This is a genomic window from Pseudomonas sp. SDO52101_S400 (assembly GCF_054071635.1).
In genome coordinates, this window is record NZ_JBSVWF010000006.1 from 1 (window position 1) to 115,343 (window position 115,343).

Here is a 115,343-nt window from a genome sequence, read left to right on the forward strand (position 1 = left end):
TGCAGTGTGTCAGTTGACAGATATGCTGCCTGACACGACGCCTTCGCGAGCAAGCCCGCTCCCACATTGGTTTTGTGGCGTTGCAGGAATAGTGGGCAACAAAAAGGCCCCCATATAGGGAGCCTTGATGTTCAGCGGTTCGACTTACATATTCGGATAGGTCGGGCCGCCAGCGCCTTCCGGCGTCACCCACGTGATGTTCTGCGAAGGGTCCTTGATGTCACAGGTCTTGCAGTGCACGCAGTTCTGGGCGTTGATCTGGAAGCGCTTCTCGCCGTCTTCCTTGGTGATCACTTCATACACGCCGGCCGGACAGTAGCGCTGCGCCGGTTCGTCGTACATCGGCAGGTTGCGGGCAAGCGGGATGCTCGGGTCGGTCAGCTTCAGGTGGCACGGCTGTTCTTCTTCGTGGTTGGTGCCGGAGATGAACACCGAGCTCAGCTTGTCGAAACTGATCTTGCCGTCGGGTTTCGGGTAGTCGATCTTCTTGCAGTCGGCCGCGAGCTTGAGGCAGGCGTAGTCCGGTTTGGTGTCGTGCAGGGTGAACGGCAGTTTGCCGCCGAAGATGTTCTGGTCCAGCCAGTTGAAACCGCCGCCGACGATGGCGCCGAACTTGTGGATCGCCGGGCCGAAGTTGCGGCTGGCGAACAGTTCTTCGTAGAGCCAGCTTTTCTTGAAGGCGTCGACGTAGGTGGTCAGCTCTTCGGTTCCGTCCTTTTCAGCGAACAGCGCGTCGGCCACGGATTCAGCAGCGAGCATGCCGGACTTCATCGCGGTGTGGCTGCCCTTGATCTTGGCGAAGTTCAGGGTGCCGAGGTCGCAACCGATCAGCGCGCCGCCCTTGAAGACCATCTTCGGCAGCGAGTTCAGGCCACCTTTGCAGATCGCACGTGCGCCGTAACTGATGCGCTTGCCGCCTTCCAGATATTGCTTCAATACCGGGTGATGCTTGAGGCGCTGGAACTCGTCGAACGGCGACAGGTAGGTGTTGCTGTAGGACAGATCGACGATCAGGCCGACAACCACCTGGTTGTTTTCCAGGTGATAGAGGAAGGAACCGCCGGTGTTCTCGGTGCCCATGATGTCCATCGGCCAACCGGCGGTGTGCACCACCAGGCCAGGCTGGTGTTTGGCCGGGTCGATTTCCCAGATTTCCTTCAGGCCGATGCCGTAGTGCTGGGCGTCGGTGTCGCTGTCGAGGTTGTAGCGCTTGATCAGTTGCTTGCCGATGTGGCCACGGCAGCCTTCGGCGAACAGCGTGTATTTGCCACGCAGTTCCATGCCCGGGGTGTACAGGCCTTCTTTTGGATGACCTTCGCGGTCGACACCCAGGTCGCCGGTGATGATCCCGCGTACCACGCCGTTTTCATTGATCAGCGCTTCCTGAGCGGCGAAGCCCGGGTAGATTTCTACGCCCAGGTTTTCGGCCTGCTGAGCGAGCCAGCGGCACAGGTTGCCGAGGGAAATAATGTAGTTGCCTTCGTTGTGCATGGTCTTGGGCACAAAGAAGTCAGGAATTTTCTGCGCGCTTTCGGCGTTTTTCAGCACGAAAATGTCATCGCGGGTGACTGGCGTGTTCAGCGGGGCGCCGAGTTCTTTCCAGTCCGGGAACAGTTCGTTCAGGGCCCGTGGTTCGAATACGGCACCGGACAGGATGTGTGCGCCGACTTCGGAGCCTTTTTCGACCACGCAGACGCTGATTTCCTTACCGGCTTCGGCGGCCTTCTGCTTCAGACGGCAGGCGGCGGACAGGCCAGCGGGGCCGGCACCGACGATGACCACGTCGAATTCCATGTATTCGCGTTCCACAGGCTATCTCCTACTCAAGGCTCAACAGTTTTTTTTCTAATTTGGAGGTTCGGTGTCGTATCCGTTATTGCCTTTACGTTAACGTCAAGGGTAATAATGGGCAAACCACCTTTCTCTCTAGGCGGCGCATTATATCTACACCACTCTTAGCGTCCAATACAAACGTTTGTTTGAATCGGCTCCAGCCCAGAGAAATCAAAGAAGCGCGGCTTATGACAGGGCATTTTGGCGTATTGACCAGAATGGGCGTTCCGGTCAAGATACGGGCGGTTTTGCGCTCGCCGTAGGCTGAATGGTGGTTTCAAGAGCACCTCTAAAGACAGGGCGTAGGCGGTAACCGGTGATGCGCAGCGCAGGTTCGGCGCGCAGTTTACACACCGCGAAGCGGCATGACTCGTCGGTCACGACTGACGAACGGTCATCCCTCTTAGCCGGCGTTTTTAGAGGTGCCCTTGTGCCCGATGAGCATCAACCGCCAGGTTCGCCTAGGCGACTTTCTTTTCACCGGAGAGTAACGAGGAATCCATGAAGGTTCTTGTAGCTGTCAAACGCGTTGTGGATTACAACGTCAAGGTTCGCGTCAAGGCGGACAATTCCGGCGTAGACCTCGCCAACGTCAAGATGTCGATGAACCCATTCTGCGAAATCGCAGTGGAAGAAGCCGTACGCCTGAAAGAAAAAGGCGTTGCGACTGAAATCGTCGTCGTCTCCATCGGCCCGTCCACCGCTCAGGAACAGCTGCGTACCGCACTGGCTCTGGGTGCCGACCGCGCCATCCTCGTCGAATCCGCTGAAGACCTGACCTCCCTGGCCGTGGCCAAGCTGCTCAAGGCCGTGGTCGACAAGGAACAGCCTCAACTGGTGATCCTGGGCAAACAGGCCATCGACAGCGACAACAACCAGACCGGCCAAATGCTCGCAGCACTGAGCGGCTACGGTCAGGGCACTTTCGCTTCGAAAGTCGAAGTCTCCGGCGACAGCGTTGCCGTGACCCGCGAAATCGACGGCGGCGCGCAGACCGTTTCCCTGAAACTGCCGGCCATCGTCACCACCGACCTGCGTTTGAACGAGCCGCGCTACGCGTCCCTGCCAAACATCATGAAAGCCAAGAAGAAGCCTCTCGAAGTGCTGACTCCGGACGCTTTGGGCGTTTCCACCGCCTCCACCAACAAGACCCTGAAAGTCGAAGCGCCGGCTGCACGCAGCGCGGGCATCAAGGTCAAGTCGGTGGCTGAACTGGTCGAGAAACTGAAAAACGAAGCGAAGGTAATCTAAATGACTATCTTGGTTATTGCTGAACACGACAACAAAGTGCTGGCTCCGGCCACTCTGAACACCGTGGCTGCCGCTGCCAAAATTGGTGGTGACATCCACGTTCTGGTTGCCGGCCAGGGCGCTGGCGCCGTGGCTGAAGCCGCTGCGAAAATCGCCGGTGTGAGCAAAGTCCTGAACGCTGACAATGCTGCCTACGCGCATCAGCTGCCGGAAAACGTTGCTCCGCTGGTTGCTGAGCTGGGCAAGGGTTACAGCCACATTCTGGCCGCTGCGACTTCCAACGGCAAAAACATCCTGCCGCGCGTTGCCGCCCAGCTGGATGTTGACCAGATCTCCGAGATCATTTCGGTAGAAAGCGCTGATACCTTCAAGCGTCCGATCTACGCCGGTAACGCCATCGCTACCGTGCAGTCGACCGCCGCGATCAAAGTGATCACCGTGCGTGCCACCGGTTTCGACCCGGTTGCTGCTGAAGGTGGTTCGGCTGCCGTTGAATCGGTAGCCGCTGCTCACAACGCCGGCACTTCCAGCTTCGTCAGCGAAGAGCTGGCCAAGTCCGATCGTCCTGAGCTGACCGCTGCCAAGATCGTCATTTCCGGCGGCCGTGGCATGCAGAACGGTGACAACTTCAAACATCTGTACGCCCTGGCCGACAAGCTGGGCGCCGCAGTGGGTGCTTCCCGCGCCGCGGTCGACGCAGGTTTCGTACCGAACGACATGCAGGTCGGTCAGACCGGCAAGATCGTTGCGCCACAGCTGTACATCGCCGTCGGTATCTCCGGCGCGATCCAGCACCTGGCCGGCATGAAAGACTCCAAAGTGATCGTTGCGATCAACAAGGACGAAGAAGCACCGATCTTCCAGGTGGCCGATTACGGCCTGGTGGCGGATCTGTTCGAAGCCGTACCTGAGCTGGAGAAGCTGGTCTAATCCGGCGGCTTCACTTATAAAGAGCCCGGCCTGTTGGTCGGGCTTTTTTTTGTCTCGGATTTGAGTGGGAGCGTTTCGCCATGGATCTGCATCGCCGGTTGGGCTTCTCGTTATTGCTGTGTTCAGGCCTGTTGCCGGGATTGTCCATGGCGGCGGGCAAATGCGAGCGGCTGATCGTCACCGGCAGCCCGGATGCACCGCCGTATCTTTGGCAGGATCCGCAGAATCCAAAACAGTTGATCGGTGCCAGTGCCGACCTGTTGCAGCAGGTAGCGAAGGACCTGGGCATCAAGGTAGAACTGCTTTACGCCGGTAAACGCTCACAGGCACTCGACGAGGTTCGCAGCGGGCGCATGGACATGCTGGCCGACGCCCCCATGACTTTCAACGAACTGGAAAACCTCGACTACATTCATCCACCGCTGCTGGAAAACGACTATCTGGTCTGGACCCGGAAGGGCTCGACCCTGGTCTACAGCGAAGCCAAAGATCTTCAGGGCCATCAAGGAGCATTGTCGGAAAAATCTCGAATGACCCAGGCATTCGGCACTTTCGCCGAGCAGCATTTGACCCTGACCCGTACGGCAAACCTCACTCAGGCCCTGCAGAAACTGCTGCTGGGCGAAGTGGAATATGTACTCGCCGGTCGCTACTCGGGGATGGCGGCCGCGCAGGCATTGGGCATGGCCAATGATCTGCTGGCCTTTGAGCAGCCGATTGACCGTCCCGGTCTGTTCCTGGCACTTTCCCACAACTCGGCGTGCAACGATCCGTGGTTGCGCGGACAGCTGGCCAAAAAGATGACAGAATTGCCCGCGTCCGGCCTGACGGAAGCCGCGCTGCAACGCAACATCGAGCGCTGGAAGGCGCAGCAGCAACAGCCGCCGCAACAACCTGTCAGCGCCCCAAAACAGTAGGGATTCTTAGTGAGTAATCGAGTTCTTTTCACGGCCCTGGCCGTTCTGGCCCTGGCCGGTTGCGCCAGCGATCCGGCACCCAATGAACAAATGCGCCTCACCGAACAGGCGCTGGAGCAGGCCAAGGCTGTCGGCGCCACCGCCGACGAAGTGCCGGAAATGAAGCTGGCAGAAGACAAGTTCAACCGGGCCAAGGGCAGCATGACCGGCGAATCCTTCAAGAATGCGCGGATGCGCGCCGAACAGGCCGAGTTGGACGCACGCCTGGCCGAAGCCAAGGTGCTGACCCAGAAGAGCGAGGAGCAACTGAATGTGCTCAATACCCGCATCGTCCGCCTGCGCAAGCAACTGGGGGATGCCCAATGAGCCTGACTTCAAAAGCCTTCGGCACTCTGATCCTCGTGGGTTTTGCCAGCCTCTATGGTTGCGCCGGTCAACACAGCGAAACCGCTTTGCAGGAGGCCAGCGCTGACTTCCAGAAGGTCAAGGAAGATTCCAATGTGCTGCGTATCGCGCCGAAAGACGTGATCCGTGCCGGTGAATCCCTGGCCCGCGCCGATCGCCTCTCCACTTATTGGGGAAGCGGCTCGGACGTGGCGCATTACTCCTACCTGAGCCAGCGTTACAGCCAGATCGCCCGCGAGCACACCAATCTGGTGCTTAACGAAGAGCGTGCGGCGAAGCTGGAACTGGAGCGCCAGCGCCTGCAACTGGCATTGCGCGAATCCAAACTGTTGAGCGTGCAGCAGCAAGGCAAATGGCTGGAAGAACAGATCGTCGCACTGGCCACCACCCAGACCGATCGAGGTCTGGTGATGACCCTCGGTGACGTGCTGTTCGACACCGGCGAAGCCGAGCTGAAGAATTCGGCGAATCGCGTGGTCCTGAAGATCGTGCAATTCCTGCAGCTCAATCCGAAGCGCGTGGTGCGCATCGAGGGCTATACCGACAGCACTGGCGGCAAACAGGAAAACCTCAAGCTGTCCCGTGATCGTGCGCAGTCGGTTGCCGATGTGCTGACGGACCTGGGCATCGACGAAAAACGCATTCAGGTCGAAGGCTACGGCGACGAATACCCGGTGGACGCCAACGCTTCCGAGCGTGGGCGTGCGCAGAATCGTCGGGTGGAAATCGTATTCTCCGACGAAAAAGGCCAGCTCGGCGCCGCCCGCTGAGGGTGGCGTTACTGGAAAGCCCGGCCTGTCATGCAGCGCCGGGCTTTTTTACGTCTGTCGATTACCTCACAAAGCAGTACAGATTTATCCGACACTGCACTGTATGGTTGACTAATATGGCAACTGTCCCAGTACACTTCAGAACTGTTCCGGTATTGTTCACACAAAAATAAAATACCCGTGATATCGAGTGCTGCGTCATGACCAATCTCTTGCTCTACCAACGTATTGCTCAACAACTGGCCGAAGACATCCGCCGTGGCGTCTATCAACCGGGCGAGCGCGTGCCTTCGGTGCGCAAGATGAGTTCGCAGCTCAACGTCAGCCATGCCACGGTATTGCAGGCTTACGCCAACCTTGAGGATCAGGGGCTGATCCGCGCACGGCCGCAGTCTGGCTACTACGTGCACCAGACCCCGGCACTGACCGCACCGACCCCGGACATTGCCCGGGTCGAACGACCAGGCCTGGTCACCCGCGCCAGCATCATTCAGCAAGTATTGGTCGAGTCGCGCCGCGAAGGCGTGTTCCCGCTGGGCGCAGCCGTGCCGAGCGTCGATTATTTGCCAGTGCGCGCTTTGCATCAGCAGTTGGCCAAAGTCACCCGATTCCATAGTCCGCGCGCCTTCAGCTACATGTTCAGCCCGGGTTTCGAACCGTTGCGTCGGCAAGTGGCGATCCGTATGCGCGACGCCGGGGTGGTGGTTGACCCGTCGGAAGTGGTGATCACTCACGGTTGTGTCGATGCGCTGCAGATGTCGTTGCGAGTGCTGACGCGTCCCGGCGATCTGATCGCCGCCGAATCACCGACCTATTACGGATTGCTGCAACTGGCCGACCTGCTTGGCCTGAAAGTCATCGAAATCCCCAGCGACCCGGCCACCGGCATGAGTCTGGAAGCCCTGCAACTGGCGGCCAACCAATGGTCGATCAAGGCGCTGGTGCTGACCACACGACTGAGCAACCCGCTGGGTGGCACGATGCCCGAAGAGCGGCAAAAACAATTGCTGCGTCTGGCCTCGGATTTCGATATCCAGATCGTCGAAGACGATATCTATGGCGAACTGATGTTCGAGCAAGGTCGCACCAAGGCGCTCAAGGCCTACGACCGGCTGGATCGGGTGATTTACTGTTCGAGCTTTTCCAAGACCTTGTCACCCGGTGTGCGTGTCGGCTGGATGATTGCCGGCAAGTATCAGCAGGAAATCCAGCGTCTGCAGACCTTCACCACGCATTCGGCGTGCAGCGTCACCCAAATGGCGATTGCCGCTTATCTGGAAAATGGCGGTTATGACCGGCATTTACGGTACATCCGCCAGGAATACCGAAAAAACCTCAGCGCGTTCCAGCTGGCGGTGCAGCAGTACTTCCCCGAAGGCACGCAAATGACCCGGCCCACGGGCGGTTTCATCCTTTGGGTGAGTCTGCCGGGGCGGGTCAACACGCAGGAATTGCATGTCCGCGCATTGCAGCAGGGCATCAGCATCGCACCGGGTCTGATCTTCAGTAATACCGAGCAGTTCAACCACTGTATCCGCCTGAACTGCGGCACGCCGTGGAATCGCGAGGCGGAAAGGGCGTTGATGACGCTTGGTCTGCTGGCGACTCAACTGTGTCAGGAAATGGCCGGCGGTTTCTGAACAGACCACGCGGCGTGCTTGTCATGTGGCGTTCAACAAGCGAGCATATGGCCCTCTGCCGTTAGCGTTGTAGGTTCCATGAAAGCGATTTTTCCTGCTGCCTGGGTTTTGCTTTGTCTATTGATGATCGGTCACGCGCCAGCTGTCATGGCCGCTGCCGTTTCGGAAAAACCGACAGCAGCGTCCACGGTTAAAAAGCCGGTTGCCAGCAAGAAAGCCGTTCCTGCGAAAGACAAGCAACAGAAAAAAGCCGCCCCTGCAAAGAAACGCGCGCCAATCGCTTCCAAGTCGAAATCCGCCAGTGAAGTGGCCAGGACGCCGTTACCTCCGGCCAGACTCGACTTGAGTCTGCCCAAGGACATGGTTCAGCAGTTGAGACCGGTCGGCACTGTGCCGCTGCCCAAGCGTGAGGCGATCCTGCCGCAGATGTTCGGCGAGAAGAACAGCGGTTTCCAACTCAACGGTCGTCTGCTGAGCAACGAAATGCAGTTGCAGCTGCGCAACGAAGAACGCCGTGAAGTCGAAGGCGCGGCGCTGGATTTCGAATTCAAGCAGTAAATTCAATCGATCCGTGACCCGCAGACCAGACGCTTTGTCGGAGACTGGTCAGTCACTTTCGTTTCTGCGTAAAAACCCCGGTTCAGGGAATTTAAAACAGCCGTTTTAGCGGTTACCCTGTCCGCGTCCCTTTAACACATTGCCCGTCGCGAGGAACTCGTCGTCATGAAATGCCGCGAAGGCTGTGGCGCCTGTTGCATTGCCCCCTCCATCAGCTCGCCGATTCCAGGCATGCCCGATGGCAAACCTGCCGGCGAACGTTGCGTTCAGCTCTCGGTCGAAAACCTGTGCAGCATTTTCGGCCAACCGGAGCGTCCAGCGGTCTGTTCGGGGTTCAAGGCCGATGTTGAAGTCTGCGGAAGCAGTCAGGAGGACGCGATCAGACTGCTCGGCTGGTGGGAGCAGATGACGGCGGCGTGATGTGTCAAACGAACGGAACTTCAACAATAAGGAATAAGACTATGGGTTCGCTGCATCGTATCGCTGTGTTGTGTGGTTTGACTGCCGTGCTGGCCACTTCGGCTGCCCAGGCTGAAGACTGGAAAGTGGCCAAGAACCAAGACGGCATCAAAGTCTCCCTGAGCGAAGTGCCGGGTTCGGACTACAAGTCTTATCAGGGCGTGACCTTGATGAAGACCACTGTCGCCAAATTGCGCGCATTGCAGGAAGACGTCTCCGGCGCCTGTGCCTGGATTCACGAGTGCAAGACCCAGAAACTGCTCAAGCACGAAGGCGATCAGAGCTGGACCTACACCCAGTTCAATACGCCATGGCCGGTGACCCCGCGCGACTCCATCCTGCACGTCACCACTGTTGAAGGCGCCGATGGCAGCCTGACCCGCAACCTCGAAGGCCTGCCGAAGTACCTGCCGGAAGAAAAAGGCTTTGTCCGCGTAACTCAGGTCAAAGGCTTCTGGAAGTTCGTGCCAAAAGGCGATCAGGTCGAAGTGACTTACCAGGTCCACACCGAGCCAGGTGGTAGCGTGCCGTCGATGATTGCCAACAAGTTCGTGGTCGACGCACCGTTCAATACCTTGAAAGCCCTGAAAGAGCGCGCCGAGAAGTAAGTATCGCGTTCCTCTGCAAACGCCCCGATGAACTCGGGGCGTTTTGTTTTGTAGGTTTATTGTGTTTCCGGATATGCGTTGAACGAAATTTTCACAAAGTCTTCAAGACAATTCGCCCGCGCTGTTTGCAGCTGTCCGGGTATGCCGTGCCTTTAATGAAAGAGTCCGGCAGCGGGGCAGTAATCAATGGCAATGCCGCCGGTGATCGTGCAACATTTGCGCACCGCGCAAGCCCCGGGGCCTGGAATGGCCAACAGAGGGCAGGGCGCAGCTGTATTTTTGCAACTTCAACTTCCAATGGGTCCTAAAACGACATGGCAAACCCGGACGCCCTGAATCAGCAGCGATCTTCCAGTCGCCTGCTGCAACCGACCGTCAAATCGCATCTGGCCTACACGCTTCTGTGCGCGCTGGTCATGATGGTGATGTTTTCCGTGCTGCGCCTCGCGCTGCTGGTCTACAACCGCGAGATGATCCTCGACACCCCGGCTTCGACGTTCCTCGAAGCCTTCGCCAACGGCCTGCGTTTCGACCTGCGCCTTGTGGTTTACCTCTGTGTTCCGATGGTGCTGGCGCTGTTCAGTGCCCGGGCCATGGCTGCTCGCGGGTTCTTCCGTCTGTGGCTGACCGTGACCTCCAGCATTGCGCTGTTCCTTGGTCTGATGGAGATGGACTTCTACCGCGAGTTCCACCAGCGCCTCAACGGCTTGGTGTTCCAGTATGTGAAGGAAGACCCGAAAACCGTGATGAGCATGCTCTGGTACGGTTTCCCGGTGGTGCGTTACCTGCTGGCATGGGCCGTGGGCACGTTGATCCTGACCCTGGCGTTCAAGGGCGCCGACCGTCTGACCCGTCCACGTGGTCCGTTCAGTGGCGGCAACGTCGGCACCCGTCAGGTGGCGCCATGGTATGCGCGTCTGGCGGTGTTCGTGGTGTGCCTGCTGATCTGCGTGGTCGCCGTGCGTGGCACCCTGCGTCAGGGCCCGCCGCTGCGTTGGGGTGACGTGTACACCACCGAATCGAACTTCGCCAACCAGCTCGGCCTCAATGGCACCCTGTCGCTGATCGCGGCTGCCAAGGACCGCATGGGCGAAGACCGCAACAACATCTGGAAGGCCACGCTGCCGCAGGATCAGGCGCAGAAAGTCGTCCGCGAGATGCTGGTGATGCCGGACGACAAACTGGTCGACAGCGACATCGCCGCCGTGCGTCGTGACTACACGCCGCCGGCCGACAAGACTCTGCCGATCAAGAACGTCGTCGTGATCCTCATGGAAAGCATGGCCGGTCACTCGGTGGGCGCTCTCGGTGCGCCGGGCAACATCACGCCGTACCTCGACAAACTGTCGAAGGAAGGCTTGCTGTTCGACCGCTTCTTCTCCAACGGCACTCACACCCACCAGGGTATGTTCGCCACCATGGCCTGCTTCCCGAACCTGCCGGGTTTCGAATACCTGATGCAGACCCCGGAAGGCAGCCACAAACTGTCCGGCCTGCCGCAGTTGCTCAGCGCGCGCAAGTATGACGACGTCTACGTCTACAACGGCGACTTTGCCTGGGACAACCAGTCCGGGTTCTTCAGCAACCAGGGCATGACCAACTTCGTTGGCCGCAATGACTTCGTCAACCCGGTGTTCTCCGATCCGACCTGGGGTGTGTCCGACCAGGACATGTTCGACCGCGGTCTGGTGGAGCTCAAGGCACGGGAAAACGGCAAGCCGTTCTACGCACTGCTGCAGACCCTGTCCAACCACACACCTTACGCCTTGCCGACGCCATTGCCGGTCGAGCGCGTAACGGATCGTGGCACGCTCAACGAGCACTTGACCGCCATGCGTTACGCGGACTGGGCGCTGGGCCAGTTCTTTGAAAAGGCCCGCAAGGAGCCTTACTTCAAGGAAACCCTGTTTGTCATCGTCGGCGACCATGGCTTTGGCAACGAGCGTCAGATCACCGAAATGGACCTGGGCCGCTTCAACGTGCCGATGCTGATGATCGCACCGGGCATCCAGGAAAAATTCGGTACTCGTGACCACACCGTGGGTACGCAGATCGACATCGTGCCGACCATCATGGGTCGCCTGGGTGGCGAAGTGCGTCATCAGTGCTGGGGCCGTGACCTGCTCAACCTGCCGGCAGGCGATACCGGTTTTGGTGTGATCAAGCCGTCGGGCAGCGAGCAGACTACCGCCATCGTTACGGCTGACCAGATCCTGGTGCTGCCGAAAGAGAAGGAAATGGCGCCGAAGATCTACCAGTACCAACTGGGCGCGAATCCTTCTGCCGAAATCATTCCGGACGCACCGCGCACTGCCGAGTTGAAACTCAAACTCGAAGCGTTCCTGCAGACGGCCACCAAGAGCCTGATCGACAACACCGCCGGTGTGATTAACGGCAAGCCGGACTGATCATTCGGCACAATAAAAAGAGGCCCTTTTCAGGGCCTCTTTTTTTGTCGGTCAAAAAGTCATATCCGACCGAGTAACAACAGCACCAGCAGCACAACCAGCACCACACCGATAATGCCCGAAGGGCCATAACCCCAACTTCTGGAGTGCGGGAAGACCGGCAGACCACCGATCAGCAACAGGATCAGGATAATGATAAGAATTGTGCCCATGTCGATTTCCTTGTTGATAGTGTCTGAGAAGTCTTGGTGTTCAAGGGCGGCTGGAAGTTGAACTAAATCCAGACGGCTTATAAATTCCGACTGGTGCGCATGAAAGAAAATTCAATGTTTTTTCAGTGTATTTGGTTCACGGTCTTATTTCGTTTGATGCCACGGTTTGCTCCTGCCATTCAGCAATCTGATGGAGCGTGGGTGGCTCCGGATCCTTCGCTACACTCCGCGCATCTTCCCCGGAACAACAAGGCTGTTTGCTATGCAAAATCGCATGATGATCACTGGCGCGGGCTCCGGCCTGGGCCGCGAAATCGCGCTGCGCTGGGCGCGTGAAGGCTGGCAACTGGCCTTGTCGGACGTCAGCGAGCCCGGCTTGCAAGAAACTCTGAAACTCGTTCGCGAGGCCGGCGGCGACGGCTTCATCCAGCGCTGCGATGTGCGCGATTACAGCCAGCTCACCGCGTTCGCCCAGGCCTGTGAAGAGAAACTGGGCGGCATCGACATTATCGTCAACAACGCGGGCGTGGCATCTGGGGGATTCTTCAGTGAGCTGTCGCTGGAAGACTGGGACTGGCAGATCGCGATCAACCTGATGGGCGTGGTCAAAGGCTGCAAGGCGTTCCTGCCACTGCTGGAACAGAGCAAGGGCAAGATCATCAACATCGCCTCGATGGCGGCGCTGATGCAGGGCCCGGCGATGAGCAACTACAACGTGGCCAAGGCTGGCGTGGTGGCGTTGTCCGAAAGCCTGCTGATCGAACTGGCCCAACAGGAAGTCGGTGTCCACGTGGTTTGCCCGTCGTTCTTCCAGACCAATCTGCTGGACTCGTTCCGTGGTCCGACTCCGGCGATGAAAGCCCAGGTCGGCAAGTTGCTGGAAAGTTCGCCGATCACCGCCGCCGATATCGCTGACTACATCTACAAGCAGGTCGCCGCCGGCGAGTTCATGATCCTGCCCCACGAACAAGGACGTATGGCCTGGGCGATCAAGCAGAAGAACCCGCAGCTGCTGTACAACGAAATGACCGCGATGGCGGAAAAGATGCGCGCCAAGGCCAAACAGAACAACGGCTGAACTTGCACCGCTGAAGTCCCGTCGTTAGGGTGACCGCCACAGTCACCCTGACGAGTCATCTGCATGCTCAACTACTTGTGGTTTTTCCTCGCCGCGCTGTTCGAAATCGCCGGTTGTTTCGCTTTCTGGATGTGGTTGCGCCAGGGCAAGAGTGCCTTGTGGGTGATCCCGGCGCTGCTCAGCCTGACTCTGTTTGCACTGTTGTTGACGCGTGTTGAAGCGACCTACGCCGGTCGCGCCTACGCCGCTTACGGCGGCATCTACATCATTGCGTCGATTGGCTGGCTGGCGGTGGTTGAGCGCATCCGCCCGCTGGGGTCGGACTGGATCGGTGTCGCCTTGTGCGTGATCGGAGCCAGCGTGATTCTGTTCGGGCCACGATTTTCGGCGACCTGAAGCACGGGTTTGAAGGAAACGTCTGAAGGTCAAAGCGACCTGGCGCGTAGGGTTTGACTGATTTGCCCGCAGCGCATTGTAGGGCGCTCGAAAGCCGCGCATCTTCAAGGCTCGAAAACCTTGAAGGACAACCCCCATGCTTGTACTCAGCCGTGTTGTCGGTGAACTGATTTCCATCGGCGACAACATCACTTTGCGCGTTCTGGCGGTCAACGGCTCCAGCGTGCGATTCGGCGTCGAGGCGCCAAAGCAGGTCAACGTGCACCGCGCCGAAGTCTATGAGCGGATCCAGCGCAAGCAGGCCAGCGGCAAGGGCCGTTGACCGTTTCAGTCGAACAGGTGCTTGGGCACGTCGTGTTTGAGCATCAACTGGCACTGTTCGCTTTCCGGGTCGAAGACGATCAGCGCCTGGCCTTTGGTCAGGGCCTGGCGAACCCGCAACACGCGGGTTTCCAGTGGAGTGTCGTCACCGTTGTCGGTGCCGTCGCGGGTGACGAAATCCTCGATCAGGCGGGTGAGGGTGTCGACTTCAAGCGCGTCGTAGGGAATCAGCATGGGCACCTCGGCTAAATCAATGTCGGGATGCTACGGCGAATGACCGCCGAGGGCCAGACTCAACTGTCCGAGCGTTGCCCCACCAGACTGTCCACCGACGGCACCCGGGTGTCGCTTTCCATTTGCGTCTCGTGTTCGATCTGGTGACTGAAGCGATCCAGTGACGCGTTGGCCGGTTGCGCATCACTGGCGAACACCGGCGGACTCAGGATGTACGCACCCAGCAGACGACTCAGCGCGGCGAGGCTGTCGATGTGCGTGCGTTCGTAGCCGTGGGTCGCGTCGCAGCCGAAGGCGAGCAGGGCGGTGCGAATGTCGTGGCCGGCGGTCACGGCTGAATGGGCGTCGCTGAAGTAATAGCGAAACAGGTCGCGGCGCACCGGTAACTCGTGTTCACCGGCGAGGCGCAACAGGTGTCGCGACAAGTGATAGTCGTAAGGTCCGCCGGAATCCTGCATCGCTACACTCACCGCGTGCTCACTGGAGTGTTGGCCGGGCGCGACCGGGGCGATATCGATCCCGACAAACTCGCTGACATCCCACGGCAAGGCCGCCGCCGCGCCGCTGCCGGTTTCCTCGGTGATGGTGAATAGTGGATGGCAATCGATCATCAACTCCTGACCGCTGTCGACGATGGCTTTCAGCGCCGCGAGCAACGCCGCGACCCCAGCCTTGTCATCCAGGTGGCGGGCACTGATATGGCCGCTTTCGGTGAACTCCGGCAGCGGATCGAACGCCACCACATCGCCCACACTGATACCCAGCGAGTCGCAATCGGCGCGGGTCGCGCAGTAGGCGTCCAGGCGCAGTTCGACGTGATCCCAACTGATCGGCATCTCGTCCACGGCGGTGTTGAAGGCATGCCCGGACGCCATCAGCGGCAATACGCTGCCGCGGATCACGCCGTTGTCGGTGAACAGGCTGACGCGGCTGCCTTCGGCGAAGCGGCTCGACCAACAACCGACCGGCGCGAGAGTCAGACGCCCGTTGTCCTTCACCGCGCGCACGGCGGCGCCGATGGTGTCCAGGTGCGCCGACACCGCGCGGTCGGGGCTGTTTTTCTTGCCCTTGAGCGTGGCGCGGATGGTGCCGCGACGGGTCATTTCGAAGGGAATGCCGAGCTCTTCCAGACGCTCGGCGACGTAACGCACGATGGTGTCGGTGAACCCGGTGGGGCTGGGAATGGCGAGCATCTCCAGCAGGACTTTTTGCAGGTAGTTCAGATCCGGTTCGGGAATTTGGGTGGTCATGGAAACTCCTGTTGCGGGGCCTCATTCCCGCGTTGGACGCGGGAGTGAGGCTGAAGAGAGATCAAACGGCCGGCTGACTGTGCGGAAACAACAGATCGACAAACCGCTCGGCCGTCGGCTGCGGCTCATGGTTGGCCAGGCCTGCCCGTTCGTTGGCTTCGATGAACACGTACTCCGGCTGATCGGCGGCGGGCACCATCAGGTCGAGCCCGACCATCGGGATATCCAGCGCTCGCGCCGCACGCACGGCGGCATCGACCAGGGTCGGATGCAGAATCGCCGTGACGTCTTCCAGCGTGCCGCCGGTGTGCAGGTTCGCCGTACGTCGCACGAACAGATGCTCGCCGGCCGGCAGGATGCTGCTGTAGTCGTAACCCGCCGCGTGCAGGGTGCGCTGGGTTTCGTGGTCCAGCGGGATTTTGCTCTCACCGCTGGTGGCCGCTTGCCGGCGTCTGCTCTGGGCTTCGATCAGGGCGCCGATGGAGTGATGACCGTCACCGACCACTTCGGCCGGGCGGCGGATTGCTGCCGCGACCACATCGAAACCGATCACCAGAATCCGCAGGTCGAGGCCTTCGTGGAAGCTTTCGAGTAGTACCCGGCTGTCGAATTGCTTCGCGGTTTCGATGGCTTTCTGTACTTCTTCGATGCTTTGCAGATCCACCGCCACGCCCTGGCCTTGCTCGCCATCCAGCGGCTTGACCACTACCCGCTGGTGCTCATCGAGAAACGCCAGATTGTCGTCCGCATTCGCTGCCAGTTGCTGTGCCGGCAGGTTCAGTCCGGCTGCCTTGAGCACTTTGTGCGTCAGGCTTTTGTCTTGGCAAAGACTCATGCTGATAGCGCTGGTCAGGTCGCTCAGGGATTCGCGGCAGCGCACCCGGCGACCGCCATGGCTGAGGGTGAACAGCCCTGCATCGGCATCGTCGACTTGCACATCGATGCCGCGCCGGTGGGCTTCCTCGACAATGATCCGCGCATAGGGATTGAACGCGGCCTCCGGCCCCGGCCCGAGAAACAGCGGCTGGTTGATGCCGTTCTTGCGCTTGATGGCGAAGGTCGAAAGGTTGCGAAAACCGAGTTTGGCGTAGAGGTTTTTCGCCTGACGGTTATCGTGCAGCACTGACAGGTCGAGGTAGCTCAAGCCGCGGCTCATGAAGTGCTCGATCAGGTGCCGAACCAGCACTTCACCGACACCGGGACGCGAGCACTGGGGATCGACCGCCAGGCACCACAGGCTGCTGCCGTTTTCCGGGTCGTTGTACGCCTTCTGATGATTGAGGCCCATGACGCTGCCGATCACTGCGCCGCTGTCCTCGTCCTCGGCCAGCCAATATACCGGCCCGCCCTGATGATGTGGGGTGAGCCGGCTGGCATCGATCGGCAACATGCCGCGCGCCTGATACAGTTGATTGATCGCCTGCCAGTCCTCGTCACTTTGCGCGCGACGGATGCGGAAGCCGCGAAACACCCGAGTGGCCTGACGGTAATCGCTGAACCACAGGCGCAAGGTATCGGACGGGTCTAGAAACAGTTGAGTCGGTTCCAGGCCGAGAATCTGCTGCGGCGCGGCCACGTACAGAGCGATATCACGCTCGCCCGGCTGCTCGTTGAGCAATTCCTGGGCAAGGCTGGCCGGGTCGGGAAAGGTGTGGCCGATCAGCAACCGGCCCCAGCCGCAATGCACGGCAATCGGTTCGGCGCTCGGTTGATTGCCATCTTCAGCCAGACGCGCCTGCAAGCGTTCGTAAGACGGTGTCTGACCGCGCAGCAGCCGTTGGCTGTAAGCCGTGGCGTGAGGTTTCATCGATCAGATTCCTTGTTCGCTGAGCCACAGGTTCAGGGCCGCCAGTTGCCACAGCTTGGAGCCGCGCAACGGGGTCAGCTGACCTTGTGGATCGGTCAGCAGTTTGTCGAGCATGGCCGGGTTGAACAGGCCGCGATCCTGGCTCGGATCCAGCAGCAGTTCGCGCACCCAGCTCAGAGTGTCGCCCTGCAAGTGCTTGAGACCGGGCACCGGGAAGTAGCCTTTCTTGCGGTCGATCACCTCACTCGGAATAACCAGCCGCGCAGCTTCTTTCAACACCTGTTTGCCGCCGTCCGGCAGTTTGAATTCGCCCGGAATACGAGCCGACAACTCCACCAGGCGATAGTCGAGAAACGGCGTGCGCGCCTCCAGGCCCCAGGCCATGGTCATGTTGTCGACGCGTTTGACCGGGTCGTCCACCAGCATCACCGTACTGTCCAGACGCAGGGCTTTGTCGACCGCCGCATCAGCGCCGGGCTGTGCGAAATGTTCCTTCACGAAGTCACCGGCAGCGTCATTGGCGGTCAGCCATTTCGGCTGCACCGTGGCGGCGTAGTCGTCGTAGCTGCGGTCGAAAAACGCTTCGCGATAGGCCGCGTACGGGTCGGCTGCGCCGTCCACCTGCGGGTACCAGTGATAACCGGCGAACAACTCGTCGGCGCCCTGGCCGCTTTGCACAACCTTGCAGTGCTTGGCCACTTCTCGGGACAGCAGATAGAAGGCGATGCAGTCGTGGCTGACCATCGGCTCGCTCATGGCGCGGAACGCGGCGGGCAGTTGCTCGATGATCTCTTTTTCGTCGATGCGCAATTGATGGTGCTGAGTGCCGTAGTGCTTGGCGATCAGATCGGAATACTGGAATTCGTCACCGCGCTCGCCGCCGGCATCCTGAAAACCGATGGAAAAAGTCGACAGGTTTTCCACGCCGACTTCGCGCAGCAGGCCGACGAGCATGCTCGAATCGACGCCGCCGGACAGCAGCACGCCAACATCCACGGCCGCCCGTTGGCGGATCGCCACGGCTTCGCGGGTGCTGTCGAGCACGCGGTCGCGCCAGTCTTCCAGTGTCAGGTTTTTCTCGTCGTCGTGTGGGCCGTAAGGCAGCGTCCACCAGGTTTTCTGCTCGGTGGTGCCGTCCGCGTCAATGCGCATCCAGCTCGCGGGTGGCAGCTTTTCGATGCCCGCCAGCAAGGTGCGCGGCGCAGGGACCACGGCGTGGAAATTCAGATAATGGTTGAGCGCCACAGGATCGAGGATCGGGTTGATGTCGCCGCCTTTGAGCAGCGCCGGCAGCGCCGAGGCAAAGCGCAGGCGCTGGCCGGTGCGCGACAAGTACAGCGGTTTGACGCCGAGACGGTCGCGGGCGATGAACAGGCGCTGGGCATCACGCTCCCAGATGGCGAAGGCAAACATGCCGTTGAGTTTCGGCAGCAGTGCTTCGCCCCAGGCGTGATAGCCCTTGAGCAGTACTTCGGTGTCGCCGCCGGAGTAGAAAGCATAACCGAGCGCTTCAAGCTCGGCGCGCAGTTCCGGGAAGTTGTAGATCGCGCCATTGAACGCCAGGGACAGGCCCAGTTGACTGTCGATCATCGGCTGCGCCGAGCCGTCCGACAGGTCCATGATTTTCAGCCGTCGATGGCCCAGGGCAATCGGCCCTTGAGCATGGAAACCCCACGCATCGGGGCCGCGAGGCGCCAAGTGATGGGTGATTCGCTCGATGGCTGCAAGGTCTGCAGGTTGTTGATCAAAACGTAACTCGCCAGCTAATCCGCACATAAAGTCCTTACCGGTTTTTCCGTTGGGGAGGGTGTCGCTGAACCGCGCCGAAATGGCCGGTACCCAGAAACTGACCCGGCTCGGATGTGGGAGTTTTAGAACGATCAGTTATAAGCGTATTGTCCTGACCGATGGGCCATTAGCTTCCTGCTTGACCCCGTGGGTAGTAGATAAATATTTAAAACATGCGGATGTCTGTTGGTTTGCGGGCTTGACCACGTAGTTTTTCGTGTTTTTTTTCCAGGGGCGGGATCGTTAGGGTAGAGCTTCCGAAGCGCAATAAAGGAATATTGCCCATGTCGAGTGCGAAGTCGGATACACCGACACCGTTGACCCAAAAACAGATACTGACTTTTTTGCTGGAAGCTACCGGCGATCTGGATACTGCCCAGGCCTTGCAGAAAAACCTGCCTCCCAACCTCTTGAAAGCCTCCAGTTCCACACTCGCGGCACTGGACAAGACCGCACGTGATTTACATGCCGCTCAGGCAAAGGTCGACGCCGATCTTGGTCGCTTGCAACCCCTGAACAGCTTCTGCGCCGCACTGCTGGCCAGCACCCTGAAAGCACGATGGCCGGCGGAGTTCGATGTCGAAAAAGACTATCTGGAGCTGCCCGGAGAATATTGCGGTTGTGAGCCCGTCACTCCGCCAGGCGGAGGATCGCCGGTCATGCCGCCGGCAACGCCGACGCTTCTGGAGGCTGCGATGCAGAACTTCACGAAACGCGAGGCGCGGGACGATTACTTTCCTGCAGGCAGTGTGGTGCGCATCGCTGGCCAGCCGGCAGGGATTGCGGGCCTGACACCGACAGTGTTCGCCGTACTCTGTCGCGAGCTCGACCTCGGGAAGAAGTACCAACAGCATTTTCAGCAGGTATTCGGAATCAGGGAAGTGGGTGGCAAACCGATTGCCACCGGTCCCACGGTCCGCAATATCACCGCCCTGAAAAAACAGCTGCTGCAACTGGATCTGCATCTGGCGCTGCTCAAGGAACACATCAGCCAGGACGCCTGCGACAGCCTGGAGCGCCTGCTCGAGGCCGGTGGTATCGCTGATGCCGAAAGCCTGAATTACCAGGGCCGGCCATTGATCATGCAAGGTATCGAACTGCTCGACTGTTGCATCTGGGGCGTCGTGGTGTTTTCCGAGCGCTCGGTCGAGTCGGGCCCGGATCAATGGTGCCTGGTCTACATGCCCGGCGAGCCCTCTCAACCGTTGTACGAATATGCGAGTTTCTCGGCGTTCCTCGAGTACCTGGAATACCAATTGGGGGTGGCCAGCTACAAGAGCTACTTCACGCATTGCCTCGGCGAGATCGACAAGGCGGACTTCTTCAAAAACTTCGCGGATTCTCGCAGCCTGGGTCGTGCCAGATACTTGCCGATAACCGGTTCGTTGCTCGATTTCATGCACCAAAGCCATATCGGCAAACTGCAGATCGATGCCCGCGCGCTCGCGGTACCGACCGCCGATGTGGATGAAGAAGCGCGCAAGAAGCGCCTGCTGCAGTATCTGGAAATCGGTCTGACAGTCGCCAATGTGGCCGCAATTTTCGTTCCGGTCGTAGGGCAATTGATGATGGGGGTTGCCGTAGGGCAAATGCTGGCGGAAGTTTATGAGGGGGTCGAGGACTGGACACGCGGAGATCGTGAGGAGGCGTTTTCACACCTGCTCAGCGTCGCTGAAAACATTGTGCTGATGGCCAGTGTGGGGGCTGGTATCAAGGGGCTGAAAACACTGGCAATCAAGACGGTGCGCAAGCATCCGGATTTCTTCCAGCCGTTCACGGCCATATTGGACCGTGAGGGTCAGCCTCGTTTGTGGAAGCCGCAGTTAATCGGTTATGAACAGCCGCTTCCGGAAATGGCCGAGCCGCAACTCGATACACCGGGTTTGTACCGAGTGAACGACAAGCAGTTTGCCCGTCTCGACAATCGAGCCTACGAGGTGGCGCTGGAGCCTGGGTCCAAGACCTGGGAAGTCCGGCATCCTGTGCGTGCGCAGGCCTATCAGCCTGTATTGACGCGCAATGACTTCGGAGGCTGGCGTCATGCCTTCGAGCAGACCGAGCGATGGAGCGGGGCGTACACGCTCAAACGTATTGATCCCGGGTTTGAGGGGTGGGAGGACAGTCGTTTGGAGATGGCCCGTCGGTTGACTGACACCCGGATCGATGAACTGCATCGCCTGAGCGACGGCAATCGCCCGTTGCCTCCTCGTTTGCTGGACATGATCGAGCGTTTCGGAATTGAGCGCAGAGTGCGCGAATACATTGCCGCCATGGAGCGAGGTGAGGCCAGCGATCCCCGTTACGTCAACGAGCAGTTGCATGCTTTGCCACGGCTTGCGAACTGGCCGGCCGATCGCTACATCAAGGTCGTGGATGAACAAGGGCGCATCACCGAGACCTACCCGCCCGGATCGATTGACGATGACACCGTGAGCGTCATCGTCAACCATGGGCAACTGGGGAAGGGCGAGCTGCTGCAATCAGTCCTCAACGGCCTGTATCCCAAAGAGGTGGAGGCATTGGTGGGGGCGAACGTTGCTCCGGCCGACGCCAGTCAGCAGTTGGCGAAAGTGATCGGGGCTGCGGTCAAGGCCGATCGGAAGTCGACGTTCGACCATCTCTACAGCCGATACGATCAAGACGTTGCCGGTGAGTGGCTCAAGGTGCGCAGCGCCTTTGCGGATCTGCCGGTGCGCTATGCCCGTGAGCTGCTCAAGCGGACGCCGAGTGTTGAACGGATACACCTGCGCACCACCGGACGAGTGCCCATGGGGTTGGCGCAGAGGGCGCGGCAAGCCTCAAGCGATGTGCGTGTGGATCGGGCGCTGACGGGGTTTTACCAGACCGAGATTGCCAACGATGACACCGGGAAACTGGCGATCGGGTTATTGCCGCAGCTCAGCGGATGGGATCCAGAGTTCTATCTGGAACTTCGGGCGCAACGCTTGAATGGCGAGTTGCTGGAAAGGCTGGGCAAGAAACCGACAACGTCCTCGAATGCGTGCACGTTGGTGAAGCTCGTCAGTGGTTACGAAGTGTATGGCAGTGACGGGAAGTCACTTGGCCAGGCGAGGTCCGGGCCGGACAGTCTGTACCACGGGATTCTCAAAGGTCTTTCAGCAAGCCAGCGCAAGGCCATCGGTTTTGCAGAACCAATGCCGGACGATGGTTGGCGTTTACGCAGCAGACTGCTGGAAAGTGCTTTGCATGAGCATGAGGGATGCGCCCGGTTGCTGGCCGGTGGTCAGTTTCAACCGGAGTTCTTGGAATCTGTCTGCACACTTGCCGATTCGCCTTCCGGATTGTCGACGCATTCGGGTCGTCTGTTGCGCAAAGTCAGAAAGCTCTATCCCTTGTTTTCCGATACGCAAGCCAGCGAGTTTCTCGACCAATTGGGCAGCGACCACCTGACCCGGGCCATTCGGGTCAGGGAGTTGCACCATGATCTGGCAAGGCTTCGCGAAGCGCTGGATGCCTGGAGCGAAGATGAGGCGGCCATGAGGGCGCTGGGCGGTAATTTGACTGAAACCGTTGACTGCCGGCAGCTCGTGGCGTTCGAAATCGAAGACTGCTTTCGGCGAATGATCTTTGCGTCCGGTGAGAATCACCGACCGGTTTACGCACTGGAACTCGATGGCATGCGCTGCGGCAGACTGCCGGTCTTGCCGGTGGGGTTGTCGTTTGACCATGTCAGGCATTTGTCACTGCGCAACATGCACCTGGACAACGATGTCGCTTATTTCCTCAAGGCTTTCCCTCAGGTCGAGTTCCTGGACCTTGATCGCAACAGACTCACTTTGTTGCCGGAGGTGATCTCGAACATGCCCAACCTCCGTGAGTTCAGCGCGGCACGCAATCAGCTCCGGTTGACGGAGTATTCCCTGGCGAAGTTATCCCGGATGCGCAATCTGCAAAGTCTGAATTTGAGCTACAACCCTTTGGGTGGAACTTTGGACGTCAGCCACATGTTTGATCTCGTTGACCTGTCCGTACGCGATACCCGTTCCACGGAGCTGCCCAAGGGGCTGGCCCGCCTGCCCAATCTGGACCGGGTGGATCTGCGTGACAACGATATCCGCGACTTGCCGGAGTGGCTTTTTGAAACGCCGAGGCGCTTCAGTGAAACGATCAATCTGGGCCGCAATCCGATTTCGGAGTCCAGCACTACGCTGCTGAAGAATTACCACAAGAGGATCGGTGTCGGTTTTGGTTATCTGGACAACGATATTGCGCGGCTGGACGAGAATCAGGCGCGCTCGATCTGGCTCACCGAAACAGGCGGATCGGTGGGGTCCCGGCGTCTGCAGACATGGACTGCGATCAAGGATGATCCGATGGCTGAAGGGCTGTTTCACCTGTTGGCGGAGCTGGGCAATACCGCCGAATCCATCCATGTGCGCGAGGACATGTCCCGTCGGGTCTGGGCAGTGCTGGAAGCAACACGGGACGATGCCGAATTGCGGGAGCAGGTCTTCGACCTTGCAGCCAACCCGATCGATTGTGCGGATAACGCCGCCGTGAACTTCAGTCATCTGGAGGTTGCCGTGCAAGTCCAGCGAGCAACCCGCCAGTTCGGCAGCCGACAGCCTTCAGCGACGTCATTGATCAATCTTGCAAGACGCCTGTTTCGCCTGGAACAGGTGGATCTGATCGCTGCGGAGCACGCGATGGAGCGAAAGTCGCCGGATCCACTGGAGGTGAGCCTTGCCTATCGCACGGGATTGACTCCGTCACTCGATCTGCCAGGGCAGCCGTCGCACATGCGTTACGCTTCAATCGCCGATGTGACGGGGGAGGATCTGGTGACAGCCATCCACCGAGTGCAGACGGCCGAACTGTCGTCTGAGTGGTTGAAGTTTCTGGTTCGCCAACCCTTTTGGAGCGACTTCGTGAAGAACAGTTTTGCCCAGCATTTCGACGAGGCCCGCCGCCCTCATCACGAGGAGATTCAGGCGCTGTTCGACAGGGCTGAAGAGCTCAGCTCCGCTGATTATCTGAGCGAGATGAACCGATGCGCCGCAAGGCTGGAACAGTCGGAAAAGACCTTGCTGGAACGCTTGACCGAGCAGGTGCTGAGACTGACCGAGGGAGGGGCCTGCGCGTTGCCTGACTGATCGTCATTTGCCCCGAATCAGACGGCGCAAGGCAAATCGATTCGGATGGCAGGCTTGCGCCACGCTTCTGGGCAGTGGCAAGGGCTCGTCGTCCAGCCAGGCGGCCAGCAATTCTCCGGACAGTGGGGCGGTGATCAATCCGCGTGAGCCATGGCCGCTATTGACGTACAGACCGTCCAGCCACGGGCAGGCGATATCCGGCACTTGTCGGGCATCCTTGCCCAGTGCCGCATAGGCCTGGTCGAAGTCTTCGCGGTCGGCGAGAGGGCCGACGATCGGCAGGTAATCGGGGCTGGTGCAGCGGAAGGCGGCACGTCCTTCGAGACGTTCGGCATCCTGTTCGCTGATCTGCAGGCGTGAGACCAGATCGCCGGAGATTTCTTCGAGCATCGCCAGATTACCCAGGTGTTCGGCGGTGGTGGGGGTCAGGTCATCGTTGCTGAAATCGAAACTGGCGCCGAGGGTGTGTTCGCCCAGTCGTGCCGGTGCGACATAGCCTTCGGCGCAGACCACCGTGGTCAGTGCCTGACTTTGCGAGGTCTGCGCCAGTCGAGTGATCTGCCCCCGTATGCGTTTGAGGGGCAGGTCGGCGCTTTGGGTAAACCGCTTGATTTCGGCGGCACCAGCCAGCACCACGACGGGCGCGGTCGCGATCAGTCGTTCACCATCGAAGGCTTGCCACTGACCGTCGACTTTGCGCAGTTCCACGGCTTCCTGATGGGTGAGCAGTGTGATGCCCGGTTGTGCGGATTGCGCCTGACACAATGCCGGCGGATGCACCCAGCCGCCCTCGGGATAATACAAACCGCCGTGTGCCAGACCGATCCCGGCGCGGGCCTGCGCCTCGGGTTGATCGAGCCATAGCAGAAGGTCTTCGGGAAACGCTGCGGCCAGTTGTAACTGGCGCTCGCGTTCCTTTTCATTGAATGCCAGTTGCAGCACGCCGCAGTCGTCCCAGTCGGTGCCACGCTGCAAGGTTTCGAGCAGGCGCCGGGTGTAACCGAAACCGCTGACGATCAACTGTGACAATGCCGTGCCGTGGGCGGACAGTTTCAGATACAGCACGCCTTGTGGATTGCCCGAGGCTTCCTTGGCCACCGCGTCATGCCGTTCCAGCAAACTGACCTGCCAGCCCCGCGTTGCGAGACTGGCAGCCGTGGCGCAACCCGCCAGACCGGCACCGATCACCAGGGCGCGACGCTCGGAGGTGACAGTCACCGGCCGGGCGAACCAGGGCTTGTCCGCTACGGGTGATGGAACATCCTCTGGCCAGCCGAGGAATTCACCGCGCAGGATTTCCCATTTATGACCAATGCCTGGTGTGCGCTTCATCTTGAAACCGGCAGCGTTGAGCAGGCGTCGCACCCAACCGGTGCTGGTGAAGGTACTGATGGTCGAACCGGGCGCCGCCAGCCGAGCCAGCTCCGCGAACAGTTCGGCGGTCCACATCTCCGGGTTTTTCGCCGGGGCGAAACCGTCGAGAAACCACGCGTCAATCTGGCCGTCCAGTTGCGGTAGTTGCTCCAGTGCATCGCCGATCAACAGCGTCAGGGTGACCCGACCGTTATTCAGAACAATGCGCTGGAAACCCTGATGGATTGCCACGTAATGCTTGAGCAGTTGATCGGACAGCGGCTTGAGATCCGGCCACAACGCCAGCGCCCGCTGCAGGTCGGCGGGGCTCAACGGATACTTTTCGACGCTGACGAAATGCAACCGCGCACCGGCCACGGCGTGCTGTTCGAACAACTGCCAGGCACAAAGAAAATTCAGCCCGGTGCCGAAGCCGGTTTCACCGATCACCAGTCGCCCGCCCGCCGGCAACGCGGCAAAGCGCTCGGCCAGCCGGTTCTGTTCGAGGAACACGTAGCGGGTTTCATCCAGCCCCGACTGGTCGGAAAAATACACATCGTCGAACACTCGCGAACGCGGGCGTCCCTGGTCATCCCAGTCGAGTTGGGCGTGGGGCATTACAGGTTTCATGGCAGGCTCGGCAACGGCAAGGCGGCCATTCTAGCCGATCACGCGGGCGGTGCTTGATCCATGGCAAGCCATGCCAAAGATGACTCACGGACAATCCGCCGCCGGCGGGAATTTGTGTGCCGCGTCTGTGCCCAATCCGCTAGTCTTGCTGAATCCTGGAAGGAGCCGTCCCTATGTTCGAATCCGCTGAAATCGGTCACGCCATCGACAAAGAAACCTACGACGCCGCCGTGCCCGCGCTGCGTGAAGCACTGCTCGAAGCCCAGTTCGAGTTGCAACAGCAGAAGCGCTTTCCGGTGATCATCCTGATCAACGGCATCGAAGGCGCCGGCAAGGGCGAGACGGTCAAACTGCTCAATGAATGGATGGATCCGCGTCTGATCGAAGTGCGTACCTTTGACCAACAGACCGATGAAGAGCTGGCGCGACCACCGGCCTGGCGTTACTGGCGGATGCTGCCGGCCAAGGGGCGGATGGGGATTTTCTTTGGCAACTGGTACAGCCAGATGCTCCAGGGCAGGGTGCATGGGTTGTTCAAGGATCCGCGACTCGATCAGGCGATTGCCGGTGCCGAGCGTCTGGAAAAGATGCTGTGCGATGAAGGCGCGCTGATTTTCAAGTTCTGGTTCCACCTGTCCAAGAAGCAGATGAAGGCACGCCTCAAGGCGTTGGCCGACGACCCGCTGCACAGCTGGCGCATCAGTCCGCTGGACTGGCAGCAATCGGAGACCTACGACAAGTTCGTCAAATACGGCGAGCGTGTGTTGCGCCGCACCAGCCGCGATTACGCGCCGTGGCATGTCATCGAAGGGGTGGACGCGCATTACCGCAGCCTGACCGTGGGCAAGATCCTGCTCGAAGGCCTGCAAAATGCGCTGAAACGTCCGGACGTGCATGCGAACGCTGTCAGTGCCCAGCCGCTGGGCACATCGGTGGATCAGTTGAATCTGCTCGACAGCCTTAACCTGACCCAGAGCCTGGAAAAGAAAGACTACGAAGAACAACTGATCACCGAACAGGCTCGACTGTCCGGACTGATGCGCGACAAGCGCATGCGCCGGCACGCGCTGGTGGCGGTGTTCGAAGGTAACGATGCGGCGGGCAAGGGCGGGGCGATCCGTCGGGTCGCGGCGGCGCTCGATCCGCGTCAGTACAACATCGTGCCGATTGCCGCGCCGACTGAAGAGGAGCGTGCGCAGCCATACCTGTGGCGTTTCTGGCGGCATATTCCGGCGCGGGGCAAGTTCACCGTGTTCGACCGTTCGTGGTACGGCCGAGTGCTGGTGGAGCGGGTCGAGGGCTTTTGCAGCACGGCGGACTGGATGCGCGCCTACGGCGAAATCAACGACTTCGAAGAGCAGCTCGCCGACGCCGGGGTGATCGTGGTCAAGTTCTGGCTGGCGATCGACAAGGACACGCAAATGGAGCGTTTCCAGGCCCGTGAAGAGATCCCGTTCAAGCGCTTCAAAATCACCGAAGACGACTGGCGCAACCGCGACAAGTGGGACGCCTATCGCGCCGCCGTGGGCGATATGGTCGACCGCACCAGTACCGAAATCTCGCTGTGGACGCTGGTCGAAGCCAACGACAAGCGCTGGGCCCGGGTCAAGGTGCTGCGCACCATCAACCGTGCGCTGGAAGAGGCCTTCGAAAAGTCTGACAAGAAGGCCAAAAAGAACAAGGACTGAACCGATGGGGCCGCATACGCGAGGTGAATGATTGTCGCAGTCAGCGATTGGGTGGACTTATGCTCGGTCCACTCTCAACCGACTCCAACAATGAGGTATGCCATGCGTGAAGTGGTGATCGTCGACAGCGTGCGGACCGGCCTGGCCAAGTCCTTTCGCGGCAAGTTCAACCAGACCCGTCCCGATGACATGGCGGCCCATTGTGTAAACGCGTTGCTGTCGCGCAACGACGTCGACCCGGCCAGCGTCGAGGATTGCATCGTCGGTGCCGGTTCCAACGAAGGCGCCCAGGGCTACAACATCGGCCGTAACGTGGCGGTGCTCTCGCAACTGGGCACCGGCACGGCGGGCATGACCCTCAACCGTTTCTGCTCTTCGGGTTTGCAGGCGATTGCGATTGCCGCCAACCAGATCGCTTCGGGTTGCAGCGACATCGTTGTCGCCGGCGGCGTCGAGTCGATCAGCCTGACCCTGAAAAGTGTCAACACCGATCACTTGATCAATCCGTTGCTCAAGCAGCAGACGCCCGGCATCTACTACACCATGGGCCAGACCGCCGAAGTGGTGGCGCGCCGTTACGGCGTCAGCCGTGAAGCCCAGGATCGTTACTCGCTGCAAAGTCAGATCCGCACCGCTCAGGCTCAGGCAGCCGGCCTGTTCAATGATGAAATCGTGCCAATGGCGGTGAAATACCGGGTTGAAGACAAGAACAGCGGTGAGGTGCAGATCCTCGACGGCATCGTCGATCGCGACGACTGCAACCGCCCGGACACCACCTATGAAAGCCTTGCCGGACTGAAACCGGTGTTCGCCGAGGATGGTTCGGTGACGGCCGGCAACTCGTCGCAGTTGTCCGACGGCGCCTCGATGACGCTGGTGATGAGCCTGGAAAAGGCCCTGCAACTGGGGCTCAAGCCGAAAGCGTTTTTCCGTGGGTTCACCGTGGCCGGTTGCGAGCCGGATGAAATGGGCATCGGCCCGGTATTCTCGGTGCCGAAACTGCTCAAGGCCAAAGGTTTGCAGGTAGCGGACATCGACCTGTGGGAGTTGAACGAAGCGTTTGCCTCGCAGTGCCTGTACGCCCGTGATCGGCTGGAAATCGACAACGAAAAGTACAACGTCAACGGCGGCTCGATTTCCATCGGCCATCCGTTCGGTATGACCGGGTCACGCCAGGTCGGGCATCTGGTGCGCGAGTTGCAGCGACGTAATCTGCGTTACGGGATCGTCACCATGTGCGTGGGCGGCGGGATGGGGGCGACCGGGTTGTTTGAGGCCGTACGCTAGGCATTGAGCGATACGTTGACCGGCAAATCGTAATCGCGGGCAAGCCCGCTCCCACAGTGTTTGAGTGTGCTCACAATAAGTGGCCAACACGGAACCTGTGGGAGCGGGCTTGCCCGCGATTGGGTTCAGCACTGCTTATCTGTTGGAATCCATCATTTGCATCCGCGCGATATACGCGCGGATTTCCTGCTCGGCTTTCTCGGGACTGTCGAACGGCCCTTCGAGGGTGTTCTCCCGGGTGCTGAAAAACAGTTCGCCGTTGACCCGGCACACCCGGTCGCTGCGAAAGTGCGTGGCGGGGGCGGTGTCCTGGGCGCGCATTCCGAACATGTCGATCTCCTTGAGCGCTGCGCTGGATGGGATCCAAAGAGCTTATGCCTGAACCACTTGCGGCGCTTCGTCAGCCGATCAACGGCAACGCGTCAATTTAATGCTGCGACCTGCACAGTTTCATTTGCGGCTTGAGCGTAACTGTCCCTGTGTCGGCCGGGGCTCTGCGCCTAGAATGACCGCACGGGTCATCGGCTATCGGGGTTCTCATGCACGTTTCATCGGGTCGCTGGGTGTACGGCATGTTTCTGGCCTTGTTGACGGCGTTTCTGTGGGGAATCCTGCCGATCAAGCTGAAACAGGTGTTGCAGGTGATGGACCCGATCACGGTCACCTGGTTTCGCCTGCTGGTGTCCGGCGGTTGCCTGTTCATTTATCTCGCGGCCACCAAGCGTTTGCCGAGTCGCAAGGTACTCGGGCCAAAGGGTGGCTGGCTGGTGCTGATGGCAGTGCTCGGGCTGGTGGGCAATTACGTGCTGTACCTGATGGGCCTGAACCTGCTCAGCCCCGGCACCGCGCAACTGGTGGTGCAGATGGGGCCGATCATGTTGCTGATCGCCAGTCTGTTCGTGTTCAAGGAACGCTTCAGCATTGGTCAGGGCATTGGTCTGGCGGTGCTGTTGATCGGTTTTGCGCTGTTTTTCAATCAGCGTTTGGCGGAGTTGCTCACGTCTTTGTCTGATTACACCGCCGGCGTGTTGCTGGTGCTGCTGGCGTCGACCGTCTGGACTTTTTATGCGCTGGGCCAGAAGCAATTGCTGACGGTATGGAATTCGCTGCAGGTGATGATGGTGATCTACCTGTTCTGCGCCATGCTGCTGACGCCGTGGGTTCATCCGCTCGAAGCGCTTGAGCTGAGCCCGTTGCAGGGCTGGTTGCTGCTGGCGTGCTGCATGAACACCCTGATCGCCTACGGCGCGTTTGCCGAGGCGTTGGCGCATTGGGAAGCTTCGCGAGTCAGCGCAACGCTGGCGATTACGCCGCTGGTGACGTTCGGTGCGGTGGCGATTGCCGCCGCAGTGTGGCCGGACTATGTGCATGCCGAGCAGATCAATGGTCTGGGCTATGGCGGGGCAGTGCTGGTGGTGCTGGGGTCGGCGCTGGTGGCGCTGGGGCCTTCCCTGATTGCCGGGTTGAAGGCGCGGCGGATGAAGGTGGCGGCCAGTTAGACCGCGTCGCTCCAATTCGCGAGCAAGCCCGCTCCCACTTTTGACTGCAATCCCATGAGAGGAATGCAATTTAATGTGGGAGCGGGCTTGCTCGCGAAGACTGACTGTCAGGCGCTGATGAACTCAGCCCTTGGCCCCGGCCTCGATCATGTTCTCCGGCCGCACCCAGGCATCGAACTCTTCATCGGTCAGATAACCCAGTTCCAGCGCCGCCTCGCGCAAGGTCTTGCCTTCGCTGTAGGCCTTCTTGGCGATTTCCGCCGACTTGTCATAGCCGATGTGCGGGTTCAGCGCTGTCACCAGCATCAGGCCGCGTTCCAGATGGCGCGCCATGACCTCGGCGTCCGGCTCAAGCCCGGCGATGCAATGCTGCTGGAAGTTGCTGCAGCCATCGGCCAGCAGGCGGATCGATTGCAGCAGGTTGTGGATGATCACCGGTTTGAACACGTTCAATTGCAAGTGACCCTGACTGGCAGCGATACCGATCGTCACATCGTTGCCGAGCACCTGACAGGCGAGCATCGACAGTGCTTCGCACTGAGTCGGGTTGACCTTGCCGGGCATGATCGAACTGCCCGGTTCGTTGGCCGGCAAGCGCACTTCTGCAAAGCCTGCGCGAGGACCGGAGCCGAGCAGGCGCAAGTCGTTGGCGATTTTCATCAGTGCTACTGCGAGGGTTTTCAGGGCACCGGAAAGCGTGGTCAGTGGTTCATGGCCGGCGAGGGCGGCGAACTTGTTCGGCGCGGTGACGAATGGCAGGCCGGACAGCGCCGCCAGCTCCGCGGCAATGGCTTCGCCGAACCCGTGGGGCGAGTTCAGCCCGGTGCCGACGGCGGTGCCGCCCTGGGCCAGTTCGCAGACCGCCGGCAACGCCGCACGAATCGCCCGTTCGGCGTAATCCAGCTGCGCGATGAAACCGGAGATCTCCTGACCGAAGGTGATCGGCGTGGCGTCCATCATGTGGGTGCGGCCGGTCTTCACCAGTTTCATGTGCCGCGCCGACAGTTCGGCCAGACCACCGGACAGCTCGGCGATGGCCGGCAGCAGTTGGGTCTGCACCGCCTGTGCGGTGGCGATGCTCATGGCAGTGGGGAAGCAGTCGTTGGAACTCTGCGAGCGGTTGACGTGATCGTTGGGGTGTACCGGCGACTTGCCGCCTCGTGGGTTGCCCGCCAGTTCGTTGGCACGGCCGGCAATCACTTCGTTGGCGTTCATGTTGCTTTGGGTGCCGCTGCCGGTCTGCCAGACCACCAGCGGGAACTGGTCGTCGTGCTGGCCTTCTAGCACTTCGTCGGCGGCCTGTTCGATCAGGCGAGCGATGTCGGCGGGCAGGTCGCCGTTGCGGTCGTTGACCCGGGCCGCGGCTTTCTTGATCAGCGCCAGGGCATGCAGTACCGGCAAGGGCATGCGTTCCTGACCGATGGCGAAGTTGATCAGCGAGCGTTGCGTCTGAGCGCCCCAGTAAGCGTCGTCCGGGACTTCGATCTGGCCCAGGCTGTCGGTTTCGATACGGCTCATCGTGCACACTCCTGTTGGTCTGTTTGCGCAGTTTAGGCCCGGTGAGGCCCAAGTGGTTCCATCCAGCCGATTGTTGCCCCGCCAGGCTCCGCCAATCAAGCGCGGCAAGGGCCGGGGGTTGAGCCGCAGCGTTATTCAGGCGCAGAATGGTCGCCCTTGGGGTTTTACCTCGCCTAGCTGAAAAGGAAACTCGATGACTCGTCTTCGTGCCATCTGCACCGCGGTTGCCCTGGTTTGCGCCAGCGGCCAGGTGCTTGCCGATACCGCCAGCCACAACGCCAGTGCCGAAGCTTTCCTGACCCTGGCGCACGCTGACAAGCTGGGCACTCCGGTGTACATGCAAGTGCAGCAGATGTTCGCCCAGCGTTTTGAACAGACCAAGGCTCCGGAATCCAAGAAAACCGTACTGGACACCTACCAGGCCAAGGCCAACGCCGCCCTGGACCAGGCCATCGGCTGGAACAAGCTGAAACCGGACATGGTCAAGCTCTACACCAGCACCTTCAGTGAACAGGAACTGAAAGACCTGGTCGCGTTCTACCAGTCGCCACTGGGCAAGAAAGTCCTGGAAAAAATGCCGCAGTTGACCCAGCAGTCGGCTCAGATGACTCAGGCCAAACTGGAGCCTGCCGTGCCGGTGGTCAACAAGCTGCTGGACGACATGACCAACGAGCTGGCACCGAAAGGCGCTGCTCCGGCCAAGAAGAAGTAAGCGGAGTTCGTGATGACCATGCAACAACGCATCGAATCGACGCTGGCGCTGCTTCAGCCTGAGCATCTGCAAGTGCTGGACGAAAGCCATATGCACAGTCGCGGGTTGCAGACCCACTTCAAGGCTGTGGTGGTCAGTGCGCAGTTCGAAGGGCTGAACCGGGTCAAGCGCCACCAGAAAGTCTACGGCACGCTCGGCGAGCTGATGGGCGAGTTCCATGCGTTGGCGCTGCACACCTACACCCCGCAGGAATGGGCAGAGGTCGGGGCCGCTCCGACATCACCGACCTGTGCCGGCGGCAGCAAGCATTAAGCTTCGGTTTTTTGCTAGAATCCGCAACGCGCCGCTGACCCGGCGCGTTTTTTTTTGAATCCGGTTCACCCTTTGCGAGGGTAGCCACCTGGAGAAATACCCATGACACAACCGATTGTCGTGGCGGCACTTTACAAGTTCGTCACCCTCGAAGATTACGTCAACCTGCGCGAGCCCCTGCTGCAAGCGATGGTCGACAACGGTATCAAAGGCACGCTGCTGATCGCCGAAGAAGGCATCAACGGCACGGTCTCCGGCAGCCGTGAAGGCATCGATGGCCTGCTGGCCTGGCTGCGCAACGATCCGCGCATGATCGATATCGATCACAAGGAATCGTACTGCGACGAGCAGCCGTTCTATCGCACCAAGGTCAAGCTCAAGAAAGAGATCGTGACCCTGGGTGTCGAAGGCGTCGACCCGAACAAGAAGGTCGGCACCTACGTCGAACCGCAGGACTGGAACGCGCTGATCAGCGACCCGGAAGTGCTGTTGATCGACACCCGCAATGATTACGAAGTATCGATCGGCACCTTCGAAGGCGCCATTGATCCGAAAACCACCAGTTTTCGCGAATTCCCCGACTACATCAAAGAACACTTCGACCCGGCCGTGCACAAGAAGGTCGCGATGTTCTGCACCGGCGGCATCCGCTGTGAGAAGGCATCGAGCTACATGCTGGGCGAAGGCTTCGAAGAGGTTTACCACCTCAAGGGCGGCATCCTGAAGTACCTCGAAGAGGTGCCGCAGGAAGAAACCAAATGGCAGGGCGACTGCTTCGTATTCGACAACCGCGTGACCGTGCGCCATGACCTGAGCGAAGGCGACTACGATCAGTGCCACGCCTGCCGTACCCCGGTCAGCGTCGAGGATCGTGCTTCCGAGCATTACGTGGCCGGCATCAGCTGCCCGCACTGCTGGAACACCCTGAGCGAGAAAACTCGCCGCAGCGCCATCGACCGTCAGAAACAGATCGAACTGGCTAAAGCGCGCAACATGCCGCACCCGATCGGCTACAACTATAAGCAAGCATCCACCGAGGCTTAATCATGTCTGCACGCCTGCTCTATGTGATGGATCCGATGTGTTCGTGGTGCTGGGGATTTGCTCCGGTGGCCAAGGCATTGGTGGAGCAGGCGCAGGCAGCCGGGGTGGAACTGCACCTGGTGGTCGGCGGGTTGCGCACCGGCAGTGGTGCGGCGCTGGAGCCGACGACCCGGCGCTATATTCTCGAACACTGGCAGGCGGTCACCGAGGCCACCGGCCAGCCGTTCAAATTCGAAGGCGCATTACCGGACGGTTTTGTCTACGACACTGAACCGGCCTGCCGGGCCATCGTCACCGCGCGCAGCCTGGCGCCGGATTGTGCCTGGAAACTGGTCGGGTTGATCCAGCACGCGTTTTACGCTGAAGGTCGCGATGTCACCCAGGCCAGCGTTCTGGTGGAGCTGGCAGAAAAGGCCGGTGTCCCGCGCATCGAATTTGCTGCCCTGTTTGATCATGCCGATCAACACAAGGCGACCCAGGCCGATTTCAGTTGGGTGCAGGATCTGGGGATCGCCGGATTCCCGACCCTGCTCGCCGAACGCAATGGCCAACTGGCGTTGCTGACCAACGGCTACCAGCCGCTCAGTGAACTGTCACCGTTGCTCGGCCGATGGCTGGAGCGCGCGGCCTGTGTCTGACCCGGCCGATGACACGCCAGCCGTCAAGCGTGTCGACCGGCTGAGCTGGGCTGAAGTCCGGCGACTAGCTCTTCATCACAAAAAATCCCTGTGGATCGCCAACGGTGTCGCCGTACTGGCGACGTTGTGCAGCGTGCCGATCCCGTTGCTGTTGCCGTTGCTGGTGGACGAAGTCCTGCTCGGCCATGGCGATGCCGCACTGAAAGTCATGAACCATGTGCTGCCGACGATGTGGCAGCAGGCGGCGGGCTACATCGGTCTGATGCTGGTGGTGACCCTGACCCTGCGTTGCAGCGCCCTGTGTTTTGGCGTGCTGCAGGCGCGGTTGTTTGCGCGGCTGGCCAAGGACATCGTTTATCGCATCCGCGTGCGGCTGATCGAGCGTCTGAAGCGGATCTCCCTGGGCGAATACGAAAGCCTGGGCAGCGGCACGGTCACCACGCACCTGGTCACAGACCTCGATACCCTCGACAAATTTGTTGGCGAGACCCTCAGCCGTTTCCTGGTGGCGATGCTGACCCTGGTCGGCACCGCCAGCATCCTGATGTGGATGCACTGGAAACTGGCGCTGCTGATCCTGCTCTTCAACCCGTTGGTGATCTATGCCACGGTGCAGTTGGGCAAACGGGTCAAGCACCTGAAGAAACTGGAGAACGACAGCACCTCGCGCTTCACCCAGGCGCTGAGCGAAACCCTCGATGCAATCCAGGAAGTGCGTGCCGGCAACCGTCAGGGTTTCTTCCTCGGTCGTCTCGGTTTGCGGGCTCAGGAAGTGCGTAACTATGCGGTCAACTCGCAGTGGAAGACCGATGCGTCCAACCGCGCCAGTGGTCTGCTGTTCCAGTTCGGCATCGACATCTTTCGCGCAGCGGCGATGCTCACGGTGTTGTTCTCCGACTTGTCGATCGGCCAGATGCTCGCGGTGTTCAGTTACCTGTGGTTCATGATCGGCCCGGTCGAACAACTGCTGAACCTGCAATATGCCTATTACGCAGCGGGCGGTGCGCTGACCCGAATCAACGAACTGTTGGCCCGCGCCGACGAGCCGCAATACCCCGGCGGAGTCGATCCGTTCAAGGGGCGCGATACCGTCGGGATCGAGGCGCAGGGGCTGAGCTTCGGTTATGGCGATGAACTGGTGCTGGATCATATGAACCTGTCCATCGCACCTGGCGAGAAAGTGGCGATTGTCGGCGCCAGCGGCGGCGGCAAAAGTACTCTCGTGCAATTGCTGCTGGGCCTGTACACGCCGCTGGCCGGGACGATCCGTTTCGGCGGATCGACCCAGCAGGAAATCGGCCTGGAAACAGTCCGGGAAAACGTTGCGGTGGTGCTGCAGCATCCGGCACTGTTCAACGACACCGTACGGGCCAACCTGACCATGGGCCGCACCCGCAGCGACGAAGCCTGCTGGCAGGCATTGGAAATCGCCCAGCTCGAACCCACCATCCGCGCCTTGCCGGACGGGCTGGACAGCATCGTCGGTCGCTCAGGCGTGCGCCTGTCCGGTGGTCAGCGGCAACGGTTGGCGATTGCGCGGATGATCCTTGCCGAGCCGAAAGTGGTGATTCTCGACGAAGCCACCTCGGCCCTCGACGCCGCCACCGAATACAACCTGCACCAGGCCATGGCGCGGTTCCTGAATGGCCGTACCACGCTGATCATCGCCCACCGTTTGTCAGCGGTGAAACAGGCAGATCGGGTGCTGGTGTTCGATGGCGGGCAAGTGGCCGAGGATGGCGACCATCAGCAACTGATTGCCGATGGTGGTCTGTATGCCAAGCTTTATGGGCATTTGCAGCGGTTGTAGGTTATTTCCACAGTACTTCCAGCGCCCCTGCTTCACCTTTGTGGCCGAACGCTTTCATGAGCACCGCGCATGATCCGCAGGGTGGCATTGTGGTTGCGACACTCACCGATTTCAATTCGAGCGGGTCGGGATATTTCTCGCGTATCACGCGAATCAGCTTGCTTTCACTGTCCAGGGATGTCGGCCGTGTCGCCAGTTTCGGTGTGTAGGTATCGATATCCTTGATTGTCAGCGGTATTGCGACCAACTGACCTTTTTCTGTCAATTCAAGGTTTGTCGCGCTCACGGTGGGGTTGAAGTCGACGTTGATGTAAGTCGTGTCGCCGATCTTTACATGATTGGTGCCAAGGTGGCGAAAGACGGGCAGGTGTTTGGTGGTGCCCTGCGCTCCAGAAACGCTGACGTAAACTTCTCGTGCGCCGTTTGCGTTAATGACCTCGGCATAGGCAATGTTTCGGGGGTTGTCCGTACGATCAAACCGGTGCAGCAAGCGCTGCAACTTGTCCATTGCGTCGTTGATGCGTAGGGCCCCAGGTGCATCGACCGGGCTGATTGTCGGTGACAGAAACAAGGTGTCGAAGATTTCCGCCGTTCGCCGCCGAAATGCTTCCGGCGCCTCCGTACTGCGTGCCCAGGTCGTGGCACCTTCGGGACGATGAGCGACGATCATTCGCGTCGAATGATCGAACATCAATGCCTCTCCGGGACTGGTGTCCACCTTCAACCACTTCATGCCGGCAGGCGGGTTGGCCGAGGTGCCCAATGGAATGGCAATGTCTTCCATTGTCTTCAAGGCTCGCTCAACTGCTGCAATCCCGTGAATCCGTACCGTGTTGTTGGCATTGAGCGATCCCGTATAAACCGTCTTGAGCTCACCGGCCAGTTCGGGGGGCAGGGTTTGCGCTTTGCTTAAAACGAGGGGGTCAGAAAGTGCCTGGCCCGGTAATCGCTCGGTGACGTAGAAATCTGCGGCATTGAGGCGGGTGTATACATAGTGCTTTGTCTCGTCTATCGAGGGCACGATGATCGCTCCAGTTTCCAGCGTGTCGAATTTTTTTGGATTGCTGTAGGGAAGGCGAACCTTGATTCGCGCGTAGATTCCCTTTTGAAACTCCAGTGAGGCATCGAGTCGCTTATAGGTCCGGATGGCATTTCCCAGCAATGGCTGTGTCGAGATAGCAGGCGTGTAAATACTATCCCCAAACCAGTCCGCCCAGCCTTTGCTTGTATCCTGACTACCGATTGCCGGTGTCGGTGCCGGATCTTGAGTGACATAGCTGGTTCTGCATACGTCGGAACCCGGCATGCGCCGCACTCGGCAAGGCACGGTCTTGAACATCGATTGATCGTCGATCAGGTCGGCGCGTCGTAGTTGATCGCCGTCCAGGCGATACGGGATGTCATCGATCAGCAGCGTGGTTCGTCCATCGACTTCAAGCATTTCGCGGATACTGGCGCTCTCCGGGACCTGTGCCACGATGTGGGTTTCAGTCGGGGGGTGCGTCTGGAAGACAGATCTGCCTTGTTTGAGGCTTTTGCCATTATTGTGCAGGCGAGGGCCGTAGGGCAGGGATGTTACCGGGTCTACCAGATGCAGACGTTTAAGCCCTGTCTGGCGCACGAGTACGTCATTTACGCCGTTGACGGTTGCCAGCGTGTCACCCTTTGTCAGTGCAGACCAGTTTCCGGGATCCAGGGCCTGAGGCAGGTTGTTGGCCATTCGGAAATTGTGAACCTTGCTCCGAATTCTTCTGTAGACGATGACACTTCCCAGGCGGGCGAAGTGCAATCCTGTGCGAGCGCCAGTTAGCATCCCTTGTAAAAGAGAAGGTATGCCGTCAAGCGGGTTGAGATTGCTCAGCGATGACGTCAGCAGTTTTCGAGACAGTGTCGAGAAGGAGGGAAGACTCGCTTTGACGGCAATGCGCGACGTTCCAGCAGTTGCCTTGATCAGGCGCACCGAACCGGACATGAATTTACCGATGGGACAAAGGAACGACGCCAGGTCAAGCAACAGTCCGATTCCGCCCATGATTTTGTCTTCGGTTTTGTCCGACAGAAGATCATCGATGCTGCCCCAAAAAGGTACAAAACCTTTGACGATCGCCACGAAATGTTCCAAGCGCTGTTGGACTTTGGCCCTTGCGGTGTCGAAGGTTGTCATGCCTCGAGTCTGCATGCGCAAATGCTGCTCATCGACATAGAGGAAGTGAGTGGCGATGTGCTGGGCCAGGCCATTCAAACGGGAGGTCAGCGCAGTGGTTTCGCTTTCGCTGGTCGTTGACCCAGATGACGCGACTGCCGGCCGAAAACTCATGACATCAAGAAACCCCACACAGGATGCCCGTGCTGCCGGCGCACTCCCGTGGAGGTGGGCGCGCCAGTCAAGCAGCAGTGAAGTGCTGTGGTTGCGTTCGGGGGAATAACTCTGTCCGGGAATCGAGGCGTGCAACGGAAATTCGGTGTAAACGCCCCCGACGGTGGAAAACCTCAAGCCTGTCCGCAGACGAATGAAACCGGCGCTCGGGATGAGCTCGTAGTAAGTGATAGTACCGTTGTGGGTCGCTTTCAGAACGAACCCCTTCCTTGCCCGGTCCTGTTCTGACGGCCCCTGCGGACCGGGTTTCTCTCTCAGGCTCAGTATCTGGACTTCACCTTGAGCCAGTGCCCGGCGATCGTCCAGTGGGAGTGACGTCAGCAGGCTGGCGATCAGGGTCTGATAAGCCGGCCTGATCGTGGCCAGATAGTTGCTGTACTCGGATTCGAATTGCGCGTTGATGTCTGGTAGATGTTTGCCTGTCCAGCTTAAGACACCCTCATCCACCCGTTCATAACCGCCCCATGAATTCTCGAGTTCGGCATACAGTATCCTCCGGTCATCCAGCCTGAGTGCCGTAGTGGTTCGCGTTTTGCCATCGGGCTGGGAGACGATCCACTGTTTGCCGCCATCGAGTCGGCCGTCTGCATAGACATCCAGAAAGTCGTGGCCCATCAGCTTCAGGGGCGGGGTAGATCTGGACCCTCCGTAGCTTGGATCCGCAGACAGCAACTTGCGCCCGTCCCGGTCGAACGTAAATCCTCTGAACAAATCGGCCAAGACTTGCCCGGCCATTTGCAGTCGGTCCGGAGGGAGAAGGTCCAGTGTCATTACCGCTTTGTTCAGGCGATCACTTTGCTCTTCCAGCGCCGACAGCGCACTCTTGATGTCCTCCTGATCGCAAGCCAAGGCAGTTTTTGTCTGAATGACGCCGGTGCAGATCGCCCATTCCAGGGCGGGACTTATACGTAGACGTGCAATGTTCTCGAGCTGTTCGCTGGATGCGCCGACGCTACGTTCCAGGGGCAGATTGACCAGTTGCTGGAAGGTCAATGCCTGCGATTGATCACTGTCAGTCTCTTCGGCCAACAGCACGCCGTGCATGAAGTTCACCCATACCACCGAGGTCTTGTAGCGAAGCTCCGGGGGAATATCACGTACCGCGAAGTCTTTCGACAGGCGAATCTCGAACACACGGGCCAGGAGTATCGACTCTTTGGTCGTGGCAGCCCGTTTGGTGCGCAGCAAATGCCGTTCGAAATCCTCGCGCAAGGCTTGATAGCTTTTGCCCCAGTGGACCGGGTCTTTCCAGCCGAAACCGGCGAGCTCTTGCGGTTCATTGTCCTTGGCGGTTTGAAGATAGAGGCAAATGGCTTTGCAAAGCAGTTGATGGTGTACAGACTTTGATGTCTGTTCACCGGGCTCTCCTCCATACCATTTGAGCTTTTTCAGCAGCCGATCGGCGAGATCCTGTGATTCGGCAGAGTTCAGCAGGCGCTGGAGGTATGTCGAGGGTGCCGCGCGAACCTGAGCTATGGTGGGTTCATGCAGCACGTCGACAGCCAGGCGACGAATCAGATTGGGCCCGGCGTTCATAAAGCTTTTGACCGTATCTACAATCTGCTCATTGACCTGATTCGCCTTGTACAGGTCAATGGTCATGACGCTAGCGAGGGTGGGGGTGGCAAGTTGAAAAGCCTTGAACCTCTTGCGGTCCCGGGCGGAGGGTACAGAAACAAGGGACTCGATATCCGGACCGGCATCAAGTTCCATCGTCTGTTTGACGCTTGATTCTTCGACTGTCGAGGAATCTGTTGAAGTTTTAGATGTAGTTGGCATGTCACACTCCTTGTGAACACATTCGCGCCATAGACGCGGGGAAGCCTGGAGTGCCAGTAGACAGGCGGCAAAACCTGCGTTGGTCGTACATATATAGGGGGCGTTTGTACTCGACGGAGGCTGATCCGCCGCTTGCCGGAACAGTGAACGCCTCCTAGTCTTGGGGGGATGGTCTGATGGCGAAGGATGATCAGGCAGTGGCCACGCAAGGAATCCCATGAAGCAAAAGCGGACTCTCGGAACGCCTCGGTTGCTGGGCATCGTCTGGCCATTTATCGCCGTCGTGTTGTTTCAAGCCTTGCTGGGGGGCGTGAGCCTCTACGTCCTGTCGGCCGTTCGCGGTTATGTGGCGGGCGAGAGTCTCTGGTCCAAGGGCCAGAAAGACGCGATCTATTACCTCAATCTGTACGCCGACAGCCGAGACGAGGCGATTTACCTCAAATACCAGCACGCGATCGCCGTGCCTCAGGGGGGCCACCAGTTGCGCCTGGCACTGGACAAGCAACCGCCCGACCTGCAAGCGGCGCGTGAAGGCATCCTCAAGGGCGGCAACCATCCGGATGATGTCTCCAGCCTGATCTGGCTGTATCTGAATTTCCGTCATTTCAGTTATCTGGAAACCGCCATCGACCGCTGGACACTGGGCGATGCCTATCTGGTGGAGCTCGATGATGTCGCACGCGAGATGCACCGCTCCATCACCGCCAATGCTGCCACCGATGCCGATATCCGGCGCTGGAAGGACCGGATCTTTGCGATCAACGATGGCGTGACGCCCGCCGCCAAGGCTTTCAGCGATGCTCTGGGCGAAGGGTCGCGGGTGATCCTGCGCCTGTTGCTGTTCACCAACCTCGCCACAGCGCTGGGCCTGATCGTGCTGGCATTGCTGCGCACCCGAAAACTGCTCAAACAGCGACATGCCTTCGCCGAGGCCTTGCAGCTTGAAAAGGACCGGGCCCACATCACTTTGCAGTCGATAGGCGACGGCGTGATCACCACCGACGTGAGCGGGGCCATCGAATACATGAACCCCGCCGCCGAAGCCTTGACCCACTGGAAAGCCGAACAGGCGGCCGGGCTGCCGCTGGCGGCCCTGTTCAATCTGCTGGACGACAATGCCCAGACCGAAGGATTGACCCTGATCGAGCACATTCTCAGCGGTCAGCTCAGCGGTGGCAGCGAACACTCCAAGCTGATTCAGCGACTGGACGGCAGCACCGTTTCAGTGACCCTGGTCGGGGCGCCGATCCGCAATGCCGGCAAGGTCAGCGGGACGGTGCTGGTGCTGCATGACATGACTCAGGAGCGGCAATACATCGCCAATCTGTCGTGGCAGGCGACCCATGATGCATTGACCGGCCTGGCCAACCGCCGCGAGTTCGAATATCGCCTCGAACAGGCCCTGCACAACCTGACCCGGCAGCCCGGCCGGCATGCGCTGATGTTCCTCGATCTCGATCAATTCAAACTGGTCAACGACACCTGTGGGCATGCGGCGGGAGATGAGTTGCTGCGGCATATCTGTGCGTTGCTGCAATCGGGCTTGCGCGAGGGCGATACGCTGGCGCGCCTCGGGGGCGACGAGTTCGGCATCCTGCTGGAAAACTGCGCGCCGGAGGCAGCCGAGAAGATCGCCGAGAGCCTGCGCCAGACCGTCCAGAATCTGCATTTTGTGTGGAAGGGGCGGCCCTTCCTGACCACCGTCAGCCTTGGTCTGGTGCATGTCGCGCAAACCCCGACCACCCTCGAAGCTTCGCTGCGTGCAGCCGACATGGCCTGCTACATGGCCAAGGAAAAGGGCCGCAACCGGGTGCAGGTCTACCATGCCGACGATTCGGAACTGTCCCTGCGTTTCGGCGAGATGGCCTGGGTACAGCGACTGCACATGGCACTGGAGGAAAACCGCTTTTGTCTCTACGCCCAGGAAATCGCGCCATTGGGTTCGGTTGCCAATGGCGCAGGCGGGCACATCGAAATTCTCCTGCGACTGCACGATGAGGCGGGTCGGATGATCCTGCCGGACAGTTTCATACCGGCAGCGGAACGTTACGGATTGATGACGTCGCTGGATCGCTGGGTTGTGCAGAATGTATTTAAAGTAATTGCCCAGTGTATTAACGATAAGTGTCAGGGTCCTCTGGCAATGTGTGCGATTAATCTTTCAGGCATTACTATCGGAGATGACGCCTTCTTGCACTTTCTGCGGGAACAGTTTGATAACTACGGTGTACCGCCTGAAATGATTTGTTTTGAAATTACTGAAACCAGTGCTATTGCAAATCTGGGCAGTGCAATCCGATTTATCAATGAACTCAAAGGCTTGGGTTGTTACTTTTCCCTGGATGATTTTTGCGCCGGAATGTCTTCATTCGCTTATCTGAAACATTTGCCTGTAGACTTCCTGAAGATCGACGGGAGTTTCGTAAAGGATATGCTGGACGACCCGATTAACCGCGCTATGGTCGAAGTGATCAATCACATCGGGCATGTCATGGGTAAGCAGACAATTGCCGAGTTTGTCGAAACAGCCCAGATCGAGCAGGCATTGCTTGAAATCGGCGTGGATTACGCTCAGGGTTATGTCATCGAACGCCCGCAATTGTTTACCTGCGACAGTTTGCAAAGTCGGCCCGCCAGACCGCAGCCGCTGTTGTTCAAGGCGCCTGGCACGTTCCGTTGAAGTCTCTTGCCGATCCTTACAATCACAAATCAAAAGGAGCCGAACAGTGATCGACACATTCAACCGAACCGGACCACTCATGGAAGCTGCAAGTTATCCTGCCTGGGCACAACAGTTGATCCAGGATTGCAGCGAGAGCAAACGCCGGGTTGTCGAACATGAACTTTATCTGCGCATGCGTGATAACAAGCTCAGCGCCAAAACCATGCGCCAGTACCTGATCGGGGGCTGGCCCGTCGTTGAGCAATTCGCGTTGTACATGGCGCAGAACCTGACCAAGACCAAATTCGCCCGTCATCCGGGCGAGGACATGGCGCGGCGCTGGTTGATGCGCAACATTCGCGTCGAACTCAACCATGCCGATTACTGGGTGCACTGGAGTCGGGCCCACGGCGTGAGTCTGGAAGACCTGCAGGCCCAGCAAGTGCCGCCGGAGTTGCACGCCCTGAGTCACTGGTGCTGGCACACCAGTTCAGCAGATTCGCTGATCGTCGCCATTGCCGCCACCAACTATGCGATCGAAGGCGCGACCGGGGAGTGGTCGGCGCTGGTGTGTTCGACAGGTGTGTACGCCGCCGCATTCCCCGAGGAAGATCGCAAGCGGGCGATGAAGTGGCTGAAGATGCACGCCCAGTACGACGATGCCCACCCTTGGGAAGCACTGGAAATCATCTGCACCCTGGCCGGGATGAACCCGAGCAAGGCCTTGCAGACAGAGCTGCGCCAGGCTGTGTGCAAGAGCTACGACTACATGTACCTGTTCCTTGAGCGTTGCATGCAGCTGGAGTTGACGGAGCGGGTGCTGGTCGGTCGCGAGCGACGGGCGCTGGTGGAGAGCTAGTTTCTGCGGCATCCATAAACAACGGGAGCCAGTGTGCTCCCGTTTTTTATTTGCCAGAGAAAGTTCAGCCGGCCATTGTCACGCGATTGCGGCCCTCGCGCTTGGCCACATACAACGCGCTGTCGGCGCGACGCAGCAGGCTGTCGGCGGACTCGCCCGGCAGCAGGGTCGAGCAGCCGAGGCTCACGGTCAGTTCGATCAACTGGCCATCGGCGTAATAGTCCTGGGCCTGCGCTGCATACCGCAGGCGTTCGCCGACCATCGCGGCGGCTTCGCGGCTGGTGTTGGACAGCAGGATCAGAAACTCTTCCCCGCCATAGCGGAACACCATGTCGACATTGCGCAACTGATCCTTGATCGATGCTGCAACCGCTCTGAGCACCTCATCGCCGGCACCGTGGCCATGACTGTCATTGACCTGTTTGAAGTGGTCGATGTCCAGCATCAGCAAGGACAGCGGTTGCAGGTGTCGACGTGACATCTCGATTTCCCGCTGCAGGGTCTGCTCCATGGCGATGCGGTTGCCGGCGCCGGTCAATGGATCACGCAGCGCGGTTTGCGTGGCGACACGATAGAGCAACGCATTGCGCATCGGGTACAGCAGGGACGACAGGAGCGATTCCAGATTGCCCAGTTCCTGCTCACTGAAGCGCTGATTGCGGCGAAATACCAGTTCGCCCATGTGCTCGCCATCGTGGCTGAGGCTGTAGCTGGCGGAGTGATGACCGCGGGCGCCGAATTCCAGGCGCAAGTCACTGCCGCTGTGCACATAGCTCAAGGCATCGAGCGGCACCAGGCGCTGAACTTCGCGGAAGAACAGACCGAGGATGCGTTGGGGCTCAAGGCTGGTTTGCAGTTGCAGGCTCATTTGCTGGCGCAATTGCGCCAGGCTGACAGGTCGCTCCAGAAGTGGAGGCAGCTGACCAAAGCCCAGGCGTTGCAATTTGGCACTGTCGAAGTCAATTGCAGTGGTCTGGGAGGGTGATTTCATATGGCGTGAGCCCCTAAGCAGTAAGTCTGTCTTACAGGCTGGGTGAGAGCGGCTATGGGCTGCGCGTCATACTGATCCATCAGTCCCGTAGGACATTTGGCGTAAGTTTAGTCTGCCCGATGACGATTAGTCAGCTATCGAATCAGGCCTTGCCCGACTGCCTTCACTCGGCGTGCTTTGAGGGAATGTAGAGCGAAAGTCGTGCCATACAGTTCATGTTTTATTAAAACCGTTGTGAATCAATGGCTTGGATTTTTTGTGTGAAAAGAAGTGGTGGTTATTTGACTGAGACAGGCCTGCGCAAAGCGGCAAATGCATGCCGCGACGGGAAACCGCCACGGCAACAAATGCGACGTATGGCACTACTGAGCGTTGAACGCCTGGCCATTGATGCCCGTGCTGTCCGGGCCCATCAGGTACAGATAGACCGGCATGATCTCTTCTGGCGTCGGGTTGTTCAGCGGGTTTTCGCCAGGGTAAGCCTGAGCGCGCATGCTGGTGCGGGTGGCGCCCGGGTTGATGCTGTTGGAGCGCACCGGCGCGACGTTTTCGACTTCGTCGGCCAGGGTTTGCATCAGCCCTTCAGTGGCGAACTTGGACACGCCATAAGCGCCCCAGTAAGCACGACCCTTGCGCCCGACGCTGCTGGAGGTGAACACCACCGAGGCATCCTGTGACAGCTTGAGCAGTGGCAGCAGGGTGCTGGTCAGCATGAACATCGCGTTGACGTTGACCTGCATGACACGCATGAAGTTTTCACCGGACAACTGCTCGATCGGCGTGCGCGGGCCAATGATCGAGGCGTTGTGCAGCAGGCCGTCAAGGTGGCCGAACTCGGTCTCGATCATCGCCGCCAGCTCATCGTATTGATGGGGCAGGGCGGTTTCGAGGTTGAACGGGATCACTGCAGGCTGCGGATGTCCGGCCGCTTCGATCTCGTCGTAGACCTGGGTGAGGTTGGCCTCGGTCTTGCCCAGCAGCAATACGGTCGCACCGTGGGCGGCGTAGGTCCTGGCGGCAGCCGCACCGATGCCGCGACCTGCACCGGTGACCAGAATGACCCGATCCTTGAGCAATTCGGGGCGAGCGGAGTAATCAAACATACAAAACCTCTAATCCATTAACTTCTGATCGTTGCCACGCCCTGCGTGAGAATGCAGCGATGGACACCACTCAGCAACTGCACAGAGCGTTGTCGAGCACCTTGCGCAACTCCAGTGGATGATCCACCACCACGTCAGCGCCCCAGTGTCGCGGGTTATCATCCGGGTGAATGTAGCCATAGGTCACGGCGGCGGTCCTGGTGCCCGCGTCACGGCCGGATTCGATATCGCGCAGATCATCGCCGATAAACAGAACGCTCGACGGATCCAGATCAAGCATCTTGCAGGCAAGGGTCAGCATCTCGGGATCCGGTTTGCTGTTCTTCACGTGATCCGGGCAGATCAGCAGGGCCGAGCGCTCGGCCAGCCCCAGTTGCTGCATGATCGGTTCGGCAAAACGCAGCGGCTTGTTGGTGACCACGCCCCAGACCAGATTGGCTTTCTCGATGTCGGCCAGCAATTCGCCCATGCCGTCGAACAGCTTGCTGTGCACGGCGCAGCCGACGAGGTAGCGCTCAAGGAACTCCAGGCGCAATTCCTCGAAGCCCGGAGATTCCGGATCCATCGAAAACGTCACCGCGACCATCGCACGGGCACCGCCGGAGATCTCGTCGCGGATGTGCTTGTCGTTCATCGGCGGCAAACCGCGATCCGCGCGCATCGCCTGGCAAATGGCGATGAAGTCCGGCGCGGTATCGAGCAGAGTGCCGTCCATGTCGAAAAGGACTGCTCTGATTGCCATCGGCTTATTCCTCGCGCAGGGTCTGGATCATGTAGTTGACGTCAACGTCCGCCGCCAGCTTGTAGTGCTTGGTCAGCGGATTGTAGGTCAGGCCGATGATGTCCTTGACGGTCAGGCCGGCCATTCGGCTCCAGGCGCCAAGCTCGGACGGGCGGATGAATTTCTTGAAGTCGTGGGTGCCGCGCGGCAGCAGCTTCATGATGTATTCGGCGCCGACGATGGCGAACAGGTACGCCTTCGGGTTGCGGTTGATGGTGGAGAAGAACACCTGGCCGCCGGGTTTGACCATGCGGAAGCAGGCGCGGATTACCGAGGATGGATCCGGTACGTGCTCGAGCATTTCCAGACAGGTGACCACGTCGAACTGCTCCGGCATTTCTTCGGCCAGGGCTTCGGCAGTGATCTGGCGGTACTCGACGTTCACGCCGGACTCCAGCTGATGCAGTTGTGCGACCGCCAGCGGCGCTTCGCCCATGTCGATGCCGGTCACGGTCGCGCCGCGCTGGGCCATGGCTTCGCTGAGAATGCCGCCGCCGCAACCGACGTCGAGGACCTTCTTGCCGGCCAGGTTGACGCGCTCGTCAATCCAGTTGACCCGCAGCGGGTTGATGTCGTGCAGCGGTTTGAACTCGCTTTCGCGGTCCCACCAGCGATGGGCCAGTGCTTCGAATTTGGCGATTTCGGCGTGGTCGACGTTGCTCATGATTCAATCCTCTAAAACTTGAAAAAGGCTGTAGCCCCGAAGTTTGCCCCGGGGTGTTTACGATTCGGTGTGGCCGTTGATGCGTCGGCCCCAGGCCCGGGCGGTTTCGCCGAGCTGCTGTTCGTCCAGGCGCGTCAGGCGCCGGTCGTCGAGCAATTGCTTGCCGGCGACCCACAGGTGTTTCACACAGTCCCGGCCGGTGGCGTATATGAGTTGCGAGACCGGGTCATAGACCGGTTGCTGGGCCAGGCCGGACAGGTCGAACGCGACAATGTCTGCGGCCTTGCCGAGTTCCAGGGAGCCAGTCTCGGCTTCGATCCCCAAGGCCCGCGCGCCGTTCAGCGTAGCCATGCGCAGCGCCCGATGGGCGTCCAGCGCGGTGGCCGAGCCGGCGACAGCCTTGGCCAGCAGCGCTGCGGTGCGGGTTTCGCCCAGCAGGTCCAGATCATTGTTGCTCGCGGCGCCATCGGTGCCGACCGCCACGTTGACCCCGGCCTGCCACAGGCGCTCTACCGGGCAGAAGCCGCTGGCCAGTTTCAGGTTCGACTCCGGGCAATGGATCACGCTGGTGTTGCTTTCTACCAGCAACGTCAGGTCGTCATCGCTGATCTGGGTCATGTGCACGGCCTGGAAGCGCGGCCCCAGCAGACCCAGTCGACCGAGGCGGGCCAGTGGCCGCTCGCCGCGCTGTTCGACGGCCTGTTGCACTTCGAAGGCGGTCTCGTGGACGTGCATGTGGATCGAGGCGTCCAGCTCCTCGGCGATCACGCGGATTTTTTCCAGGTTCTCATCGCCGACGGTGTAGGGTGCATGGGGGCCGAAGGTAATCTTGATGCGGTCGTGATGCTTCAGGTCGCCGAACAGTTCGACGCCCTGACGAATGGCTTCATCGGCGCTGGCGGCGCCGGGAATCGGGAAATCGAGGATCGGAATGGCGATCTGCGCACGGATTCCGCTGTTGTGTACGCGTTCACTGGCAACCTTCGGGAAGAAATACATGTCCGAGAAACAGGTGATGCCACCTTTTATCTGCTCGGCAATGGCCAGGTCAGTGCCGTCACGCACGAAATCTTCATCGACCCATTTGCCTTCGGCGGGCCAGATGTGGTTTTCCAGCCAGGTCATCAGCGGCAGATCGTCAGCGAGGCCGCGGAACAGGGTCATGGCCGCATGACCATGAGCGTTGATCAGGCCGGGGCTGAGCAAAACGTCCGGTAATTCGAGGACTTCGGCGGCGTTACACTTCAAGGCTTCGTCGCACGGGCCGATGAACACGATGCGACCGTCGCGGATGCCCAGGCCATGCTCCTTGAGCACCACGCCTGCGGGTTCGACGGGTACCAGCCAGGTCGGCAGCAATAATAAGTCGAGCGCAATGGCAGGTTTCGGCATCGAGGGTCGGTTCCAGTGCTTTTGTAAAGGATGGCGAAGTATACCCGAGCGTCTTCGCGGGGGGATCGCTATAATCGGCGGCTTTTGTTCATGAGTGCGGGGTGAGGGATGCGCGATCGACTGTTGGCTGCGGAGAAAGTGAAGGCCATCGATTGGCGCGATGGCGCGCTCCACCTGCTGGATCAGCGCGTTTTGCCGTTCGAGGAAAACTGGATCGCGTACTCCAGCGCCGCCGGCGTGGCCGAAGCGATTCGCTCGATGGTGGTGCGCGGTGCGCCGGCCATCGGCATCAGTGCCGCGTATGGCATCGTGCTGGCAGCGCGTGCCCGGATTGCCGAGGGTGGCGACTGGTATGCCGCGCTGGAAGAGGATTTCATGCTGCTGGCCGATTCCCGTCCGACGGCGGTCAATCTGTTCTGGGCGTTGAACCGCATGCACGACCGACTGGATCGCCTGAAGGAAAATGCCGATCCGCTGGCGGCGCTCGAAGCTGAAGCCATCGCCATTCATGAGAGCGATCGCGAAGCCAACCTGACCATGGCCCAGCTCGGCGTCGACCTGATTCGCAAGCATCAGGGCAATGCCCAGGCGATTCTCACCCACTGCAACACTGGCGCTCTGGCTACCGGCGGTTTCGGTACGGCGCTCGGGGTGATTCGCGCCGCGTTCATCGAGGGCATGGTCGAGCGCGTCTACGCCGACGAAACCCGGCCGTGGCTGCAGGGTTCGCGCCTGACTGCGTGGGAGCTGGCCAACGAAGGTATTCCGGTGACCCTGAACGCCGATTCCGCCGCCGCGCACATCATGAAAACCAAAGGTGTGACCTGGGTGATCGTCGGTGCTGACCGGATCACCGCCAACGGCGACGTGGCGAACAAGATCGGCACCTATCAACTGGCGGTCAACGCCATGCACCATGGCGTGCGCTTCATGGTGGTGGCGCCGAGTTCGACCATCGACATGAATCTGGCCAGCGGTGATGACATTCCTATCGAGGAGCGCGACGGCGCCGAACTGCTGGAAGTGGGCGGCAAGCGCGTCGGGGCGGATGTCGAGGCGTTCAACCCGGTATTCGACGTGACGCCGGCGGACCTGATCGATGCGATCGTCACCGAGAAGGGCATCGTCGAGCGTCCGGACACCGCGAAAATGGCCCAGCTGATGTGCCGAAAGCGCCTGCATTGATTGGCTCTGGCGTCTGTTCGGACGCCATCGCTGGCAAGCCAGCTCCCACGGATTTTGTGCTCGCCGCCGATCCTGTGGGAGCTGGCTTGCCAGCGATGAGGCTCTGAAAGTCAATAAACATCCGCAATTTCATCTCGAAATTTGCATTCACAGAAGCTCTGAGCCTCTCTCGTCCCCTTTAAGCCTGTCATCGGTCATCTAACTATGCTCCATGCGCATCTGGGGGATAGGTGCGTGGCGGCTCTTGTGATAACATCCGGCGTTTTCCGAGGCAGCCCCGCGGGGTTGTCTTCACTGCGCAAATCCAGGGTCAACTTGTTGATTTGTCGTAAGTCGGCGCATGGCACTCAGCCTGCATCGACGAGCTTCGTGCGTCCCCTATGGATATGGCGAAGTTTCACCAGAAAAAGGAATCAGGCTTCTCATGGGCGAACTGGCCAAAGAAATCCTCCCGGTCAATATCGAAGACGAGCTGAAACAGTCCTATCTCGATTACGCGATGAGCGTGATCGTCGGCCGTGCACTGCCGGATGCGCGCGATGGCTTGAAGCCCGTGCACCGTCGCGTGCTGTTCGCGATGAGCGAGCTGGGCAACGACTTCAACAAGCCGTACAAGAAATCTGCCCGTGTCGTCGGTGACGTGATCGGTAAGTATCACCCGCACGGTGATACCGCGGTGTACGACACCATCGTCCGTATGGCGCAGCCGTTCTCGCTGCGTTATCTGCTGGTGGACGGTCAGGGCAACTTCGGCTCGGTGGACGGCGACAACGCCGCGGCCATGCGATACACCGAAGTGCGCATGACCAAGCTGGCGCACGAGCTGCTGGCCGACCTGCACAAGGAAACCGTGGACTGGGTGCCGAACTACGACGGCACCGAACTGATCCCGGCGGTCATGCCGACCCGCGTTCCGAACCTGCTGGTCAACGGTTCCAGCGGTATCGCCGTGGGCATGGCGACCAACATTCCGCCGCACAACCTCGGTGAAGTCATCGACGGTTGCCTGGCCCTCATCGACAATCCCGAGCTGACCGTCGATGAGCTGATGCAATACATTCCCGGCCCGGACTTCCCGACCGCCGCGATCATCAACGGCCGCGCCGGCATCATCGAAGCCTACCGCACCGGCCGTGGCCGCATTTACATGCGTGCCCGTTCGATCATCGAAGACATCGACAAGGTCGGTGGCCGTCAGCAGATCGTCATCACCGAACTGCCTTACCAGCTGAACAAGGCGCGTCTGATCGAGAAGATCGCCGAGCTGGTAAAAGAGAAAAAACTCGAAGGCATCACCGAGCTGCGCGACGAGTCCGACAAGGACGGTATGCGCGTCGTGATCGAACTGCGTCGCGGCGAAGTGCCTGAGGTGATTCTCAACAACCTCTACGCCCAGACCCAGTTGCAATCGGTATTCGGCATCAACATCGTTGCGCTGATCGATGGCCGTCCGCGGATTCTGAATCTCAAGGATCTGCTGGAAGCCTTCGTCCGTCACCGTCGCGAAGTGGTTACCCGCCGTACTGTGTTCGAGCTGCGCAAGGCTCGCGAGCGCGGCCATATCCTCGAAGGTCAGGCCGTTGCCCTGTCGAACATCGACCCGGTTATCGCCCTGATCAAGGCTTCGCCGACGCCGTCGGAAGCCAAGGAAGCGCTGGTCAGCACGCCGTGGGAGTCCTCGGCGGTGGTTGCGATGGTCGAGCGTGCCGGTGCCGATTCGTGCCGTCCGGAAAACCTCGATCCGCAATACGGTCTGCGTGAAGGCAAGTACTTCCTGTCGCCGGAACAGGCGCAAGCCATTCTGGAACTGCGTCTGCACCGCCTGACCGGTCTGGAGCACGAAAAGCTGCTGGCCGAGTATCAAGAGATCCTCAACCAGATCGGCGAGCTGATCCGTATCCTCAACAGCGCCGTGCGCCTGATGGAAGTGATCCGCGAAGAGCTGGAGGTGATCCGTGCCGAATACGGCGATGTGCGCCGCACCGAGATTCTCGATGCACGTCTCGACCTGACTCTGGGCGACATGATCCCGGAAGAAGAGCGCGTCGTGACCATCTCCCACGGCGGTTATGCCAAGACCCAGCCACTGGCTGCGTACCAGGCTCAGCGTCGTGGCGGTAAAGGCAAATCGGCTACCGGCGTGAAGGATGAGGACTACATCGCTCACCTGCTGGTTGCCAACAGCCACACCACGCTGCTGCTGTTCTCCAGCAAGGGCAAGGTGTATTGGCTCAAGACTTACGAGATTCCGGAGGCGTCCCGCGCCGCCCGTGGTCGTCCGCTGGTCAACCTGCTGCCGCTGGATGACGGCGAATACATCACCACCATGCTGCCGGTCGATCTCGAAGCCATGAAGCGTCAGGCTGATGAAGAGGAAGCCGAAGGCGCCGAGGCTGATGTAGAAGAAATCGAAAACAGCAACGAGACCGAAGAAGAGCGCCGCGCGCGCATCAAGGCTGCCGACCGCAAGAAGGCTCCGTTCATCTTCATGTCGACCGCCAACGGTACCGTCAAGAAGACTCCGCTGGTGGCCTTCAGCCGTCAGCGCAGCGTCGGTCTGATCGCGCTGGAGCTGGACGAAGGCGACATCCTGATCTCCGCTGCCATCACCGATGGCGAGCAGGAAATCATGCTGTTCTCCGACGGCGGCAAGGTGACTCGCTTCAAGGAATCCGAAGTCCGTGCCATGGGTCGTACCGCTCGCGGTGTGCGTGGCATGCGTCTGCCAGAAGGGCAGAAGCTGATTTCCATGCTGATCCCGGAAGAGGGCAGCCAGATCCTGACGGCTTCCGAGCGTGGCTACGGCAAGCGCACGGCAATCACCGAGTTCCCTGAATACAAGCGTGGCGGTCAGGGCGTTATCGCCATGGTCAGCAACGAACGTAACGGCCGTCTGGTCGGTGCGGTTCAGGTGCAGGATGGCGAAGAGATCATGCTGATTTCCGACCAGGGCACGCTGGTGCGTACCCGTGTCGACGAAGTCTCCAGTCTGGGTCGTAACACCCAGGGCGTGACCCTGATCAAGCTGGCCAAGGATGAAACCCTGGTCGGTCTGGAGCGGGTCCAGGAGCCGTCGGAAGTCGAGGGTGAAGAGTTTGAAGGTGAAGAAGGTGTCGAACTGGAAGAAGGCGTGATCGGCGCCGAACCGGACGATGCGGTCGACAACCTGCAGGCGGACGCCGCAGACGAAGAAGAGTCGCAAGACTAACCAAATCGTAGCAGGGCAGAGTGTTTGCTCTGTCCGCTACCGTGATTGCATAGCGAGAGTGGATGTGAGCAAACGAGCCTTTAACTTCTGCGCAGGTCCCGCTGCGCTGCCTGAAGCTGTCCTGTTGCGTGCCCAGTCCGAGATGCTCGACTGGCACGGCAAGGGTCTGTCGGTCATGGAAATGAGCCATCGTAGTGATGACTACGTGGCCATCGCCGAGAAAGCCGAACAGGATCTGCGCGACCTGCTGTCCATCCCCTCCAACTACAAAGTGCTGTTCCTGCAGGGTGGCGCAAGCCAGCAGTTCGCCGAGATTCCTCTGAACCTGCTGCCCGAGAACGGTATTGCCGACTATGTCGAGACCGGTATCTGGTCGAAAAAAGCCATCGAGGAAGCGCGTCGCTTCGGCAATATCAATGTTGCCGCCAGTGCCAAGCCTTATGACTATCTGGCCATTCCTGGTCAGAACGAGTGGAAGCTGACCCCGGGTGCGGCCTATCTGCACTATGCGTCCAACGAAACAATCGGCGGCCTGCAGTTCGACTGGGTTCCCGAAGCCGGTGACGTTCCGCTGGTGGTCGACATGTCCTCCGATATCCTCTCGCGTCCGATCGATGTGTCGCAGTACGGGCTGATCTACGCCGGCGCGCAGAAGAACATCGGTCCGAGCGGTCTGGTGGTGGTGATCGTCCGTGAAGACCTGCTGGGCCGCGCCCGCAGTTCGTGCCCGACCATGCTCGACTACAAGATCTCGGCCGACAACGGTTCGATGTACAACACCCCCGCCACTTATTCCTGGTACCTCTCGGGCCTGGTCTTCGAGTGGTTGAAGGAGCAGGGCGGCGTCGCCGCGATGGAGCAGCGCAACAAGGCGAAGAAAGATCGCCTGTACGGCTTCATCGACAACAGCGATTTCTACACCAACCCGATCAGCGTCAACGCCCGCTCGTGGATGAACGTGCCGTTCCGTCTGGCTGACGAGCGTCTGGACAAGGCGTTCCTGGCCGGCGCTGATGCGCGCGGCCTGCTCAACCTCAAGGGCCATCGTTCGGTCGGCGGCATGCGTGCTTCGATCTACAACGCCCTGGGCCTGGACGCGGTCGAAGCTCTGGTCGCCTACATGGCGGAATTCGAGAAGGAGCATTCCTGATGTCCGAGCAGGAACTCAAGGCGCTGCGCGTTCGCATCGACAGCCTCGATGAAAAGATCCTTCAGCTGATCAGCGATCGCGCTCGATGCGCCGAAGAGGTTGCCCGCGTCAAGATGTCCAGTCTGGCCGAAGGCGAGCAGCCCGTGTTCTATCGTCCGGAGCGCGAGGCGCAGGTCCTCAAGCGCGTGATGGAGCGCAACAAGGGGCCGCTGGGCAACGAAGAGATGGCGCGGCTGTTCCGCGAAATCATGTCCTCGTGCCTCGCCCTTGAGAACCCGCTGAAAGTGGCTTACCTCGGTCCGGAAGGCACCTTCACGCAAGCAGCGGCCATGAAGCACTTCGGTCACGCGGTGATCAGCAAACCGATGGCGGCGATCGACGAAGTGTTCCGTGAAGTGGCGGCCGGTGCGGTGAATTTTGGCGTCGTACCGGTGGAAAACTCCACCGAGGGTGCGGTCAACCACACCCTCGACAGCTTCCTCGAGCACGACATGGTGATCTGTGGCGAAGTCGAGCTGCGGATTCACCACCATCTGCTGGTCGGTGAAAACACCAAGACCGACAGCATCAGCCGTATCTATTCCCATGCCCAGTCGCTGGCCCAGTGCCGCAAGTGGCTGGACGCCCATTATCCGAATGTCGAGCGTGTGGCAGTTTCCAGCAACGCCGAAGCGGCCAAGCGGGTCAAGGGTGAGTGGAATTCGGCAGCGATCGCCGGTGACATGGCGGCCGGGTTGTACGGCCTGACCCGTCTGGCCGAGAAGATCGAGGATCGTCCGGACAACTCCACGCGCTTCCTGATGATCGGTAACCAGGAAGTGCCGCCGACCGGCGATGACAAAACGTCGATCATCGTGTCCATGAGCAACAAGCCTGGCGCGCTCCATGAGCTGCTGGTGCCGTTCCATGACAACGGCATCGACCTGACCCGGATCGAAACCCGTCCGTCGCGCAGCGGTAAATGGACCTACGTGTTTTTCATTGACTTCGTCGGCCATCACCGTGATCCGCTGATCAAAGGTGTACTGGAAAAGATCAGTCAGGAAGCAGTAGCACTCAAGGTGCTGGGTTCCTACCCGAAAGCAGTTCTCTAAGGGGCGGTAGCAAATGAGTGGTAACTTCCTCGCTCTGGCACAGCCGGGCGTGCAACAACTTTCGCCATACGTTCCGGGCAAGCCCGTGGACGAACTGGCTCGCGAACTGGATCTGGATCCGGCGAGCATCGTCAAACTGGCGAGCAACGAAAACCCGCTGGGCGCCAGCCCGAAAGCGCTGGCCGCGATTCGCGAAGCGCTGGATGAGCTGACCCGCTATCCCGACGGTAACGGTTTTGCGCTGAAGTCCCTGCTGGCCGAGCAGTGCCGCGTCGAACTGAATCAGGTGACCCTGGGCAACGGCTCCAACGACATTCTGGAACTGGTGGCGCGCGCTTACCTGGCACCGGGCCTGAATGCGGTGTTCAGCGAGCACGCGTTCGCGGTCTATCCGATCGCGACCCAGGCAGTCGGCGCTCAGGCCAAGGTCGTTCCGGCCAAGGATTGGGGGCATGACCTGCCGGCGATGTTGGCGGCCATCGACGCCAACACCCGCGTCGTGTTCATCGCCAACCCGAACAACCCGACCGGCACCTGGTTCAGCGCTGAAGCGCTGGATGAGTTCCTGCAGGACGTGCCGGAGCATGTGCTGGTAGTGCTGGACGAGGCTTACATCGAATACGCCGAAGGCAGCGATCTGCCGGATGGCCTGGATTTCCTCGCGGCTTATCCGAACCTGTTGGTCTCGCGCACCTTCTCCAAGGCCTACGGTCTGGCGGCGCTGCGCGTTGGCTACGGCTTGTCCACACCCGTGGTGGCAGACGTGCTGAATCGCGTACGTCAGCCATTCAACGTCAACAGCCTGGCCTTGGCCGCGGCGTGTGCGGCGCTGAAGGACGAGGAATATCTGGCTCAGAGCCGTCAGCTCAACGAGTCCGGCATGCAGCAGCTGGAAGCGGGTTTGCGCGAGCTGGGCCTGAGCTGGATTCCGTCCAGGGGCAACTTTATCTGCGTCGACCTCGCTCAAGTGGCGGCTCCGGTGTTCCAGGGCTTGTTGCGCGAAGGCGTGATCGTGCGTCCGGTGGCCAACTACGGCATGCCGAATCATCTGCGGGTGACCATCGGTCTGCCGGCAGAAAACAGTCGCTTCCTCGAAGCGCTGCGCAAGGTTCTGGCTCGTGGGTGATGTCACTGCGCTGCAATCTGCTGCACCTATGATCGGGCGCCTGGTGGTGGTCGGTCTGGGGTTGATCGGTGGTTCGTTTGCCAAGGGCTTGCGTGAAAGCGGTCTGTGCCGCGAAGTGGTCGGGGTCGATCTCGACCCGCAATCGCGCAAACTGGCGGTCGAGTTGGGCGTGGTGGATCGCTGCGAAGAGGACCTGGTGGCCGCTTGCCAGGGCGCGGACGTGATTCAGTTGGCGGTGCCGATCCTGGCCATGGAAAAAGTGCTGGCCCGTTTGGCTGGCATGGATCTGGGGCAGGCGATCCTGACGGATGTCGGTAGCGCCAAGGGCAATGTGGTGCGCGCGGCGACTGAAGCATTCGGCGGCATGCCGGCACGTTTCGTGCCGGGCCATCCGATTGCCGGTTCCGAGCAGAGTGGGGTGGAAGCCTCCAACTCAGAGCTGTTTCGTCGTCATAAAGTGATTCTGACCCCGCTGGAGCAGACCGATCCGGCTGCGCTGGCAGTGGTTGATCGCTTGTGGCGCGAGCTGGGTGCGGACGTCGAGCACATGCAGGTCGAGCGTCACGATGAAGTGCTGGCGGCGACCAGTCATCTGCCGCACCTGCTGGCCTTCGGTCTGGTCGATTCACTGGCCAAACGCAATGAAAACCTTGAGATCTTCCGTTACGCTGCGGGCGGTTTCCGCGATTTCACAAGAATCGCCGGAAGCGACCCGGTCATGTGGCATGACATCTTTCTCGCCAACCGCGAGGCTGTCCTGCGCACACTCGATACATTTCGCAGCGACCTCGACGCCTTGCGCGACGCGGTCGATGCAGGGGATGGGCACCAATTGTTGGGCGTCTTCACTCGCGCCCGGGTTGCCCGCGAGCATTTCAGTAAAATCCTGGCCCGCAGGGCCTATGTGGACGCTATGAATTCCAACGATCTGATTTTCCTGGCTCAACCTGGTGGCCGCCTGTCCGGTCGGATTCGCGTACCGGGTGACAAATCGATTTCCCACCGTTCGATCATGCTCGGTTCCCTGGCTGAAGGCGTCACCGAAGTCGAAGGCTTCCTCGAGGGCGAAGACGCTCTGGCGACCTTGCAGGCGTTCCGCGACATGGGCGTGGTCATCGAAGGCCCGCATCACGGCCGCGTGACCATCCACGGTGTTGGCCTGCACGGTCTGAAACCTGCGCCGGGCCCGATCTATCTGGGCAACTCCGGTACTTCGATGCGCCTGCTGTCCGGCCTGCTGGCCGCGCAGGACTTCGACAGTACCCTGACCGGTGATGCGTCGCTGTCCAAGCGCCCGATGAATCGCGTGGCCAACCCGCTACGGGAAATGGGCGCCGTGATCGAAACCGCTGCCGAAGGTCGTCCGCCGATGACCATTCGGGGCGGCCATAAGCTCAAAGGTCTGACCTACACCATGCCGATGGCCAGTGCTCAGGTGAAATCCTGCCTGCTGCTGGCGGGTCTGTACGCCGAAGGCAAGACCACCGTGACCGAGCCGGCCCCGACCCGCGACCATACCGAGCGCATGCTGCGCGGCTTCGGCTATCCGGTGAGCGTTGACGGCGCTACTGCGTCCGTCGAGTCCGGCGGCAAGCTGACCGCGACCCACATCGAAGTGCCGGGCGATATCTCGTCGTCGGCGTTCTTCCTGGTGGCGGCGTCGATTGCCGAAGGTTCGGAGCTGGTGCTCGAGCATGTCGGCATCAACCCTACCCGTACCGGTGTGATCGACATCCTGCGCCTGATGGGCGCCGATATCACCCTGGAAAACCAGCGTGAAGTGGGTGGCGAGCCGGTTGCGGACCTGCGCGTGCGAGCAGCTAAACTCAAAGGTATCGAGATTCCGGAAGCGCTGGTTCCACTGGCCATCGACGAATTCCCGGTACTGTTCGTGGCGGCGGCCTGTGCCGAAGGGCGCACCGTGCTGACTGGCGCCGAAGAGTTGCGGGTCAAGGAATCGGACCGTATCCAGGTTATGGCGGACGGTTTGCTGGCGCTGGGCGTCAAGTGCGAGCCGACTCCGGACGGCATCATCATCGACGGCGGCCAGATCGGCGGCGGCGAAGTGCATGGTCATGGCGATCACCGTATCGCGATGGCTTTCAGTGTGGCCTCGCTGCGCGCCACTGCACCGATCCGCATCCATGATTGCGCCAACGTCGCGACATCGTTCCCGAACTTCCTGGCGCTGTGCGCGCAGGTCGGTATTCGTGTGGCGCAAGAGGCTCAGTCGTGAACAACATTGCTCCGGTCATCACCATCGACGGGCCAAGCGGCTCGGGCAAAGGCACCGTAGCCGGGATTCTGGCCAAGCGTCTGGGCTGGAACCTGCTGGATTCCGGTGCGCTGTATCGCCTTTTGGCGTTTGCTGCGCACAACCATGGTGTCGACCTGACCAATGAGGAGCTGCTGAAGAAACTGGCCGCTCATCTGGATGTGCAGTTCATCGCGGCGACCGACGGTCAACTGCAACGCATCATTCTGGAAGGTGACGAAGTCAGCGATGTCATCCGTACTGAAAGCGTCGGTTCCGGCGCTTCTCAGGTGGCTGCATTGCCGGCCGTGCGCGAGGCGCTGCTGCAGCGCCAGCGTGCTTTCCAGGAAGCCCCGGGCCTGGTGGCCGATGGTCGCGACATGGGCACGGTGGTATTTCCGAGCGCGCCCTTGAAGATTTTCCTGACTGCCAGTGCCGAGGAGAGGGCGCGCCGACGATATTTGCAGTTGAAGGGCAAAGTCGAGGGTGTTAGTCTGTCGAGTCTGCTAGATGAGATCCGTGCGCGCGATGAGCGTGATACCCAGCGAGCGGTGGCCCCGCTCAAGCCGGCGGCCGACGCCATACAGCTGGATTCCACGGAGTTGTCCATCGATCAGGTGCTTGAACGCATCATGAGCGAGATCGCCATTCGCGATATCGCCGGGTGACCAAGAAGGCCACAGGGGACCAGTCATAGTCCTGCGGTGCTTCTTTTTAATGAAACTAACCCACATCGTCTGGGATGTGGAGATGGGCGTATTTTTCGCCCTAATCAACAGGAATTAAAATGAGCGAAAGCTTTGCGGAACTCTTTGAAGAAAGCCTAAAGACCCTGAACCTTCAGGCAGGCTCCATCATCACCGGTGTTATCGTTGATATCGATTACCAAGCTCGCTGGGTAACCGTTCACGCTGGCCTGAAGTCCGAAGCACTGATCCCTCTGGAGCAGTTCTACAACGACGCTGGCGAACTGAACATCAACGTCGGTGACGAAGTTCACGTTGCTCTGGACTCGGTTGAAGACGGTTTCGGTGAAACCAAGCTGTCCCGTGAAAAAGCCAAGCGCGCTGAATGCTGGATCGTTCTGGAAGCAGCCTTCGCAGCTGAGGAAGTGGTCAAGGGCGTTATCAACGGTAAGGTTAAAGGCGGCTTCACTGTCGACGTTAACGGCATCCGTGCGTTCCTGCCAGGTTCCCTGGTTGACGTCCGTCCAGTGCGCGACACCACGCACCTGGAAGGCAAAGAGCTGGAATTCAAGGTCATCAAGCTGGACCAGAAGCGCAACAACGTTGTCGTTTCCCGTCGCAGCGTCCTGGAAGCCGAGAACTCCGCCGAGCGTGAAGCTCTGCTGGAATCCCTGCAGGAAGGCCAGCAAGTCAAAGGTATCGTCAAAAACCTCACCGATTACGGCGCATTCGTCGATCTGGGTGGCGTGGACGGCCTGCTGCACATCACCGACATGGCGTGGAAGCGTATCAAGCACCCTTCCGAAATCGTCAATGTTGGCGACGAGATCGACGTGAAGGTTCTGAAGTACGATCGCGAGCGCAATCGTGTTTCCCTGGGCCTGAAGCAACTGGGTGAAGATCCATGGGTTGCTATCAAAGCCCGTTACCCAGAAAGCACTCGCGTTACCGCTCGTGTAACCAACCTGACCGACTACGGCTGCTTCGCTGAGCTGGAAGAAGGCGTTGAAGGTCTGGTACACGTTTCGGAAATGGACTGGACCAACAAGAACATCCACCCTTCGAAAGTCGTACAAGTCGGCGACGAAGTGGAAGTCATGGTTCTGGACATCGACGAAGAGCGTCGTCGCATCTCCCTGGGCATCAAGCAGTGCAAGTCGAACCCATGGGAAGACTTCTCTGGCCAGTTCAACAAGGGCGACAAGATCTCCGGTACCATCAAGTCGATCACCGATTTCGGTATCTTCATTGGTCTGGACGGCGGCATCGACGGTCTGGTTCACCTGTCCGACATCTCCTGGAACGAAGTGGGCGAAGAAGCCGTACGTCGTTTCAAGAAGGGCGACGAGCTGGACACCGTTATCCTGTCGGTTGACCCAGAGCGCGAGCGCATCTCCCTGGGTATCAAGCAACTGGAAAGCGATCCGTTCTCCGAGTACGTCTCGGTTAACGACAAGGGCGCAATCGTTACTGGCACCGTGAAAGAAGTTGACGCCAAAGGCGCCATCATCGTTCTGGCCGACGATATCGAAGCGACTCTGAAAGCCTCCGAAATCAGCCGTGACCGCGTTGAAGACGCGCGCAACGTTCTGAAAGAAGGCCAGCAAGTAGAAGCCAAGATCATCAGCGTTGATCGTAAGAGCCGCGTAATTCAGCTGTCGATCAAATCGAAAGACGATGCTGAAGAGAAAGAAGCCATCCAGAGCCTGAAAGCAGCTCCGGAAGGTGAAGCAGCTGACACCACTATGGCGGCACTGCTGCGTCAAGCAATGGCCAAACAGAACTGAGTTCTGTCTGATCATTAAAAAGGGCGACTTAGGTCGCCCTTTTTTGTGCCTGCGATTTGAGTATTTTTGCGAGGGTGGTAGTGCTTTTTCGGCGTGGAGTGAATGAACTTCCATGAAGTGGGGCGAGTCGGCGGGGCGGTAACGGGGGGGGGGGGGCTTGGGCAGGCTCTGCGTCTCCGAGTAAGGACTGTCCGAAGACGTATTGGTCGGAAAGCTTACTGAGTGCCTTTTGAGTCGGTCGCTGCTTCGGGTAAGGCTTTCTTCTTGAAGATGGCGACTTTACTGATCCAGTAATTGATCACCAGGCAAGCGGCGTCGGCTACAAATTTGGCTAGGGCGGGCGGAGTGATAAATGTCAACGCCATGCCAAACAAGCCTGTGTTGACCGGAATGTTGATGGCTACTAGCGAAAAATAACTGATTGCCTGGGTGTGTCCACTGGTTTGAGTTGACTGAAAAGTGAAGTGTCGATGCAGGAAGAAGCCGAAAACGGCAGAAATAAGCTTGCTGCCAATATTCGCCAAAATGTGCTGGCCGTCGAGCGCATAGGTAAGCAGGAGGAATGCGCTCATATCCAGGGCGTAGGCTAAAAGCTGAACGGCCATGTACTTTGCAAAGGTCAAGTTGCTTTCTTCCTAAAAAATCAGCATGTGGTGGATTTTTGGGGGGCAGGCTTAGGCAGATGGCGGCGTTTGCGCGGATGTCTCAAGCCGGATTTTTCTAGGGAGGCAGTATATCCGAAACTGCATCTTTCCTGAGGTGTCGGATTGACTACCGGGCTTGCGCGGTCAAGTGGCCTGAGCTCGCGTGATAGTTCGGTGAAACAACAGGAAACCAACTGGCGCCATCTACGGTCTGTTGATAGCAGTGAGGTTTCAGAATCCAAGGCTAGGCTGTAATGAGCAGCGAATGGCAGTCGTTCGTTGTGCGGTATAAGGAAATGAATGAACAGACTTATGGTTGTACTGGTGGTTCTAGTGTTGTCAGGATGTGCTACTAGCGCAAAGACACATGCTGTACGAGGTGTCAGTGGTATCGAGGTCGACTGTTCTGGATTGGGTAGTGGATGGGAGAAATGTCACAAGCGGGCGGCGAAGGAGTGCAAGTTGGCAGGGTACAAGGTTGTGGCCAGGTCCGATGAAGTAAAGGATGACGATGAGTTTCCGTTCGGCTTCAATCCTGCGGGTTACTTGACGCGGACTATGCTGGTGATCTGCCGCTAGGTCGTGGTGATCGACGGTTTTACCGGGCTCGAATGTCGCCACTGCCAGTGCATTGGCAGATATGTCAACCCTCGGGCTGTTCAAATTCATTCTGGCGTGCTAAAACCTTCAAAGCGCTGATCTAGCTGCTTGAAAAAGAAGGGAAAAATATGACGAAGTCGGAGTTGATCGAACGAATTGTCACCCATCAAGGGCTACTCTCATCCAAGGATGTGGAGTTGGCCATCAAGACCATGCTTGAGCAAATGTCCCAATGTCTTGCTACTGGTGATCGAATCGAGATCCGTGGCTTTGGCAGCTTTTCGTTGCACTATCGCGCGCCCCGGGTTGGTCGCAACCCGAAGACCGGTCAGTCGGTCAGTCTGGACGGCAAGTTCGTTCCGCACTTCAAACCCGGCAAAGAGCTGCGTGATCGCGTGAATGAAGAGGAGGATGAGATTTGATGTTCATCGCCAGACAAGGAGCCGCTCATGCATAACTTCAAGCGGTTGCTTCTAGGTGTCTTTATCCTGTTGCTGGTATTGCTGATCCTGGCTTTCGTGCTCGAGAATCAGCAAGTTGTTTCGCTGATGTTCCTCGGATGGTCCGGCCCGCAATTGCCGGTCTCTGTGGTCGCGGTTCTGGCGCTTCTGATCGGGATGGCTATCGGGCCGATCATCGGGTGGATACTGGGACGCTCGTCCAGAAGGGCACGCAAGTCTCTTGTCTGAAAGCGACAAGTACGGGGTAATCATCGAATTTGCGTCGCTGCCTGTCCGTATCCATTAGTAAAACATTCATTAAGCTGTAAAATGCAGCCCTTGTTCGAAGGTGGCAATCTCCCACCTCGATTCAGACTGACTCTGACAGATGCCTCATAGTTGAAGGCCTCTGCATTCATGGATTAGACAGCGCTCGGTTGGCAGCCCTGTCAGCAGCTCAAGGGTGTGGTTTCGCGTGAAAATTCTAGTAACCGGCGGTGCCGGGTTTATTGGCTCGGCAGTCATTCGTCATATCATCTCCAATACTACCGATTCTGTCGTTAACGTCGATAAACTGACTTACGCCGGTAATCTGGAGTCTTTGGCCGAAGTCAGCCAGAACCCTCGCTACGCGTTCGAGCGTGTCGACATCTGCGATCGTGAGCAGATGGACCGTGTGTTGCAGCAACACCAACCCGATGCAATCATGCATCTGGCGGCCGAATCCCACGTTGATCGTTCAATTTCCGGCCCGTCCGAATTCATTCAGACCAACATCATCGGCACCTACACACTGTTGGAGGCGGCCCGTCAGTATTGGGCGACGCTTGAGGGCGCGCGCAAGTCAGCCTTCCGTTTCCACCATATTTCGACTGACGAGGTTTATGGTGACCTGGAAGGTCCAGAAGACCTGTTCACCGAAACCACGTCTTACCAGCCCAGCTCGCCATATTCGGCCAGCAAGGCCAGTTCCGATCATCTGGTTCGCGCCTGGGCCCGCACTTATGGCCTGCCAACGCTGGTCACGAACTGCTCGAACAACTACGGTCCATGCCATTTCCCTGAAAAGCTGATCCCGCTGATCATCCTCAACGCTCTGGAAGGCAAGCCGCTGCCGGTTTACGGCAAGGGCAACCAGGTTCGTGACTGGCTTTATGTCGAAGACCACGCCCGTGCGCTTTACAAGGTCGTGACCGAAGGCGTTATTGGCGAGACCTATAACATTGGTGGCCATAACGAAAAGCAGAACATCGAAGTGGTCAATACGCTTTGTGCATTGCTTGACGAGTTGCGGCCCGATTCCGCGCACCGTCCACATGCGAGCCTGATCACCTATGTTCAGGATCGGCCCGGACACGATCAACGTTATGCGATCGATGCGAGCAAGATCCAGCGCGAGCTGGGCTGGTCGCCGGCCGAGACGTTTGAAAGCGGTATCCGCAAAACTGTTGAATGGTATCTGAACAACACCGAATGGGTGGCTCACGTGAAGAGCGGCAGCTACCAGCAGTGGATTGACCAGAACTATACGGATCGTTCGAACAAGACATGAAAATCCTCTTGTTGGGAAAAAACGGTCAGGTCGGCTGGGAGCTGCAGCGCTCCCTTGCGCCGCTCGGGCAATTGATTGCCCTGGATCGCCATCCGGTGGATGGCCTGAGTGGCGATCTGTCGGACCTCGACGGGTTGCGCGCAACGATTCGTCAGGTCCGGCCCGACATCATCGTCAATGCGGCCGCCTATACGGCTGTTGATAAAGCCGAGACGGAAACGGAGCTCGCCGACCGGGTGAACGGTCACGCTACCCAGGTCATGGCCGAGGAAGCGGCCACCTTGGGCGCCTGGCTTGTTCACTACTCGACTGATTACGTCTTCAGCGGTCAAGGCAGTACAGCCTGGACAGAAACGGATGCTGTTGCGCCCGTGAATCACTACGGCGCAAGCAAGCTGGCTGGTGAGCGGGCGATTATCGATTCCGGCTGCAAGCACCTGATCTTCCGTACCAGTTGGGTCTACGGTGCTCGCGGTAACAATTTCGCCAAAACCATGTTGCGCCTGGCCAAGGATCGCGAAACCCTGAGCGTGATTGCCGACCAGATCGGCGCCCCTACCGGGGCTGATCTGATTGCCGACGTAACGGCGCAGGCGCTCAAACAGGTCGTGCAGCGACCTGAACTGGCCGGGCTTTATCATCTGGCGGCACACGGTGAAGTTTCCTGGCATGGCTATGCCAGTCACGTGATTGCGTTTGCAAAGGCCAATGGTGAAGAGCTTGCCGTCACCTCGATCAGCCCGATCGATACGACGGCCTATCCCACGCCTGCCCGGCGACCTCTGAACTCTCGTCTGAATACTCAGAAGCTGCGCGCCAATTTTTCTCTACACTTGCCGGATTGGCAAAGTGGTGTAACCCGAATGCTTATGGAAGTTCTGAACAAATGACCACGACAAATCGTAAAGGCATCATCCTCGCAGGCGGTTCGGGCACTCGCCTGCATCCCTTGACCCTTGGTGTGTCCAAGCAGATGTTGCCGATCTACGACAAACCGATGATCTTTTATCCGTTGTCGGTGTTGATGCTCGCGGGCATGCGCGAAATCCTGATCATCTCCACGCCTGAAGACTTGCCGTGCTTTCGCAAGTTGCTCGGCGATGGCAGCGTTTACGGGATCAAGCTGACTTACGCAGAGCAACCGAGCCCGGATGGTCTGGCGCAAGCGTTCATCATTGGTGAGGAGTTTATAGGCCAGGACCCTTGCTGCCTGATCCTGGGTGACAACATCTTCTATGGTCAGCACTTCTCGGACAATCTTCGTTCGGCCAGCAGCCAGGCGAGCGGCGCCACCGTTTTCGGCTACCACGTGTCCGATCCCGAGCGTTTTGGTGTCGTCGAGTTCGATGCCACCGGGCGCGCGCTCAGCATTGAAGAGAAACCGGCCAAGCCAAAATCCAGCTATGCCGTGACCGGCCTGTATTTCTATGACAATCAGGTCGTCGAGATCGCCAAGAACATCAAGCCGTCCGAGCGCGGTGAACTCGAGATCACGGACGTCAACCGTGCCTACCTCGAGAAAAACACCCTGAATGTCGAAATGCTTGGCCGTGGTTTTGCCTGGCTGGACACGGGCACTCACGACTCGTTGCTGGAGGCCAGCCATTTCGTGCACACGATAGAGCAGCGTCAGGGCTTGAAAGTCGCGTGTCTTGAAGAGATCGCCTACAACAACGGCTGGATCAGCGATGCACAGCTCGCTGAGCAGGCCGAGCGCCTGAAGAAGACTGGCTACGGTCAGTATCTGCAGAAGCTGCTTGATTCCGGCTCTCGCTGATTGCCGAGCACAAGTCTTAACAGCCCCGGCGCTCACATTGTGCAAGCAGGAACGGCAGCCATGCCCGCAGGATCTCCACGAGTCGCAGTTCTACTGGCTGCCTACAACGGAATGCAATGGATCGAGGAGCAATTGCGCTCGATCCTCGACCAACAGTTTGTCGATGTTACGGTCTTCATCAGTGTCGACACGTCGACTGACGGGACCGAAGCCTGGTGTGCGGCTTACGCTGCCGCGCACCCCGGCGTCGTGGTTCTCCCCCCGGCGGGCGCTTTTGGTGGCGCCTCGCGCAATTTTTTCCGGTTGATACGCGATGTTGATGTCGAAGACTTCGAATTCATCGCGTTTTCAGATCAGGACGACGTCTGGCACCCCGATAAACTGCAGCGTGCAGTGCATCGGCTAAAGGAGCAGGGGTGCGATGCCTATTCCAGCAATGTCAGTGCGTTCTGGAGTGATGGCCGGACTCAACTGCTGGACAAGGCGCAGCCGCAAGTTGCCTGGGACTTTCTGTTTGAAGCCGCAGGCCCGGGTTGCACCTATGTGATGAGTCGCGCACTGATTCAGCCGCTCAAGGCGACAATGCTCGAAAACTGGGCGCCTCTGCAGTCTGTCAGTCTGCACGACTGGTTCTGTTATGCATTTGCCCGCAGTCACGGTTTTCGCTGGTTCATCGATTCGGTGCCCTCCATGGACTACCGTCAGCATGAGCGTAACCAAGTGGGCGCCAATACCGGCCTGAGTCCGCTGATTGCGCGTTACAAGACGATTCATGACGGTTGGTGGTTCAATCAGGTGCAGTTGATTGCACGTCTTGTCGGTCAGGATCGGGACGACTTTGTCAGTTCCTGGTTGGCGCTGGGGCGCCGGCAATTGATGAAGTTGTCATTTTCCGCCCGGCAGTGCCGACGCAGGACCCGTGACAAGGTCTTCTTCTTTTTTATCTGTTGGGTCACTGCACTGATGGGAAACCGAAAGCGATGAATACCCCGAAAGTATTGGTGACGGGGGCGGGCGGATTCGTCGGTGAAGCATTGGTTTTCAGGCTCTTGCTGGACAAACGGTTCACTCCGGTGGCCACGGCGCGTAGCAGCACCCGACTCAGTGGGTTGTGCAGTGTGCAGCCGCTGGATCTCGCTGCCCCTCAGACATTTCCCGCCCTGGGCGGGGTGCAAGTCGTGGTTCATGCGGCTGCCCGTGTACATGTGATGAACGAAACAGCCGTCGATGCCTTGTCGGCATTTCGCGAAGTCAATGTGCAAGGCACGCTTCGACTGGCGCGCCATGCGGCCGATTCGGGAGTCAAGCGCTTCATCTTCATCAGCTCGATCAAGGTGAGTGGTGAAAACACCGAACGGGACAAGCCATTCACGGCCGACGATCCGGCAAATCCGACAGATCCCTATGGCATATCCAAGTTTGAGGCGGAAGAGGCTTTGAAGGCGCTTGCGCATGAAACCGGAATGGAGGTGGTCATCATCCGCCCACCGCTGGTTTACGGGCCGGGTGTCAAAGCAAACTTTCTGAGCATGCTGAACTGGCTCGACAGAGGCATTCCGTTGCCACTCGGCGCCATCGATAACCGGCGAAGTCTTGTCAGTATCGGCAACCTGGTGGACCTGATCGTGACCTGTCTGACGCATCCGGCGGCGGCCAACCAGACATTCCTGGTCAGTGATGGTGAAGATCTTTCCATCAGCGACTTGTTACGGCGACTCGCCGTAGCACTCGGGAAAAAGGCTCTCCTGATTCCAGTGCCCCAATGGGTGCTGAATACTGGAGCATCGTTGTTGGGAAGACAGGCTGTCGCCCAGCGAGTCTGTGGATCATTGCAGGTCGACATCAGAAAAAACCGGGAATTGCTTGGATGGGTGCCACCCATTCCGGTTGAAAAATCCTTTCGCCAGACTGCAGCCCATTATCAGGACTCGCAAACGAAATGAATTATTGGTGGTTGCTTCTTGCTGTGTTCGTTGTTTCCTGTGGATTGACGTGGGTACTGCGTCGTTACGCCCTGGCCAAAAGCCTGATGGACATACCGAACGAGCGCAGTTCCCACTCGACCCCGACGCCTCGCGGTGGTGGTGTAGCGATTGTCCTGGCCTTCTGCGCGGCAGTGCCCGTTCTTGCGGGGTTGGGGCTGTTGAGTCCGGCGGATCTTTATGGCTTGTTGGGTTCCGGTCTGATGATTGCGATCATCGGGTTCGCCGACGATCACGGGCACATCGCCGCGAGATGGCGCCTGCTAGGGCATTTCATCGCCGCCGGTTGGGCTCTGTTTTTCCTGAGTGGGCTGGCCCCGGTTTCCTTCTTCGGGCTGGTGATCGACCTGGGGTGGCTGGGCAGCGCGCTGGCGCTGATCTATCTGGTGTGGATGCTCAACCTCTACAACTTCATGGATGGTATCGATGGTCTGGCCAGTGCCGAGGCGGTATGTGTCTGCCTGGGAGCGGCGCTGGTTTATTGGCAAACGGCCCACCTTGAGCTGATCTGGGCTCCCGTTGTCCTGGCGAGCGCGGTCGCAGGCTTTCTGTGCTGGAACTTTCCACCGGCGAAGATTTTCATGGGTGATGCCGGCAGTGGTTTTCTCGGCATCATTCTTGGCGTTCTGGCCCTCAAGGCGGGTTGGGCGAACCCCGAACTGCTGTGGAGCTGGATGATCCTGCTCGGTGTGTTCATGGTTGATGCCACCTTCACGTTGGTGCGGCGGCTGTTGCAGCGGCAGAAGGTCTATCAGGCGCATCGCAGTCATGCGTATCAGCATGCTGCGCAGAGTTTTGCCAGTCACAAGAAGGTCACCCTCGCCGTGGTGGCGATAAATGTGGCCTGGTTGTTGCCTGTTTCAATGTTGGTAGCGGGAGGTGCCTTGTCTGGACTTCTCGGTGTGGTGCTGGCCTATCTGCCGCTGGTAGGGCTGGCGGTGTACTTTAACGCTGGCGCAGTGACGCGGTAACCGGCCTCCATGGCGGGTTCAGTTGTGTGCTTATGCTTGAAAATAAGTGTTGGAATTTATGATTGAAGGTTTAAAACGTTCAGGGGCATTTCTGTTTTTGCTGGTGCTTCTCTGGGCGGCTATCTGGTGGATGGATCGCTATTCTCTGGGATTGCAGTTCAGTGCATACCTGTGGTCGGTGGGCGCCGTAGGCAATGTTCTGCCTTTTGCCACTTTGTTTGTGCTTCTACTGTTGTTGACCAATCGTCTTTACCTGTCGTTTTTTCTTGCATTGGCAACAGGTGCATTACTTTATTTCATAAGTTTCAAGAAATACCAGAGTTTGGGTAAACCTCTCTCGGGTGATGATTTCTTGTTACTGCAATACCTTGATAGCAGTGCGTTGGAATTGTTTGCGTCATACGTAAAGCTTCGCTGGGTATTGTTGGGTGGAGGCTTGGGCGTTTTTTTTATCGCTCTTTTGGCCTATCTGGATAATCCCTTTTTCACGAAAAAATCGTTTCCCCGTCAATGCAGCATGGCGCTGTTCGTCATCAGTCTCTCGGGGATCTGGTATTTCAAGGGTATAGAAACAATCTACGAATTCAATCGCATGCGTTTTTCCTGGTCAAACCCGATCAGTACTCTTCATGCGGGGCTGGTTTCCAAGATCATTTATGGCGAGATCAAAAAGTCTCAGTCAAATGACATGCCGATCAGCGCGGCGGAAATCAACAATGTGCTGCAGAAAAACAACAGTTGCATGAAAGCTTCGGATTCAGCCGATTCATCACCTGCGATTGTGCATCCGGATATTATCGTGATTCAAAGCGAGTCATTTTTTGATCCGGACATCTTGCAAGGGGTTCAGCTTCCGAACAACCTGTTGCGCAATCTCCGCCAGTTGAAGGCAGCCGGGGCAGTGGGACAAATGAAGGTCCCGACGTTTGGCGGCGGAACGATCCGGACCGAGTATGAGGTGCTTACAGGCATTGATCTCGCAGCCTATCCCTTGGTCCAGTTTCCCTATTTCGAGGTCAGGACGCCGAAAATGGACAGCCTTGCCTCCGAGGTCAAGGAGAACGGCTACGAGGCTATCGCGATTCACGGTAACGCGGGTTCGTTCTGGAATCGTACGAAGACATTCAAGCTGGCAGGCTTCGACAGGTTTCTCACGGTCGATGATTTTCCCTCCGATGCTGAGCACGACGGTGCCTATCTGTCTGACAAGAGCATGACTGATCTGGTCATCGCACAGTTGTCAGAGGTCGAGCGTCCCAAGTTCATCTTTGCTATCAGCATCGAGGCCCATGGCCCTTATACGATTGGTTCGATCAAGGACGCGGCCGTTCGCGACTCCATCCCGGTTCCGGCTGGTTTGAGCGCGGAGGGTGCCGAGGAGTATCGCAACTACATTTATCATATCGATAACGCGGACCAGCAGTTGGGCCGTCTGAAAAACTATCTCGATGCACGCGGCAAGCCCTATGTTCTGGTGTTTTATGGAGATCACCTTCCCGGGCTTGGCGGAGTCTATGAAAAGCTGGGTTTCAAAAACGGGGCTGCGGCAACCGAGCAAACGGTGCCCTGGATAATCACCAGCAATACTTCATCCAAGACCTCGGCGATCGATACTTCCTGGAAGCTGGGTCCTGCATTGTTGAAAGAGGCTGGCTTGTCAGTGTCGCCTTACTTTCACCTCGTCAATTGTCTCGAGGCGGTATCGGAGGTTTCAGGTACGGAGCCTGAGTTCTATTCAGTCGCTCGTGCTCAAACTCAAGGTCGACTGGGTGATTATGTTTCTGCCGGGGAGAAACAGTAATGAAATGGTTACTTCTTCTTGTGGCAGGTGCTCTGACTCTGCCGTGGTACATGTCCAGGGGCATCGAGTTTGAAGTGGATCCTCAGGTTTTTTCCAATTGCGACTTGCCGGCAAACGTCTCTACAGTTCGCTGGAACGTGGCCAGAGAGAGCGTGCAATCGGTACGGGTTTTCGTCAATTCGGTTAACACTCCGGAAAACCTGTGGGCCAGTGGAGAGCCCCAGGGCGAGATGAAAACCGGGCCTTGGGTGGCTGATGGGTTGACATTCACATTAAGGGATCAAGCCGGCGAAGTCCTGGCAAAAAGAACCGTACAGACCACTCGCTGCCTTGCCAACAACGCAGGGCAATAGATCCTGGTATGAGGCTATGAAAGCCGATCATTTCAATCGTAAGTGCTAAAAGAAAACCCTGGGGACCGAGTTATCGGTCGCCAGGGTTTTTTATTTATTGGCAGGTATTACTTACGGATGGACAACGCCGACAGTCAGGTCGACGACGTTGACGGTATCCCGGTCCCTGGCGGTAATGTAGACATTGCCTGAGGTGGCGCCCACCGGAATCGGGAGCGTCTCCGAGAATGTAACCCGTCCCTGTTTGCAGGGTATGAGCTTGTAGTAAACAGGCAGCACGTTCCAGTTGATTTGCGCGATGAATGAACCCGCGTTGCTGGAACATTCAAACGTCACTTCATACTTGGCAGATCTTGAGTTTTGCGTGCCGATAGTGGAAACGACTTTTGGAGTGGTGTCCGCCGTAAAACCCTGGCTGGTCGCGATGTCTTTCACTGACTCGGATTCGTTTCGGAGATTGTAGACGGTCTGATAATCGATTTTATCATTCGAGAGTTTGTACAGAATGATAGGGCCCAATTGATAAACAGGCTGCCCATGCATCGTCAGGTAGCCAAGCATTGCCTGACGATTTGGCAGGCTGGTTGCAAACGATGAGTTCCAGATCACGTACTGTACTTTCCACTTCTCGATGATCGCCGCGATATCGTCAGTGTTCTTTACGAGGCCGAATGCTCTGGTTTGCGAAGGAGAATACCAACTGATGTAAATGGGCTGGCCTCGTAACGTTGCGCCAAACGAAGCGCTCACGTCGTATAGCACCACTGGATTGTTGGTGTTGCTGTTCAAGTAATCTGTAATGGCCTTGGACGGTGCTAGCTGCTCTGTAAGGCTGGACTTCTCGGCGTCAGTGAAGGCGTCTTGCGCAGGCGTTGTAAGAAACCACGCAATGCCCGGCAGGAAGTAGATATTCACGGCGATAAAAAACATGAATACCCATCGAGTGACGCGCTTTGCGGTGCCGGATACCGCAAGAATCAGGCACCCGAGTACGACGCTGGCCAGAGGCAAGATGGGGAACAGGTAGCGCCAGTACTGGGTCGCAGAGAACATGACCAGACCGAATCCGACTGTCGGTAAAACCAGAGCGAATTTGACGGGGTTGTTGAGCTTCCTGCTTGCAATCAGCGTCATCAGGCCCAGAGGTAACAGGTACAGATACTGGAAGCCGGCAACAAAATTCAGCGACTCATAATGTTTGCTGGTGTTGTAGAACAGCGCCCAGAAACTTTGCAAGGTAAACCCCTTTTGATAAAGAGGGTCAGCAAAGTTTACCAGCGGGTAATAAGGTGATTTGAAAATCTCGTTGTAGAGAGGGAAAAAAGGATTGCCGCTGGTTATCCAGGAAAAGCCATAAGACTGCAGCGCGGAAAAGCTGGAGATGCCAATCAATACAGTGCATGCGAGTACTGGATGCTCAGACTTTTGCAGGGCAAAGTGATCTTTTTCCTTGAGAAAGACAGGGATGTATGCAGCGATGAGCAATGCGCCCAGCACCATGCCTGGGAGCTTTGTCGCCGCGCATAGCGCGGCGGCTGAAACGATCGCGATCAACTTTGAGGCGGCGGCGTCCGTCTCGGTTTCCAGCAGGATTTTTACAGCGCTGGTGGCCAGAAACGCAAGGAACAACTCGGTCTGCAAGTAGATCAGCAGGGGCGCGATGATCGGGGTGCTGCAGAAGAGCAGTACCACCAACAGACTGTCACTGCTGTTCTTGATCAACGAACGTGTAAGCGACCAGACAGCGTAGATAAGTAGGGTTGTAAAGGTAAGGTTAAGCCCTCCCCTTGCATCTGCATTGGCAATGATAGAGACGATCGAGTGCAATAGATCAAAGGCAAAAGGTGCAACTGACCAAATCTGTTGCTGTATGTTGAAGCTGAACACTTTTGTATTTGCAAGCTCGGTCCACATCCTCAGGTGCAATACATTGTCATCGCTGCCAATGGACGGAAAGAAGGCAAATTGCAATACATACCCGATGATGAATGTGCAGGCGATCACTGAGCGAAAGGAGAACTTCCGGATGCGCTCGGAGCCACTGCTGATGCGGGTGCGCAAAGCACTGCACAAAGCGTTTCTGAATGAAGGCTGTGTCAGCGCGAGAAACGGCGCCAACAAAATCCCGAAGTAGAGCGGGCGAGTGTTGATTGGAAAGTGAATGAGTGTGCTGAACAGGGCTAGGTATAACGTGATACCAACCAGTATTGCTCGCAGGGAGTGGGTCCTTGTCTCATCTGTCGGTGAGACGAAACCAAGAGCCCATCTGCCAAGAATGTAAGACGAGGAAATAAACAGCAGTGAGGACAAAGTTGCCTGCAGTCCTGAACCCAAGGCTACAAAGACGAACAGGCCGCCGATGAGAACGTGGTTTGAGTACTTGTATCTTGTGAATTTCAGAACGGCCGCCACGGTCAGCAACATGCCTGCCCAGGAATACAGATCGCTGAGCAGCGAAATATTCCAATAAAAAGGAAATGCTTCCGAGTAATGAGCCACCAGCGCAGGAATGCTCGCTGCAAGCAGCAATAACAAGCCTGTCAGTACATATGAAAGTATTTTTGTTTCAGGCATCTTGAAAACGACCAAGTGGCGAAAAATGTTTGCGTGGGATTGGACTTGTTGGAAACGTCAATCTTTGCATTGGTCACGCCCATGGTTTTTGAACTGTACCTTCAGGTGAAAAGGTCGGTTCGGAACGGCGGCAACATCGTGTCCGATAAATGCAAGTATGAATTGAGTTCCAAGGATGATTGGCAGAGCCGATAGCATCACTGTGCCGGCAGGTGTTGGAACGCCTGAACCCATGGATGACATCCAGTGGCTGACACCAAATACAGTACCGGCGGTCAGCATCAGGACGCCCAGTGGCAGTTCGATGGACGCCAGCGACATGTTTCTCAAGTAGTAATTGTAAAAAATACGTTTGGACAGGTTTCTCAGGTGTTTGGCAAGAAATTCGCCGACGATCTTCGAGATCTTCAGATTGCTTTCTTCTTCGCCGTATTTGGCATCCATTGGAATGTCGATTACAACGGCTCTCAACGTGTTCAGGCGGAAGAGAATATCGGTCTCGAAGAAGTAGCGATTGCTGATCTTGTGAAAGGGAAGGTGTTTCGCCACATCTCGATGAATGGCAGTGAAACCGTTTGTGGGATCAAACAGGTCCCAATAACCGGAAGAAAGTTTTGTCATGAAAGAAAGAACGGCATTGCCAAACAAGCGCATTTTCGGCATGGCGTGAATTTCTTCAAGATCAAAGAAACGGTTGCCTTTGGTGTAGTCGGCTTCGCCATCGATAATCGGCGCCACAAATTGCTTGATCAGGCGCGGATCCATTTGTCCGTCGCCATCAACTTTTACAATGATATCCATCCCGTCTTGAATGGCGGCGGCATAGCCATTCATAACGGCGCCTCCCACTCCGAGATTGACCGGGTTGTGGAGTATGGTGACGCGTAGATCGGTGCAATGCTCGCTGACGAATTTCCCTGTTTCTTGCGGGCAGCAATCATCGACTACATAAATGCGGTTTACTTCAGGTCCGATTTTCGAGATGACATCCAGTATTTGACCTTTCACTTTGAAGCTGGGAATTACCACCGCAATTTTTTGTAGCGTTTCCACCGTTTACTCCCTTTCGAAACCGGAACCACAGTTCAGACTGCTGGCATGACTGCCCGCATCTTAGTCGGTTCACCGTCGAAGGTCACTGTCTTTAAGGGCGAAAATCAGGTCGGAGGAGGAGGTGGAAAGGGAGTTTTGACTTGAGAGATCATGATGTTTTTAACCGTTGGGTTAAAACATTGATGAGGGTCTGGATCTTCGGGATGATTGTTGCAATTAGTGTGTCGTGATGAAGGGAATTGAGCTCGCCATGATCTGTCGACAAATCATGGCATGAGCTCGCATCACGGGTTCAAATCAAAGCAGTACTGGCGAAGCGGGCTTCCCAGCTGTTTTCCTGTTTGAATTGTTCGGAGAGTGCAGCCGAGTGAGTGTATTCAAGCGCGCTGGCTACTGCGGCGTTGAAGTCAGAAGGAGAATCGCAAAGATAGACCCCCTCTTGATCGCCGCGATAAGCCATTTCGCCAAAACTGGTTGAAAGAATGGGCAGGCCAAGCGCTCGGTATTCGTAATACTTGATCGGGTCTACCGATGAGGTCAGGTCGTTGTGCACAAACGGAATGAGCGCCACGTCGAACGACAACATTCTTTCCAGAGCATCCTTATGGCTGCACGGCGGAAAGAACGTGATGTTCGGCGCGAGCTTCAAATCGGTCGGATTGAAGACCGGGCCGATGACGTGAACCTGATCGTCAGGACGGCTTTCCGCCAGGCGAATCAACCATTTCCAGTCAAACCATGCGCCTACAGTGCCCACGTAGCCAAATACCACTGGCGAACGCTTGGCGTTGGAGTCCTTGGCCGCTGGCAGCAGCGCAACGTCGAGTCCATTCGGTACGAACTTGACGTGCGACCGGTGACTTTCCCACTTTTTTCTCAGCTTCGTCGAAGATGCCAGCAAGTGGGTGGTCTTGCGGCCGATTTCCAGCTCGCGACGCGCCATGGCATTTTTCGAGAGACCGGAATAGAACGTCGGAAAGTCATCCATCGCGTCATACACGGAAGGATGGTCTTTCAGCAGGTCCAGAACCTTGAGGGCCAATACAGTTGGCTTGCCGATGACAAGCATTGTATTGCCCTGGTTTGCGAACGCCTGAACCGACTTCAGCAACTCACCCCAGCAAATGCTGCCGTTGATCAGGCCGGAGCCTGGCAGCGGTTCTATCGGCAGCGCCTTTGGCTTGAGCACGGTCAGCCACGGCTCAAGGTCGCCGCTTTCCGTTTGATCGCTCACGCCAATCTTTTTGAAGTCCGCCAGAGAAGGAAAGCGGCTGGGATAAGGATCCAGCCACAATACTTCGCCGCCTGTTGTCGCATGGAACCATCGAGCGAACTTTTGTGGTCGCTGGGCAAAACTGGACCAGGGAACAGGCGATAGATAGACCAGCCGCATTAACGGCAGTGCTCTTTCAGAACCGCGACAATGCGTTCTGCACCTTTGCCGTCGCCGTAAGGTGATACACCTCGCGCCATTGCTTTGTAGGCTTCAGGGCTGTCCAGCAAGGTCTGGGCTTCTTTCAGAATCGGCTCGTAATTCGGACCAACCAGTTTCACGACGCCCATCTCCACCGCCTCAGGGCGTTCTGTTTCATCACGCAGAACCAGAACAGGAATAGCCAGTGCCGGCGCTTCTTCCTGAACACCGCCCGAATCGCTGATGATCAAATACGCTTTTTTCATCGCGGCGATGAACGGTGCGTAATCCAGTGGCTCGCACAGCTTGATGTTCGGGATATTGCCAAGAATTTCATGGGCAACGTCCTTGACGTTCGGGTTCGGGTGAACCGGGTACAGAATCTGTACGTCCTGGTTACGTTCGGCGAGCGTCTTCAGGGCTTTGCAGATATTGCGGAACGGTTCGCCGAAGTTCTCGCGACGGTGAGAGGTCACAAGAATCAGTCGCTTGGAATCGTCCAGCTCAATGCCCAGCTCCAGGTCTTTCTTGGCCGTCATCAACAGTGCGTCGATCACGGTGTTGCCTGTCACGGTAATGTCCTTTTCCGGGATGCCTTCGCGCAGCAGGTTGTTTTTCGAGCTTTCGGTCGGGGCGAAATGCCAGCGGGTCAGGCGACCTGCGAGTACGCGGTTGGCTTCTTCCGGGAACGGGTTCTGCATGTCACCGGTGCGCAGGCCGGCTTCGACGTGACCGAACGGGATACGGTGATAAAAGGCGGCCTGAGCCATGGCCAGAACGGTGGTGGTGTCGCCCTGGGCCAGTACCACGTCAGGTTTTTCGTCCAGCAGGACTTTGTCGAGCTCCAGCAGAAGACGGGCGTTGAGCGTCGTCAGTGACTGGTTCGGAAGCATGATGTCAAGGTCGATGTCAGCCTTGATGCCGAAGAAGTTCAACACCTGATCCAGCATGTGGCGATGTTGCGCGGTGGCCAGTACCCTTACTTCTGCCCATGGCTGTTCTTTGAGCGCAAGAATGACAGGCGCCATCTTGATCGCTTCCGGGCGCGTGCCGACGGTGCAGATAATCTTCATTTTCATAGTGTTTCCTATGCAAAATTCACTGAATTTGGAGCCTACGCCCGCCGCAGGAGCCAGCGCGTCAGCAAAAAGGTAATGGGGACGGTAATGAGGATGACGATCAACGGTGCAAACAGTTGATTAATGCCAAGAAGTTCGACGACGAAACCAAGAATTATGGCGGATAGGAGATACTGAATCAAATACACCAGAGGAAAGGCCATGAAGCCTTTCCAGCTGACGGGAGTATTGAAAACAATGGTCGAATTGAACCAGTACGAAAACACGATACCCACTGCAAAAGCCAGCGCATAGGCGATCTGGTAAGGCAGGATCACTTGTAGGCCAAAGTACAGAGCATAGGTAAAGGCGGTATTGATACCGCCTCCGATGACAAACTTCACCAGGTCAACAAGCGACCGTTTTTCCGGCATGGTCAAACCTGCTTTCTCGACTGCACCAGCTTGATGAAGTCGCCGTAATCCCTGATGTAATCGGCCGAGTCGTAATAGTCTGAAGCAAAAACCAGCAACATGGCGTCGGAAGAGTATTTGTATTGAACGCCCCACGTCAGCGGAGGCAGGTACAGCCCCATGTTGGGACGGTCGAGAGTGATCTCCTCCCGTGTCTCTCCATCATCCACGGCCACGCGAATGCTGCCTCTGACGGCGATCAGGAACTGATGGCATTCATGATGGGCGTGCTCCCCCCGGGTGTTCGCGGTGGGGACGTCATACACCAGGAAGTAGCGTTTGGGGCTGAACGGTATTTCCCGCTCGAATTCGCCGACCGACAGGCTGCCGCGCAAATCCGGAACAGCCTTGAACGTGTGAAGCGTCACGCCCGAAACATTTGTGTTGATGACCGCAGGTGTATCGGATATCGGTGCGAGAGTGCTCTCGTTGGCCGAACCAGTCGCGCCTTCGGTGTAACCGATGATTTTTGCCGGGTTGCCGACAACGATCGCGAAAGGCGGGACTGAGCGTGTCACCACAGCGCCGGCGCCGATCATCGCGCTCTCGCCGATGGTCAACCCAGGAAGAATAGTGGCATTGGCGCCGATGGTGGCCTTGCTTTTGACCAGGGTGCGCAGAAACTCTTCCGGGTACTGCTTGCTTCTGGGGAAGCGGTCATTGGTGAACGTCGCATTCGGTCCGATAAAAACATCGTCCTCGATCTGAATGCCGTCCCACACCTGAACGCCGCACTTGATCGTGACGCGATCACCGATGATGACATCGTTTTCTATGAAGACGTTATCGCAGATGTTGCAGTCGGCCCCCAGTTGCGCGTCGGGCAGAACGTGAGCAAAAGCCCAGATACGGGTGTTCTTGCCGACGTGTGATGTTTCGCACAGCCCTTTGGGGTGGACAAAGTAGTCGGCGTTTTCATTTTTCATGATTGAAACTCTCAGTCCGCATCGGAATGGCGAGCGGTCTTGCCTTGGTGTTTTCGTAGGTACGCCACGCGTAGGAGCCCACGATGCCCAGGCCGAACAGGTTCGCTGCACCGAGGAACACGATGACATTTATGGTCATTGCGTAGCCTGAAACGGTGATCAGGCCTGCCAGGCGAGCAAGGGTCACCGTCAGGCCGAAAGCCGCCGCCAACACGGTTGTTGCGCCGCCGAGGCGAGTCAGCAGCCTGATCGGCAAGTCCGTGAACGCGAAGACACTGTCCATCATGTAGTTCACTTTCTTGGAGAAGGTCCAGGCGGACTTTCCGTGCTCGCGTTTTTGCCGGGTATAGGAAATGGTATGGCGACGGAAACCGAGCCAGAAGATCTGGGCGACCAGTGAGCTGTGTCGTTCGTCGAGGGTCAGCAGCGTATCGCGAAACACCTTGTTGCAGCCAAATACGTCAACACCCCCTTCCGGCATGCTCGATACGACATAGCGGCGATAGAGGTTCCAGAAAACCCTGGACGCCAGGCGCGAGAAGAACGGGTCCATTCGGGCCTCTCGGACACCCAGTACCACGTCGCACTCGCCGCCGAGCAACGCGGCATTCATTTCAAGAACCAGTTCGGGTGGTTCTTGAAGGTCCGCGGCCATCACGGCAAATCGTTGCCCCCGGCCTTTTTCCAGGCCCACGCGTATGGCCGCAAACGAACCGAAGTTGCGTGACAGCAAAACGAGTTGTGATTCGAACTGCTGTCGGGGCAGGGCTTCACGAAGGATTTCGTAGCAGCGATCCGGGCTTCCATCGACAACAAAAACAGCCTCGAAATCTCCCGCCAATTTGCTGTTCAGGCCTTCGATGGCTGCCAGTAAATCGGGCAGGGAGCCTTCATTCTTGTAGACGGGAATAACGAGCGTCAGCAAGCGATTGCACTCCTACTCGGCAAAGAAGGTTCGAACGGCAGCAATGACCGAGGACACTTCCTTATCGGTCATGCCCGGAAAGCACGGCAGCGTCACGAGTGTCTTGCACAGGCGATCGGTGACTTCCAGCGAGCCGACGATGTGCGGTTCGGCGTAGGCGGTTTGTCGATGATCCGGGATCGGGTAGTGGATATCGGTGGAGATACCGCGAGACTTCAGGAAATCTCGCAGTGCATCGCGTTTGGCGGTGCGCAAAACGTACAGGTGCCCGACATAGGATTCGTCCACGCTCGGCACGCCTTCCACGGCGAGCGAATCGAAGGCTTCGCTGTAGCGGCGGGCGATATCGCGGCGCGAGTCGTTCCAGGTGTCCAGCAGTGGCAGCTTCACCCGCAGTATGGCGGCCTGGATTTCGTCCAGGCGACTGTTCTTGCCACCGGCATGATCCACTTGGTACTTGGAGGACCAGCCGTACTGGCGCAGGGTTTTCAGGCGCGCAGCAATGTCATCGCGGCTGGTTACTACGGCGCCGCCGTCACCCAGGGCACCGAGGTTTTTGGTCGGGTAAAAGCTGAAGCATGCAGCGTCGCCCCAGCTTCCCGCCTGCCGGCCATCGACGATCGCGCCGTGGGATTGCGCGCAATCCTCGATCAGTGGCGTGCCGGATGCCTGAGCCAGCGCCATCAGTGGCTGGATGGCCGCCATTTGCCCGTACAGATGAGTGACGATGATGCATTTCGGTTTTTGTTTCAGAGCCTGTGCCAGGGCATCGACGGACATGGTCATGGTCGACTCGTCGATGTCGACATAGACCGGCGTCGCTCCGATGGCGTGGATTGCGGTGCTGCTGTAGAACCCGGCGTTGGCGACCGTCACGACCTGGTCGCCGGCCTCCACGCCCAAGCTGCGCAGGGCGATCTCCAGGGCGTCGGTGCCGTTGGCCACCGACACGCAATGCCCGGCGCCCACGTAGTCGGCAAATTCGGATTCGAAGCTGGTGACCTCTTTCCCGAGAACATACCAGTGGCGATCAAGGACGGTCTTGATCGCACCGAGGAAGTCGAGATCCTTGTTCATCACCACGTCGGAGAAAAGAGGGATCATGTCGATGCTTCCCGAAGAGTCCATTGGTTTGCTCATTTATCGGAATTCTTGTAGGTGTGCGGCGCCCATTCGCCCCATTTCGCCTCGTAAGTCGCCTTGTTCTGTTCGAACAGGGCCTGGCGGTCAGCGCTGCGCATTTTGTTGAACGAAGCTGACAGGTGGTGATGGATGAACACGTCCTCGGCGCAGCCCACTTTCAAGCCCAGCTGTTCGATCCGGCGGCAATAGTCGTCATCTTCGAAGAAACCACGACCGAATGCCTCATCCAGCGGACCTACGGCTTCGTAGACTTCGCGCGAGAACATCACGCAGAAGAACGCTGCGGTGTACAACTCCTGGATCTTGCCGATGTGGCTGCGGGTGTACTTGCCCGACTCCACCAGCATTTCGTCCATGTTGTTGTACTTGATCTGGATCTTGGCTTCGTTACCGATGTTGTTGGTTACCGGGCCGATGATGCCGAAGTTCCTGTTGCGCTGCAGGTGACGGTAAAGCGTGCGGATCCAGCCGGGGGTGACGTAGGTATCGTTGTTGAGCAGCACCAGGTATTCGCCGGTTGCCTTGGCCAGGCCCTGGTTGTTGCCAGCGGCAAAGCCCCGGTTGTCTTCGTTCAGGATGATCGAACGGTTTTCGCCCTGAGTGACCCACTCTTGCAGAAGTGCAGGGGTGCCGTCGGCGGAAGCGTTGTCGACAACGATGACTTCGAGGTTTTCATGGTTGGAGTGCAGGTCGAGACTGGCAAGGCAGGCCTTGGTCAGCTCGATATTGTTGTAGGTGACCACGATGACGCTGACGCTTGGAACCGCCCGGGATGATTCGATCCGGTTGATCATCTGCTCGGCACGATGGGCCCAGGTCTGATTCTTTGCAAACTGCTGGCGAGCCAGGATGCGGTCGGCGGAGTCGGTGGCGTTCAGTTCTTCGTTGATGGCGTCGATGAACGCCTCGGTGGTCGGTGCCGCGTGGACCAGGTTCTCGAACTGTTTGATCTCTGGCAAATCGACCGATACGACCGGTTTGCCGGCGCTCAGGTACTCGTAGACCTTGACCGGGTTCGTGGCCAGTGTCAGCGGGATGACCTGGAATGGCAGCAGGCAGACGTCGAACGCGTGCAGGTAGCGTGGCAGTTCGCTGTAGGCCATTTCGCCAGTGAAGGTGACATTGCTCAGGTGCGCGAGCTGCTCGCGGGCACCCACAGTGTCAGCGCCGATCATCAGGATCGAATGATCCGGGAACGCCTTGGCAACGTTTTCCAGCAGCTTTACATCGAACCATTCGGCGATGGCACCGTAGTAACCGATGATTTTGCGCTGTTGCGGGTCGACATAGACGTTGGCTGGCTTGACCGCGAAATGATCGTACTCGCCGGCATTGCGGATGAGCACGCGGCTGTCGGTGTGCTGTGCAACGATTTCGTCCAGCCAGGTGGACGTGGTGATCGTCATGTCGGCGTTGCGCATCAGTGCGCGCTCGATGGACAGAACTTCCTCCGAGACGTTGCCGAACCCTTCGTGGTGATCCATGCAGTCGTAGACGAGCTCACTGTCCGGTAGTACGGACGCCGTTTCGTACCAGAACGGGTGTTGGATCACCGAGACCAGTTGGCGCGACTGTGCCCAGTTCAGCACCTGCCCGATGGACGCTTTCAGTTGATCGGAGATCGCGACGCTCGGCGGATCGTTGTAGATGACCGGCGCGCCTTTGGCATAGAGATTGATCTGGAACAGACGCCCTGCGCTGTCCAGTTGCTCCACATTAAAGCCGCCGCGTGGGTCGTCTACCAGGTTGACCGAAACGTAGAACACCCGACGGCCTGCACCGGCAATGGCCTGAGCCAGTTGCTGAGGGCGCTGATGCCGGAAGTGCCAGTCGATGACACCCCAGAAAATGTAGTCGGGCAGGCCGCTTGCCTGAGGTGCAGGCAGTGTGGCTGGAAGGTCGAACTGACCGCCGGCCAGCAGCTGGCTTTTCATCGACGACATCGGGCCACGGACCAGTTGTCCATAGGCCTTGCGAATGGCGGTCTTGATGGCTTCCGGCAGGGGAAGTCGATTGAAGACGCTGCGCAACTTGCTCTTTATTGCACGCTTGTCGCTTGGCTGCAGGCCATGGCGCAGTACGCGGGTCGAGAATCGCAACGGTTGCGTAATCTTCCAGGAATGGCTGTTGATCACATCGTTCAGGCGATTTTGGGTAGCGATCAAGTGGTCGCTCAGTGCAATGCTGTCTTCTTGAATCTTGTGGAGTGCGCGCTCGGTTTCGGCCAGACGAGTGGTGGCCTCTTCGAGTTCAGCGTTGGTTTCGGTGGCTTTCGCGCGGGCTGCAAGCAATTTGCCCTTGAGCTCCACAACCACGTTGTCGGATTCCACGTGAACATGCTCCAGCTTCACGGCAGACGCCGTTTCATCCTGGGTGTTCGTGTAAATCAGCAGGATCTGTTCGCCAGGCCAGTAGTTTGGCTGGTGATCGGTGGTGTCGGTAATGCTGCTGTGCGTGAGTGCCCAGTTGCCGAAGAACGCCGGAACGTTGTCCAGTTGAAAGGAATAGAAGTGCTCATCGATGAGTTCCTTTTCCCGGAACGGCAGCAGCAGCACGATGAACTTCCGGGCTTTCGCCGAAACGGTCTTCAGCACATCCCACGGCGACTCGAAGTGTTCAAGTGTATTGGACGAGAACAGGATGTCCCATTGCGGGGCTTCACTGTTGCCGAGGAAATCGTCACACAGGAACTGGCATTGTGGATAAGCGCTTTTGGCCTTTTCGATCGCTTCGGAAGAAAAATCGACACCCACCAGACCTGGAGCGTTCAAGCGCTTCGACAGGTTCTGGGTGCCGTCACCCTGTGCGCAACCCCAGTCGCACATGGTCAGGTTGTCTGTTGCGATCAGAGAGGAAAGCCAGGCCGGAATGTTCTCCACGGCAACTTCGCTGAAGAAGATACTTTGCTCTCTGCCGAAGTTTTCTTCCCAGTCATTCGAAAAGCGATAGTCCCAGTAAGTCTTGGAGTTCACATCACCAGTGGTCGTTATGGAATCAGACGGTTTTTTCATGGTGTTGGTGCTCCCTGACCAGAATCGCTTTTTTGCACATTGATAGAAATCCGGGGCATGAATTGCCCGGATGCATTGCTGAGGAATGAAGAGGAGAAATACTGGGCGCCTTCCATGTATTCGTAATAATGGATGGCGGCGGATGAGCGGTTTTCTATAGCAGCGACCAGCAGGTATTCACCGGAACACAGTGGGTTCTCAAGTTCAAAACTGACTTCCTGGAAGGCTTCGTCCTGTGAAAATTTCACATTGTCGTTCCAGGTACTTCCGACAATCAGATCGCTGCCGGACAGGTTTTTCAGTGAGAACGACACTGAAAGGCCTTCCAGGGTTTTGATTGCGCCCGTATTGAAGGCAATTTTCACGAACATTTTTTCGTGGTCGGAGTAGAGGTTCTTTTTGACCCCCGACGCATCATAAATGCCTGCATCCTGGATGATGCCGATGTGCGAGCCCCAATGATTGATGGGCTGGCTGGCCTTGTGTGGCTCGGTATCGTTGGCCGCCTTGCTCGGTGCGTTCCCAGTGTTCGGCGCATTGTTGAACAGGTGTTCGGTGTACTGGGCCGTGATCGGAAACACTTCCCCGAGACCGCGCACGGTGCCTTTGTCCAGCCAGAGTGCGCGATCACATAGCGTGCGCACGGCGGCCACGTCGTGGGAGACAAACAGAATGCTGACCCCGGATTCCTTCATCTGTTTGATGCGATCCAGGCATTTGGCCTGAAAGCGTGCATCGCCCACGGAAAGGGCTTCATCGACCACCAGAATGCTCGGGTTGGTGTGGACTGCAACCGAAAAGGCCAGTCGCACATACATGCCCGATGAGTAGGTTTTCACTGGCTGATTGATGAAGTCGCCGATTTCCGCGAAGGTTTCGATGGCGGCGTACTGTCTGTCGATTTCGTCGCGGTTCAAGCCCAGGATCGCCGCGTTGAGATAGACGTTTTCCTTGCCGGTGAATTCCGGGTTGAAGCCCGCGCCGAGCTCGAGCAGGGCGGCAACGCGTCCTTTGACGGCGATGGTCCCGGAACTCGGATTGAGGGTGCCGCAAAGCATCTGCAGCAACGTCGACTTGCCCGAGCCGTTGCTGCCGATGATGCCGACGGTTTCACCCGGCTGGACTTCGAGCGAGGCATTTTTCAGTGCCCAGAATTCGCTGAAGTATTTGCGCTTTCCGCGAAACAGCATTTGCAGCAGGCGTTGATGCGGTTTGTCGTAAACCTCATAACACTTGCTCAGGTTGTCGATCTTGATGACGGCGTCAGAGGACATCGGCAAACCCCTTGCGTGTCTTTTGGAACCAGGCAAATCCACACCACGCGATCAAGGCGCCAGCGGCGAGCATGATTGCCCAGGCGGTAAAGTCCGGCATGCGGCCAAAGACGAGGACATTGCGGCTCTGTTCGATAATGGAAGCCAGTGGGTTGATCCTGATTGCAAATTGATATTTTTCCGGCAGCGCATCTATCGGGAAGAAGACGGCTGACATGAAGAGCAGGACGGTCGAAAACATGGCAGTAATCTGACTGATGTCCCGCAGGTACACGCCCAGCGAGGAAAACAGCCAGCTCAAACCCATGATGCCCAGAAGCAGGGGCAGCAATACGACGGGCAAAAGCAGCGCAGTCGCCGGAATGCTGTGTTTGAAAATCAGTTGTGCCGCCAGCAATACCAGAAGACTGATGCCGGCATGAAACAGTGCGGAGCAGAAAGCCACCCAAGGCAGTACTTCCAGTGGAAATACAACCTTTTTGACATAGCTGACGTTTGAGGTAATCAACATCGGCGAGCGGTTTATGCATTCGGCAAAAAAACCGTGAATCAACAAACCGACAAACAGGATAATCGCGAAGTCGGTTTTGCTTTCATCTGCACCGGTACCCCAGCGGGCTTTGAATACCACTGAAAATACGAATGTATAGATGACCAGCATGAGTATCGGGTTGAAAAAGGACCAGGATAATCCCAGTGCCGACCCCCGATAGCGTCCAAGAACTTCTCGTTTGCTAAGTTGCAAAATAAGACGTTTATTGCGCCAGAAGCTGTTGATCATTTCAAAAGGGTGAGCTGAAAAATTTTGCATCAGTGAGTTGACTCGACTTCTTATGCTGGTGGCCCATTTACATACTTGGATTTAATGACGGGGTAGATATCCATTTCTCGGGATAGATCCGGGCCCTCACGCAACCGTCCTGCCTTGCGTTTCCATGCGTTTTTCGCCTTGGCAGATTCAGCCAGGTAGCACTGCAGCACGCCGTGTCCGCGCAGCTGGCGCCGTCGGCCGCATCGCGCATGTTATCGCATTGACCCACATTTTTTCACTAGGCAGGCGGTCATTTTTGCCGGATGGTCAGGCAGAACGGGGATTTTGTTCATGGGTGGTGGCTTTTGGCCTTGATGGTGGAGGTGGGCGCGGTGGAGGGCTGGAGATATTTCTACGATTGTCGGAGTCAATTGATCCGGGGAATGTGTCAATCAGTCAGTTGTTTGAAATCGATGAACACCACGGAACCGGGCTTCTCTCCAGAAAAAGACTATAAGTTGGGGCGAGTATCGTCGGGAGCAGAATATTTTGGTTAGCGACCCAAGCCTAATTACGTACAATGGCCCTTCGGTTTCCGCAGGCGGATGGGGCCTTAGAAGGCCAACTATTTATGGATAAATTCAGAGTTTTTCTGCTGGGGCTGCCTCGTCGGCAAAAGCGGCTGATACAGGTCGCTACCGACGGCATTCTCGTGTGGCTGGCATTGTGGCTGGCATTCATCGTGCGCCTTGGTATCGATGATATGTACAACCCCTTGCGGGTTCATTTCTGGCTGTTTGCATGCGCGCCAGTGATCGCCATTCCTCTTTTTGTCCGTTTCGGGATGTACCGGGCGGTCATGCGGTACTTCGGTAACGATGCGCTGATCGCCATCATCAAGGCCGTCAGCCTTTCCTCGCTGATTCTTGCGCTCGTGGTCTATTGGTACAGCAACCATGAGGCGGTTGTCCCGCGATCGATCATCTTCAACTACTGGTGGCTGAGTCTTGTCATCATTGGCGGCCTGCGTCTGTGCATGCGTCAGTATTTCATGGGCGATTGGTTTACCGCGGCGCAACATGTTCCGTTCACCAATCGCGACGATGGCCTGACCAAGGTAGCCATTTACGGTGCCGGCGTGGCGGGAAATCAGTTGGTGGCAGCGCTGCGCATGGGGCGGGTGATGCGTCCAGTGGCGTTCATTGATGACGATCCGAGTATTTCCGACCGCTCGATTTCCGGATTGCAGGTCTACAAGCCCAAGCACATTCAGCAAATGATCGAAGTGACGGGCGCTCAGGAAGTGCTGCTGGCCTTGCCTTCCTCGACGCGTTCGCGGCGCAGGGAAATTCTCAATCTTCTCGAAGGCTTCCCGCTGCACGTGCGCAGTGTGCCGAACTTTACGGACCTGGCCAGTGGGCGGGTGAAAGTCGAGGATATTCAGGAAGTGGATATCGCCGACCTGCTCGGACGCGATTCGGTGCCCGCTCAGTCAGATCTCCTGGAGTCCTGCATCAAAGGCAAGACAGTCATGGTGACGGGGGCGGGTGGTTCGATCGGTGCTGAACTGTGCCGTCAGATATTCGCACTCGGTCCTACGACTCTTTTGTTGTTCGAACACAGTGAGTTCAATCTCTACAGCATTCTGTCCGAGCTTGAAAAACGCTCCAGCAGACAGTCCATGTCGGTTCGGCTGCTGCCTATTCTTGGTTCCATCCGTCATCAGGACAAACTGCTGGAGGTGATGAAGACCTGGCGCGTGGATACGGTTTATCACGCTGCGGCCTACAAGCATGTCCCGATGGTCGAGCACAATATAGCCGAAGGCGTATTGAACAATGTGATCGGGACCTTGAACACCGCGCAGGCGGCACTGCAATCAGGTGTCGCCAACTTTGTGCTCATTTCGACGGACAAGGCCGTACGGCCGACGAATGTCATGGGGAGCACAAAACGCCTTGCGGAGCTGACGCTTCAGGCATTGAGCCGCGAAATTGCGCCAGTCCTGTTTGGTGACAAGGCGAACGTTTCCCGAGTCAACAAGACCCGATTCACGATGGTTCGGTTCGGCAATGTTCTGGGCTCGTCCGGTTCGGTGATCCCCCTTTTCCACAGTCAGATCAAGTCCGGGGGGCCATTGACGGTCACTCATCCCAAGATCACCCGTTACTTCATGACCATTCCGGAAGCTGCCCAGCTGGTGATTCAGGCCGGGTCGATGGGGCAGGGTGGTGATGTATTCGTGCTTGATATGGGAGAGCCGGTACGGATCGTCGAGTTGGCGGAGAAGATGATTCATCTGTCGGGCTTGAGTATCCGATCCGAAAAAAATCCTCAAGGCGATATTTCCATCGAATTCACCGGGTTGCGTCCAGGAGAAAAACTCTACGAAGAGCTGCTGATCGGCGACAACGTGGAGGCCACCCAGCATCCGATGATCATGACGGCCAACGAGGATCATCTGCCTTGGGAGGCTTTGAAGGTCAAGTTGAGTGAATTGCTCAAGGCCGTCGAGCAGGATGATTATTCGCGGGTGCGTCAGCTGTTGCGTGAGACCGTCAGTGGCTACACGCCGGATGGCGAGATTGTCGACTGGATTTATCAACAGCGGCGATTGGAGCCTTGATTGTTACACATTCTGCAACGTACGCATTTTTGACAAGGCGCTGATGTCGCCTAAGTTTGGGAGGCAGCTCAGGAAAAGCTGCCTATCTAATCGACATCATGGAGCGTCAAACATGCGTACAGGTTACTTTTACTCTCTGGTCTTTGCTTTGCTCGCCAGTGCTTCAATCGGTGCCATTGCGGCGCCTGCGGCAAGCCAAGCGCATCAGGAAAGTTCTTCGGCAGCCGTCGGTGCCGTTACTTCCGATGAGAAAAAAGTCGATCTCAATGCTGCCGATGCCCTCACTTTGCAACGAGAGCTCTCCGGCGTGGGAGAGGCGAAGGCCAAGGCGATTGTTGCTTATCGTGAAACCAATGGGCCTTTTGCGTCTGTCGAAGAACTCCTGGAAGTAAAAGGAATAGGCAAGGCTATTCTCGACCGCAACCGCGACAAGCTCGAGATCAATTAAGCGCTGAAGGACAAGAGACCGATCGATTGATCGGTCTTTTTTTGCCCGCTTCAATCGTAAGTTTTTCGCTTGTTTGCCGACAACGAGTTGGCAGGGGCAGATCAAATTCCACAATGGTTGTTTACACGTTAACCTGCGCCTCCAAAGTGGGACGCACGGCGACGGCGTGTTCGAAGAGTAATGATCCGGGTTATCAAGCAAGGGACGTAATGGTAAGCGAACAAAAGATGTTTCTACCCATGGTGTTGAAAGCCTGGGCGCTTTTGATATTGGTATTGAGTGCGCTGGCTGTTATTGCAGGGCTCGCCCGTGCGGGTGCGCTCACGATGACATTTTCAGCGGCATGTCTGGCTTGCGTGCTGTTGATCGGTTTCATCATGGCAAGAAGCAATCGCTGGAGGTTACCCGCAGTTGTCGGACCGGCACTTCTGGCGTGCTTGATGCTGGCGCTTGGGCTGTGGGTATTCTTTTTCGACTCGGGGCAGGTCAGCGACTTCGGCGTGTATTATCGCTGCGGTACCAGTGACCACAGTTCTCTACAGGCCTGGCTTGAGAGCTGTCAGTCCCAGTATTTGATGAAAAACAGCACTTACTGGCTGAGGTCTTTCTTCTATTCTTCTGCCATCGGTCAATTGATCGGTGATGACTACTCCACGTTCAAAGCGGTGAATGCGCTGGTTCATATGGCGACGCTGGTCGTCTGGTATTACGCGATCAAGGCCAGCTACGGTGTGCGGGTCGCGTCGCTTTCCAGTGTGCTGTTGGCGCTGTATCCGGAATATTGGTTCACCACCACCCTGGTGACTACCGATAACTTCGCGGTCCTGTGCGTTGCCCTGTTCATTGTGATGGTGCCGAAGTTGAATGGCCGGTTGTCGACGGCGCTCGTCTTCTCGTTGTTCCTGGGCATCGTGATCTTTCTGGGGCACCAACTCCGGTCGATTGGCTCGATCTTTGTGCTGTCACTGCTGTTTTATCTGATCTGTGGGACAACCCTTGGGAAAAGATACTCTGGCTGGGTTTCCGGGGCGGCGGCACTCCTTGTTTTTGTGGTGTGTTCCTTTGCCTTTTCGAAGGCATATGAAACGAATCTTCCTGACCTTTTCAGTCCGGTGAAGATTGTTTCCGCGATCGACTTCCATACCACTCAGGGGTTTGGCATCAACTATCTCTGGGCAGAGCATTTCTGGCCTGCAACGCCTCAACCTCTTCAACTGCCTATGGCGTTGTACAAGATATCCACGGAGTTCTCGGGAGGATTCTTGCAATGGCCAGCCTATGTCTTCGACAAAGCGGTCGTTGTTTTTTCCGGTACGGGGTACTACGGTCTTTCGGCTTTCGCTTATCCGCCAGACAACCCTGACTCTCTGGTGACGACAACGGTCAGCAACATTCCTTTCAGCGCCGGATTCTTTCCATGGCTGAGCCTGATTGTCTTCATGTATCTGGTGTCGGCGGTCGTGGGAGTATTTCGCTCCAAAGTCGTGAGCGGGCCGGCGCTGGTTTCCTTGCTGGTAGTGGGCGCTTTCGGATTGCTGGTTTTGGGGATGGGAGAATCTCAGGCCCGGTATAGCGCGATTATTGCTCCTGCACTGGCCTTGCTGGCCACACTTGCGTTCTTTTCGCCCGTGACTGAAGACGCGGCTCCTGAGCGATCGATCTCGTTCGGCAAGGGTTACCTGATTGGGCTGGCCGTCATCCTGAGCCTGTATCTGGTCATCCTCCTGTTGACCAGGGCCCTGCCGTCCAGCGAACAACTGAACGGGCAGGTCAAACTGGTCGACGCGACCGGCTTGCCGTCGACGGGTTGCTCCAATGATGGCGTCAGCCTTGCTCCTGACTATAAAAAAGTCAGGGTTGCATTCGCCGAGACGAGCGATTGCGCGGTTGTGAAGCTGGACGTTCCGGCGGGCACGGCAACGCTTTCGTTCTACCTGAGTGGCTCGCGCTTCCCGTTCAGGTTTGAAGGCCCGGGACCGAACGTCTTTTCCTATCAGCTGTTAGCCGGGGAGAGCATCCTTTCCAGCGGCGAGACAGGGGAGAAGTCCGTCAATTACGTTCAGGTCGAACTCCCGAAAGGGAGTGAGTCTGACTTGGTGCTGAAGGTGAAAAAGCTCAACGCCGGCACAAATGACTATATTGATGTATCGCTGATCCGGGCAATCGCCGGCAGCAAGTAGGGCTGGGCTGCCGATACGGCAAGTCCCGCAAAACACCTGCAGCGAACACGGTGGGAATTGCCTCGTCGTGTTCGCCGGGAGGAAAGCGTCTTCAGTGGGCCGTTCATCCGTCGTTTAAAATTATGGCTATCATATTCTCTTTGAATTATGGCTATAATAAAAAACGGGCGAATGGCCCCGCGGTTTACTTTCCTCCCCTTCAGGTGTTTTCAGGAGTGCAATCATGGTCGACATTCGTTCACAAGGGACTGCTCTCGTTACCGGCGCTTCTTCAGGCATCGGTGCAATTTATGCCGAGCGTCTGGCGGCACGTGGTTTTGATTTGCTGCTGGTGGCTCGCGATCAGGAGCGCCTGGAGTCTGCCGCCCGCAAGCTGCGGGAGGCTCATGGCGTTCAGGTCGAAGTGTTGAAGGCCGATCTGACGCAAAAGGGTGAAGTGCTCAAGCTTGAGCAGCGTCTGCGCAGCGATTCCAGTATCAGCCTGTTGGTCAACAATGCCGGTGTGGCAGTCAATGGTTTGTTGGCCAATGCCGATCCGGAGGTACTGGAGCAACTGATTCAGTTGAACGTCACGACACTGACCCGACTGGCTGCCGCAGCAGCCTCGGCGTTCACCAGCGCCGGGCGCGGCACGATCATCAATATTGCGTCCGTGGTCGCCCTGTTCCCTGAGCGTTTCAACGCCACCTACAGCGCCAGCAAGGCGTATGTGTTGAGCCTGACTCAATCGCTCAATACCGAGCTCGAAGGCACCGGAGTCAAGGTGCAAGCGGTATTGCCAGGTGTGACCCGCACCGAAATCTGGGAGCGCTCCGGAATCGATGCCAGCGGTATTCCGGCAGAGATGGTCATGGAGGCAGGCGAGATGGTCGATGCCGCGCTGTCCGGTCTGGATCAGGGCGAACTCGTCACGATTCCTTCGTTGCCTGACGCCGGCGAGTGGCAAGCTTTCGTCGCTGCACGTCATGTGATGGCGCCCAACCTGTCCCACAGTTCGGCGGCCAGCCGATACAAGTAAAAAACTTTTGAGTCGCGAGAGGTCAACCCGATATGGATCAGCGTCGAGTAGTTGTCACGGGTATGGGCCTGGTGTCGCCCTTGGGCAGTGATGTCGAAGTCGTCTGGCAGCGTTTGCTGGCCGGGCGTTCGGGATTGCGAAACCTGCCGGAAGCGGTCATTGCCGATCTGCCGACCCGGGTCGGTGGTGTGGTGCCGACGATGGAGGAGGACGCCGAAGCGGGGTTCGACCCGGATCGTGCCACACCACCCAAAGAACAGAAGAAAATGGATCGTTTCATTATGTTCGCGATGGAGGCTGCGCGGCAGGCGCTTGAGCAGGCCGACTGGCATCCGTCTGACTCCTACGCTCAGGAGCGCACGGCGACCATCATCGGTTCCGGTGTCGGTGGCTTCGGTGCAATCGCCGATGCAGTGCGCACCACCGACAGCCGTGGTCCGCGTCGCTTGTCGCCGTTCACCATCCCCTCGTTTCTGGTCAATCTTGCGGCGGGGCATGTCTCGATTCAGCACGGCCTCAAGGGCCCACTCGGCGCGCCGGTCACCGCGTGTGCCGCCGGCGTGCAGGCGATCGGTGATGCGGCTCGACTGATTCGTGCCGGTGATGCCGACATCGCGGTGTGCGGCGGTGCGGAGGCGTCAATCGATCGAGTCAGCCTCGCCGGTTTTGCAGCGGCACGGGCCTTGTCCAGCGGCTACAACGACACGCCCGAACGTGCTTCACGCCCGTTCGACAGCGGCAGGGATGGTTTCGTGATGGGCGAGGGCGCCGGGCTGCTGGTGATCGAGTCGCTGGATCACGCATTGGCCCGTGGTGCCAAGCCACTGGCCGAACTGGTCGGCTACGGCACCAGCGCCGACGCCTATCACCTGACCGCCGGGCCGGAAGACGGCAGCGGTGCCCGGCGAGCCATGACGCTGGCGCTGGCTCAGGCCGGTATCACGCCGGACCAGGTGCAGCACCTGAACGCGCATGCAACCTCGACGCCGGTGGGCGACCTTGGTGAACTGGCGGCGATCAAGTCGGTGTTTGGCGTGCAAAACTCAATCGCCGTGACCTCGACCAAATCCGCGACCGGGCATCTGCTCGGTGCGGCTGGGGGGCTTGAAGCGATCTTCACGCTGTTGGCGATCCGCGATCAGATCGTTCCGCCAACCCTCAACCTGGAGAGTCCCGATCCGGCGAGCGAAGGTGTGGATATCGTCCATGGTCAGGCGCGTTCGATGCCGATCGAGTATGCGTTGTCCAACGGGTTCGGCTTCGGTGGGGTCAATGCCAGCGTACTGTTCAAGCGCTGGCAGGCTTAGTCTTCGGAGCGTTTGAGATGTCCGCGGGTGACGTCCAGGATGCGTTGCGCGAACCCGGAATCCGCGACACTGCGTGACAGCAGGAGCGCCCCGGCCAGTGTCGCCATGATGACGATGCTGCGCTCGGCGGCGTTCTCGCCTTCAAGGGTGCCTTCGATCTGATCCAGGCGAGCCTTTAGCACGGCGTCGCTGGTCGGGCTCGGTTGGCCGCGCAATCCCAGTTCCGAAGAAATGGTCAGCAGCGGGCAGCCTTCGTGAGGCGAGGTCTGGTGCCATTCGGAGAGGTATGTATCGATGAAGGCTTCCAGCGGTTTTTCCTGGGCGAACAGCTCCTCGCACAAGCCTGCGACCTGATCGCCAGCGGCTTGCAGGGCTTTTTCGACCAGGTCGTCCTTGGATTTGAAATGCGAATAAAAGCCGCCGTGGGTCAGGCCCAGCGCTTTCATCAACGGTTGCAGACCGGTCGCGCCGATGCCGTCCTTGCGAAACCGTTCGGACGCTTCCTTGATGATGCGCTGGTGGGTCTGGGCTTTATGATCTTGCGAGTAACGCATTTAAACTCTCCGCAACAAGAGCACCATCTTAACCAATGAAAATTGAATGGTGACTGTACTTCTACTTCTAAAAAACCTGCCGATGAATCCAAGATGTTCGTAACAGCTGTGAACGGTTGGCACGGATAGTGGTTGCAGCTCATAAAGTTGCCATCACCGAAGGAGCAGGAGAACCATGTACAAAGACTATCCGGCCGCCTATCAAGTCAGTAAAGGCTCGGCCTTGCAGGTCAATGCACCGTTCTACGAGCGGATTCGCGACCGCAAGGATGCGCGGACCCTGATCGAGCAATTCGAAGTGCCGATCCGCACTGGTCGCGCCTGGCATGTTCCGGCGGGCCATGTGTTTCGTGTCACCACACCGGTGGGGCCGCAGGTGGGCGACTTCAATGTGTGGAATGCCCACGACCCACGCGAACGCATGTGGGCGGCGAGGACCCGGCAACTGCAGGGGGCGCATGTCAGCACTCATGATCGCCTCTGGTCGAACCTGCCTTTTCTACGGCCACTGGTCACCATCACCGATGACAGCCTGGCCGGTTATGGCATCGACGAACACGGCGGGCGCCTGCATGATTTGCTCGGCACGCGCTGCGATCCGTATGTGAACAAAATGCTCACCGGTGAGGACTTTCATCATCATTGCCATTCCAACCTCACTCGCGCCGTACTACCGCACGGTCTGACCGAATTCGACGTGCATGACGTACTGAACATCTTTCAGTGCACGGGCCTGAACCACGATGACCTGTACTTCATGAAAGCCTGTCCGGCGCAGAAGGGTGATTACCTGGAGTTCTTCGCGGAAATCGACTTGCTGTGTGCGTTGTCGACGTGCCCTGGCGGTGATCTGTCGCTGGCGATGTGGGGACCGGATGCGCAGGATCCGTTGAGCGTGTGCCGTCCGCTGGGTGTGGAAATCTATCGTCTGGACGATGCGCTGCTCGAAGGGTGGAGCCAGCCGGAGCGCGCGGCATACAAGGGGCTGCATGGCTTGCACATTGCCAAGGCCGACTGGGAAAAGTAACCGCGATAAAAAACAAACCCCGCCGATTCAGGCGGGGTTTTTCGTTCAGCGGTCCTGCGCGTCCTTGACGTCCGCTTCGGCATTGCGCTCAGCAACGCGTTGACGTTGTTCTTCGGTCAGTTCGACCTTGTTGGCGGTGTCGCGCAGCATCATCAGACCCCCCACGATCGAGCCGATTGCAACGACCAGAATCAACCAGGCATACCAGGGCATAGCGGCTCTCCTTAATGGCAGGTCGCCGGGCGAGGATTTCGCCGGGCGATGCTGCTTACCACGTTTGAGCGATGGAAAATCGCAGTGGTTCCATTCTAGGCCGGTTATGCCCGGTACACCCGTACAGCTTCTATTGACCGGTCAGCATCGCATCGGCCGGCGCGTTTGCACGCAACTGGCCGGTGAGCAGGAAGTAACCGAAACCGACCGCCATGAAACCGAGGAAAATCAGCCCGATCAGCGCGTTGAACCAGGCCATCGCCACCAGGCACACCACGGCCAGCACCAGCGCGATGAACGGGATCAGCGGGTAGCACGGCGCGCGGAAAGTCCGCTCCAGATTCGGTTCGCTTTTGCGCAGTTTGAACAGGCTGAGCATGCTCATGATGTACATCACGATGGCGCCGAACACGGCCATGGTGATCATTGCAGCGGTGAGGGTCATGCCGCCGAGATTGATCAGACCGTCGCTGTAAATGGCGGCAATGCCGATGATTCCGCCGGCGATGATCGCCCGGTGCGGCGTCTGGAAACGCGACAGCTTTGCCAGCGAGGCCGGCAGGTAACCGGCGCGGGCGAGGGCGAAGAACTGCCGCGAGTAACCAAGAATGATCCCGTGGAAACTCGCCACCAGGCCGAACAGACCGATCCACACCAGCATGTGCAACCAGCCGGAATTGTCGCCGACCACCGCTTTCATCGCTTGGGGCAGCGGGTCGTTGATGTTCGACAGGGTGCGCCAGTCGCCGACGCCGCCGGCAAAAAACATCACGCCCATCGCCAGCAGCACCAGGGTCAGGATGCCGCTGATGTAGGCCTTGGGAATCGTGCGTTTCGGATCCTTGGCTTCTTCGGCCGCCATGGCCGCGCCTTCGATGGCGAGGAAGAACCAGATCGCAAACGGAATCGCCGCAAACATCCCGGCAATCGCCGGTGCGCCGAACACGTCCGAGCCGGCCCAGCCATTGAGCGCGAAGTTGCTGAAACTGAAGGCCGGAGCGACCACGCCCATGAACACCAGCAACTCGACGACGGCCAGGACGCAGACGATCAGCTCGAAGGTCGCCGCCAGTTTCACACCGAGGATGTTCAACCCCATGAAGACGATGTACGCGCCGACCGCTGCGTGTTTCGGATCGAGGGCCGGAAACTGCACATTCAGATAGGCGCCAATCGCCAGGGCAATCGCCGGCGGGGCGAAGACGAATTCAATCAGCGTCGCCAGGCCTGCGATCAATCCGCCTTTTTCACCGAAAGCCCGGCGACTGTAGGCAAACGGCCCGCCGGCATGAGGGATCGCCGTGGTCAGCTCGGTGAAGCTGAAAATGAAGCAGGTGTACATGGTCGCGACCATGAATGACGTCACCAGAAAGCCCAGTGTTCCCGCGACGCCCCAGCCGTAGCTCCAGCCGAAATACTCCCCGGAAATCACCAGCCCCACCGCGATACCCCACAGATGCAACGTGCCCAGCGTGGGTTTGAGTTGTGTGTTCATGCGTTTGCTCCCTGAACGGTTTGGAAAGCTCAGGGGAGGGCGTGTGCAGTGGGCGTGCCATTTTGTATTGGCGGGTCGTAATGGGCTGAAAGCTGTCGTATCGGGGATGTTCGCGGCGTAATGCCCACAAAATTGTGCGCCAGTTGGGTGCGATGTTGTCTGTGCTGCCGTCTTCGCGGGCAAGCCCGCTGCCACATTTTGAAATGCGTTCGTCCAGACAACGCATCCCCCTGTGGGAGCGGGCTTGGTCCGGGCGGCGATCCGACGAAGAGGCCCGTCCACACGACGCAAAACTCTGCTGTAACGCCCGCGTAAACCCACTCTTTACGCATTCTTTATGCCCCGCCCGCACCCTCGGTCTCGTTCCTTTACAGCCTCCTTTCCGACAATGCCTCCACACGCGGCGATACGCCGTAACACGGAGATCTTCCATGAGCGTTCTGGACGGGGTGTCCCTGCTGCTGGCAGTGGGGCTGTTCATTTATCTGTTGGTTGCGCTGTTGCGCGCGGACCGGAACTAGGAGCGGCTATGCACAGTTATGACTATTGGCAGATCCTCGCGTTTTTCGCGTTGGTGTTGCTGCCGGCGCCGTTCCTCGGGCGCTTCTACTACAAGGTGATGGAAGGTCAGCGCACCTGGCTGACGCCGATTCTCGGCCCGGTCGAGCGCGGCTGTTACCGCATTGCCGGGATCAATCCACAGGACGAACAGAGCTGGCAGAAGTACACGCTGGCGCTGCTGGCGTTCAACCTGGCAGGTTTCCTGTTGCTGTTCGCGATCCTGTTGTTCCAGGACCACCTGCCGCTGAATCCGCAAAACCTGCCGGGCCAGGAATGGACTCAGGCGTTCAACACCGCCGTCAGTTTCATGACCAACACCAACTGGCAGTCCTACAGCGGTGAGGCGACCCTCAGCTACCTGAGCCAGATGGTCGGCCTCACCGTGCAGAACTTCGTCAGCGCAGCCACCGGCCTCGCGGTACTGGTCGCGTTGTGCCGTGGCATCGGTCGCAAATCGACCAAGACCCTCGGTAACTTCTGGGCCGACATGACCCGCGCCACCCTCTACGGCCTGCTGCCGCTGTGCCTGCTGCTGGCGCTGTACCTGGTTTGGCAAGGCGTTCCGCAGACCTTCGCGCAATATGTGAATGCGGTGACCCTGCAAGGCGTTGATCAGGTGATCCCGCTCGGCCCGGCCGCCAGTCAGATTGCGATCAAGCAACTGGGCACCAACGGAGGTGGTTTCTTCGGGGTCAACTCGGCGCATCCGTTCGAGAACCCGACCGCGTGGAGCAACCTGTTCGAAGTCACTTCGATCATTCTGATCCCGGTGGCGCTGGTGTTCACCTTCGGCCATTACGTCAAGGACCTGCGTCAGAGCCGCGCGATCATCGGCTGCATGCTGGCGCTGTTCCTGATTGGCGGCGCTACTTCGATGTGGGCCGAGTATCAGCCGAACCCTGCGCTGAATAACGTCGCCGTCGAACAGACCGCGCCGCTGGAAGGCAAGGAATCGCGCTTCGGCACCACCGCCACCGTGCTGTGGTCGGTGACCACCACCGCTGCATCGAACGGTTCGGTCAACGGCATGCATGACAGCCTCAACCCGCTCAGCGGGATGGTGGCGCTGGTCAACATGATGGTCGGCGAAGTGATTTTCGGCGGCGTCGGTGCCGGGCTCTACGGCATGTTGCTGAACGTGCTGATCGCGGTGTTCCTCGCCGGCCTGATGATCGGCCGCACTCCGGAATACCTCGGCAAGAAACTCCAGGCCCGTGAAGTGCAACTGCTGGTGGTGACCCTGCTGGTGATGCCGGTCGGCGTGCTGGTGCTGGGCGCGATTGCCGCTGCCCTGCCTGGCCCGGCGGCGACCATCAGCAACCCTGGCCCCCATGGTTTCAGCCAGTTGCTGTACGCCTACACCTCGGCCAGTGCCAACAACGGTTCGGCGTTCGGGGGCCTGAGTGCCAACACCCCGTTCCACAACCTGATGCTGGGCCTGGGCATGTTGATCGGTCGCTTCGGTTACATCCTTCCGGTTCTGGCCCTGGCCGGCAGCCTGGCGATGAAGAAAACCGCCCCGATCGGCCAGAACAGCTTCCCGACCCACGGCCCGCTGTTCGTGACCCTGTTGACCGTGACCATTTTGCTGGTGGGCGGCCTGACCTTCTTGCCGACCCTGGCGCTCGGCCCGATTGCCGAACACCTGAGCATGGGCTTCTAAGGAATCCATCATGAATATGCATGTTCCAGCTTCAAAACCTGCGGTAGCTGCCAAGTCGGCAGAAGCGCCCAAAACCGCGATCAGCGCCCTGTGGCGTCCGGCGCTGGTGCAAGCGTTCGTCAAGCTCGACCCGCGTCAACTGGTGCGCTCGCCAGTGATGCTGGTGGTCGAACTGACGGCGATCTTCACCACCGTGCTGTGCTTCATTCCGGACAACGTCGTGCCGACCTTCGTTGCCGCGCAGATCGCGCTGTGGCTGTGGTTCACCGTGCTGTTCGCCAACTTCGCCGAAGCACTGGCCGAAGGTCGCGGCAAGGCCCGCGCCGACAGCCTCAAGGCCGGCAGTGAAGGCCTGAGCGCCCGACGTAAACTGGCCAATGGCAGCTTCCAGGTAGTGCCGGCCGCCAGCCTGCGCAAGGGCGATGTGGTGCGCGTTGAAGCCGGGGAAATGATCCCCGGTGACGGCGAAGTCATCGAAGGCATCGCGGCGGTCAACGAAGCGGCGATCACCGGTGAGTCGGCGCCAGTGATCCGCGAGTCCGGCGGCGACCGTTCCGCCGTCACCGGCAACACGCGTCTGGTGTCCGACTGGTTGCTGGTGAAGATCACTGCCAATCCGGGCGAATCGACTCTGGACCGGATGATCGCGCTGGTCGAAGGCGCCAAACGCCAGAAGACCCCGAACGAAGTGGCGCTGGACATCCTGCTGATCGGCCTGACCCTGATCTTCCTGCTGGTGGTCGTGACCCTGCAACCGTTCGCCCACTTCGCCAATGGCAGCCTGCCGCTGGTGTTCCTGGTGGCGCTGCTGGTCACGCTGATTCCGACCACCATCGGCGGTCTGCTGTCGGCGATCGGTATTGCCGGGATGGATCGCCTGGTGCGCCTGAACGTGATCGCCAAGTCCGGTCGTGCAGTGGAAGCGGCGGGTGACGTGCACGTGCTGCTGCTGGACAAGACCGGCACCATCACCTTCGGCAACCGTCGTTGCAGTGCGGTGTATGCCGCTCCCGGCGTGAGTGGTCGCGATCTGGCCGAAGGTGCGCTGTTCGCATCGCTGGCCGATGAAACCGCCGAAGGCAAGTCCATCGTCGAGTATCTGCGTGGCCTGCATCCACAAGCGGAACCTGCGCTGGATGTACTGACTGCCGTGCCGTTCAGCGCGGAAACCCGCTTGTCCGGTGTCGACTATCAGGGCCGCGTATTCCGCAAAGGCGCGGTGGATTCGCTGCTGGCCTTCCTTGGTCAACAACGTTCGGATCTGGCCCCGAGCCTGTCCCGTGAAATCGACAAGATTGCCCAGAGCGGTGGCACCCCGTTGCTGGTGTGCGCCGACGGCAAACTGCTCGGTGCGATCCACCTCAAAGACGTGGTCAAGCCGGGCATCCGCGAGCGTTTCGCCGAACTGCGCAAACTGGGGATTCGCACCGTGATGGTCACCGGCGACAACCCCCTGACCGCTGCCGCGATTGCCGCTGAAGCAGGTGTCGACGATGTGCTGGCCGAAGCCACACCGGAGAAAAAACTGGCGCGCATCCGTCACGAGCAGAACGACGGTCGCCTGGTCGCGATGTGCGGCGACGGCGCCAACGATGCCCCGGCACTGGCCCAGGCTGACGTCGGCATGGCGATGAACGACGGCACTCAGGCGGCACGCGAAGCGGCCAACATGGTCGACCTCGACAGCGATCCGACCAAGCTGCTGGACGTGGTGCAGATCGGCAAAGAATTGCTGGTGACCCGCGGCGCACTGACGACCTTTTCCATCGCCAACGACGTGGCCAAGTACTTCGCGATCCTGCCGGCACTGTTCGCCGCGATTTATCCGCAGCTGGGCGTGCTGAACATCATGCATTTGAGCAGCCCGCAGAGCGCGATCCTGTCGGCCATCGTCTTCAACGCCCTGATCATCGTCGTGCTGATCCCGCTCGCCTTGCGTGGCGTGCGGGTGCAGGCGGCGAGTGCGGCGGCGTTGCTGCGCCGCAACCTGCTGATCTATGGCCTGGGCGGGATTCTGGTGCCGTTCGTGGGGATCAAGGCGATCGACATGCTGCTGACGGCGTTGCATCTGGTGTGAGTGAGCGGTGTTTGCCGGGTGTGTGCATGGCTTGAGTGCCCAGCCCTCACCCTAACCCTCCCGAAACGTCGGACCGCCCGGAGGGAGAGGGGACTGATCGAGGTGTTTGTAAGAGCTACATCCACATGAGATATCGAGCCGAACTCAGGTTTTGAAAAGTATGCAAATCGGCTCCCTTTCCCCCTCGCCCCCTTGGGGGAGAGGGCTGGGGTGAGGGGGATGGATCTTCCTGACACCCCACCAACGTTTGCCCAATGAATTCGAGGATTTTGAAATGTCCACAATATTACGTCCGGCCCTGAGCCTGCTGGTGCTGATGACCCTGGTCACCGGCGTTGCCTATCCACTGGTGGTTACCGGAGTCGCGCAAGTCGCCTTCCCCGAACAGGCCAACGGCAGCCTCGTGCGCGATGCCGAAGGCAAGGTGCGTGGCTCATCCCTGATTGCTCAGGATTTTGTCGGTGATGCCTGGTTCCATCCACGTCCTTCGGCAGGCGCCTTTGCTACTGTTTCGAGCAGCGCGAGCAACCTGGCGCCGAGCAATCCGGCGCTGGCCACTAGGGTGATCGATGATGCCAACAAGTTGCAGGTTCCCGGTCAGGGCCCGGTGCCATTGGCGCTGCTGACCACGTCCGGCAGCGGTCTCGATCCGCACTTGCCACCGGCCGCGATTGCCTATCAACTGGCGCGTGTCGCGGCAGCGCGTAATGTGCCGGTGGCGACCTTGCAGCAATTGCTGGACGCGCATATCGAACAGCCGCTGGTAGGCCCACCGGTGGTGAATGTGCTGGCGCTGAACATGGCGCTGGAAAAGCTGTAATGAATCAATCAGGAAGAGACCTTCAAGCATGAGTGACTCCGGCCGCGCCGACGCGCTGTTAGCAGACCTGCCCCGCGACGGCCGTGGCCGGCTCAAGGTTTTCCTCGGCGCCGCGCCGGGCGTAGGCAAGACCTACGCGATGTTGCAGGCGGCTCACAGCCAATTGCGCCAGGGTGTGAAAGTCATTGCCGGCGTGGTCGAAACCCACGGTCGCGCCGAAACCGAAGCGTTGCTCGGCGGCTTGCCGCAACTGCCGCTGGTGCGCTCGGAATACCGCGGCGTGACGCTGGAGGAAATGGACCTCGACGGCCTGCTCGCCGCCAGGCCGAAACTGGTTCTGGTGGACGAACTGGCCCACAGCAACGCTCCCGGCAGTCGCCACACCAAACGCTGGCAGGACATTCAGGAATTGCTCGCCGCCGGCATCGACGTGTACACCACGGTCAACGTCCAGCACCTGGAAAGTCTCAACGATCAGGTGCGCGGCATCACCGGCGTGCAGGTGCGCGAAACCCTGCCGGACTGGGTGCTGCAGGAAGCCTACGAACTGCTGCTGATCGACCTGCCGCCCCGAGAACTGCTCGAGCGCTTGCGCGAAGGCAAGGTCTACGTGCCGGAGCAGGCACGGGCCGCGATCGATGCATTTTTCACCCAGACCAACCTCACCGCGCTGCGGGAACTGGCGATGCAGACCGCGGCGGCGCAAGTCGATAACGATCTTGCCCAAGGCTATCGCCAGCTCGGCCAGGCTGCACCGGCGGTGCGTGGACGTCTGTTGGTCGGCGTCGATGGCAATGCCGATGCCGAACGATTGGTGCGCCATGCCAGCCGTGTCGCCCAGCGTCGGCATTTGCCGTGGAGCCTGGTGCATGTCGACAACGGCAGCGTGCGCGATGAACAATCACGGCTGCGCCTGCAAAGCGCCCAGCAACTGGCCGAACGGCTTGGCGGCGAAGTGGTGCTGTTGCGGGCCGGCGAAGTGGCGAAAACCTTGATCCAGCACGCCGCTGAACGACGCGCCAGTCTGGTGTTGGTCGGTCAGTCGCGGCCGAGTTTGCGTCGACGTCTGTTTGGCGGCGGTCTGGCAGCGCGCTTGCTGCGTCAGTCCCATGGTCTGGAAATCAACGTTCTGGACAGCGACGACAAACAGCATCCCCCGCGCCAGCGGTCGGCGCCGACACTGGTGTGGTTCGACTACGCGCTGGCGCTGGTGGCCACGGTGTTGGCCAGTGCGCTGGCGTGGGCGGTGTCCAGCGTATTGCCGTTGCCGAACATCTCGCTGGTGTTTCTCGCAGCAGTGCTACTGGTGGCGGTGCGCAGCAGCCTGGGGCCTTCGCTGGCCTGTGCAGCGCTGTCGTTTCTGACTTATGACTTCCTGTTCATTCCGCCGAATTTTTCCTTCGCCATCCAGCGCGAAGAAGACGTGCTGACCTTACTGTTCTTCCTGCTGATGGCGGCGCTCACCGGCAACCTGGCGGCGCGTCAGCGTCGGCAATTGCAGGCGTTGCGCGATACCCAGGAAGAGACCACCGAGCTGCTCGACCTGTCACGCAAACTCACCGCCGCCACGGATCGCCAGGCTGTGATCAGCGCGGCCGCACAGCACCTCAATGGCTGGAGCGACCTGCAATTGTGCCTGCTCAATCGCGACGGGCACGGCGGCTGGAAAGTCGAGACCGGCGGGCCGCTGGAATTTACCGAATCCGAACGTGCAGCTGCCGACTGGGCCTGGCAACACGATCAACCGGCGGGCATGGGCACCGGCACGTTGCCGTTCGGCCGTTGGTGGTGGTGGCCGCTGTCGGTGGAAGACGGGCCGTTGGCGCTGCTCGGCGTGTGTGCCAAGGAGGGCCAGACCTTGAGCGGCCAGCGTCGTCGTCTGTTGACCGCGCTGAGCCAGCCGCTGGCCCAGGCACTGGCCCGGGCGCAACTGGCCGATGACCTGGAAGCCGCGCGCCTGCACGGCGAAACCGAACAATTGCGCAGTGCCTTGTTGGCCTCGGTGTCCCACGATTTGCGCACGCCGCTGACCTCGATGCGCGGCAGCATCGACAGCCTGCTGGCCCTCGGAGAAGCGATCCCGCTGGAGGATCGCCGCGAGTTGCTCGAAGGCACCCGCGATGAAGCCGAGCGTCTCGACCGCTACATCCAGAACCTGCTGGACATGACCCGTCTCGGCCACGGCGCCCTGAAGCTGGCGCGGGACTGGGTGTCGCCGGCGGACATCGTCGGCAGTGCGCTCAATCGTCTGCGGGCGGTGTTGTCGTCGTTGCAGGTGGCAACTGATGTGCCAGCCGAATTGCCGCTGCTGTTCGTGCATGCCGCGCTGATCGAACAGGCGCTGGTGAACGTGCTGGAAAACGCCGCACGTTTTTCGCCGTCCCACGGCCGTTTGCAATTGCACGCCGGTGCGGATGACAGCGAGGTGTTTTTCTCGGTCAGCGATGAAGGGCCGGGGATTCCCGTCGATGAGCGAGCGAAGATTTTCGATATGTTCTACACCGCCGCCCGGGGTGATCGTGGCGGGCAGGGCACAGGCCTTGGGCTAGCGATCTGTCAGGGTATGGTCGGCGCCCATGGCGGGCGGATCAGTGTCGGCGACGGCATCGATGGACGCGGCACTTGCATCACCCTGCACCTGCCTTTGCAGCCGCAACCGGGGATGGACGGTGAAGCCTGATCCGCGCTGCGCTACTCTCTTGCCAATCTTTTGTGTTGATGTGAACTCATGACTCAGACCGCGACCATTTTGGTCATCGACGATGAACCGCAGATCCGCAAATTCCTGCGCATCAGCCTCGTTTCCCAAGGCTACAAAGTGCTGGAGGCCGGCACCGGTGCCGAGGGCCTGGCCCAGGCGGCGCTGAACAAACCGGATCTGCTGGTGCTCGACCTTGGCCTGCCGGACATGGATGGCCAGCAAGTGCTGCGCGAGTTTCGCGAGTGGGCCACAGCGCCGGTGCTGGTGCTGTCGGTGCGCGCCAGTGAGGGGCAGAAGGTCCAGGCGCTGGATGGCGGCGCCAATGACTACGTGACCAAGCCGTTCGGCATTCAGGAGTTTCTCGCTCGGGTCCGCGCGTTGTTGCGTCAGGCACCGTCCGGGGAGGCACAGCAAGCCGCGTTGGAGTTTGGCCCGCTGACGGTGGATCTGGCGTATCGCCGGGTGCTGCTCGACGGCGTCGAAGTGGCCCTGACCCGCAAGGAATACGCCGTGCTGGCGCAACTGGCGCGGCATCCGGGGCGGGTGATCACCCAGCAACAATTGCTCAAGGATATCTGGGGCCCGACCCACACCGAGGACAGTCACTATCTGCGGATCGTGGTCGGACATCTGCGGCAGAAACTGGCGGACGATCCGACCCGGCCACGGTTTATCGTGACCGAGGCCGGCGTTGGTTATCGTTTGTTGAACGAGAGCAGCCTTTAGTTCTGCTCGCTCTCATAGCGGTCGAGGGTGTCCCGGGCAATCTCCCGACCCAGCGCGATCAGCTCCGGCGCCTTGTAGAACTCGAAGAACCGGCACACCCGCTTCGGCACGTTGATCAGGATGTCCGGCGGATACCCGGCGATCTTGTACTGGGCCAGCGAGGTTTGCATCACCTCGAAACTCTGGTTGATCAGGTCCAGCAATGATGCCGGCCCGACGTTGTCGATGATGAACGAACCGGTGGCGGATTTAGGGGCGCCTTCACGTTCGGGAGCGGCGGCCGGTTGCTGTGTTTCAGGTTCTGCGCCTTCGACCCAAGGATTGATCTCGGCGGCCTCGGCGCGCAACGCCTCCTGTTCGAGTCGCAGCAATTGCTCGGCTTGTGTGCGGCGGAACGGCATCTTCGAACCCAGCGAACTGATCAGATTGTCGAAGCGGCTGCGAAACGCGGCGGGGCGCTGGATCACCGGCAGTTTGTAATGACGCTGGTTGGTCGAGTTGAGATTGACCGCGATGATCAGGTCGCAGTGGCTCGACACCACCGGCACGATCGGCAGCGGATTGAGAATCCCGCCATCCACCAGCATCCGGTTGCCCTGCATCACCGGCGTGAACAGGCTGGGAATTGCCGCCGAGGCGCGCATCGCCTGATGCAGGCAGCCTTCCTGGAACCAGATTTCCTGCTGATTGGTGAGGTCGGCGGCTACCGCCGTGTAGGGGATTCGCAGCTCTTCGATGTTGATCTCGCCGACGATCTTGCGGATCTGGCCGAAGACCTTTTCGCCACGGATTGCGCCCAGACGAAAACTCACGTCTACCAGGCGCAGGACATCGAGATAATCCAGGCCTTCGATCCAGTTGCGGTACTCGTCGAGCTTGCCGGCGGCGTAGATCCCGCCGACCACTGCGCCCATCGAACAACCGGCAATGCAGGCGATGTCGTAACCACGCCGTTCAATCTCTTCGATGACTCCGATATGGGCATAGCCCCGGGCGCCACCGGAGCCCAGCACTAGTGCGACACGTTTTTTCATCAGACTTCCTCCCGACAGGTTTCCACAATGCACCCAACGAGGGCCGGGCTACAATCGTCAGGGTCGCTCGGGGTGGCGATGGCGTCGTTATTTCGATACTTCGTGACCCGCTGGCGTTATCTTTTGCCGTGCGGTGGATTCACGGGGCACAAGGCACTTTTTCACCGCCCAAACGTCTTAACTGCACGACTGTTGACCTATCTTTGAGGTGTAAGTGATGAAAGCCTGGATCTGTGTGCCCTTGATTGCCCTGGCATTGGCCGGTTGCGCCGGCAAGACCGCCTACCGCGACAGCTGCGGCAGCCAGCTCGACGCGGCATGGCATGAACTGGATCTGGCCAAGGCCGAGGGTTTCGCCGGCACGGTCAGCTACTCCAAAGCCCTGTCGTTGCTGACCGCGGCCAAGACCCAACAGCAATTCGAAGGTTTCGAAGGTTGCAGCAGCAAGGCTGAAAAGGCTCGCTTCTACATTCGCGAATCCCGCGCCGGGCGCTAAGCTGCTGACGTAGCGCAAGTGCTGGTGCCTTGCGCAGGTGCACACTCGTGCAGGGCCATTGAATTCAGGAGCGAGTAATGTCTGCGTTGGTTGACCGGTTGGTGGCTCATGTCCTGAGCCTGGAAGTCAGGCTGCTGGCCTGTCAGGCACGTTTGACCGCCCGGACCGACCCAGAGGCGCTGCATGATCTGCGAACCACCGTGCGCCGCTTGCGCAGTCTGTTGCGGCCATTGCGCGGTTTGCCCGGTGTCGAGCAACTGGAAGTCGCGGCAGCCGGCGTAGGGCAACTGACCACGCCATGGCGCGACCGCGAGGTGCTGGCGGCGTATCTGCTCGAACATGGTCAGCCTGAAGCCGCGCAGCGGCGCATGGCGCAGATGGCCGAGGCTTATCCGGCATTGGCGGCGAGTGCGGAAGTGGTTTCGCTGCTGATGATCCTCGATGCGTTTCCGCGTTTCCTGCGGGCGTCCCAGCGTCAGGGATTGCTCAATGATCTCGACAGGCGCATCGAAAAACGTCTGGGCAAACAATGGAAGAATCTCGACGTGGCGCTGCACGATCCGGCCCACGACCGTCATCGCCTGCGCCTGCTGATCAAGCGTGTGCGTTACGGCATCGAAGCCTATCCCGAACTCGATCGTCTGCCGAAACCCGCGCTGAGGCGTCTGAAGTCGGCACAGGGCGCCCTGGGTGACTGGCACGATTGCTGGCAGTGGCTGGCCAAAGCCGAGCAGGAAGCGGATCTGCAACCCTGCGTCGCCACCTGGCAGGCAACCATGATCAAGGCCGAAAGCAAGGCTGACCGGGTGCTGGAAAAGCTCAGCGCCGCCTGCTTCAAGTCCTGAAAACCTCTATGGCTCGGCGCGGCTGTCTTATCTGTCAGTCTCTTTGACCGGAATGGACGCTGCGCCGCTCTGCCGCGCTGGTTAAGATCCGGTCACTCCCTTTTTCGTGTCCGAGGTTCCCATGCGCTTTTGCGATCTGATCGATGCTGTCCGTCGTCAACCCGAGGTCACGATTCCTGCCGAATGGGGGCAGGGCCGGGCGAGTTTTGGCGGGTTGGTTGCCGCGCTGCAATTTGAAGTGATGCGCACTCGGGTGCCAGTCGAACGGCCCGTGCGTTCGCTGGCGATCACGTTTGTCGGCCCTGTCGAGCCCGAGGTGCCGGTGAGCTTCGAGGTCGAGGTGCTGCGCGAAGGCAAAGCGGTCATTCAAGTGCTTGGGCGTGCCGTGCAGAACGGTCAGGTGGTGACGATGGTGCAAGGCAGTTTCGGTGCTTCGCGCCCGTCGGAAGTGGCCGTTGAAGCGTACCCGGCGCCCGAGATGAAACACTGGGACGACTGCCAGGAGCTGCCTTACATCAAGGGTGTGACCCCTGAGTTCATGCGTCATCTGGCGATGCGCTGGAGTGTCGGCGGCATGCCGTTTACCGGCAATCAATCGCGGTTGATGGGGGGCTGGGTGCGTCTGCGTGGGGATGTGAAGGAAGAACCGGTCAACGAGGCGCATCTGCTGGCGCTGGTCGACGCCTGGCCGCCCGCGCTGTTGCCGTATCTGAAGAAACCGGCACCGGGCAGCACGCTGACCTGGACCATCGAGTTCGTACAGCCATTACACGATTTGAGCACATTGGACTGGTGCCAGTATCTGGCGGACATCGAGTATGCCGCCGACGGCTACGGTCACGTCGCCGCCAAGCTGTGGAGCGCCCAGGGTGAACTGATCGCGATGAGCCGGCAAACGGTGACGATCTTCGCCTGACTCAATGACGGCGGTGACGTTCACGCCAGGCGCGATACCAGCCGCCACTGAGAAAGAACCGTGGGAAGGTCAGAAACTGCTCGACCAGCAGGCGCGATACCGCGTCCTTGCGATCGCTGAACGGCTCGGAGGCTTGCGCCTCCAGGCTGTGGCCGTGGCGCTGCAGACCCAGTGCCGCGACAATCCCGATCACACCGATGGCTACGCTGGCCAGACTCAGGCTGAACACGCCCGAGACGATCAACAGAAACGCAACGATGAACAGCGGCACGGCGATCAGGTGCAGCACCAGATTGGTCGGGTGCTGGTGATTGGCCGGGTACGCGCGCCATTGCCACGCGGGAAGGTTGGGGTGACGTTTGCCCATGTTGCTGCTCCTCAATTCATGTTCGATTCATGGTTGAAGAATAGGCCGGGGCGGGCAGGGCGGCGAATCAAGGTTGGCTATTGCAGTGATAGGGACAATGGCCATTCCTGATGTTGCCCCCTAAAGCTTCAACTGACCTATCGCCTTGTTCAATTCCCCGGCCAGCGTCGCCAACTCATTACTGGTGGTCGCAGAATCCACGGTTTGCTGCACGGTGTTTTCGGTGACATCGCGAATGCTCACCACCGCGCGGTTCATCTCTTCGGCCACCTGGCTTTGCTGTTCCGCCGCCACTGCAATCTGCGTGTTGCTTTCGCGCATTTGCGCTACCGCGCCGGTGATTTCCGCCAAAGCTTCACCCGCCTCTTGCGCTTGTTGTACGCAGTCGTCGGCCTTGTACGAGCTCTCCTGCATGAAGTCCACTGCATCGCGGGTGCCGGCCTGCAACGCCGATACCATGGTGGTGATTTCATCGGTGGAGGTCTGCACACGTTTGGCGAGGTTGCGCACCTCGTCGGCAACCACCGCGAACCCGCGCCCCATTTCCCCGGCGCGCGCCGCTTCAATGGCGGCGTTGAGCGCCAGCAGATTGGTCTGCTCGGCGATGCTGTGGATCACGCTGACCACGCCGTTGATTTTCTGGCTGTCCTCGGCGAGGCGTTGGATCATCTCGGCAGTCTGCTGCACGCCGCTGGACAGGCCGGCAATCGAATGCTGGACGCGGCTCACCACCTGCTGGCCGCTGCCGGCCAGACCGTCAGCGGTTTGCGACAGGTCGCGCGTGGCGCCGGCGTGCTGGGCGATGTGGTAGACAGTGGCGGTCATCTCGTTGATCGCCGTGGCGGCCTGATCGGTTTCGCTTTGCTGGCCGAGCATGCCGTGGCGCACCTCGTTCATGCTCGAAGCCAGGCGCGCCGCGCCGACGTCCAGTTGCCGCGCGGTGTTGGCCACGGTGGTGACCACCCGCTGGTAGCCGGCCTGCATCGCGTTGAACGCATTGGCCATCTGACCGACTTCGTCCTTGCAGGCCAGAGGTACCCGGGCCGAAAGGTCGCCGGTTTTTTCCACGTGCAGCATCACGTCTTTGAGCGTGTTGAGCTGGCTGAGCAGGAAGCGGATCAGCAACTGTGAAGCGCCAAGCATTGCCAACATCAGAATGAACACCGCCACCGCATAGTTGGCGAAACGCTCACTGAACACCTGGCTCAGGCTCGGTGCGAAAGCAATCACCGCGACCTGGCCGTCGGCGCGGCTGAACACCTCGGCGCCGAGCAGCGGATTTTCGCCAAACAGTGGCAAGTGGCTTATATCGACCCAGCCGTTGCTGTCGGTGATTTCCAGCAGCGGTTGATCATTGAGACGCGGCGCCTCACCGCGTTTGAAGGTCAGCACTTGATCGCTTTTGGGCAGTGCCTGCCCAGCAGGCCAGGCCTTGAGCAATTGCGCCTGCGCCTGGGCCGACACTTGGGCGGCATGGCTGCGGGCCTGCTGTTCGAGTTGCACGGCGTACAAAACCAACAACAGGGTGGTGACGAAGGCGACCGCGTTGACCGCCCAGAATTTGTATTTCAGCGAGATATTGCTAAGCCAGGCACCCATGGAGGTCTTCTCTGATAGCGGAAACAGTTTTGGCAAGGTGCCATTATTGTGCCGCTACGCAGGTGCCCGGATCTTGATGTGCATCAACAAGTGACGCGTTCGACCGGGCTCAGGGCAGGCTGGGCAAGCCGTAGAACGCTCGGGCGCAGGCGGTGGTGTGGGCTGCCAGATCTTCCTCGCTTTCACCTCGATGCAAGGCCACTTCGCGCAAGACTTCGGTCAGGTACGCCGGTTCGTTTCGTCCGTTCTTCGGTTTTGGTCGCAGTGTGCGCGGCAGCAGGTACGGCGCATCGCTTTCCAGCATCAGGCGACCGCGTTTGATCTCCTTCACCAGCGGGTGCAAATGGGTGCCGCGACGCTCATCACAGATCCAGCCGGTGATGCCGATATGCAGGTCCAGGTCGAGATAGCTGAACAACGCCTTCTGTTCGCCGGTGAAACAATGCACCACGGCGGCGGGCAACTGATCACGGAAGTCGCGAAGGATTTCCAGCAGGCGCTGGCTGGCGTCACGTTCGTGGAGGAATACCGGCAATTGCAGTTCCACGGCCAGGGCCAGATGCTCTTCGAGGACTTTTTCCTGTTGCGGGCGCGGCGAGAAATCGCGGTTGAAATCCAGCCCGCATTCACCCACTGCCACTACATTTGATTCCTTCAGCAGGCTGCGCAGGCGCCGTGCACTGTCGGCGTTCCAGTCACTGGCCGAATGTGGGTGGATACCAGCGGTGGCGAACAGTCGCTGGCCGTCCGGATCCAGTTGCTGACACAGTTCCAGCGCCTGTTCGCTGCCTTCGACGCTGGTGCCGGTGAGCACCAATTGACAGACCCCAGCGGCGTAGGCGCGGTCGAGTACAGCCTGGTGTTTGTCGGCGAAACTGGGGTTGGTCAAGTTGACGCCGATATCGATGAGTTGCATGGTGCTACCTCGGGCCGAAGGCCGGAAAGCATATCAGAGCGGTAGATTTAAAAGAAAAGCCAAGAACTACAAAGGCTTATGGCTGTCTGTTGAGGCCGCGAGACAGGATGGGGTGACAGGGTTGCCATCACTGTGCCAGTCTCTCGCACTTTATCAGCGCTTCTGGCGCTCTGTTTTCGTCGGTGTTTTGTGACCGTTCAGCGGTGAAAACGCCCCGTCTTCTTTCCGGAGAGTGGATGGTTCGTCCCTCGGTTTTGCTACTGCTGTGTGGTTCGTTGCTGCTGCCGATGACGGCGGTTGCGCGCCTGCCCGGGCCGCTGCAAGCCGTGCCGGCCGCCAAGGTCCGCGACCTGACAGAGATCCGCAATAGCCGCGTGCTGCGGGTGCTGGTCAACCAGAGCCGCAACAGCTCCGGCGAAGTCCAGGGCCAGACCATCGGCGTCGAATACCACCGTTTGCGTGCCTTTGAGCAGTACCTCAATGGCCACGCTCGCGACGGCCAGGAAATCACCCTCAAGATCATTCCAAAAGCCAAGGATCAATTGCTCGGTGCGTTGCAACGCGGCGAAGGCGATCTGGTGGCGCCAGGCGAACTGCTCGATCTGCAACCGGGCCACGCGGTCGCCAGCAGCGAGCCGATCGCCAGTAACGTGCCGCTGGTGCTGGTCGGCATCAAGGGTGAGAAGCGCTACACCAAGGTCGAGCAACTCGCCGGGAAAACCCTGGCGCTGCCCACCGGCAGCGCGGCGGGGGAGGCGGTCAGCCAGCTCAACCAGAAACTGGCGCTGCACAAACTGGCGCCGATCAAGATCGAATGGGTCGATCCTACGTTGGCAGTCGAGGACGTGCTGGAAATGGTCCAGGGCGGGATATTCCACCTGACCATCGTCGAGCAACCGATTGCCGAGCGCTGGGGCAAAATCCTGCCAAAACTGCGATTCGACCGGCAGTTGATGATCAGCGAACCGGGCGAGGAATACTGGTTCGTTCGGCGTGATGCCGCGATGTTGCGAGCGAGCATCGACCGCTTCCTGACCGGCTACAAGACGCCGTCGAACGAAGACGCGGCGTTTCTGCGAATCTACCGCCGCCTCTATCAGGTGCATTATCCATTGGCCAAGGCTGACCGCCAGCGCCTGGAAAAACTGCGTCCGACCCTGCAAAAGCATGCCGAAGCGCAGAACATGGACTGGCTCAACCTGGCAGCGCTGGCGTTCAAGGAGTCGGCGCTGCAACCCAGCGCGCGCGGCGGCGCAGGCCCGACCGGGCTGATGCAGATCACCCCTTCCGCGGCGCAGCGGGTCGGCGTCAACAACATCCAGAATCTCGATGCGAATGTGCAGGCCGGGGCCAAGTACCTGGCGATGATCCGCCGCAAGTTCTTCAACAGCCCCAAGCTCAACGAGCGCGAGCGCATGGCGTTCACGCTGGCCGCCTACAACATCGGTCCGGAGCGTGTGCAGGGCATGCGCGCCGAAGCCCGGCGCCGCGGCCTGAACCCCAATCAGTGGTTCTTCCAGGTCGAGCGCATCGCGATGGAGCAGGTGGGCATGGGCGCCGTCAGCTATGTTAATAGCGTGAACAAGTATTACTTGGCGTTCGACCGGGAGCGGGAGTCGTTGGAGCCCCGGGGACAGAAAGTTGTCTCACGCAAATGATCTAATAAGTTGATTGTTATGGCGGAATATTTGCGCTTTTAACATAAATTTAACTGATTAATATGGCGGCCAACCAACAAGCACTCCTCACTACAAGGAATTGAAAAATGAGCTCTCTGATCAACAAGGTCCTGTTCACCCGCGCTGGCTACGGTCTGACTGTTCTGCGCATCGTCGTCGGCGTGATCTTCGCCGCGCACGGTTCGCAGAAACTCTTCGGCATGTTCGGTGGCTACGGCCTGGCCGGCACCGCGCAGTACATGGAGAGCCTTGGCCTGACGCCAGGTTACCTGATGGCAATATTGTCCGGCGGCACCGAGTTTTTTGCCGGTCTGGCCCTGATCATCGGTCTGCTGGTACGGCCGGCAGCAGCGGGTCTGGTATTTCTGTCGCTGGTCGCGATCTTCTCGGTGCATATCCATAATGGTCTGTTCATGGCCAACAACGGTTACGAGTTCGCCCTGGCCCTGCTCGGTGGCAGCCTCGCGGTGCTGATCGAAGGTGCCGGCAAGCTCTCGGTGGATCGCGCCATCACCGGTTGACCGCTCTGGCTCAAGCAAAAGGCCCGCATTGTGCGGGCCTTTTTTGTTGCGGCTGATTCTTGACACTGGCTGGTCACGTTCTCTAGGATGCCGCTCATGCGCCGATTTAAACAGCTACTTGCGGGGCGCCAGGTGACTATTCTTCAGTTGCCGTCAGAAGCCGGATCAGGGCTTCGAAATACCGCTAAAGCGCTGGTTCGGTGTTGCCTCTCACCTGCCATGCAGACTTTTGAGGCAGAGACACGACACGATGAATGCACTTCGCCCTCCAGCACGTCCCGCGCCGATCACGGCACATATCACCCAGCGCAATCCAAAAATCCTGCTTGGCGGCAAACACCAGCCGACGCTGTTGCGTTATCTCGATGGCTGGCCACGTCGCAGCGGCGGTCCTGCCGCGTTCCTGATCCAGTTTGTCGAAGACGGCGAGTCGCTGGCACGTTTTGCCGATGACAGTTTTGACCTGGCGGTGATTCAGGCACCGAGCAGCGACGACGCTCCGGAAATGATCAGGCAACTGACCCGCGTTGCGCGCCAGGGCTTGATCACCCGACGTTAAACGTCAGGGATAGTCGATCGCCACGATGTAGACGAATTGCTCTCCGGTTGGTGTCTGGACCCGAACTTCGGCGTCCAGCGCCTTGCCGATCAGGGCGCGGGCCAGCGGCGAGTCGATGCTGATCAGACCCAGTTTCAGATCCAGCTCGTCCGGGCCGACGATGCGGTAGCGCGATTGTTTGCCGTCTTCGTCTTCGATGGTCACCCAGGCGCCGAAATAGACCTTGTTCGGGTCACTCGGTTTTTCGCTGACGACCTTCAACGCTTCGAGACGTTTGGTGAGAAAGCGCACGCGACTGTCGATCTCGCGCAGCATCTTCTTGCCGTAGGTGTATTCGGCATTTTCCGAACGATCGCCCTGCGCGGCCGCTTCGCTGACCGACTGCGTCACTTGCGGGCGGCGCACATGCCACAGCTCATGGAATTCGGCGCGCATCCGCGCTTCACCTTCAGGGGTGATCAGCGCGGTGCCGGCGGTGCGGGGAGGGCGATAACGGCTCATGGCAACTTCTTGTGGTAATGAGGGCTGGAGTCTATCAACCCTCGCGCAACACTGTCAGCGGGCTGGCATTCAGAGCCCGACGGGTGCCAAACACACCGGCACCACCGATCAGGGCCGCACCGATCAACGGCAGCACCAATAACCATGGATGCGGGTGCCATGGCAGGTCGAACGCGAAGCGATACAGCACCAGGCTGACGACCT

Annotated in this window: 97 protein-coding genes (1 of these 97 running past the window's edge); 61 read left to right on the plus strand and 36 right to left on the minus strand. The window is 58.8% G+C overall.

What is annotated here, in order from left to right; genetic code table 11:
• Positions 1-144: 144 nt before the first annotated feature.
• The gene (locus ACW9HX_RS04095) at positions 145-1,809 is read right to left on the minus strand and encodes an electron transfer flavoprotein-ubiquinone oxidoreductase (protein WP_457379590.1); all 1,665 of its coding nucleotides are present in this window, start codon (positions 1,807-1,809) and stop codon (positions 145-147) included.
• A 525-nt stretch (positions 1,810-2,334) separates the two neighbouring features.
• On the opposite strand from ACW9HX_RS04095, the gene ACW9HX_RS04100 reads away from it, so the two are divergent.
• The 10 genes from ACW9HX_RS04100 (at position 2,335) to ACW9HX_RS04145 (ending at position 11,779) form a co-directional block, all read left to right on the plus strand.
• Positions 2,335-3,084, plus strand: a complete 750-nt coding sequence (locus ACW9HX_RS04100) for an electron transfer flavoprotein subunit beta/FixA family protein (protein ID WP_003226982.1) — start codon at positions 2,335-2,337, stop codon at positions 3,082-3,084.
• On the plus strand, positions 3,085-4,014 hold the full coding sequence (locus tag ACW9HX_RS04105; protein WP_457379591.1) for an electron transfer flavoprotein subunit alpha/FixB family protein: 930 nt from the start codon (positions 3,085-3,087) through the stop codon (positions 4,012-4,014).
• 80 nt (positions 4,015-4,094) lie between these two features.
• Positions 4,095-4,931 (plus strand): substrate-binding periplasmic protein, encoded by an 837-nt coding sequence (locus ACW9HX_RS04110; RefSeq protein ID WP_457379592.1) that lies wholly within the window; start codon positions 4,095-4,097, stop codon positions 4,929-4,931.
• A 9-nt stretch (positions 4,932-4,940) separates the two neighbouring features.
• Complete coding sequence (locus ACW9HX_RS04115) at positions 4,941-5,297, plus strand: DUF4398 domain-containing protein (protein WP_457379593.1); 357 nt, start codon at positions 4,941-4,943, stop codon at positions 5,295-5,297.
• The gene (locus tag ACW9HX_RS04120; RefSeq protein ID WP_457379594.1) at positions 5,294-6,106 is read left to right on the plus strand and encodes an OmpA family protein; all 813 of its coding nucleotides are present in this window, start codon (positions 5,294-5,296) and stop codon (positions 6,104-6,106) included. The genes ACW9HX_RS04115 and ACW9HX_RS04120 overlap by 4 nt, the downstream gene beginning before the upstream one ends.
• A 200-nt stretch (positions 6,107-6,306) precedes the next feature.
• The gene (locus tag ACW9HX_RS04125; RefSeq protein WP_096820992.1) at positions 6,307-7,746 is read left to right on the plus strand and encodes an aminotransferase-like domain-containing protein; all 1,440 of its coding nucleotides are present in this window, start codon (positions 6,307-6,309) and stop codon (positions 7,744-7,746) included.
• A gap of 78 nt (positions 7,747-7,824) precedes the next feature.
• Positions 7,825-8,304, plus strand: coding sequence for a translation initiation factor 2 (locus ACW9HX_RS04130; protein ID WP_457379595.1), 480 nt, complete (start codon positions 7,825-7,827; stop codon positions 8,302-8,304).
• Between the two features lie 165 nt (positions 8,305-8,469).
• Positions 8,470-8,724 (plus strand): YkgJ family cysteine cluster protein, encoded by a 255-nt coding sequence (locus ACW9HX_RS04135; RefSeq protein WP_457379596.1) that lies wholly within the window; start codon positions 8,470-8,472, stop codon positions 8,722-8,724.
• A 41-nt stretch (positions 8,725-8,765) separates the two neighbouring features.
• Positions 8,766-9,371 (plus strand): START domain-containing protein, encoded by a 606-nt coding sequence (locus ACW9HX_RS04140; RefSeq protein ID WP_457379597.1) that lies wholly within the window; start codon positions 8,766-8,768, stop codon positions 9,369-9,371.
• Between the two features lie 314 nt (positions 9,372-9,685).
• The gene (locus ACW9HX_RS04145) at positions 9,686-11,779 is read left to right on the plus strand and encodes an LTA synthase family protein (protein ID WP_457379598.1); all 2,094 of its coding nucleotides are present in this window, start codon (positions 9,686-9,688) and stop codon (positions 11,777-11,779) included.
• Positions 11,780-11,838: 59 nt separating this feature from the next.
• Here ACW9HX_RS04145 and ACW9HX_RS04150 read toward each other — a convergent pair whose 3' ends face one another.
• Positions 11,839-11,997, minus strand: coding sequence for a DUF3309 family protein (locus tag ACW9HX_RS04150; protein WP_169432680.1), 159 nt, complete (start codon positions 11,995-11,997; stop codon positions 11,839-11,841).
• A gap of 256 nt (positions 11,998-12,253) precedes the next feature.
• On the opposite strand from ACW9HX_RS04150, the gene ACW9HX_RS04155 reads away from it, so the two are divergent.
• The 3 genes from ACW9HX_RS04155 to csrA all read left to right on the plus strand — a co-directional run bounded on the left by ACW9HX_RS04155 (position 12,254) and on the right by csrA (position 13,787).
• On the plus strand, positions 12,254-13,069 hold the full coding sequence (locus ACW9HX_RS04155; RefSeq protein WP_457379599.1) for an SDR family oxidoreductase: 816 nt from the start codon (positions 12,254-12,256) through the stop codon (positions 13,067-13,069).
• Between the two features lie 63 nt (positions 13,070-13,132).
• Positions 13,133-13,465: a YnfA family protein gene (locus tag ACW9HX_RS04160; RefSeq protein ID WP_085710895.1), complete on the plus strand. Its 333-nt coding sequence runs from the start codon at positions 13,133-13,135 to the stop codon at positions 13,463-13,465.
• Positions 13,466-13,601: 136 nt separating this feature from the next.
• The gene (gene csrA, locus ACW9HX_RS04165) at positions 13,602-13,787 is read left to right on the plus strand and encodes a carbon storage regulator CsrA (RefSeq protein ID WP_169431402.1); all 186 of its coding nucleotides are present in this window, start codon (positions 13,602-13,604) and stop codon (positions 13,785-13,787) included.
• Positions 13,788-13,792: 5 nt separating this feature from the next.
• On the opposite strand, the gene ACW9HX_RS04170 is transcribed toward csrA, so the two are convergent.
• The 4 genes from ACW9HX_RS04170 to ACW9HX_RS04185 all read right to left on the minus strand — a co-directional run bounded on the left by ACW9HX_RS04170 (position 13,793) and on the right by ACW9HX_RS04185 (position 18,853).
• Complete coding sequence (locus tag ACW9HX_RS04170; protein WP_003192759.1) at positions 13,793-14,020, minus strand: YheU family protein; 228 nt, start codon at positions 14,018-14,020, stop codon at positions 13,793-13,795.
• 59 nt (positions 14,021-14,079) lie between these two features.
• Positions 14,080-15,270, minus strand: a complete 1,191-nt coding sequence (locus tag ACW9HX_RS04175; protein WP_115078817.1) for an osmoprotectant NAGGN system M42 family peptidase — start codon at positions 15,268-15,270, stop codon at positions 14,080-14,082.
• A 61-nt stretch (positions 15,271-15,331) separates the two neighbouring features.
• On the minus strand, positions 15,332-17,077 hold the full coding sequence (gene ngg, locus ACW9HX_RS04180; RefSeq protein WP_457379600.1) for an N-acetylglutaminylglutamine synthetase: 1,746 nt from the start codon (positions 17,075-17,077) through the stop codon (positions 15,332-15,334).
• A gap of 3 nt (positions 17,078-17,080) precedes the next feature.
• Entirely contained in the window at positions 17,081-18,853 is a 1,773-nt protein-coding gene (locus ACW9HX_RS04185; protein ID WP_457379601.1) for an N-acetylglutaminylglutamine amidotransferase, read from the minus strand.
• 296 nt (positions 18,854-19,149) lie between these two features.
• Between ACW9HX_RS04185 and ACW9HX_RS04190 the strand changes: the two genes are divergently transcribed.
• On the plus strand, positions 19,150-23,979 hold the full coding sequence (locus tag ACW9HX_RS04190; protein WP_457379602.1) for an NEL-type E3 ubiquitin ligase domain-containing protein: 4,830 nt from the start codon (positions 19,150-19,152) through the stop codon (positions 23,977-23,979).
• Positions 23,980-23,982: 3 nt separating this feature from the next.
• On the opposite strand, the gene mnmC is transcribed toward ACW9HX_RS04190, so the two are convergent.
• Entirely contained in the window at positions 23,983-25,962 is a 1,980-nt protein-coding gene (gene mnmC / locus ACW9HX_RS04195) for a bifunctional tRNA (5-methylaminomethyl-2-thiouridine)(34)-methyltransferase MnmD/FAD-dependent 5-carboxymethylaminomethyl-2-thiouridine(34) oxidoreductase MnmC (protein WP_457379603.1), read from the minus strand.
• A gap of 173 nt (positions 25,963-26,135) precedes the next feature.
• Here mnmC and pap point away from each other — a divergent pair, with 173 nt between their 5' ends.
• Together pap and ACW9HX_RS04205 are read left to right on the plus strand one after the other, a co-directional pair.
• On the plus strand, positions 26,136-27,650 hold the full coding sequence (gene pap / locus ACW9HX_RS04200; protein ID WP_457379604.1) for a polyphosphate:AMP phosphotransferase: 1,515 nt from the start codon (positions 26,136-26,138) through the stop codon (positions 27,648-27,650).
• 102 nt (positions 27,651-27,752) lie between these two features.
• Positions 27,753-28,937 (plus strand): thiolase family protein, encoded by a 1,185-nt coding sequence (locus tag ACW9HX_RS04205; protein ID WP_457379605.1) that lies wholly within the window; start codon positions 27,753-27,755, stop codon positions 28,935-28,937.
• Positions 28,938-29,072: 135 nt separating this feature from the next.
• Here ACW9HX_RS04205 and ACW9HX_RS04210 read toward each other — a convergent pair whose 3' ends face one another.
• Positions 29,073-29,267 carry a DUF6316 family protein gene (locus ACW9HX_RS04210; protein WP_457379606.1) on the minus strand — a complete coding sequence of 65 codons (195 nt, stop codon included), beginning with the start codon at positions 29,265-29,267 and terminating at the stop codon, positions 29,073-29,075.
• Positions 29,268-29,476: 209 nt separating this feature from the next.
• Here ACW9HX_RS04210 and ACW9HX_RS04215 point away from each other — a divergent pair, with 209 nt between their 5' ends.
• Positions 29,477-30,436 carry a DMT family transporter gene (locus ACW9HX_RS04215; protein ID WP_457379607.1) on the plus strand — a complete coding sequence of 320 codons (960 nt, stop codon included), beginning with the start codon at positions 29,477-29,479 and terminating at the stop codon, positions 30,434-30,436.
• A gap of 123 nt (positions 30,437-30,559) precedes the next feature.
• On the opposite strand, the gene ACW9HX_RS04220 is transcribed toward ACW9HX_RS04215, so the two are convergent.
• Entirely contained in the window at positions 30,560-31,954 is a 1,395-nt protein-coding gene (locus tag ACW9HX_RS04220; RefSeq protein WP_457379608.1) for a class II fumarate hydratase, read from the minus strand.
• Between the two features lie 193 nt (positions 31,955-32,147).
• Here ACW9HX_RS04220 and ACW9HX_RS04225 point away from each other — a divergent pair, with 193 nt between their 5' ends.
• The 5 genes from ACW9HX_RS04225 (at position 32,148) to ACW9HX_RS04245 (ending at position 36,470) form a co-directional block, all read left to right on the plus strand.
• Positions 32,148-32,666, plus strand: coding sequence for a DUF2059 domain-containing protein (locus ACW9HX_RS04225; protein WP_457379609.1), 519 nt, complete (start codon positions 32,148-32,150; stop codon positions 32,664-32,666).
• A gap of 12 nt (positions 32,667-32,678) precedes the next feature.
• On the plus strand, positions 32,679-32,978 hold the full coding sequence (locus ACW9HX_RS04230) for a BolA family protein (RefSeq protein ID WP_457379610.1): 300 nt from the start codon (positions 32,679-32,681) through the stop codon (positions 32,976-32,978).
• A 102-nt stretch (positions 32,979-33,080) separates the two neighbouring features.
• Complete coding sequence (trhO, locus tag ACW9HX_RS04235) at positions 33,081-34,022, plus strand: oxygen-dependent tRNA uridine(34) hydroxylase TrhO (protein WP_457379611.1); 942 nt, start codon at positions 33,081-33,083, stop codon at positions 34,020-34,022.
• Positions 34,023-34,057: 35 nt separating this feature from the next.
• On the plus strand, positions 34,058-34,660 hold the full coding sequence (locus tag ACW9HX_RS04240; protein WP_172829544.1) for a DsbA family protein: 603 nt from the start codon (positions 34,058-34,060) through the stop codon (positions 34,658-34,660).
• A complete protein-coding gene (locus tag ACW9HX_RS04245; RefSeq protein WP_457379612.1) occupies positions 34,653-36,470 on the plus strand; it encodes an ABC transporter ATP-binding protein in 1,818 nt (605 codons plus the stop codon). Before ACW9HX_RS04240 ends, ACW9HX_RS04245 begins: the two co-directional genes overlap by 8 nt.
• A gap of 1 nt (position 36,471) precedes the next feature.
• On the opposite strand, the gene ACW9HX_RS04250 is transcribed toward ACW9HX_RS04245, so the two are convergent.
• Positions 36,472-40,626, minus strand: coding sequence for a hypothetical protein (locus ACW9HX_RS04250; RefSeq protein WP_457379613.1), 4,155 nt, complete (start codon positions 40,624-40,626; stop codon positions 36,472-36,474).
• Positions 40,627-40,843: 217 nt separating this feature from the next.
• Between ACW9HX_RS04250 and ACW9HX_RS04255 the strand changes: the two genes are divergently transcribed.
• Both ACW9HX_RS04255 and ACW9HX_RS04260 read left to right on the plus strand, forming a co-directional pair.
• Positions 40,844-43,306, plus strand: a complete 2,463-nt coding sequence (locus tag ACW9HX_RS04255; RefSeq protein WP_457379614.1) for an EAL domain-containing protein — start codon at positions 40,844-40,846, stop codon at positions 43,304-43,306.
• A gap of 79 nt (positions 43,307-43,385) precedes the next feature.
• Positions 43,386-44,147 (plus strand): TenA family transcriptional regulator, encoded by a 762-nt coding sequence (locus tag ACW9HX_RS04260; RefSeq protein WP_457379615.1) that lies wholly within the window; start codon positions 43,386-43,388, stop codon positions 44,145-44,147.
• 64 nt (positions 44,148-44,211) lie between these two features.
• Here the strand turns inward: ACW9HX_RS04260 and ACW9HX_RS04265 are convergent, their stop codons facing one another.
• From ACW9HX_RS04265 to ACW9HX_RS04285, 5 genes are all read right to left on the minus strand, one after another.
• Positions 44,212-45,138, minus strand: a complete 927-nt coding sequence (locus ACW9HX_RS04265) for a GGDEF domain-containing protein (protein WP_457379616.1) — start codon at positions 45,136-45,138, stop codon at positions 44,212-44,214.
• Positions 45,139-45,500: 362 nt separating this feature from the next.
• Positions 45,501-46,241, minus strand: coding sequence for a YciK family oxidoreductase (locus ACW9HX_RS04270; protein WP_129972542.1), 741 nt, complete (start codon positions 46,239-46,241; stop codon positions 45,501-45,503).
• 70 nt (positions 46,242-46,311) lie between these two features.
• Positions 46,312-46,983 carry an N-acetylmuramic acid 6-phosphate phosphatase MupP gene (gene mupP / locus ACW9HX_RS04275; protein ID WP_457379617.1) on the minus strand — a complete coding sequence of 224 codons (672 nt, stop codon included), beginning with the start codon at positions 46,981-46,983 and terminating at the stop codon, positions 46,312-46,314.
• Between the two features lie 4 nt (positions 46,984-46,987).
• Entirely contained in the window at positions 46,988-47,686 is a 699-nt protein-coding gene (gene ubiG / locus ACW9HX_RS04280; protein ID WP_007950906.1) for a bifunctional 2-polyprenyl-6-hydroxyphenol methylase/3-demethylubiquinol 3-O-methyltransferase UbiG, read from the minus strand.
• Positions 47,687-47,743: 57 nt separating this feature from the next.
• Positions 47,744-49,078: a TRZ/ATZ family hydrolase gene (locus ACW9HX_RS04285; protein ID WP_457379618.1), complete on the minus strand. Its 1,335-nt coding sequence runs from the start codon at positions 49,076-49,078 to the stop codon at positions 47,744-47,746.
• Between the two features lie 108 nt (positions 49,079-49,186).
• Here ACW9HX_RS04285 and mtnA point away from each other — a divergent pair, with 108 nt between their 5' ends.
• The 8 genes from mtnA (at position 49,187) to rpsA (ending at position 61,568) form a co-directional block, all read left to right on the plus strand.
• Positions 49,187-50,263, plus strand: coding sequence for an S-methyl-5-thioribose-1-phosphate isomerase (mtnA, locus tag ACW9HX_RS04290; RefSeq protein ID WP_457379619.1), 1,077 nt, complete (start codon positions 49,187-49,189; stop codon positions 50,261-50,263).
• A gap of 424 nt (positions 50,264-50,687) precedes the next feature.
• Positions 50,688-53,471, plus strand: coding sequence for a DNA gyrase subunit A (gene gyrA / locus ACW9HX_RS04295; RefSeq protein WP_457379620.1), 2,784 nt, complete (start codon positions 50,688-50,690; stop codon positions 53,469-53,471).
• Between the two features lie 64 nt (positions 53,472-53,535).
• Positions 53,536-54,621 carry a 3-phosphoserine/phosphohydroxythreonine transaminase gene (gene serC / locus ACW9HX_RS04300; RefSeq protein WP_457379621.1) on the plus strand — a complete coding sequence of 362 codons (1,086 nt, stop codon included), beginning with the start codon at positions 53,536-53,538 and terminating at the stop codon, positions 54,619-54,621.
• A complete protein-coding gene (gene pheA, locus ACW9HX_RS04305) occupies positions 54,621-55,715 on the plus strand; it encodes a prephenate dehydratase (RefSeq protein WP_457379622.1) in 1,095 nt (364 codons plus the stop codon). Before serC ends, pheA begins: the two co-directional genes overlap by 1 nt.
• Before the next feature lie 13 nt (positions 55,716-55,728).
• Positions 55,729-56,841, plus strand: a complete 1,113-nt coding sequence (gene hisC / locus ACW9HX_RS04310) for a histidinol-phosphate transaminase (RefSeq protein ID WP_457379623.1) — start codon at positions 55,729-55,731, stop codon at positions 56,839-56,841.
• 28 nt (positions 56,842-56,869) lie between these two features.
• The gene (locus tag ACW9HX_RS04315) at positions 56,870-59,077 is read left to right on the plus strand and encodes a bifunctional prephenate dehydrogenase/3-phosphoshikimate 1-carboxyvinyltransferase (RefSeq protein ID WP_457379704.1); all 2,208 of its coding nucleotides are present in this window, start codon (positions 56,870-56,872) and stop codon (positions 59,075-59,077) included.
• The gene (gene cmk, locus ACW9HX_RS04320; RefSeq protein ID WP_159811537.1) at positions 59,074-59,763 is read left to right on the plus strand and encodes a (d)CMP kinase; all 690 of its coding nucleotides are present in this window, start codon (positions 59,074-59,076) and stop codon (positions 59,761-59,763) included. The genes ACW9HX_RS04315 and cmk overlap by 4 nt, the downstream gene beginning before the upstream one ends.
• A gap of 119 nt (positions 59,764-59,882) precedes the next feature.
• Complete coding sequence (rpsA, locus tag ACW9HX_RS04325) at positions 59,883-61,568, plus strand: 30S ribosomal protein S1 (RefSeq protein WP_007950918.1); 1,686 nt, start codon at positions 59,883-59,885, stop codon at positions 61,566-61,568.
• Between the two features lie 215 nt (positions 61,569-61,783).
• On the opposite strand, the gene ACW9HX_RS04330 is transcribed toward rpsA, so the two are convergent.
• On the minus strand, positions 61,784-62,191 hold the full coding sequence (locus ACW9HX_RS04330; protein ID WP_457379624.1) for a GtrA family protein: 408 nt from the start codon (positions 62,189-62,191) through the stop codon (positions 61,784-61,786).
• A gap of 321 nt (positions 62,192-62,512) precedes the next feature.
• Between ACW9HX_RS04330 and ACW9HX_RS04335 the strand changes: the two genes are divergently transcribed.
• The 11 genes from ACW9HX_RS04335 (at position 62,513) to ACW9HX_RS04385 (ending at position 71,688) form a co-directional block, all read left to right on the plus strand.
• A complete protein-coding gene (locus ACW9HX_RS04335; RefSeq protein WP_457379625.1) occupies positions 62,513-62,791 on the plus strand; it encodes a hypothetical protein in 279 nt (92 codons plus the stop codon).
• Between the two features lie 149 nt (positions 62,792-62,940).
• Positions 62,941-63,234 (plus strand): integration host factor subunit beta, encoded by a 294-nt coding sequence (ihfB, locus tag ACW9HX_RS04340; RefSeq protein WP_119429682.1) that lies wholly within the window; start codon positions 62,941-62,943, stop codon positions 63,232-63,234.
• Positions 63,235-63,261: 27 nt separating this feature from the next.
• Complete coding sequence (locus ACW9HX_RS04345) at positions 63,262-63,501, plus strand: LapA family protein (RefSeq protein WP_457379626.1); 240 nt, start codon at positions 63,262-63,264, stop codon at positions 63,499-63,501.
• A 226-nt stretch (positions 63,502-63,727) separates the two neighbouring features.
• Positions 63,728-64,804 (plus strand): dTDP-glucose 4,6-dehydratase, encoded by a 1,077-nt coding sequence (gene rfbB / locus ACW9HX_RS04350; protein WP_457379705.1) that lies wholly within the window; start codon positions 63,728-63,730, stop codon positions 64,802-64,804.
• Positions 64,801-65,694: a dTDP-4-dehydrorhamnose reductase gene (rfbD, locus tag ACW9HX_RS04355; RefSeq protein ID WP_457379627.1), complete on the plus strand. Its 894-nt coding sequence runs from the start codon at positions 64,801-64,803 to the stop codon at positions 65,692-65,694. Before rfbB ends, rfbD begins: the two co-directional genes overlap by 4 nt.
• Positions 65,691-66,581, plus strand: coding sequence for a glucose-1-phosphate thymidylyltransferase RfbA (gene rfbA / locus ACW9HX_RS04360; protein ID WP_457379628.1), 891 nt, complete (start codon positions 65,691-65,693; stop codon positions 66,579-66,581). The genes rfbD and rfbA overlap by 4 nt, the downstream gene beginning before the upstream one ends.
• 60 nt (positions 66,582-66,641) lie before the next feature.
• On the plus strand, positions 66,642-67,565 hold the full coding sequence (locus ACW9HX_RS04365) for a glycosyltransferase (protein WP_457379706.1): 924 nt from the start codon (positions 66,642-66,644) through the stop codon (positions 67,563-67,565).
• Complete coding sequence (locus ACW9HX_RS04370) at positions 67,562-68,524, plus strand: UDP-glucose 4-epimerase family protein (RefSeq protein ID WP_457379629.1); 963 nt, start codon at positions 67,562-67,564, stop codon at positions 68,522-68,524. The genes ACW9HX_RS04365 and ACW9HX_RS04370 overlap by 4 nt, the downstream gene beginning before the upstream one ends.
• Complete coding sequence (locus ACW9HX_RS04375; RefSeq protein WP_457379630.1) at positions 68,521-69,534, plus strand: MraY family glycosyltransferase; 1,014 nt, start codon at positions 68,521-68,523, stop codon at positions 69,532-69,534. The genes ACW9HX_RS04370 and ACW9HX_RS04375 overlap by 4 nt, the downstream gene beginning before the upstream one ends.
• Before the next feature lie 58 nt (positions 69,535-69,592).
• Positions 69,593-71,335, plus strand: coding sequence for an LTA synthase family protein (locus ACW9HX_RS04380; RefSeq protein WP_457379631.1), 1,743 nt, complete (start codon positions 69,593-69,595; stop codon positions 71,333-71,335).
• Positions 71,335-71,688, plus strand: a complete 354-nt coding sequence (locus ACW9HX_RS04385) for a hypothetical protein (protein ID WP_119429673.1) — start codon at positions 71,335-71,337, stop codon at positions 71,686-71,688. Before ACW9HX_RS04380 ends, ACW9HX_RS04385 begins: the two co-directional genes overlap by 1 nt.
• Positions 71,689-71,799: 111 nt before the next feature.
• On the opposite strand, the gene ACW9HX_RS04390 is transcribed toward ACW9HX_RS04385, so the two are convergent.
• From ACW9HX_RS04390 to ACW9HX_RS04440, 11 genes are all read right to left on the minus strand, one after another.
• Positions 71,800-74,262, minus strand: a complete 2,463-nt coding sequence (locus ACW9HX_RS04390; RefSeq protein WP_457379632.1) for a hypothetical protein — start codon at positions 74,260-74,262, stop codon at positions 71,800-71,802.
• A 57-nt stretch (positions 74,263-74,319) separates the two neighbouring features.
• On the minus strand, positions 74,320-75,315 hold the full coding sequence (locus ACW9HX_RS04395; RefSeq protein ID WP_457379633.1) for a glycosyltransferase family 2 protein: 996 nt from the start codon (positions 75,313-75,315) through the stop codon (positions 74,320-74,322).
• A 292-nt stretch (positions 75,316-75,607) separates the two neighbouring features.
• Positions 75,608-76,708, minus strand: coding sequence for a glycosyl transferase (locus ACW9HX_RS04400; protein WP_457379634.1), 1,101 nt, complete (start codon positions 76,706-76,708; stop codon positions 75,608-75,610).
• Positions 76,708-77,808 (minus strand): non-hydrolyzing UDP-N-acetylglucosamine 2-epimerase, encoded by a 1,101-nt coding sequence (gene wecB, locus ACW9HX_RS04405; RefSeq protein ID WP_457379635.1) that lies wholly within the window; start codon positions 77,806-77,808, stop codon positions 76,708-76,710. Before wecB ends, ACW9HX_RS04400 begins: the two co-directional genes overlap by 1 nt.
• A 35-nt stretch (positions 77,809-77,843) precedes the next feature.
• On the minus strand, positions 77,844-78,221 hold the full coding sequence (locus tag ACW9HX_RS04410) for a GtrA family protein (RefSeq protein ID WP_457379636.1): 378 nt from the start codon (positions 78,219-78,221) through the stop codon (positions 77,844-77,846).
• Between the two features lie 2 nt (positions 78,222-78,223).
• On the minus strand, positions 78,224-79,186 hold the full coding sequence (locus tag ACW9HX_RS04415) for a WxcM-like domain-containing protein (protein ID WP_457379637.1): 963 nt from the start codon (positions 79,184-79,186) through the stop codon (positions 78,224-78,226).
• Positions 79,176-80,111, minus strand: coding sequence for a glycosyltransferase (locus ACW9HX_RS04420; RefSeq protein WP_457379638.1), 936 nt, complete (start codon positions 80,109-80,111; stop codon positions 79,176-79,178). The genes ACW9HX_RS04415 and ACW9HX_RS04420 overlap by 11 nt, the downstream gene beginning before the upstream one ends.
• Positions 80,112-80,123: 12 nt before the next feature.
• Positions 80,124-81,251, minus strand: coding sequence for a DegT/DnrJ/EryC1/StrS family aminotransferase (locus tag ACW9HX_RS04425; RefSeq protein WP_457379639.1), 1,128 nt, complete (start codon positions 81,249-81,251; stop codon positions 80,124-80,126).
• On the minus strand, positions 81,248-84,265 hold the full coding sequence (locus ACW9HX_RS04430) for a glycosyltransferase (protein ID WP_457379640.1): 3,018 nt from the start codon (positions 84,263-84,265) through the stop codon (positions 81,248-81,250). The genes ACW9HX_RS04425 and ACW9HX_RS04430 overlap by 4 nt, the downstream gene beginning before the upstream one ends.
• Complete coding sequence (locus tag ACW9HX_RS04435) at positions 84,262-85,539, minus strand: ABC transporter ATP-binding protein (RefSeq protein ID WP_457379641.1); 1,278 nt, start codon at positions 85,537-85,539, stop codon at positions 84,262-84,264. The genes ACW9HX_RS04430 and ACW9HX_RS04435 overlap by 4 nt, the downstream gene beginning before the upstream one ends.
• Positions 85,529-86,350, minus strand: a complete 822-nt coding sequence (locus tag ACW9HX_RS04440) for an ABC transporter permease (RefSeq protein WP_119429663.1) — start codon at positions 86,348-86,350, stop codon at positions 85,529-85,531. The genes ACW9HX_RS04435 and ACW9HX_RS04440 overlap by 11 nt, the downstream gene beginning before the upstream one ends.
• A 571-nt stretch (positions 86,351-86,921) precedes the next feature.
• Here ACW9HX_RS04440 and ACW9HX_RS04445 point away from each other — a divergent pair.
• The 5 genes from ACW9HX_RS04445 to fabF all read left to right on the plus strand — a co-directional run bounded on the left by ACW9HX_RS04445 (position 86,922) and on the right by fabF (position 93,869).
• A complete protein-coding gene (locus ACW9HX_RS04445; RefSeq protein WP_457379642.1) occupies positions 86,922-88,916 on the plus strand; it encodes a polysaccharide biosynthesis protein in 1,995 nt (664 codons plus the stop codon).
• A 112-nt stretch (positions 88,917-89,028) separates the two neighbouring features.
• Positions 89,029-89,364 carry a ComEA family DNA-binding protein gene (locus tag ACW9HX_RS04450; protein WP_457379643.1) on the plus strand — a complete coding sequence of 112 codons (336 nt, stop codon included), beginning with the start codon at positions 89,029-89,031 and terminating at the stop codon, positions 89,362-89,364.
• Between the two features lie 227 nt (positions 89,365-89,591).
• On the plus strand, positions 89,592-91,544 hold the full coding sequence (locus tag ACW9HX_RS04455; RefSeq protein ID WP_457379644.1) for a hypothetical protein: 1,953 nt from the start codon (positions 89,592-89,594) through the stop codon (positions 91,542-91,544).
• A 223-nt stretch (positions 91,545-91,767) separates the two neighbouring features.
• On the plus strand, positions 91,768-92,562 hold the full coding sequence (locus ACW9HX_RS04460) for an SDR family NAD(P)-dependent oxidoreductase (protein ID WP_457379645.1): 795 nt from the start codon (positions 91,768-91,770) through the stop codon (positions 92,560-92,562).
• Positions 92,563-92,594: 32 nt separating this feature from the next.
• Complete coding sequence (gene fabF / locus ACW9HX_RS04465) at positions 92,595-93,869, plus strand: beta-ketoacyl-ACP synthase II (RefSeq protein WP_457379646.1); 1,275 nt, start codon at positions 92,595-92,597, stop codon at positions 93,867-93,869.
• On the opposite strand, the gene ACW9HX_RS04470 is transcribed toward fabF, so the two are convergent.
• Positions 93,866-94,423 carry a TetR/AcrR family transcriptional regulator gene (locus ACW9HX_RS04470; RefSeq protein ID WP_457379647.1) on the minus strand — a complete coding sequence of 186 codons (558 nt, stop codon included), beginning with the start codon at positions 94,421-94,423 and terminating at the stop codon, positions 93,866-93,868. The two genes, fabF and ACW9HX_RS04470, sit on opposite strands and share 4 nt — an antisense overlap.
• 175 nt (positions 94,424-94,598) lie before the next feature.
• On the opposite strand from ACW9HX_RS04470, the gene ACW9HX_RS04475 reads away from it, so the two are divergent.
• A complete protein-coding gene (locus ACW9HX_RS04475; RefSeq protein ID WP_457379648.1) occupies positions 94,599-95,450 on the plus strand; it encodes an urea carboxylase-associated family protein in 852 nt (283 codons plus the stop codon).
• 45 nt (positions 95,451-95,495) lie between these two features.
• On the opposite strand, the gene ACW9HX_RS04480 is transcribed toward ACW9HX_RS04475, so the two are convergent.
• Both ACW9HX_RS04480 and eat read right to left on the minus strand, forming a co-directional pair.
• The gene (locus ACW9HX_RS04480; protein WP_096821045.1) at positions 95,496-95,663 is read right to left on the minus strand and encodes a DUF2897 family protein; all 168 of its coding nucleotides are present in this window, start codon (positions 95,661-95,663) and stop codon (positions 95,496-95,498) included.
• A 130-nt stretch (positions 95,664-95,793) separates the two neighbouring features.
• Positions 95,794-97,158, minus strand: coding sequence for an ethanolamine permease (eat, locus tag ACW9HX_RS04485; RefSeq protein ID WP_457379649.1), 1,365 nt, complete (start codon positions 97,156-97,158; stop codon positions 95,794-95,796).
• 431 nt (positions 97,159-97,589) lie between these two features.
• Here eat and kdpF point away from each other — a divergent pair, with 431 nt between their 5' ends.
• From kdpF to ACW9HX_RS04515, 6 genes are all read left to right on the plus strand, one after another.
• Positions 97,590-97,679, plus strand: coding sequence for a K(+)-transporting ATPase subunit F (gene kdpF, locus ACW9HX_RS04490; protein ID WP_007899818.1), 90 nt, complete (start codon positions 97,590-97,592; stop codon positions 97,677-97,679).
• 8 nt (positions 97,680-97,687) lie between these two features.
• Complete coding sequence (gene kdpA / locus ACW9HX_RS04495; protein WP_457379650.1) at positions 97,688-99,382, plus strand: potassium-transporting ATPase subunit KdpA; 1,695 nt, start codon at positions 97,688-97,690, stop codon at positions 99,380-99,382.
• A 10-nt stretch (positions 99,383-99,392) separates the two neighbouring features.
• Positions 99,393-101,459 (plus strand): potassium-transporting ATPase subunit KdpB, encoded by a 2,067-nt coding sequence (kdpB, locus tag ACW9HX_RS04500; protein ID WP_457379651.1) that lies wholly within the window; start codon positions 99,393-99,395, stop codon positions 101,457-101,459.
• A gap of 274 nt (positions 101,460-101,733) precedes the next feature.
• Positions 101,734-102,279 carry a potassium-transporting ATPase subunit KdpC gene (kdpC, locus tag ACW9HX_RS04505; RefSeq protein WP_457379652.1) on the plus strand — a complete coding sequence of 182 codons (546 nt, stop codon included), beginning with the start codon at positions 101,734-101,736 and terminating at the stop codon, positions 102,277-102,279.
• A gap of 28 nt (positions 102,280-102,307) precedes the next feature.
• Positions 102,308-104,959 carry a DUF4118 domain-containing protein gene (locus ACW9HX_RS04510; protein WP_457379653.1) on the plus strand — a complete coding sequence of 884 codons (2,652 nt, stop codon included), beginning with the start codon at positions 102,308-102,310 and terminating at the stop codon, positions 104,957-104,959.
• A 48-nt stretch (positions 104,960-105,007) separates the two neighbouring features.
• Positions 105,008-105,706, plus strand: coding sequence for a response regulator (locus ACW9HX_RS04515; protein ID WP_457379654.1), 699 nt, complete (start codon positions 105,008-105,010; stop codon positions 105,704-105,706).
• Here the strand turns inward: ACW9HX_RS04515 and ACW9HX_RS04520 are convergent.
• Positions 105,703-106,740 (minus strand): patatin-like phospholipase family protein, encoded by a 1,038-nt coding sequence (locus tag ACW9HX_RS04520; protein WP_457379655.1) that lies wholly within the window; start codon positions 106,738-106,740, stop codon positions 105,703-105,705. The two genes, ACW9HX_RS04515 and ACW9HX_RS04520, sit on opposite strands and share 4 nt — an antisense overlap.
• A 217-nt stretch (positions 106,741-106,957) precedes the next feature.
• Here ACW9HX_RS04520 and ACW9HX_RS04525 point away from each other — a divergent pair, with 217 nt between their 5' ends.
• From ACW9HX_RS04525 to ACW9HX_RS04535, 3 genes are all read left to right on the plus strand, one after another.
• Positions 106,958-107,236, plus strand: coding sequence for a hypothetical protein (locus tag ACW9HX_RS04525; protein WP_129394926.1), 279 nt, complete (start codon positions 106,958-106,960; stop codon positions 107,234-107,236).
• 77 nt (positions 107,237-107,313) lie between these two features.
• The gene (locus tag ACW9HX_RS04530) at positions 107,314-108,081 is read left to right on the plus strand and encodes a CHAD domain-containing protein (RefSeq protein WP_457379656.1); all 768 of its coding nucleotides are present in this window, start codon (positions 107,314-107,316) and stop codon (positions 108,079-108,081) included.
• A 121-nt stretch (positions 108,082-108,202) separates the two neighbouring features.
• Positions 108,203-108,997: an acyl-CoA thioesterase gene (locus ACW9HX_RS04535; protein ID WP_457379657.1), complete on the plus strand. Its 795-nt coding sequence runs from the start codon at positions 108,203-108,205 to the stop codon at positions 108,995-108,997.
• Position 108,998: 1 nt separating this feature from the next.
• Here ACW9HX_RS04535 and ACW9HX_RS04540 read toward each other — a convergent pair whose 3' ends face one another.
• From ACW9HX_RS04540 to ACW9HX_RS04550, 3 genes are all read right to left on the minus strand, one after another.
• Positions 108,999-109,364: an Mpo1-like protein gene (locus ACW9HX_RS04540; RefSeq protein ID WP_085730565.1), complete on the minus strand. Its 366-nt coding sequence runs from the start codon at positions 109,362-109,364 to the stop codon at positions 108,999-109,001.
• A gap of 120 nt (positions 109,365-109,484) precedes the next feature.
• Positions 109,485-110,963, minus strand: coding sequence for a methyl-accepting chemotaxis protein (locus tag ACW9HX_RS04545; protein WP_457379658.1), 1,479 nt, complete (start codon positions 110,961-110,963; stop codon positions 109,485-109,487).
• A gap of 109 nt (positions 110,964-111,072) precedes the next feature.
• Entirely contained in the window at positions 111,073-111,879 is an 807-nt protein-coding gene (locus tag ACW9HX_RS04550) for a TatD family hydrolase (RefSeq protein ID WP_457379659.1), read from the minus strand.
• 236 nt (positions 111,880-112,115) lie between these two features.
• Here ACW9HX_RS04550 and ACW9HX_RS04555 point away from each other — a divergent pair, with 236 nt between their 5' ends.
• From ACW9HX_RS04555 to ACW9HX_RS04565, 3 genes are all read left to right on the plus strand, one after another.
• The gene (locus ACW9HX_RS04555) at positions 112,116-113,537 is read left to right on the plus strand and encodes a transglycosylase SLT domain-containing protein (protein ID WP_457379660.1); all 1,422 of its coding nucleotides are present in this window, start codon (positions 112,116-112,118) and stop codon (positions 113,535-113,537) included.
• 107 nt (positions 113,538-113,644) lie between these two features.
• Positions 113,645-114,079, plus strand: coding sequence for a DoxX family protein (locus ACW9HX_RS04560; RefSeq protein WP_457379661.1), 435 nt, complete (start codon positions 113,645-113,647; stop codon positions 114,077-114,079).
• Positions 114,080-114,329: 250 nt separating this feature from the next.
• Positions 114,330-114,638 (plus strand): class I SAM-dependent methyltransferase, encoded by a 309-nt coding sequence (locus ACW9HX_RS04565; protein ID WP_457379662.1) that lies wholly within the window; start codon positions 114,330-114,332, stop codon positions 114,636-114,638.
• A gap of 3 nt (positions 114,639-114,641) precedes the next feature.
• On the opposite strand, the gene greB is transcribed toward ACW9HX_RS04565, so the two are convergent.
• On the minus strand, positions 114,642-115,139 hold the full coding sequence (greB, locus tag ACW9HX_RS04570; RefSeq protein WP_003226818.1) for a transcription elongation factor GreB: 498 nt from the start codon (positions 115,137-115,139) through the stop codon (positions 114,642-114,644).
• A 34-nt stretch (positions 115,140-115,173) separates the two neighbouring features.
• Positions 115,174-115,343: the 3' end of an ABC transporter permease gene (locus ACW9HX_RS04575; protein ID WP_457379663.1), read on the minus strand. 2,335 nt of this gene lie beyond the right edge of the window; the window shows 170 of its 2,505 coding nt (coding positions 2,336-2,505); its start codon lies beyond the right edge, outside the window; it ends in the stop codon at positions 115,174-115,176.

Excerpts from the sequence above, each read along its gene's own strand:
- ACW9HX_RS04385 (WP_119429673.1), top strand. The coding sequence starts at position 71,335 with ATGAAATGGTTACTTCTTCTTGTGGCAGGTGCTCTGACTCTGCCGTGG.
- ACW9HX_RS04130 (WP_457379595.1), top strand. The coding sequence starts at position 7,825 with ATGAAAGCGATTTTTCCTGCTGCCTGGGTTTTGCTTTGTCTATTGATG.
- kdpC (WP_457379652.1), top strand. The coding sequence starts at position 101,734 with ATGTCCACAATATTACGTCCGGCCCTGAGCCTGCTGGTGCTGATGACC.
- ACW9HX_RS04400 (WP_457379634.1), bottom strand. The coding sequence starts at position 76,708 with ATGCGGCTGGTCTATCTATCGCCTGTTCCCTGGTCCAGTTTTGCCCAG.
- ACW9HX_RS04560 (WP_457379661.1), top strand. The coding sequence starts at position 113,645 with ATGAGCTCTCTGATCAACAAGGTCCTGTTCACCCGCGCTGGCTACGGT.
- ACW9HX_RS04335 (WP_457379625.1), top strand. The coding sequence starts at position 62,513 with ATGAACAGACTTATGGTTGTACTGGTGGTTCTAGTGTTGTCAGGATGT.
- ACW9HX_RS04105 (WP_457379591.1), top strand. The coding sequence starts at position 3,085 with ATGACTATCTTGGTTATTGCTGAACACGACAACAAAGTGCTGGCTCCG.
- kdpB (WP_457379651.1), top strand. The coding sequence starts at position 99,393 with ATGAATATGCATGTTCCAGCTTCAAAACCTGCGGTAGCTGCCAAGTCG.
- ACW9HX_RS04365 (WP_457379706.1), top strand. The coding sequence starts at position 66,642 with ATGCCCGCAGGATCTCCACGAGTCGCAGTTCTACTGGCTGCCTACAAC.
- ACW9HX_RS04225 (WP_457379609.1), top strand. The coding sequence starts at position 32,148 with ATGACTCGTCTTCGTGCCATCTGCACCGCGGTTGCCCTGGTTTGCGCC.
- ACW9HX_RS04540 (WP_085730565.1), bottom strand. The coding sequence starts at position 109,364 with ATGGGCAAACGTCACCCCAACCTTCCCGCGTGGCAATGGCGCGCGTAC.
- ACW9HX_RS04220 (WP_457379608.1), bottom strand. The coding sequence starts at position 31,954 with ATGAGCCGTATCGAAACCGACAGCCTGGGCCAGATCGAAGTCCCGGAC.
- ACW9HX_RS04455 (WP_457379644.1), top strand. The coding sequence starts at position 89,592 with ATGTTTCTACCCATGGTGTTGAAAGCCTGGGCGCTTTTGATATTGGTA.
- ACW9HX_RS04530 (WP_457379656.1), top strand. The coding sequence starts at position 107,314 with ATGTCTGCGTTGGTTGACCGGTTGGTGGCTCATGTCCTGAGCCTGGAA.
- ACW9HX_RS04240 (WP_172829544.1), top strand. The coding sequence starts at position 34,058 with ATGTGTTCGTGGTGCTGGGGATTTGCTCCGGTGGCCAAGGCATTGGTG.
- ACW9HX_RS04315 (WP_457379704.1), top strand. The coding sequence starts at position 56,870 with ATGATCGGGCGCCTGGTGGTGGTCGGTCTGGGGTTGATCGGTGGTTCG.
- ACW9HX_RS04550 (WP_457379659.1), bottom strand. The coding sequence starts at position 111,879 with ATGCAACTCATCGATATCGGCGTCAACTTGACCAACCCCAGTTTCGCC.
- ACW9HX_RS04440 (WP_119429663.1), bottom strand. The coding sequence starts at position 86,350 with ATGCAAAATTTTTCAGCTCACCCTTTTGAAATGATCAACAGCTTCTGG.
- ACW9HX_RS04260 (WP_457379615.1), top strand. The coding sequence starts at position 43,386 with ATGGAAGCTGCAAGTTATCCTGCCTGGGCACAACAGTTGATCCAGGAT.
- ACW9HX_RS04535 (WP_457379657.1), top strand. The coding sequence starts at position 108,203 with ATGCGCTTTTGCGATCTGATCGATGCTGTCCGTCGTCAACCCGAGGTC.
- ACW9HX_RS04525 (WP_129394926.1), top strand. The coding sequence starts at position 106,958 with ATGAAAGCCTGGATCTGTGTGCCCTTGATTGCCCTGGCATTGGCCGGT.
- gyrA (WP_457379620.1), top strand. The coding sequence starts at position 50,688 with ATGGGCGAACTGGCCAAAGAAATCCTCCCGGTCAATATCGAAGACGAG.
- csrA (WP_169431402.1), top strand. The coding sequence starts at position 13,602 with ATGCTTGTACTCAGCCGTGTTGTCGGTGAACTGATTTCCATCGGCGAC.
- ACW9HX_RS04415 (WP_457379637.1), bottom strand. The coding sequence starts at position 79,186 with ATGAAAAATGAAAACGCCGACTACTTTGTCCACCCCAAAGGGCTGTGC.
- ACW9HX_RS04435 (WP_457379641.1), bottom strand. The coding sequence starts at position 85,539 with ATGTCCTCTGACGCCGTCATCAAGATCGACAACCTGAGCAAGTGTTAT.
- trhO (WP_457379611.1), top strand. The coding sequence starts at position 33,081 with ATGACACAACCGATTGTCGTGGCGGCACTTTACAAGTTCGTCACCCTC.
- ACW9HX_RS04345 (WP_457379626.1), top strand. The coding sequence starts at position 63,262 with ATGCATAACTTCAAGCGGTTGCTTCTAGGTGTCTTTATCCTGTTGCTG.
- ACW9HX_RS04545 (WP_457379658.1), bottom strand. The coding sequence starts at position 110,963 with ATGGGTGCCTGGCTTAGCAATATCTCGCTGAAATACAAATTCTGGGCG.
- ACW9HX_RS04470 (WP_457379647.1), bottom strand. The coding sequence starts at position 94,423 with ATGCGTTACTCGCAAGATCATAAAGCCCAGACCCACCAGCGCATCATC.
- eat (WP_457379649.1), bottom strand. The coding sequence starts at position 97,158 with ATGAACACACAACTCAAACCCACGCTGGGCACGTTGCATCTGTGGGGT.
- greB (WP_003226818.1), bottom strand. The coding sequence starts at position 115,139 with ATGAGCCGTTATCGCCCTCCCCGCACCGCCGGCACCGCGCTGATCACC.
- rfbD (WP_457379627.1), top strand. The coding sequence starts at position 64,801 with ATGAAAATCCTCTTGTTGGGAAAAAACGGTCAGGTCGGCTGGGAGCTG.
- ubiG (WP_007950906.1), bottom strand. The coding sequence starts at position 47,686 with ATGAGCAACGTCGACCACGCCGAAATCGCCAAATTCGAAGCACTGGCC.
- ACW9HX_RS04370 (WP_457379629.1), top strand. The coding sequence starts at position 67,562 with ATGAATACCCCGAAAGTATTGGTGACGGGGGCGGGCGGATTCGTCGGT.
- ACW9HX_RS04450 (WP_457379643.1), top strand. The coding sequence starts at position 89,029 with ATGCGTACAGGTTACTTTTACTCTCTGGTCTTTGCTTTGCTCGCCAGT.
- ACW9HX_RS04215 (WP_457379607.1), top strand. The coding sequence starts at position 29,477 with ATGCACGTTTCATCGGGTCGCTGGGTGTACGGCATGTTTCTGGCCTTG.
- ACW9HX_RS04390 (WP_457379632.1), bottom strand. The coding sequence starts at position 74,262 with ATGCCTGAAACAAAAATACTTTCATATGTACTGACAGGCTTGTTATTG.
- kdpA (WP_457379650.1), top strand. The coding sequence starts at position 97,688 with ATGCACAGTTATGACTATTGGCAGATCCTCGCGTTTTTCGCGTTGGTG.
- kdpF (WP_007899818.1), top strand. The coding sequence starts at position 97,590 with ATGAGCGTTCTGGACGGGGTGTCCCTGCTGCTGGCAGTGGGGCTGTTC.
- ACW9HX_RS04120 (WP_457379594.1), top strand. The coding sequence starts at position 5,294 with ATGAGCCTGACTTCAAAAGCCTTCGGCACTCTGATCCTCGTGGGTTTT.
- ACW9HX_RS04430 (WP_457379640.1), bottom strand. The coding sequence starts at position 84,265 with ATGAAAAAACCGTCTGATTCCATAACGACCACTGGTGATGTGAACTCC.
- ACW9HX_RS04460 (WP_457379645.1), top strand. The coding sequence starts at position 91,768 with ATGGTCGACATTCGTTCACAAGGGACTGCTCTCGTTACCGGCGCTTCT.
- ACW9HX_RS04510 (WP_457379653.1), top strand. The coding sequence starts at position 102,308 with ATGAGTGACTCCGGCCGCGCCGACGCGCTGTTAGCAGACCTGCCCCGC.
- fabF (WP_457379646.1), top strand. The coding sequence starts at position 92,595 with ATGGATCAGCGTCGAGTAGTTGTCACGGGTATGGGCCTGGTGTCGCCC.
- ACW9HX_RS04425 (WP_457379639.1), bottom strand. The coding sequence starts at position 81,251 with ATGAGCAAACCAATGGACTCTTCGGGAAGCATCGACATGATCCCTCTT.
- ACW9HX_RS04270 (WP_129972542.1), bottom strand. The coding sequence starts at position 46,241 with ATGTTTGATTACTCCGCTCGCCCCGAATTGCTCAAGGATCGGGTCATT.
- ACW9HX_RS04285 (WP_457379618.1), bottom strand. The coding sequence starts at position 49,078 with ATGCCGAAACCTGCCATTGCGCTCGACTTATTATTGCTGCCGACCTGG.
- ACW9HX_RS04480 (WP_096821045.1), bottom strand. The coding sequence starts at position 95,663 with ATGCCCTGGTATGCCTGGTTGATTCTGGTCGTTGCAATCGGCTCGATC.
- rpsA (WP_007950918.1), top strand. The coding sequence starts at position 59,883 with ATGAGCGAAAGCTTTGCGGAACTCTTTGAAGAAAGCCTAAAGACCCTG.
- ihfB (WP_119429682.1), top strand. The coding sequence starts at position 62,941 with ATGACGAAGTCGGAGTTGATCGAACGAATTGTCACCCATCAAGGGCTA.
- ACW9HX_RS04185 (WP_457379601.1), bottom strand. The coding sequence starts at position 18,853 with ATGTGCGGATTAGCTGGCGAGTTACGTTTTGATCAACAACCTGCAGAC.
- ACW9HX_RS04380 (WP_457379631.1), top strand. The coding sequence starts at position 69,593 with ATGATTGAAGGTTTAAAACGTTCAGGGGCATTTCTGTTTTTGCTGGTG.
- ACW9HX_RS04170 (WP_003192759.1), bottom strand. The coding sequence starts at position 14,020 with ATGCTGATTCCCTACGACGCGCTTGAAGTCGACACCCTCACCCGCCTG.
- ACW9HX_RS04100 (WP_003226982.1), top strand. The coding sequence starts at position 2,335 with ATGAAGGTTCTTGTAGCTGTCAAACGCGTTGTGGATTACAACGTCAAG.
- ACW9HX_RS04515 (WP_457379654.1), top strand. The coding sequence starts at position 105,008 with ATGACTCAGACCGCGACCATTTTGGTCATCGACGATGAACCGCAGATC.
- wecB (WP_457379635.1), bottom strand. The coding sequence starts at position 77,808 with ATGAAAATGAAGATTATCTGCACCGTCGGCACGCGCCCGGAAGCGATC.
- ACW9HX_RS04145 (WP_457379598.1), top strand. The coding sequence starts at position 9,686 with ATGGCAAACCCGGACGCCCTGAATCAGCAGCGATCTTCCAGTCGCCTG.
- ACW9HX_RS04205 (WP_457379605.1), top strand. The coding sequence starts at position 27,753 with ATGCGTGAAGTGGTGATCGTCGACAGCGTGCGGACCGGCCTGGCCAAG.
- ACW9HX_RS04475 (WP_457379648.1), top strand. The coding sequence starts at position 94,599 with ATGTACAAAGACTATCCGGCCGCCTATCAAGTCAGTAAAGGCTCGGCC.
- ngg (WP_457379600.1), bottom strand. The coding sequence starts at position 17,077 with ATGAAACCTCACGCCACGGCTTACAGCCAACGGCTGCTGCGCGGTCAG.
- ACW9HX_RS04230 (WP_457379610.1), top strand. The coding sequence starts at position 32,679 with ATGACCATGCAACAACGCATCGAATCGACGCTGGCGCTGCTTCAGCCT.
- pheA (WP_457379622.1), top strand. The coding sequence starts at position 54,621 with ATGTCCGAGCAGGAACTCAAGGCGCTGCGCGTTCGCATCGACAGCCTC.
- ACW9HX_RS04265 (WP_457379616.1), bottom strand. The coding sequence starts at position 45,138 with ATGAAATCACCCTCCCAGACCACTGCAATTGACTTCGACAGTGCCAAA.
- ACW9HX_RS04210 (WP_457379606.1), bottom strand. The coding sequence starts at position 29,267 with ATGTTCGGAATGCGCGCCCAGGACACCGCCCCCGCCACGCACTTTCGC.
- ACW9HX_RS04255 (WP_457379614.1), top strand. The coding sequence starts at position 40,844 with ATGAAGCAAAAGCGGACTCTCGGAACGCCTCGGTTGCTGGGCATCGTC.
- ACW9HX_RS04175 (WP_115078817.1), bottom strand. The coding sequence starts at position 15,270 with ATGACCACCCAAATTCCCGAACCGGATCTGAACTACCTGCAAAAAGTC.
- ACW9HX_RS04520 (WP_457379655.1), bottom strand. The coding sequence starts at position 106,740 with ATGAAAAAACGTGTCGCACTAGTGCTGGGCTCCGGTGGCGCCCGGGGC.
- ACW9HX_RS04160 (WP_085710895.1), top strand. The coding sequence starts at position 13,133 with ATGCTCAACTACTTGTGGTTTTTCCTCGCCGCGCTGTTCGAAATCGCC.
- ACW9HX_RS04375 (WP_457379630.1), top strand. The coding sequence starts at position 68,521 with ATGAATTATTGGTGGTTGCTTCTTGCTGTGTTCGTTGTTTCCTGTGGA.
- mtnA (WP_457379619.1), top strand. The coding sequence starts at position 49,187 with ATGCGCGATCGACTGTTGGCTGCGGAGAAAGTGAAGGCCATCGATTGG.
- ACW9HX_RS04140 (WP_457379597.1), top strand. The coding sequence starts at position 8,766 with ATGGGTTCGCTGCATCGTATCGCTGTGTTGTGTGGTTTGACTGCCGTG.
- ACW9HX_RS04125 (WP_096820992.1), top strand. The coding sequence starts at position 6,307 with ATGACCAATCTCTTGCTCTACCAACGTATTGCTCAACAACTGGCCGAA.
- mupP (WP_457379617.1), bottom strand. The coding sequence starts at position 46,983 with ATGGCAATCAGAGCAGTCCTTTTCGACATGGACGGCACTCTGCTCGAT.
- pap (WP_457379604.1), top strand. The coding sequence starts at position 26,136 with ATGTTCGAATCCGCTGAAATCGGTCACGCCATCGACAAAGAAACCTAC.
- hisC (WP_457379623.1), top strand. The coding sequence starts at position 55,729 with ATGAGTGGTAACTTCCTCGCTCTGGCACAGCCGGGCGTGCAACAACTT.
- ACW9HX_RS04110 (WP_457379592.1), top strand. The coding sequence starts at position 4,095 with ATGGATCTGCATCGCCGGTTGGGCTTCTCGTTATTGCTGTGTTCAGGC.
- ACW9HX_RS04555 (WP_457379660.1), top strand. The coding sequence starts at position 112,116 with ATGGTTCGTCCCTCGGTTTTGCTACTGCTGTGTGGTTCGTTGCTGCTG.
- ACW9HX_RS04135 (WP_457379596.1), top strand. The coding sequence starts at position 8,470 with ATGAAATGCCGCGAAGGCTGTGGCGCCTGTTGCATTGCCCCCTCCATC.
- rfbA (WP_457379628.1), top strand. The coding sequence starts at position 65,691 with ATGACCACGACAAATCGTAAAGGCATCATCCTCGCAGGCGGTTCGGGC.
- ACW9HX_RS04445 (WP_457379642.1), top strand. The coding sequence starts at position 86,922 with ATGGATAAATTCAGAGTTTTTCTGCTGGGGCTGCCTCGTCGGCAAAAG.
- ACW9HX_RS04410 (WP_457379636.1), bottom strand. The coding sequence starts at position 78,221 with ATGCCGGAAAAACGGTCGCTTGTTGACCTGGTGAAGTTTGTCATCGGA.
- ACW9HX_RS04155 (WP_457379599.1), top strand. The coding sequence starts at position 12,254 with ATGCAAAATCGCATGATGATCACTGGCGCGGGCTCCGGCCTGGGCCGC.
- ACW9HX_RS04190 (WP_457379602.1), top strand. The coding sequence starts at position 19,150 with ATGTCGAGTGCGAAGTCGGATACACCGACACCGTTGACCCAAAAACAG.
- ACW9HX_RS04250 (WP_457379613.1), bottom strand. The coding sequence starts at position 40,626 with ATGCCAACTACATCTAAAACTTCAACAGATTCCTCGACAGTCGAAGAA.
- mnmC (WP_457379603.1), bottom strand. The coding sequence starts at position 25,962 with ATGAAACCTGTAATGCCCCACGCCCAACTCGACTGGGATGACCAGGGA.
- ACW9HX_RS04565 (WP_457379662.1), top strand. The coding sequence starts at position 114,330 with ATGAATGCACTTCGCCCTCCAGCACGTCCCGCGCCGATCACGGCACAT.